Genomic DNA, 113,823 nt, shown 5'->3' with positions numbered 1-113,823 from the left:
TCCGCCGCGATCCGCATGCGCGTGCGGTCGAGGATGGCCTGCGGCGGCGTGCTCTCGTCGACCCAGCTGCCTGCGTGATCGCCGTACACCCCGATGGTGGAGAGATAGATGGCCTTGCGTTTCCGCCCTGTCAGCACGTCCGCGAAGGCTGCGAGCGCGGGATCGCCGCCGCTGCCGGGCGGAATCGACACCAGGAGGACGTCGGCGTCGCGAACCCGTTCAACCGTCTCGGGCGACGGAAGGCTGCCGGAAAACGGATGCACCTCGATCCCGGCGAGGTCATTCCGCTGCGCGGGATCGCGCACGGTGCCGGCGACATGCGAGAAGCTGCGGCCGTGCTTGCGGACGAAATGCCGGGCGCTGTAGCCGAGGCCGAGGATGAAGAGCCGCATGCGTCTCCCGTGCAGGTCGAAAGTTCCCGTTCGCGCCGTCGCGCACCGTTCGCTCATAAGAGATTTTTGGGTCCGGCAAAAGATATTGCGATTTTACTCGTCTGTCGCTTCGGGCGATGTTCGCTTGGGACAGGAGGCATCGATCATGCAGGCCGAAGCGTTGGTTCAGTCGCCAGCGGACGCCGCCGATCTGATCCGGCGCGCGGCCGCGCTGATCTTCGACGTCGACGGCACCCTGGCCGAAACCGAGGAGCTGCATCGGCAGGCCTTCAATCTGGCCTTCGCCCGCCTCGGTCTCGACTGGCAGTGGGACCGCGCCGTCTACAAGGACCTGTTGCGGGTGACGGGCGGCAAGGAGCGCATGCGCGCCTACCACGAGAGGCTAGTGACCGCTCCGCCCTTGTCGGACGGGGACATCGCAGAACTTCACCGCATCAAGACCGCGCATTATGCCGAATTGGTCGAGGCCGGCCGCTGTCCCTTGCGGCCAGGCGTGACGGACTTGCTCAGGGCCACGAAGGCGCGCGGCCAGCGGCTTGCGATTGCGACCACCACATCGCACGGCAATATCGATGCGCTGCTGTCGCAGGCGCTGGGCAAACGCTGGGCCGCGGATTTCGATGCGATCGTCGCCGGCGACGACGTCAGGCACAAGAAGCCGGCGCCCGACGTCTATCTCGAGATTCTGGCGCGGCTGAAGCTCGAGGCATCCGATTGCGTTGCGATTGAGGATTCCGCCAACGGTCTGATCGCGGCCTCGCGCGCCGGCGTCCCGGTTCTGATCACCCGCAGCACGTTCTTCGGGGACGACGACTTCACCGGCGCGCATGTCGTGCTCGACGATCTGTCGGAACTTTCGGCCCGCCAAACAAAAGCTGAAAAACAACCCCATGCACAGTAGATCACGGCGCCGTGATCGCCGTGCTCAGTGGACGCGGTGACTTGCTCTATCGTCCTCGGCCTGCTCGACAATCTGTGCGATCGGACTGGACTGATGATGCACCAGGCGCCAGTCGTCGCCGACGCGGCGAAAATGGTTCGCCGCAGCCAGCGCGGTGCCGTCGACGATCTCGATGCAGAGCACGCGGGCGCTGTCGCCGTCGACGATGGCCTGCGGCTCGGCGCAGACGATCTGCGGCCGCTGCGGGTTTTGCAGGATGTCGCGCCAGCTTCCGATCACGGTGGCGCGGCCGATGATGGCCGGCCAGCCGGGATGGATGCAGGAGATGCCGTCGTCATCCGCCCACATCCGTTCCATGCCGGCGAAGTCGCCGGTCGAGAATGCCGCGTAAAAGGCCGCGTTGGCGGCGATGACCTTGGTGTCGTTTCCCATCGCTCTCGGGTGGGGCAAGGACAGGCAAAAATCAAGCGCGACTTTCCGTCGACTTTGGCCGCAGTGCAGCATTCAGGATGCTGCCCGCGTCGTGGTCACGCTGAAACGTGCGTTGCCACGGCCCGCCGCGCGCCGTCGGCATAGAGGCGGCCGAGCGCCGCGGTGACAGCCTCGCGCAGGCGCGGCTCGGCGCCGAGCGGCCCGAACACCTTCGCCACCCCGAGCAGTGCCGGCGCGAGGCGCTCGGCAACGGGTCCTGCCTCGCGCGCCAGCGCGGCGAACTCGGCGGCGAATGGATCGCGCACGTCGATCGGCCGTCCCTGCTCGTCGACGCCGCTGACGTAGCGGATCCAGCCGGCCACCGCCAGCGCATGCGTTGCGATGGGCAGGCCTCTGGCAAGGCGATCCTGCATCGCGCCGAGCAGCCGCTGCGGCAGCTTTTGCGAGCCGTCCATGGCAATCTGCCAAGTGCGATGGTGCAGCGCCGGATTGGCGAAGCGCTTGAGCAGCGAGGCGCGATAGGCGGCGAGATCCGTGCCTGATGGCATGGTCAGCGTCACCGCGGCCTCTTCCATCACCTGCGCGGCGAGGCGCGCAAAATGCGGATCCTGCATCGTGTCGGCGATGGTCTCGTAGCCGGAGAGATAGCCGAGATAGGCCAGCGCGGAATGGCTGGCGTTGAGCAGCCGCAGCTTCATCAGCTCGAACGGCTTGACGTCGCCGACGAGCTCGACACCCGCTGCGGCAAGGTCCGGCCGGCCCGCGGTGAAGCGGTCCTCGACCACCCATTGCGTGAACGGCTCGGTCATGACAGGCCAGGCGTCGCGCATGCCCAGCGCCGATGCGACCGCATCGCGGTCGGCATCCGTCGTCTCCGGCACGATGCGGTCGACCATGGTCGAGGGGAAAGCAACCGTGTCGGCGATCCACTTGCCAAGTTCCCTGGACCGCAGCGCGGCGAACTGCGTGACGATCCGCTGCACGGTGTGGCCGTTGGCGGCGAGGTTGTCGCAGCACAGCACGGTGAAGGGCGAAAGACCCTGCGCCCGCCGGCGTGCCAGCGCGGCGACGATGAAGCCCGGCGCCGAGCGCGGCGCGTCGAAATTGTTGAGGTCGTGCACGACATCAGGATGCCGCTCGTCGAGATCGCCGGTCTGCGGCGTGTGGCAATAGCCCTTCTCGGTCACCGTGAGCGAGACGATGCGGATGGCGGGATCGGCCATCCGCTCCACCAGGGCTGCCGGCTTCTCGCGCGCGACGACGCTGTCGAGCAGGGCGCCGATCACGCGGTGCTCGGTACCTTCGGCGGCGCGCACAGCGACGGTGTAGAGATGGTCCTGCGGGGCGAGGGCGTCGCGCGTCTCCGGGCTGCGCAGGCTCGCGCCGATGATGCCCCAGGACATGCTGCCCCTAGCAAGGCTATCGTCGATGACGACGGCCTGATGGGCACGATGAAACGCCCCGAGCCCGAGATGCACGATGCCGGGCGTGACGCGCGATCGGTCATAGGCCGGACGGCGGATGGCAGGTGCCAGCCGGTCGAGATTGGCGCGACCAAGGCGCATCGAGCTCTGGCGCATGGACGTCTCCCCTTGCTTTGCCGCTGCTTGACATGGCGTCCGTATCAGGTCAATGCTCCGGTCAATTGGTAAGACCAATTTTCCAAAATTGGCGGGTCGCGGGCGCCGGAGGCGCCGCGCGAGACCTTTTCGGGAGGACCAGCGTGCCGCTGGAAGCTGTGGAGGCGAGACGGCTCTATCGCCAGGTCGCCGATCAATTGCGAAGCCTGATCGACAGCGGCGAGTACGCGGTCGGCAGCCGCTTGCCGACCGAGCGCGACCTCGCGGAACAGCTCAAGGTGTCGAGGCCCACGGTGCGCGAAGCCTTGATTGCGCTCGAGGTCGAAGGGCGCCTGCGCATCCGCGTCGGATCCGGCATCTATGTGATCGAGCCCGCCGCCGTGGCCGCGCCGACAGCTACTGCCGTCATCGAAGGCCCGTTCGAACTCTTGCGCGCCCGCGAATTCCTGGAGAGCGCCATCGCCGAACAGGCCGCGCGCGTGGCGACCAAAGATGACATCGACCGCATCGACGCCGCGCTCGTCGCGATGGAGAATGTCGACCATCCTGGCGAAGCCTCGATGGTTCATGACCGCGCCTTCCATATCGCCGTGGCAGGATGTCTCGGCAATGCCGTGCTGGTGCGGGTTGTCGGCGAGTTGTTCGACCAGCGCCTCAATCCCTATTTCGCGCAGCTAGCGCATTATTTCGAGAATCCCACCACGTGGCGAACCGCGCTCGATGAGCACCGGGCCGTGCGCGACGCCATCGCTGCGCGCCGGCCGCTGACGGCCCATGACGCCATGCGCGATCACCTCGCGCATTCGCAGGAGCGCTTTGCACAGAATTTTGGTGCCGAGACATCAGCAGGGGCGCCGGCTGCACGGAGGCGAGCGGCGCCGTCCGGGGTTCAGCCGGCGAAATCAAAACGACCATCGAAGAAACAGGCCAAGAGCGGCAGCTCGCGGCGGCGATGAGATTAGGCGGCCCGCATCCATGCCGGGGCGGGCGAACAAGCAGACTTGAACGATGGAGGAAAAGTCGATGTTAAAGAAGATGACGATTGCAGCAGCGATTTCCGCCGCCACGCTGTTGGCGGCGACCAGCGCCAGCATGGCGCAGACCAAGCTCAAATGGGCTCATGTCTACGAGCCCTCGGAGCCGTTCCACACGGCGTCGGTCTGGGCCGCGCAGGAGATCAATAAGCGCACCAACGGGCGCTACCAGATCGAGGTCTATCCGGCCTCGCAGCTCGGCAAGGAGACCGACATCAACCAGGGCCTGTCGCTCGGTTCGGTCGACATCATCATCTCCGGATCGAGCTTCGCGGCCAAGAGCTTCGCGCCGATCGGCGTGACCTATTATCCCTACACCTTCCGCGATGCCGATCATCTGCTCGCCACACCAAGAGCGACATCTTCAAGGAGCTCGCCAAGGGCTATGAGGACAAGAGCGGCCACCACATCGTCGCGGTGACCTATTACGGCGTGCGCCAGACCTCGTCCAACAAGCCGATCAAGACCTGCGCGGACATGAAGGGCCTGAAGATCCGCGTGCCCGACGTTCCGGCCTATCTGGCGATGCCGCGCGCCTGCGGCGCCAACACCGCGCCGATCGCGTTCGCCGAGGTCTATCTCGCGCTCCAGAACGGCACCGTGGAGGCGCAGGAAAATCCGCTGACCACGATCGAGGCCAAGAAGTTCTACGAGGTGCAGAAGCACATCGTGCTGACCGGCCACATCGTCGACCATCTCAACACGGTGATCGCCGGCGCGCTGTGGAAGAAGCTCAGCGACGAGGACAAGAAGATCTTCACCGACGTGGCGCAGGAGGCGGCTGCCAAGGCCACCGGAGAGATCAAGCAGAACGAGGCCAAGCTGGTCGCCTTCTTCAAGGACAAGGGCCTGACCGTGACCGAGGTCGACAAGAACGAGTTCCGCGACACCGTGTTGAAGAACGTCGCGTTCGAGACTTTCGGGTACCGCAAGGCGGATTGGGAGAAGATCCAGGCGGTGAAGTGACCGCCGCTTGCCCCGCCATAAGACCCTCATGGTGAGGAGCGCGAAGGGCAGCTCGAACCATGAGGGCCCCGGTGTGCCCCGGGGGCATCCTTCGAGACGCTTGCTTCGCAAGCTCCTCAGGATGAGGAGCGGAGCAAGCGTGAGACAGTAGAACAAAGACGTCATTCCGGGTTCTCGCTTCGCGAGCCCCGGAACGACGATTTGGAGAGAGGTAACATGTCCACCGCCGAAATCCACCGGCAGATCACCGCCGACGAGATCGCGCACACCTTCGAGGAGGAGGCGACGCCGAAGGTCGATCTCGGCGTCTACGCCTTCGAGGACTGGGTGGCGCTGGCGATTTTCTGGGTGATGGCGCTCGCCGTCTTCCTGCAGTTCTTCACCCGTTACGTGCTCAACGACAGCTACGCCTGGACCGAGGAGATCGCGACCTATTGCCTGATCGGGGTGGTCTTCATCGGCTCGTCGATGTGCGTACGGCTGTCGCGGCATATCCAGGTCGACCTCGTCTATCGCTACCTGCCGCATGCCGTAGGGCGCGTGCTGTCGACCGCGATCGACCTGATCCGGATCGCCTTCTTCGGCTACGCCATCAAGCTGGTCTGGGTCTACATCAGGATCATCGGCGACGAGCAGATGACCACCATCAATCTTCCCAAGGACTATGTCTATTACGCCGTGCTGCTCGGGTTCGTGCTGATGTTCGCACGCTCCGTGCAGGTGGCGATCCAGAACTGGCGGCAGGGTTACTCGGTCCTCGAACGTCCCGGTGCCTACGACGGATCGGAAGGATAAAACCATGCTGCTGTTGCTCGGAGGCTTTCTCGTTCTCATGCTGCTCGGCGTTCCCGTGGCAATCGCCATGGCCGTATCGTCGCTGCTCTACATCCTGGTCAGCGGCGTGACGCCCGACGTCACGCTGGCGCAGCGCATGATCGCCGGCGTCGAGAGCTTTCCGCTGCTCGCCGTGCCGTTCTTCATCCTGGCCGGCAATCTCATGAACATCGCCGGCGTCACCGGGCGCATCTACAAATTCGCGGTTGCGCTGGTGGGGTGGATGCGCGGCGGCCTCGGCCACGTCAACATCATCGGCTCGGTGATCTTCTCCGGTATGTCGGGCACCGCGATTGCGGATGCCGCCGGCCTCGGCACCATCGAGATCAAGGCGATGAAGGACCACGGTTACTCCACCGAGTTCTCGGTCGGCGTCACCGCGGCCTCGGCAACGCTCGGGCCGATCATTCCGCCGTCGCTGCCGTTCGTGATCTACGGCATGATGGCGAACGTCTCGATCGGCGCGCTGTTCCTGGGCGGCGTCATTCCCGGCGTCGTCCTGACGCTGTTCATGATGGTGACCGTCACCTATTTCGCGCACAAGAACAAATGGGGCAGCGACACGCCGTTCTCCTGGCCGCAGCTCGGCTCGGCCGGGCTCGAGATATTGATCGTGCTGTCATTCCCGATGGCGATCTGGCTGATGGTGCTGGCCGGCCTTTCGGTCAACACGGCCGTCGTCATCGGCCTCGGCACGCTGCTCCTGATCGACTGGTATTTCGACTTCTCGGCGGTGATGGCGCTGATGGCGCCGGTGATCCTGATCGGCGGCATGACGCTGGGCTGGTTCACGCCGACGGAAGCCGCCGTCGCCGCGGTGATCTGGTCGCTGTTCCTCGGCCTCGTCCGCTACCGCACCATGACGTTCCAGACCGTCGCCAAGGCGACCTTCGACACCATCGAGACCACGGCCTCGGTGCTGTTCATCGTCACGGCGGCCTCGATCTTCGCCTGGCTGCTGACGGTGTCGCAGGCGGCGCAGATGCTGTCGGACTGGATGCTCAGCATCACCCAGAACAAATGGGTGTTCCTGGCGCTCGCCAACGTGCTGATCCTGTTCGTGGGCTGCTTCATCGACACCACGGCGGCGATCACCATTCTGGTGCCGATCCTGCTGCCGATCGTGCTCAAGCTCGGCATCGACCCCATTCATTTCGGCCTGATCATGACGCTGAACCTGATGATCGGCCTGCTGCATCCGCCGCTCGGCATGGTGCTGTTCGTGCTCGCCCGCGTGGCAAAGCTCTCCGTCGAGCGCACGACGGTGGCGATCCTGCCCTGGCTGGTGCCGCTGATGCTGGCGCTGATCGCGATCACCTTCATTCCCGAACTGACCCTCTGGCTGCCAAAATACATGGGGCTCTCCAAATGACCTCGACTGCTCTCGCCGCGACCCTGTTCGGCCCCGAAGACCTGCGCATGATCGAGCATCCGCTCGACAAGCTCGCTGACGGCATGGTGCGCATCCGCTTCGGCGCCGGCGGCATCTGCGGCTCGGACATGCACTATTTCCGTCATGCCCGCACCGGAGACTTCGTGGTGAAGTCGCCGCTGGTGCTGGGACACGAGATCTCGGGCGAGGTCGTGGAGATCTCCGGTGCCGCTGCGAACCTGAAGGTCGGCGACCGCGTCGCCGTCAACCCGTCGCGCTGGTGCGGCCATTGCGTCGCCTGCCGCGAGGGCCGGCCGAACCTGTGCGAGAACATCTATTTCATGGGCTCGGCTTCGAAGACGCCGCACATGCAGGGCGGCTTCGCCAACTACTTCGATGCGATCCCTGCGCAGTGCGTGAAGATTCCCGATCACGTGTCCTACCAGGCGGCCGCGCTGGCCGAACCGCTCGCGGTGTGCCTGCACGCGGTGGCGCGCGCCGGCAAGATCGAGGGCAAGCGCGGCATCATCTTCGGCGCCGGCCCGATCGGGCTTCTGACCATGCTCGCAGCGCACCGCGCCGGCATGGCCGACATCACCGTGGCCGACATCGCCCCGGCGCCGCTGGCCTTTGCGACCAAGCTCGGCGCCTCCCACGTCGAGAACGTCTCGGCCGGCGAGGAAGGGTTGAAGGCGCAGGCTGCGTCGCGACCCTATGACGTCGCGTTCGAGGTCTCGGGCACGGCCGCGGGCCTTGCCAGCGCGATCGGCATCGTCAGGCGCGGCGGCGTCGTGGTGCAGATCGGCAACCTGCCGGGCGGCCAGATCCCGACGCCGTCGAATGCGGTGATGGCCAAGGAGATCGACCTGCGCGGCTCGTTCCGCTTCGGCTTCGAGTTCATGAATGCGGTGGAACTGATCGGCAACGGCAGCGTCGATGTGCTGTCGCTGGTCACCGCCGAGCGGCCGCTCTCGACCGCGCCCGACGCGCTGCGGCTGGCGCTCGACCGTTCGCAGAGCGTCAAGGTCGTGCTGACCGCGAACTGACTTTTGTTTTGACGCGTTTTCTTCACGCGAACCGGTACCCACTTCGCTCGAAAACGCTTTGGGAGGCAGCACATGATGCTGGAGGGATGGCGCTGGTACGGGCCGGATGATCCGGTCTCGCTCGATGATGTCAGGCAGGCCGGGGCGAGCCAGATCGTCTCGGCGCTGCATCAGGTGCCGATCGGAGAGGCCTGGACGCGCAAGGCGGTCGAGGAGCGCAAGAACTTCATCGAGAACGGCCAGCCCGGCCGCTCGCAGCTGACCTGGTCGGTGGTGGAATCGATTCCGATCCCTGACGACGTCAAGCGCCTCGGCGGAAAAGCGACCAAGTCGATCGAGGCGTGGATCGCGAGCCTGGAGGCGGTCGCCGCCTCTGGCATCAAGATCATCTGCTATAACTTCATGCCCGTGGTGGACTGGTGCCGCACCGATCTGGAATGGGAGCTGCCGAACGGCGCCCGTGCCATGCGCTTCGACCAGGACCGCTTTGCGGCATTCGAGCTGCACATCCTGAAGCGCCCGGCGGCCGCGCAGGAGTATACCCCCGAGCAGCAGGCGCGCGCTAAAAAGCTGTTCGAGCAGATGAGCCAGGCGGATATCGACTATCTCGTCATGGTCATTGCCAGCGCGCTGCCGGGCTCGACCACCGAGCCGATGACGATCCCGCAATTCCGCGATCGGCTGGACACCTATCGCGACATGACGCCAAAGATATTGCGGCAGCATCTCGCGGAATTCCTCGCGCGCGTAACGCCGGTGGCCGAGCAGCTCGATGTCTCCTTGACGCTGCATCCGGACGATCCGCCGCGGCCGCTGTTCGGCCTGCCGCGCATTGCTTCCAGCGCCGACGATTATCAGGCGCTGTTCGATGCCGTGCCGTCCAAGGCCAACGGCATCTGCTTCTGCACCGGCTCGCTCGGCGTGCGCGCGGAGAACAATCTCCCTGATATGGCCGAGCGCTTCGGCCCGCGCATCGCGTTCGCCCATCTGCGCGCGACCAAGCGCGAGGCGGACGTCCTGTCGTTCTACGAGTCCGACCATCTCGACGGTGACGTCGACATGATCGCGGTGCTCAAGGCGCTGTTGAAGGAGAACGCGCGGCGCGCACCGGACAAGAGAATCGTGTTCCGTCCCGATCACGGCCACCGCATGCTCGACGATCTCGCCGCCACCAAGCGCACCAATCCCGGCTACACCGCCATCGGCCGCCTGCGCGGCCTCGCAGAGTTGCGCGGTGCGATCAGGGCGATCGAGCATCGGTAGCGGGCAAACCTCTCTCCACACTGTCATTGCGAGGAGCTCTTGCGACGAAGCAATCCAGAATCCCTCCGCGGAAAGACTCTGGATTGCTTCGCTGCGCTCGCAATGACGTGGAGGGAGGGGGGCGACGCCTCCACAGCGTCATGGCCGGGCTTGTCCCGGCCATCCACGCCTTACCACGTGGCACGGCGAACGTGGATGCCCGGGACAAGCCCGGGCATGACGGCTTCTTGTGAAGCTCGCTCCAGGCTCAATAGCACGCCGCCATGGCGCCGAGCTTCGGATAGAGCCGGTCGATCGCGGCGATCTCGCTTTTCATCTGCGCGATGATCCAGTCGCGGATCTCGGCGGCGATCGGGCGCATCGCGCGGTTGCGCGGCGGCAGGAATTCGCAGATGCGGCGCGTGGTGGTGAGCCGGTCGGAGGCCGGCACCAGCGCGCCGGTGAGCAGCCAGTGCGAGGCGACCGTCAGCCAGCCGAGCGCAATGCCCTGGCCGAGCAGCGCGGCCTGCACCACGACGGCATAGTCGGTGAAGCTCAGCGCCTTGGCCGCGCCGCGGCGGCCGGTGAGGAGCGAAGCGTAATCCGCGGCCCAGTCGCCCGGCGTCTCGGCGAGGCGAATGATGGTGTTGCCCTCGGTGGGATCGGTCTCGCCGAGATAGGTAGGGCTGCACATCGGCAGCATCACTTCCTTCATCACCAGCGTGCCGCCGGAGGGCGGCTCGTCGCGATCGCGGAAGCGCATGCCGAGATCGACATTCTCCACCGGCCCGCGCAGCGCGCCGGAAATCAACTGGAAGCGCAGATCGACTTGCGGAAACTGCTTCTGCAGCTTGTCGATGCGCGGCATCAGCCAGTGCGTGGTGAAGGCGGAGGAGACCGACAGCGTCACCGTCTCGGTGCCCTTGCGCCGCCGCTCGATCTCGACGAGCCCGCTCTCGATGCTGCGAAAGCCTTCGAGCACTCGGCGATAGAGCAGCTCGCCTTCTTCGGTGAGCACCGCGCGGCCCGCCTTGCGATCGAACAGGCGAACGCCGAGATGCTCCTCGAACTGGCCGAGCATCCGGCTCACCGCCGGCTGCGTGACGTTCAGCTCGGCGGCCGCAGCCGTGAAGCTGCCATTGCGCGCCGCCGCGTCGAAGACGAACAGGGCGTTGCTGGACGGCAGCATGCGACGGAGCTCTGGCATAACGTCATGTTATGGGCGCGGTGAGAATTTGGCAATTGCCGGATTTTGCCAAGTCTGGTGTCATCAGCATGACAGCTTAAAGACAGGCCCTTCGAGAGAGGATTTGGTGCAGCGCACGCTTTGCCGTGAGTGCTCCAAATCCCTGTCTATAAAGCAGGCTTATGGCGCGCAGTGAGGCACGCCGGCTGAGGGACATCGCGAGGTCGATCGTTGGACAAGCGCGCGGAGAGCGTCGAGATCAGGTCCGCCAGCAAGGCCTATGGCGCCGTTCGCGCCCTCGACGACGTTTCGCTCAATGTCAGCGCCGGTGAATTCGTCTCACTGCTTGGCCCGTCCGGCTCCGGCAAGACCACGCTGCTCGGCATTTTGGGCGGCTTCATCCTGCCGACCTCAGGCACGATTCTATTCGGAGGCCGTGACGTCACCTACATGCCGCCGCACAAGCGCGACATCGGCGTGGTGTTCCAGAATTACGCGCTGTTTCCGCACATGAGCGTCGGCGAGAACGTCGCCTTTCCCTTGCGCGCGCGACGCCTGCCGAAATCCATCTGGCCGGACAAGGTGCGCGCAGCGCTCAGCATGGTCGGGCTTGCCGGCTATGAAGAGCGCGGCATCGCGCAGCTCTCCGGCGGTCAGCGCCAGCGCGTGGCGTTGGCGCGCGCCATGATCTTCGAGCCGCGCCTGATCCTGATGGACGAGCCGCTTTCCGCGCTCGACAAGCAGCTGCGCGAATCCATGCAGATCGAGCTGCGCGCGTTGCACAAGCGCATCGGCGCGACCATCATCTACGTCACCCATGACCAGCGCGAGGCGCTGACCATGAGCGACCGCGTCGCCGTCATGAAGGACGGCCGGCTGGTTCAGATCGACGAGCCGGCGCGGCTGCACGATCACCCCGCCGATTCCTTCGTCGCCAGCTTCATCGGCGAAGCCACGATGCTGCCGGTTCGCCGCGTCGATGCCGCCAGCGTCGCGCTCGGCAACGTCTTGCTGCGCAGCGCGCGCGCCATTCCCGATGGCGATGCCCTGATGCTGGCCGTGCACAGCGAGAAGCTGCTGATCGATGATGGCGCGCAGGATGCCGCTTGCAACCGGCTGACCGGGACCGTCACCGACATCGTCTATCAGGGCGAGAGCCTGCGCATTTTCCTCGCGCTCGCCGATGGCATCGCGCTCAGCCTGCGCCAACCGAGCTATCACCAGGCCTATCACCGCATCCCGCCGCTCGGCGGCAGCCTCACCGTTACGCTCCACCCCGAGGACACCATTGTCGTGCCCAGGGTGGACTGAATCCAGCCTTGTTCAACCGAGAGAAGAAGCGATATGTCGACCCAAGCCGCGTTCAGCAATTTCAAGGTCCTCACCTTCGACGTCGTCGGCACCCTGATCGATTTCGAGACCGGCGTACTTGAAGCGGTGCGCAAGATCGGAGGCAAGAAGGCGGCCGAGCTCAGCGACGAGCAGATCTTCGAATCCTACAAGCGAGGCCGCGACAAGCATTATGAGCGCTCCAGCGAGGTGATGTTCTACGTCTACCGCTATCTCGCCAAGGAGCTCGGGCTGCCGGCGGACGATGCCTCCTGTGACGTCTTCCAGCTTGCCGTGCTGCGCTGGGGGCCGTTCTCGGACTCGGTCGAGGCGCTGAAGCGCCTGCGTACAAAATTCCGCCTGGTCGCGATGACCAATGCCGACCGCGTGGCACTCTCATGCTACGCGCATGCGCTCGGTAATCCCTTCGATGACACCGTCTGCGCCGACGACACCGGCGTTGCAAAACCGAACCCGGAATTCTTCGCCTACAACAAGGGCCGCCAGTCCGCCTTCGGGTACAAGCAGTCCGACATTCTGCACGTCGCGCAGAGCCAATATCACGACATCGGGATCGCGCGGAAGCTCGGCTACAAGGTGTGCTGGATCGAGCGCCGCCAGGGCATCGCCGGATTCGGCGGCACGCCGGCGGTGGAGACGCTGACCAAGCCGGACTTCCATTATCCGACGTTGAAGGCGCTTGCCGACGCGGCCATCGGGCCGGCGACGTAACGGAGAGCTGTGGCATGACACGGGACTGGCGCGCGCTGCCATCGGTCAATTCACTGTGGGAAGCCACGGCGGAGCCGGCGCGCGCGTTTCCCGTGTTGTCGGGCGAGAGCCAAGCCGATGTGGTGATCATCGGCGCCGGCTACACTGGCCTCTCCGCCGCGCACCACATCGCCAGGAGCGGGCTCAGCCCCGTCGTGCTCGAGGCCAACCGTCCCGGCTGGGGCGCGAGCGGGCGCAATGGCGGCGTGATCACCGCAAAATTCCGCCTCTCGTTCCGCGAGATCGATGCCGCACACGGCCGCGACATGGCGCGGCGCATGTACGAGATCGCGCATGAATCGACCGACATGGTCGAGGAGCTCGTCTCCGAATTCGGCATCACCAGCGCGAACCTTGTGCGCACCGGCCAGGTCAAGGCCGCGCACAATGAGACGACGCTCAAGGCCGCGATCGACGAAGCCAACTGGATGACGCGCGAGATGGGCTCCGCCGCGGTCCGCATTCTCGACAAGGGACAGGTGCGTGAGGAGACCGGCTCCGACATCTTTGTCGGCGGTGTGCTCAATCCCGGTTCGGGCGGGATCCATCCGCTGAACTATCTGCGCGGCCTCGCAAACGGCGTTGCAAGCCGCGGCGTTCCGATTTTCCAGGAGTCGCCGGTCGTCAAGCTCCGGCGCGAGAAGGACGGCATCGTTGCCGAGACACCGCAAGGCGCGGTGCGCGCCAGGCAGGCGATCATTGCCACCAACAGCTATTCGGATCTGACCGGTGCCACCGCGCATCTGCAGCGCACGCTGATCCCGTTCCGCAGCGCCATGGTCGCAACCGAGCGGCTTCCCGGCAATCTCGCGGGAAAACTGATGCCGACGGGGCGCACTTACACCGAGACCAAGCGCATGATGCGCTGGTTCCGCATGGTCGACAACCGCGTCATCTTCGGCGGCCGCGGCGCCTTCGGCAAGCAGAATTCGCAGGCCGCATTCGATGCCTTGCGCAAGGCGATGGTCGGCATCTTCCCCGATCTCGCCGATGTCCCGCTCGCATACAAATGGTCGGGCCTGGTCGCGATGACGCTGGACTCGGTCCCGCATATCGGCCGGCTCGATGACCGCACGCTCTTCTCGGTCGGCTACAACGGCGCAGGCGTTGCGATGTCGAGCCTGATGGGCAGCTATCTCGCCGCCTTCGTGCGCGGCGAGACGCCCGACGTCGGCCTGCTCGACGCGCGGCGCATGAAGGCGATTCCGTTCTATCCGCTGCGGGAGCCCGCCGTGCGCATGGTCGCCGGCTGGTACCAGTTTCTCGATGCGATCGGTCGGTGAGATCATTTGGAGGAGGTGAGGATGACGATGAAGCAGAAATTTGGATTGGGCTGCGCGCTGCTGGGCGCAATCGGACTGACCAGCGCGGCTGATGCCGCCGAGCAGATCACCTTTGTCTCGCAGGGCGGCGCCTATCAGCAGGCGCAGACGGTGGCGATCCTCGATCCCTCCGCCAAGAAGCTCGGCATCACCATCAACCAGGACTCCATTCCCGATGCCTGGCCCGCGATCAAGACGCAGGTCGGCAGCGGCAAGCCGATCTGGGACGTCGTCGACACCCCGACCGGTAACTGCCTGCGCGGCGGCGAACAGGGGCTGATGGAGAAGCTCGACTTCTCGAAGATTCCAAACGGCGCGGCGATGCCGGAGGCCTATCGCAGCCCCTATTCAGTGTCCTACGAGTTCTATTCGAGCGTACTTGCCTACAGCCAGAAGAAATTCCCGAAGGACGCGCCGAACAGCTGGGCCGATTTCTGGGACGTGAAGAAATTCCCCGGCCGCCGCGCGCTGCGCAACCATCCGTTTGCAACGTTGGAGGCGGCGCTGATGGCCGACGGCGTCGCACCGGACAAGCTTTATCCGCTCGACGTCGACCGCGCCTTCAAGAAGCTGGAAGAGATCAAGCCGCACATCACGGTGTGGTGGACCTCGGGCGCGCAGTCGGCGCAGTTGCTCAATGACGGCGAGGTCGACATGGAGATGGCCTGGAACGGTCGCGTCAGTGCCGTCGCCAAGGAAGGCGCGAAGGTCGCCTTTACTTACAACCAGGGCATCCTGCAGAGTACCTCGCTCTGCATCCTCAAGGGCGCGCCGAATCTCGGCACAGCGGTGAAATTCCTCAACGAGGCCGTCGATCCCGTGCACCAGGCCAATCTGCCGCTGCACATCGACTATGGTCCGGGCAATCCCAAGGCGTTCGAGACCAGCGTGATCAAGCCCGAGCGCGCCGCGCAATTGCCGAGCGAGCCGGCCAATGCGGCGAAGCAAGCGCTGATGTCCTATGCCTGGTGGTCCTCGCCGGCCGGAGAAGCCGCCGAGAAGCGCTGGGCGTCCTTCATGCAGAAGTGAGCGAGGCAGCGTTGACGACTTCAGTGCCAGATCCCTCCCAAAAACATCAGCGCCGTGAGCACGGCCTGATGCTGGCACTGGTCTCGCCGGCGCTGCTGGTGATCCTGGCTCTGATCGTGCTGCCGGTGGGCTGGCTGGCCTGGCAGTCGATCTACCATGACGGCTTCACGCTGGAGAATTATCGCCGCGTCTTCACCGAAGACGTCTACTGGCGCAGCTTTGCGCTGACCTTCGAGATCAGCCTCGCGGTCACGGCAATCGCGCTGCTGCTCGGCTATCCCGTGGCCTACCTTGCCAATTCGGTGCCGAAAGGGTGGAGCATCGTCATCCTCTCGCTGGTCGTGCTGCCGTTCTGGACCAGCGTGCTGGTCCGCGCCTATGCCTGGCTGGCGCTGCTGCAGCGCACTGGCGTGATCAACCAGTTCATGCGCTATCTCGATGTGATCTCCGAGCCGCTCGCGCTGGTCCACAACACCTTTGGCACGGTGGTTGCGACCGTGCACATCCTGCTGCCCTTCATGGTGTTGCCGCTCTACGCCACCATGCAGAAGATTCCCAACGATCTCATGCAGGCCGGCGCCAGCCTGGGCGCGAGCCCCACGCTGACCTTCGTTCGCATATTCCTGCCGCTGTCGTTGCCGGGTGTGCTCGCCGGCTGCACCATGGTGTTCGTGCTCTGCCTCGGCTTCTACATCACGCCGGAGCTGCTCGGCGGCGGCCGCACCGTGATGGTGTCGATGCTGGTGAGCCGCAATGTCGAGCTCTACAACCAGTTCGGCGCGGCCAGCGCGGTCGCCGTCGTGCTGCTCATCAGTGTGCTCGTGATCTTCTTCATTGTAAGCCGCTTCATCTCGCTCGATCGCGTGTTGGGGCAGAAATGATGCGCGCTTCGCCCGCACGGATTGCCCTCTACGTGATCAGCGCGCTGGTGCTGGTCTATCTGATCCTCCCCGTTCTGATTATCGCGCCGATCTCGTTCTCCAGCGCGCGCTTTCTCACCTTTCCGCCGCCCTCCTTTTCGCTGCGCTGGTACCAGCAATATTTCTCAAATCCGGCCTGGATGCAGGCGACGCAGGTGACGCTGACGGTCGCCCTCCTCACCGTCGTGATCGCGACCCCGTTCGGGGTGGCCGCTGCCTATGCCATCAGCCAGTCGAAGCTGCGCATCATGAGGCTGATCCACTTGGCGCTTCTGTTGCCGCTGGTGGTGCCGATCATCATCACCGCCGTCGGCATCTTCTTCGTCTATGCCAAAGTCGGTCTGGTCGCGACCATGCCCGGCCTCGTGCTGGCGAACGTGATGCTGGGCCTGCCCTATGTCGTCATCTCGGTGCTCGCGGGCCTGCAGAGTTTCGATCCGGCGCAGGAGATGGTGGCGCGCAGCCTCGGCATGAACCGCCTGCGCAGCTTCTTCGCGGTGACGCTGCCGCAGATCAAGTCCAGCGTGGTTGCGGGCGGAATCTTCGCCTTCATCTCGGCGATGGACGAGACCATCGTCGCGCTGTTCATTTCCGGCGGCCAGTATCAGCCGTTGACCAAGCGCATGTTCACCGCGCTGCGCGACGAGATCGATCCGACCATCGCCGCGATTTCGACCTTGATGACGGCGGCCTCATTCATGCTGGTGCTGCTGGCGAGCGCGCGACAGAAGCGGAACGGGTGAGGATAGCGGGGCTGAAATTGACGAGATCAATTCACCCGATCGCGAAATCGGCGGCCGTCTCGGCGTGAATGGCCGTGGTGTCGAATGTCTCGACCGACGTGTCATTAGGGCCGACCAGCATGGTGATCTCGGTGCAGCCGAGGATGATGCACTCGGCGCCGCCGGCGACGAGCGCCGCCATCACCTCCTGGTAGCGGCGGCGCGAGGGCGCGGCGACGTTGCCGAGGCACAGCTCGTCGTAGATGATGCGGTTCACCTCGGCGCGCTCGTCCGCGGGAGGGACCATGACGTCGAGGTCGTGCGCGCGCAATCGGTCGATGTAGAAGTCTTCCTCCATCGTGAACTTGGTGCCGAGCAACCCGACCCGCCGATATCCCTTGCCCCGAATCCGCTCGGCCGTCGCATCGCCGATGTGGATGAACGGAACGCTCACGCTGGATATGATCTCGGGCGCCAGTTTGTGCATCGTGTTCGTGCACAGCACGATCGCCCGCGCGCCGGCACTTTCGAGCAGCCGCGCGACCTCCGCCAGGCTCGCCGCCGCCTCCTGCCAGCGGCCGGCATATTGCATCTGCTTGATCTCCTCGAAATCGTAGGAATACATCAGAAGCGGGGCCGAATGCAGCTTGCCAATGCGGTCGCGGACCCGCTCGTTGATGAGCTTGTAGTAAAGCGCGGTGCTCTCCCAGCTCATGCCGCCGATCAGGCCAATGGTTTGCATTCCGGTGCTCCCGAACAGTGATTCAGAGGGATCGTAGACGAAGATGCCGAACCTCGCCATCATGGCCGCGGCAGGGCCTGTAGTGCAAACGGCAGGGACGGGCATGACGCCTGCGCAGGCTGCGAGAAGCCTTTCGACCTTGCACACGCTCTCGGCCTGTCTTAGGCCAGTTCCCGAACACGTGCGTATCGCCGAAGTCTTGAGGGAGCCGACATGACCATTCGCAACACCCGCACCGGGGGCCAGATCCTGATTGATCAGCTCGTCGCCCAGGGCGTCGAGCGCGTCACCTGCGTGCCGGGCGAGAGCTATCTGGCGGCGCTCGATGCGTTGCATGACAGCCCGATCGACGTCGTGATCTGCCGCGCCGAAGGCGGTGCGGCGATGATGGCGGAGGCCTATGGCAAGCTCACGGGGCGGCCGGGCGTCTGCTTCGTCACCCGCGGCCCCGGTGCCACCAATGCCAGCCACGGCGTCCACATCGCGATGCAGGATTCGACCCCGATGATCCTGTTCGTCGGCCAGGTCGACACCGGCATGCGCGAGCGCGAGGCGTTCCAGGAGCTCGACTACAAGGCGGTGTTCGGCTCGATGGCGAAATGGGCGGTCGAGATCGATCGCCCCGACCGCATTCCGGAGCTGGTCGCGCGCGCCTTCCGCATCGCCATGCAGGGCCGCCCCGGTCCCGTGGTGATCGCGCTGCCGGAGAACATGCTGACCGAGACGGCGGCGGTAGCGGACGCCATGCGCATCGAGCCCGCCGTGAGCTGGCCGGCGCCGGCCGATATCGAAAAGCTCGGCGCCATGCTGGCCGGCGCCAGGGCGCCACTCGTCATTCTCGGCGGCTCGCGCTGGACCGACGAGGCGACCAAGAGCATCGCGCGGTTCGCCGAGCGGTTCGACCTGCCGGTCGCGACCTCGTTCCGCCGGGCTTCGCTGATCGACGCCGACCATTCGCATTATGCCGGCGACCTCGGCATCGGGCCGAGCCCTGGCCTGAAGGCGCGCATCGACAATGCCGACGTCCTCCTGCTCATCGGCGGCCGCATGTCGGAGATGCCGTCATCGTCCTATACGCTGCTCGACATTCCCAATCCGAAGCAGAAGCTGATCCATGTGCATCCGGGCTCCGAAGAGCTCGGCCGCATCTATCAGCCTGAACTGGCGATCCAGGCGACGCCGTCCGCCTTCGCCGCCGCGGTCGAGACGCTGAAGCCGTCAGTTGCGGTGGCGTGGAAGGGCGAGGCCGCCAAGGCGCATGCGGATTATCTGGCCTGGACCGGGAAGGCGCGCGAGCTGCCGGGCAGGTTCCAGTACGGCGAGGTGATGACCTGGCTGCGCGACCGCCTGCCGAACGACGCGATCGTCTGCAACGGCGCCGGCAATTACGCCGGCTGGATCCATCGCCATCACCGCTTCCACAGCTTCGCCGCCCAGCTCGCGCCGACCTCGGGCTCGATGGGCTATGGCGTGCCGGCGGGCGTGCTGGCCAAGCGGCAATACCCGGATCGCGTCGTGGTCGCGTTTGCGGGCGACGGCTGCTTCCTGATGAACGGCCAGGAGTTCGCCACCGCCGTGCAGTACGACGCGCCCCTGGTCGTCATCATCATCGACAATGCGCAATACGGCACCATCCGCATGCACCAGGAGCGCGACTATCCCGGCCGCGTCGTCGGCACCCAGCTCAAGAACCCAGATTTCGCGATGTATGCGAAGGCGTTCGGCGGCCATGGCGAGCGTGTCGAGCGCACCGAGGAGTTCGCACCGGCGTTCGAGCGCGCGCTCGCCTCGGGCAAGCCGTCGATCCTCCACTGCATCATCGATCCCAGGGCGATCTCGGTCGGCAAGGATTTTGTCCCGGCGGTGAAGGCCTAGAGCGATGCCGGACGGCCGCCACGTCGCCATCATCGGAGCCGGCGCGGTCGGCGTGATCAGCGCGATCGAGGCGCTGCGCGAGGGCCACTGCGTCACGCTGATCGATCCCGGCGAGCCCGGCGGCGAACAGGCGGCGAGCTACGGCAATGCCGGCTGGCTGTCATCGCATTCGGTGATCCCGCCGGCAGAGCCGGGCGTCTGGAAGAAGGTGCCGGGCTATTTGATGGACCCGCTCGGCCCGCTCGCGATCCGCTGGTCTTACTTGCCGAAGGCGCTGCCCTGGCTGATCAAGTATCTGCTCTCCGGCTGGACCGCGGCGCGGGTCGAGACGACGGCGTTCGCGCTGCGCGATTTGTTGAAGGACGCGCCGCTGCTGCACAAGAAGCTCGCGGAAGAAGCCGGCGTCCCCGAGCTGATCGAGCGCAACGGCGTGATGCACGTGTTCACCTCGCGCGGCAATTTCGACGATGATCTCGGCTGGCGCCTGCGCAGGAAGGTCGGCGTCGAATGGATGGAGCTCAATGCCGACGAGATGCGCCAGCGTGAGCCGGATCTGGATCCGCGCTACACCTTTGGCGTCGTGGTGGAGGAAGCCGGGCGCTGCCGCGATCCCGGCGCTTATGTTGCAGCCCTTGCCGATCATGCGATCGCGAGCGGCGCGAAGCACGTACGCGCCAAGGCGACCGGGCTGAAGCTTAAGGGCGGCAAGCTCGTCGCTGTCGTCACCGAGACCGGCGAGATCGCTTGTGATGCCGCGGTGGTCGCGGCCGGTGCCCGCTCGAAGCAGCTCACGGCGTCGGTCGGCGATCCCCTCCCGCTCGAGACCGAGCGCGGCTATCATGTCGTGATCGAGAATCCGGAAGTCGGCCCGCGCAGCTCGATCATGGCCTCCGACGCCAAGCTGGTGGTGAACTGGACCAACAAGGGCCTGCGCGCCGCCGGCACGGTCGAGATCGCCGGCCTCGAGGCCGCGCCGAACTGGAAGCGCGCCGAGATCCTGCGCAACCACCTCGTCAGCATGTTCCCGAAACTGCCGAAGGACATTCCGGCCTCGCGCGTCAAGACCTGGTTCGGCCATCGGCCGAGCATGCCGGACGGACGTCCCTGCATCGGCTATGCGCGCGCCTCGCGCGACATCGTCTATGCTTTCGGCCACGGCCATGTCGGCCTGGTCGGCTCGGCCCGCACCGGCCGTCTGGTCGCCCAGCTCGTGAGCGGCAAGGCGCCGGAGATTCCACTCGCGCCGTTCGCGCCCGATCGTTTCCTCTGAGAGCGCACCATGACCACCTCAGCCAGCTCGTCCTCCCGCATCGCCCGTGGCGGCAAGGCCATCTACGGCGCGCCGCTCGGCATCCTGATGCTGGAGGCGCGCTTTCCCCGCATTCCCGGCGACATGGGCAACGGCACGACCTGGCCATTCCCGGTGCTCTATCGCGTGGTGAGCGGCGCCTCGCCGGAAAAGGTGGTGCTGAAGGGCGCGGCCGGCCTGTTGCCCGACTTCATCGATGCGGCCAAGGATCTGGTGCGGCTAGGGGCGGAGGCCATCACCACCAATTGCGGCTTCCTCTCGCTGTTCCAGAAGGAGATCGCGGCGGCCGTCGGCGTTCCCGTCGCGACCTCCTCGCTGATGCAGGTGCCGTGGGTGCAGGCGACCTTGCCGCCGGGCAAGCGCGTCGGCCTGGTCACGGTGTCGGGCTCGACCTTGACGCCGGCCCATCTCGAGGGTGCCGGCGTTCCGCTCGACACGCCGCTGGTCGGGACCGAGAATGGCAAGGAGTTCTTCCGTGTCCTGATCAAGGCCGAGAAGGACGACATGGACATCGCACAAGCCGAGCGCGACGTGGTCGAGGCCGGCAAGGAGCTCGTTGCCAAGCATCCGGATGTCGGCGCCATCGTCCTCGAATGCACCAACATGCCGCCTTATGCCGCCGCGCTTCAGGCTGAGGTCGGATTGCCCGTCTACGACATCTATTCCATGATCACCTGGTTTCATGCCGGGCTGCGCCCGCGCGTCTTTGCGTGAATGCGTCCGTGAGATCGTCACTAAGCATGATCCGGAAAAGTGCGCAGCGGTTTTCCGATAAGATCATGCTCAAACAATAACCCAAAGCGCGATGACGATTCGTCCTCATCTCATCGCGCTTTAGTCCAGGAGTGAACCCATGAAACTATCCGGCAAGGTCGCGGCCATCACCGGCGCGGCGCGCGGCATCGGCAAGGCCTGCGCAAAGAGGTTTTTGGACGACGGCGTCAAGGTCGTCATCTCCGACGTCGATGCCGAGGGCTTGGCGGCCACGGCCGCCGAGCTCGGGCGGCCGGATTCCCTGCGCACTGCCGTCGGCAATGTCGCCAAGCGCGCGGACGTGGATCAACTGGTCGCGACCGCGGTGAAGGAGTTCGGCCGGCTCGACATCATGGTCAACAATGCCGGCGTCGCCCGCAATCGCGACATTCTCGACATCACCGAGGAGGAGTTCGACGAGATCCTCGGCATCAATCTGAAAGGCGCGTTCTTCGGCGTGCAGGCGGCGGCGAAGCAGATGATCGCGCAAGGCGGCGGCGGGGTCGTCATCAACATGTCTTCGGTGAACGCGCTGCTGGCGATCCCTTCGCTTGCGACCTACGCGATGTCGAAGGGCGGCATGAAGCAGCTGACCTCGGTTGCCGCCGTCGCGCTCGCTCCGCACAACATCCGCGTCGTCGCGGTCGGACCCGGCACGATCCTGACCGACATGGTGGCCTCCGCGATCTACACGTCCGAGGACGCGCGCAAGACCGTGCTGTCGCGCACGCCCGCTGGCCGTGGCGGCGAGCCGAGCGAGGTGGCCTCCGTCGTAGCCTTCCTTGCCAGCGACGATGCGTCCTATATCACGGGGCAGACAATCTATCCCGACGGCGGCCGGCTGGTCCTGAACTACACGGTGCCGGTGAAGGAGAAGTAGGGGCGTTGTCGCCCCACTCTCGCTGTCATCGCCCGGCTTGACCGGGCGATCCAGTACTCCGAGGCAGCAGTGATTGAATCGATGGGCCGCGGCGTACTGGATTCCCCGCTTTCGCGGGGAATGACAGTCGTCGTGAGGCAGGCAGTCTGCCTCTTACTCCGCCGCGACCGTCAACCCGTAACCCAGCCGCTTCGAGATGGCCCCGGCGCAGTCGCGCAGCGCATGCGCGATCGGGCTGTCCCAGCGGGCGTCAAAAGTGCCTTCCGGGCCCATCGCGGTGATGACCAGCGCGACGTGTCCGAAATGATCGAACACCGGCGAGGAGAACGCGTTGACGCCGGGCAGGGGATCGCCGAGCGCACGGGCGAGGCCGTGCTTGCGCACCTCGGTCAGCATGTCGGCGAACTTCGCCCCCTTCACGGCGCGCTTCGGGTTGTAGCCGACGCCATAACGGTCGAGGCCGCTGTCGAGCGCGGCGCTGATCGTCTTCTCCGGCAGGAACGCCGCAAACGCGCGGCCCGTGGCGGTCTCCAGCAGCGCCATCACCGAGCCGACGCGCATCACGATATGCACCGGCTGGGCCGGCTCTTCGAGCTGCACCACGGTCGGGCCGTGCGTGCCCCAGACCGCGAGCGAGACGGCGTGGCCGATCTGGCTCGCGAGGCCCGCGATCTTGGGACGCGCGATGCGCACGCCGGAGAGGCGGCGCAGGCTGATCAGGCCGAGCTCCAGCGCCAGCGCGCCGATCTCGTAACGGCCGGTGCTCTCGTCCTGCTCGATCAGGCCGATGCGGGAGAAGCTGGCGAGATAGGGATGCGCCTTGGCCGGTGTCATGCCGGCCTCGCGGGCGAGATCGCGCAGCATCATCGGCTCGCCGCTGCGGGCGAGCGCGCGGAGCAATTCGCCGCCGACCTCGATCGACTGGATGCCGCGGCTCTCTCTCTTCATGCGCCTCCGATGCGCTTGGGTCGTTGTTTGAGCATGATCTCTTCGGAAAACCGCTGCACACTTTTCCGGATCATGCTCTACGCCGCGTCGCGCTTGGCGGCGCTGTCGGCAAGATGTCTGCCGGCAATGTAGCCGAAGGTCAGCGCCGGCCCAAGCGTGATGCCGGCGCCCGGATAATTGCCGCCCATGATGCTCGCCATGTCGTTGCCGGCGGCATAGAGGCCGGGGATCACGCGGCCCTCGGCATCGAGCGCCCGTGCGTTCGCGTCGGTGACGATGCCGGCATAGGTGCCGAGATCGCCGATCACCATCTTGATGGCGTAGAACGGGCCGTTCTCGATCGGTGCGACGCAGGGGTTGGGGCCGTGCAACGCATCGCCCTGGTAGCGGTTATAGGCCTTTGAGCCCTTGCCGAAAGCGGCGTCGCGTCCCAGCGGCGCCGTCTCATTGAACTGCCTGACCGTCTCGGCGAACGCCTTGGAATCGATCCCGGCTTTCGCCGCCAGCGCTTCCAACGTGTCGCCGCGCATGAGATAGCCGGTCTTCAAATGATGACCCAGCGGCATCGGGAACGGCGGCACGCAGCCGAGGCCGTATTTCCGCAGCGTCTTGTGATCGCAGACGAGAAATGCGGCGATCTCCTCGCCGGGCTTGGCGGCCTTGATCATGGCCTGGACGAAGTCGTGATAGGAATTGCCCTCATTGGCGAAACGCCTGCCGTCGCGCATCACCGCGATCACGCCGGGCTTGGCGCGATCGATGAAGTGCGGCATCACTCCCTTGGAGCCGTCCTTGCGCGTGGTCAGCGATACCGGCACCCAGGCCGCCGCGTTCGGCAGGCGGTCCTCGATGCGGCCGCCGGCGCCTTCTGCAAGGCGCAAGCCGTCGCCGGTATTGCCCGTAGGCCCGGGCGAATAATGCTCAACGCCGGTCGGCGCATGCGGGAACATCTTCCTGCGCCGCCCGACGTCATGCGGAAAGCCGCCGCAGGCGAGCACAACGCCCTGTCGTGCACGAACGCGCACCTCGCGTCCCTCGCGCGAGACGATGGCGCCGGTCACGGCGCCGTTCTCGACCGTCAGCTCGCGCACCGGCGAGGACAGCCACATCGGAATCTTCAGGTCGAGCGCTGACTTTGCGAGGCGGCCTGCGAGCGCATTGCCGTTGGTGAGCGTCATGCCGCGGCCATAGCGCAGCACGTCCATGACATGCCGCGTCAGGCGCTTCGCGACATAGACCGCCGAGGTCAGCGACTTCGTCACCCGCATGAAGTGGATGATCTCCTTGCCGCTTCCCAACATCATGCCGAACACGGTGAGCTCGGGCAGCGGCATGCCGAGCGATTTGATGAGAATGCCGAGCTCGCGGCCGTCGAACGGGCGCGTCACCATGGAGCGGCCGCCCTGGGCACCGCCGGGCGCTTCCGCGTGATAATCGGGAAACACCAGCGGCATGTCGAAGCGCAGCGCCGTCTTGGTGGTGAAGAAATCGACCGCCTCGGGGCCGGCGCTCAGAAAGGCATCGACGCGTGCTGCGTCGTAATTGTTGCCCGCCTCATGCCGCAAATACGTGCGGGCCTGCTCCGGCGTCTCCTCGATGCCATATGCCTTTGCCAGCGACGTGCCGGGAATCCACAGCCAGCCGCCGGAGCGGGCGGTGGTGCCGCCGAAGCGCTGCTCCTTCTCGACGATCAGCACGTCGAGCCCGCGATAACGCGCGGTGATCGCGGCCGACATGCCGGAGCAACCCGATCCGGCCACGAGCACGTCGCACTCGTACGTCTCCATGGTGCCATGCTCGTTGCCAGCCATATCGGGCCTCACTTCTTCAGGAGCGGACATTTGGACTCGGAGACCGGACGGAAGGCGTCATCGCCCTTCACGGTCTTGACGATGTCCAGATAATCCCACGGCTCCTTGGACTGCGCTGGGGTCTTCACCTTGGCGAGATACATGTCGCGGATGACGCGGCCGTCCTCGCGCAACTTGCCGCCATGGACGAAGATATCCTCGATCGGCAGCTCGCGCATCTTGGCCATCACCTTGGCAGACTCGTCGGTGCCGGCCGCCTTGATCGCCTTGAGATAGTGCAGCACCGAGCCGTAGACGCCGGTCTGGATCATAGTCGGCATCACCTTGGTGCGCTCGTAGAACTTTTTCGACCAGGCGCGGGTGGCCTCGTCCATGGCCCAGTAGGACGCGGTGGTCATATAGGTGCCCTGCGCGGCCTTCAGGCCGATGGCGTGCACGTCGGTGTCGAACATCAAGAGGCCGACCAGCTTCTGACCGCCCTGGACCAGGCCGAACTCGCCGGACTGCTTGATGGCGTTATCGGTGTCCTGGCCGGCATTGGCGAAGGCGACCACATCGGATTTCGAGCTCTGCGCCTGCAGCGCGAAGGAGGAGAAGTCGGCGGTGTTGGTCGGATGCTTGACGCCGCCGAGCACCTTGCCGCCCATCTCGTTGATGAAGCGCGTGGCGTCCTTCTCGAGTTGATGGCCGAAGGCATAATCCGCGGTGATGAAGTACCAGGATTTGCCGCCTTCCCGGATCACGGCGGAGGCCGTCACCTTCGACAGCGCGTAGGTGTCGTAGGTGAAGTGCACGGTGTTCGGGCTGCACAGCTCGTCGGTCAGCGAGCTCGCGCCGGGGCCGGAGAGCAGGGCGACCTTGCCGCGCTCGCGCACCATGTTGTGCACGGCGATGGCGATGCCGGAATTGGGGATGTCGACGACGGCGTCGACCTTGCCGTTGTCGAACCAGCCGCGGACGATCTGAACGCCGACATCGGTCTTCATCTGGTGGTCGGCGCTGATGATCTCGATCGGCTTGCCGAGCACGGTCGGCCCGAATTCCTCCACGGCCATCTTGGCAGCCTCGACCGAGCCCGGCCCAGAGTTGTCGCGGCCCCAGCTCGACAAATCCGTCAGCACGCCGATCCGCACCGCGTCGTCGGACACTTGCGCGCTGGCACCTGTGGTCATGGCAGCCGAAGTCATGGCCGCGAGCACGGCGCAGGCCAGAAGCCCTCTCATTATCGTTTCCTCTCTTTTTGGCCGCTTGGTGCGGCAGGGTCGTTGTAAGGGAAATTAGATAATGGCGAATTAGTTTGTCAATGGTGAATAACGGCTGTCGGGCCGGTTTCCACGATGGCCGCGTGATGCCGCGTAAGGAGCGCTCCTGCCTCAACACCCGTCATTGCGAGCCACCGGGTCCGCGCGAAGCGCGGCCCGATGACAGGCTCCGCGAAGCAATCCAGAGTCTTGCCGCGGAGGCGGTCTGGATTGCTTCGTCGCAAGGGCTCCTCGCAATGACGGGTGTTGCGCCACCTGCGCACAAAATTGCGCGCCGCAAATCCAGTGAGGAGGCAACACCTCCACAGATTGCAACCGTCACAACGTTTGGCCATGATGCCCACTGGAATCCTTTGGGGCAGGGCATGACGACAGCAACGGGGGTCTCCGCTTCCGCGGAGCGATCGACGACGGCGCATGTGGTGTGGGCGAGCGCGCTCGGTACCGCGATCGAGTGGTACGATTTCCTGATCTACGGCACGGCGGCGGCGCTCGTCTTCAACAAGCTGTTCTTTCCGAGCTTCGATCCCTTCGTCGGCACGCTGGCGGCGTTCTCGACCTATGCGGTCGGCTTCGTCGCGCGGCCGATCGGCGGGGCCATCATCGGGCATTACGGCGACCGGCTCGGCCGCAAGACCATGCTGGTTGCGACCATGATCGCGATGGGGCTCGTCACCTTCCTGATCGGCTGCCTGCCGACCTACGATCAGATCGGCGTCTGGGCGCCGATCCTGCTCGTGATCCTTCGTTTCGTTCAGGGCATCGGGCTCGGGGGCGAGTGGAGCGGCGCGGTCGTGATGGTGATCGAGCACGCCGGCAATCGCCGCGGCTTCTACGGCAGTCTGGTGCAGGTCGGCTTCCCCGTCGGCGTCGCCGCCTCCACCGGCATCTTCGCCCTGATGACGAAGCTGCCCGAGGCGGACTTCCTCAGCTGGGGCTGGCGCGTGCCGTTCCTGATCAGCATTCTGCTGGTCGGCGTCGGCTTCATCGTGCGGCTCAAGCTCGCGGAGACGCCTCACTTCAAGGAGATCGTCGAGCGCAAGGAGGTGCTGGCGCAGCCGGCCCTCGAAGTGCTGCGCCGCGACTGGCGCAGCTTTCTGCTCGCGATCGGCATCACGGTGTCGGAGGTCGGGCTCGCTTATCTCCTCACCGTGTTCACGGTGGTTTACGCGACGACGAGGCTCGGCCTGCCCCGGCAGGTGATCCTGGATGCCGTGGTCTATGCCGCGATCGTCGAGTTCGCGACGCTGCCGCTTGCCGGCTGGCTGTCCGACATCTTCGGACGCAAGGCGCTGTATCTGGCCGGCGGCGTGTTCTCGGTGGCGTTGGCGTTTCCGCTGTTCTGGTTCCTCGACACCAGGGAGCCGGCGCTGATCACGCTTGCGCTCGTCGTCACGATGACGCTCACCCATGCGCTGCTGTTCGGGCCGAAGGCCGCGTTCATGCCGGAGCTGTTTCGCACCCAGGTGCGCTACAGCGGCGCTTCGCTCGGCGCCAACGTCGCGGCGGCCTTGAGCGGCGGCTTCTCGCCGCTGATCGCGGCTGCGCTGCTGGCCTGGGCCGGATCGTACTGGGCGGTGTCGGTCTACATCGTCGCGCTGTCGGTCATCACGATCGTCGCGACGCTGCTGGCGCCGGAGACGGCGCGGGGAGCGCTAAGATCCTGAGCGTCGGGACAAGCAAGCCGGATTTGCAGCGTTCGGAAACACCAGGAAGGTGATGGTCGTTGGCGCAAGTCTGACCGTTCCCGGCGGTGCTGCGCGTGCCTCGAGCCGGGGCAGCTGGCCCTCAGGGGTCAGCGTGAGCCTCTTGCCGTTCAACTGCACAATCGTACCCTGCAACTGCGCTGCGTGCAGCGTGTACCGCTCGGCGGAATCCGGCAGCGATAGCGTGCGCGATGTGCCGCGCGACGTGTTGATTGCGAGCAGCGACACCGCGCCTGTCGTGGCTGGGTGGCAATGCGCGTAAAGATGGAGATCGCGCGCAGCAGGTTTGCCTGCGTCGAGCACGATCGTTCCCATCAGCCGGCGCCAGAGCAGCGCGGCCCAATAGCTCGGCCGCGGCCGGAACGTTGTTTCGTCGAGCAGGCCGTAATCGCTGGCAGCCAGCGTGTTGTGCATCACCACTTGAACGCCGGCCTTCGCCAGGCGTCCGAGCTGGTCGAGATAGCGGAACGTGTCCAGAAAAGTCCTGTCCCATAAGCCGCCGCCGCAGGCGGCATCAGCCGTCTCGGTCAACCAGATCGGCTTGCCCGGCTCGAATGCGTCGCGTAGCGCCTGGTAGGTCCGGAGTGTCGCATCCGTGCGCGCCAGCCATTGCTCCGAGAGGGCCTGCGCCGGATCGTCGTGCCCGCCGCATCGCGGTGAGATCGTGTTGTAATGATGATAAGAGAACCGATCGACGCCGGGACCGGATGCGGCAAGCAGGTCCCGCGTGGTGAGCCCCGCTCCGGACGGCGATGGTGCATCGCCGACCGAGCCGGGACCGAGGATCAGCGTCTCCGGTGCGGCGCGCCGCATCCACTCGCGAAAGACCTTGAAGTCGCGGCCATACGCGGCCGCGTCATAGCCCGCCGGTGCACCGCCCGTCGCTGCGAGCGTCGGCTCGTTCATGAATTCGGCGGCGGCGATGCGCCCACCCAGAGCGCGCGTGGTGTCGACCAGCTGCTGCGCCTGATCCGGCTTCCATATGCCGTGGTCATCGCGGCTGCCGGGACTGATCGCAAAGGAGGTGACGATCTCCGCATCGACCGCATGCGCGAACTCCACGACGCCGCGCCACTGCGCTCGGCTGAGCACCGTGTTGAATCCCGGCGGTGGCTCTCCCGGCGCCTCGGCAAAGAACGTCGCATTGGCCCAGGTGCCGCTCACGCGCAAATAGGCCGGCGACAACGCCGCGGCGAGCAGGCGCAGTCGCGCATTGGCAAGATCGATCGGCGGCCGCGCGCTGTAACGATCCCGTTCGTCGAACGCACGTGCGGTTCGCGGATAAGGCTTCCAGAACCGTCCGCCGGTCACCTCCACCATCTCGATGTTGTAGGATTGAAAGCGCGCATCGATCGTTCCGAGCGTCTTTAGCCCGGCAGGCGAGATGGCAATGTCGTCGGCCTGCGCCGCAAAGGTGGTTGCGGCGGCCAGCAGGGCAATCGCGCCGGCCGTGCGACCGGCCGGACGCGGTCGGGTCCCTGGTCTGCGGTGTGCTGCCGCCTGGTTCGTCATGCGCGTTGCCCCGGGGCCAGACGCGCGGAGGCAACCTGGCCTTACCCTCGACCCGCCCATTTTACCCCTTTTTTACCTTGCCGTTGCCGCCGAGTGCGTCCGGGCTCGGCGGACCATCGATGGGGTCGAAAAAAAATCCGTTGGCCCCTCTTGAAACCGGTTTGCGGTTTTCTAAGTCGTTTTTCGCCGCGAGAGCGGTGTGTCGGATGCCAACCGGGTCCGGCACGGGCGCCGGGTTGGTCTTTCGGACCCGTCTGAAATCCCGCCTTGCGCTCCTTCGTATCCATCTTGCTCTTTGGAGGACTTGGTTATGAGGACCAGCTTTGACTTTGCGCCGCTGTGGCGCTCCACCATCGGCTTCGACCACCTGGCCGACCTCGTCGACAGCACGCTGCGCCAGGCGACCGAGGACAATTATCCCCCCTACAACATCGAGCGTTCCGGCGAAGACCACTACCGGATCAGCCTTGCGGTGGCAGGCTTCGGCGTCAGCGACATCACCGTGACGGCCGAACAGAACGCGCTCACCATCGAGGGCAGGAAGCCCGAGACCGCCGCGCGGGAATACCTCTACCAGGGCATTGCCGCGCGTCCGTTCCGGCGCGTGTTCAACCTCGCCGACTATGTCCAGGTGAAGCAGGCCTCGTTCCAGGACGGGCTCCTGATCATCGACCTCGTCCGCGAGGTTCCGGAAGCCATGAAGCCGCGCCGCATTCCGATCGCGGGCGGCGCTCCTGCGGCAACGCAGATCGAGCAGAAGAAAGCAGCCTGATCGCTCGATCGAACAGGTAGCGGAACGCGGCGCGCGCGTGCGCGGGCCGCGCTTTCCGATGCATGAAGGAGGGTACCATGGCTTTTCGTGATCTCATTCCCTGGTCGAAGAACCAGGAGCTTGCGCCGGCGCGCGACAATTTCGATCCGTTCCTGACGCTTCACCGCGAGATGAACCGTCTGTTCGACGATGTCTTCCGCGGCTTCGGGGCGACCAGCCTGTCGCCGCTGATGGAGGGCCGTTTCGGCTGGCCGAAGGTCGAGCTCAGCGAGACCGACAAGACGCTGACCGTCTCGGCCGAACTTCCCGGCCTGACGGAGAAGGACGTTCAGGTCGAGATCGCCAATGGCGTGCTGACCGTGCGAGGCGAGAAGAAGGCGGAGCGCAACGGCGAAGGCAGGTTCTTCACCGAGTGCTATTACGGCGCCTTCGAACGGCAGATTCCGCTGGAGGGTGTCGAGGAGGACAAGGCAGAGGCGTCGTTTAGGAATGGCGTCCTGACCGTGTCGCTGCCGAAATCGGAGAAGGCACGCGAAGGCGTCAAGCGCATCGCGATCAATACGCACTAACGTCAGGTGAGACGGCGGCGATGTGGCGCCGCCGTCTCATCGTCAACAAGCCGTCCCCCTGGAAAGGAGCATGTGGGAGACCCATCGATGACCAACGTGAATACCAGTTCCGGCACTCTCAATCCGCTGTTTCATCCCGCCGCCCACTACGACTCGCCTGCCGACGTCCTGAATGCCGAGGATCTCTCGTCGCCCGAGAAGCGCGTCATCCTGTCGTCCTGGGCATCGGACATGTATGCGGTCGAATCCTGTCCCGCCTTGCGCGAGATTCCCGGCATGAGCCACACGGTCCGGCTCGTCGACATTCTAGCCGCCTTGCGCAAGCTCGACGGCGACAACGACAATGACGACCCGCCGCGCGGCGGCGGCGTGCCGATGCGGCTGCGGCGGCCATGGGCCGCCGCCGAAGGGCAGGCGGCATGATAGTCACGCCCGCCGTCCTCGCTCTCGTGCTGCTCGGTCAGGCCGCGGCAGCCTGGACTGTCCCGCTTCTGGCCCTGCAAGGCTGGATCGTCGCGTCAGGCGACGAAGGCTGAAGCCACGAAGGTTTCGAAACTCCCCACAACACAAGCGGCAGGGTGACGATGATGAATGCTGTGCGTCTGCTGTTCCTGGCCTTGCTGATGCTGACGCTCACGGCGTCGCAGCCTGCCGCCGGCCAGATCCCGGATGTGAAGACCGGCGGCCCGGTGCCGACCCTGGCGCCGCTGGTGCGCCAGGTGACGCCCGCCGTGGTCAACATCTCCGTGCACGGCCGCGTGCGCGAGGACAACCCGCTCTATCGCGATCCGCTGTTTCGCGAGTTCTTCGACGTTCCCCGGCAGATCGAGAAGGAGGTCAATGCGACCGGCTCCGGGGTGATCGTCGACGCCCAGCGCGGCTATGTGCTGACCAACAATCACGTGGTCGAGGGCACATCCGCCGTTCAGATCACGACCAAGGACGGCCGGCAGTTTTCCGCCAAGGTCATCGGCCGTGATCCGCCCACGGATGTCGCGGTGCTCCAGGTTCAGAACCCGGTCGGGCTCAAGGCGCTTGCCTTCGGCGACAGCGACGGGCTCGATGTCGGCGATTTCGTCCTCGCGATCGGCAATCCCTTCGGCCTCGGCCAGACCGTGACCTCGGGGCTCGTCAGCGCGCTGGGCCGCACCGGCCTCGGCAAGCAGGGCTATGAGGATTTCATTCAGACCGACGCGGCGATCAATCCCGGCAATTCCGGCGGCGCGCTGGTCAGCCTGCGCGGCGAACTCGTCGGCATCAACTCGGCGATCATCTCGCCCGCGGGCGGCAATGTCGGCATCGGCTTTGCCATTCCGGTCAACATGGCACGCAAGGTGATGGAGCAGATCATCGTGAGCGGCCGCGTCGAGCGCGGCCGCATCGGCATTTCGCTGAAGGATCTGCATCCGTCGGTCAACAAGGGATTGAATCAGGGCGCCGTCATCGCCGAGATCGCGGCGGATTCGCCCGCAGAGAAGGCCGGCCTGCGCAAGGGCGATGTCGTGACCGGCGCCGACGACCGCCCGATTCGCACTGCCGCCCAGCTCCGCAACACGATCGGCCTGGCGCGGATCGGCGAGGACGTGAAGCTCACGCTGCTGCGCAACGGTGCGCCGTTCACCGCCACGGTGAGAGTGGCGCCCGCAGCCGGCACGAGCAGCGCACTCGCAGGCCCCAATCGCCTCGTCCGCTGAAACGAATGCGCAGGACGAACCGCGCTAGCGGTTCGTCCTGTGATGGCAGGGCTATGGCATTTGAATTTTGCGGAGGTCGTCACGCCCGGGCTTGTCCCGGGCATCCACGTTCTTTGTGCTGCGTGGAAAGGCGTGGATGGCCGGGACAAGCCCGGCCATGACGCTGTGGAGACAGTCGGTGCACATAGCCACATCTCATGTGCGATAGCCCGGGAGGCGTGATCTCCCAGCTCAGGCCGCGCGGTGATCCCATTCGCCTTGCAGGTCCCGGATCAGCCGCCGCTCGCGTTCGATGCGCTGGCGATAAAGCTGGCGCTCATGCTCGCTCTTGGCGCTGGCAAGAAGCAGCTCGTAATGGCCGATGACCTTCTCGCTGCCGCGGATCAGCAGATCGCGTTGGCTGTTCATTGGGCCATCCCCAACGCGTTCGCCGGCGCTTCGGCGGCGCGGAAGCCGACGGGAAAGGTGCTGGCGGTCAGGCCATCGAGCGCCGATCGCTCTTCGGCAAGTCGCCTCTCGATGAATTGGCGCTCGAGCTGCGACAGCCTGGTCTTCAGCAGGCGCCGGTAGCGGTGGATGTTGTTGCGGTGCGCACGAATGCGGGCCAAATTCTCATCGAGCATCGTCGTCTCTCCAGACGGTCGCGTTAGATCCTTTGGTTTGCGAGGATGAGAAGATCTCTTCTCGGCAAAAAAATATTCAGCGGGTGAGCGGTGTCAAGATGTTGGCGCGCCTGTCCTTGTCGCTGGCTCCTGGAGATCGATGGTCGGCCAATCGAGCTGTCCGGACGCCCGGGTTCCGGGCGCGATTGCCTTTTGTTGGCCGGCAAGCGAACCTCGTGTGGCCATATTTGAGCAGGAGTGATCTGTCGCGAGGGAGGCGCTCCGATGAACAAGGCACTGATCACTGCTGTCGCAATGCTGGCCTGCGTGCCCGCGGGCGCGCTCGCGCAGGAGCGCGCAGGCGACGCGGCGCTCGGCGCGGTCTCGGGTGCGGTCGTGCTTGGGCCGGTGGGTGCGGTCGCCGGCGCCTTGATCGGCTACACGGCCGGACCTTCGATCGCCCGGTCCTGGGGCCTGAGAGGCTCGCAGTCGGCCAGGCACCGGCAGCCGCCGCCGCGTCGCGCCGCCGCGACCGGTAGCCCGTCGCGCACGCGCGAGGCAATGGCCGCCAACGGCCAGATGAGAGCTGCCGGCAATCCGGCCCCGCCGCCGGTCCAGGCTCCCCCGGTTCAAGCCGCGCCTGCCGCGCCGGCGCATTCCCCGGCACCGCCCGTTCAGGGGTTCGACTGAGGCCGCCGACTTCAGGCTGCAGCCTATAGCGCGATGGTTTAGCTTGAATACTGCCGCGGGCCGGTCACCTCTCCCGCTTGCGGGAGGGGTCGGCGCGAAGCGCCGGGTGAGGGCTTTCTCCTCTAGGGGATTGTCCCATTGCGGAAGCACCCTCTCCCCAACCCTCTCCCGCAAGCGGGAGAGGGAGCGCACCTCCCTCCTTGCAACATCGAATCTCATTTCGCTTTAGCGGACGAGGCTTGCGTCCCGCTCTAGGACTGGCCGAGAATCTTCATCGCCGCGCGAAGGTGCGGCTTGTCGATCATCTGACCGTCGAGCCGCAGCGTGCCGGAATTGGGATTGCTCGCGAACGCGGCGATCACCTTCTCCGCCCAGACGCGCTCGGCCTCCGTCGGCGCGAAGGCCGCGTTGACGATGTCGACATGCTTGGGGTGGATCAGCGCCTTGGCCGAAAAACCGTCGCGCCGCGCGGCACGCGTCTCCTGCTCGAGGCCGGCGAGATTGTCGATGTCGGTGTAAACAGTGTCGATCGGCGCGACCTCGGCGGCTGCCGCCGCCATCAGGCAGAGATCCCGCGCCAGGCGATAGGGGCTGTGGAACACGCCGCCGCTCGCCTTCTCGGTAGCGCCGAGCGAGGCGGAGAGATCTTCCGCGCCCCACATCAGGCCGGCGAGGCGAGGGGAGCAGCCCTTGTAGCTGCCGAGCCCGAAGATCGAGCCGGCGGTCTCCGTCGCGACGCAGACGATGCGGGTCGCGCCGATCGCGATGCCGGACGCCGCTTCCAAAGCCTCGAGCCAGGTCGCGACCTGTCGCACGTCGTCGCCGCCTTGCGATTTCGGCAGCACGATGCCGTCAGGCCTGCCCGGCATCACCGCGGCAAGATCGGCCAGCGTCATGCCGGTGTCGAGCGCGTTGACGCGGACATAGAGCTGATGCGGGCCGGGGCGGCTCTTCAGCATCGAGAGCGTGAGCTCACGCGCCTCCGCCTTCTTCTCGGTGACGACGGAATCCTCGAGATCGATGATCAGCGCGTCGGCCTTGCCTTCGCTCGCCTTCTCGAATTTGCGCCGGGAATCGCCCGGCACGAACAGCATCGAACGCATCAGACCGGCCTCTTGTGCATCATCGCCATGCGGCGGCATTTGCCGACAATCTCGTCGTTCTGGTTCAGGGCATGATGCTCGAACTCGACGATGCCGGCCTTGGGCCGTGATCTGGATTCCCGCACCGAGAGCACCTTTGTCGTGGCCCGCAACGTGTCGCCATGGAAGACCGGCTTCGGAAAGGTGACGTCGGTCATGCCGAGATTGGCGACGGTAGTCCCTAAGGTCGTATCATAGACCGTCATGCCGATCATGATGCCGAGGGTGTATAGGCTGTTGAAAATGCGCTGGCCGAACTCGGTCTTCTCGGCGAAATGCGCGTCGATGTGCAGCGGCTGCGGATTGAGCGTCAGCAGGCTGAACATGGTGTTGTCCATCTCCGTGACGGTCCGGGTCAGCGGATGCCTGAACTCCTGGCCCACGGAAAAGTCCTCGAAATATAGTCCGGCCATCGCGGTTTCCTCCCTGCGAAATAACGGCGCACGCGCAGCGTCGCGCCGCATGACCCCATGCATGGTAGACACACTTCGCGGGCAAATTCACGTATCTGCATGCAGGTTTTCGAGCTAAAGAACGCTTGGCGAAGGGAGATCAAGACCATGGATTTCGCGCTCACCGATCAGCAGGAAGCCATTCGCGACGCCATCGCCAAGATCTGCGAAGGCTTTCCCGACGCCTATTGGCTGAAGAAGGACCACGACGGCGGTTTCCCGCACGACTTCCACAAGGCGCTGGCGGACGCGGGCTGGCTCGGCATCTGCGTGCCGGAAGAGTATGGCGGCTCCGGGCTCGGCATCACGGAAGCTGCGATCATGATGCGCACCATTGCCGAGTCGGGTGCCGGCATGTCCGGTGCCTCGGCGGTGCACATCAACGTGTTCGGGCTCAACCCCGTCGTCGTGTTCGGCACCGAGGAGCAGCGCAGGCGCATGCTGCCGCCGATGGTCGAGGGCCGCGAGAAGGCGTGCTTCGCCGTCACCGAGCCCAACACCGGCCTCAACACCACCCAGCTCAAGACCCGCGCGGTCGCCAAGAACGACCGCTACATCGTCAATGGTCAAAAGGTGTGGATCTCGACGGCGCAGGTCGCGCACAAGATTTTGCTGCTGGCGCGCACCACGCCCCTGGAAGAGGTGCGCTCGCCCACCCACGGGCTCAGCCTGTTCTACACCGATTTCGACCGCAACAGGATCAAGGTCCACGAGATCGAAAAGATGGGCCGCAAGATCGTCGATTCCAACGAGCTGTTCTTCGAGGACTTCGAGATCCCGATGGAGGATCGCATCGGCGAGGAGGGCAAAGGCTTCGAGTACATCCTCGAAGGCATGAATCCGGAGCGCATTCTCATCGCGGCCGAGGCGGTCGGTTTGGGAAAACTCGCGCTGTCGCGCGCGACCGAATACGCCAAGACGCGAATCGTGTTCAACCGGCCGATCGGCAAGAACCAGGGCATCCAGCATCCGCTCGCGGTGAACTGGGTCGAGCTCGAGGCGGCCTGGCTGATGGTGATGTCGGCGGCCTGGCAATACGACAAGGGCATGCCCTGCGGCGCCGCGGCCAATGCCGCAAAATATCTGGCGGGCGAAGCGGGCTTCTCGGCCTGCGAGCAGGCGGTGATGACCCATGGCGGCTTCGGCTACGCCAAGGAATTCCATGTCGAGCGCTATTTGCGGGAGGTGCTGATCCCGCGCATCGCGCCGGTCAGCCCGCAGCTCGCGCTCAGCTTCATCGCGGAAAAGGTGCTGGGGCTCGCCAAATCGTACTGAACAAGTCGTACTGAGCGGGTCTATTCGGCGGCGATCCACTCCATCGCCATGGCGCGAAGCCGGGCGCGCTGGATCTTCACGCCGTTGGCGCTGTCGGTGACGGGAAAGGCATCCACGACATAGATCCGCGCCGGCACCTTGTAGCCGGCGAGCCGCTCGCGCAGACGCGCGATCAGCGTCTCCTGGATGGGCGGCTCCGTTGTCGGGATCACGAAGGCGACGCAGCGCGCCTGGCCCTTGAGGTCAACCGCGACGACCTGGGCGTCGGCGACGCCGGCGCAGGATTTGAGCTCGTCCTCGATCTCCCCGGGCGCGACCAGGAAGCCGCCGAGCCGCATCGCATCGCCGGCGCGGGTCTCGTAGACGAACGACCCGTCGCCGCGCAGCCGGCCGATGTCGCCGGTCCGGAAGAAGCCGTCGGCGGTGATCGCCTCGCGCGTCGCCTCCGGGTTGTTGAAGTAGCCGAGGAAGCGCGAGGGCGCGCTGATCTCGATCTCGCCGGAGACGCGGCTTGCGGCGAGCTCGCCGGTCTCGACATCGCGCACGCGGACTTTCGCCTCCGGCGACATCGGCCAGCCGCCGCCCTCGATCCGATCGGCAAAGGCATCACTGGGGCCGCCGATCGAGAACAGCGCCTGCACCTCGCTCGATCCGTAGAGGCCATACAGCTTCATGCCGCGCGCTTCGGCTTCCACAGCCAGCTCGCGCCAGCCGGGCTGGAACGCGGCGAAGCCGCAGACTTCGAGATGCGGAAACGGGTGTGGCGCATCGGTGAGGGCGAGGATGCGCCGGAACATCTCGTCCGAACCGAAGGAATGCGTGATGCGCTCCGTGCTGAGGATCTCCAGCGCCGGCGCTGCTTCGAAGGCATCGAGCACATGAATGGTCGCGCCGGCCGCGAGGAAGCCGAGCAGGCTCGTCATGCCGAAGGTGCCGCAGAACGGCAGCATCGCCAGGAGCGAATGACGGTGGTGATCGAGCTGGAGCGCGTCGGCGACGGAGGCGGCGTGCGTCGCCAGCGTCCGCTGCGAATGCGCGACCAGCTTCGGCCCCTTGGTCGTGCCCGACGTGGTGTAGAGCAGCACGGGCAGGTCGACATCATCCTGGCGCGGCGGAGCCAGCGGGTAGGGCGTCTCGAACGCATCGAACCGCACGCAGGGCCAGTGTGCGGGGATCGCATCCGCGCCGACCACGGCCAGCCGTTGGAGCGCGGGCACCTCGGCCTCGGCGACGTCGGCGAGGATGGTGGCAAAGTCGATCGCGCGGAATGCCGCCTCGACCACCATGAGCTTCGCGCCTGATAGTTTGAGCAGGTGCGCGACTTCTGCGCTGCGATAGCGCGTATTGACGGCGGCGATGACCGCGCCGAGCCGCGCCGCGGCGAACAGCAGCGCGAGCCATTCGACCCGGTTGACCAGCCAGACTGCGACGACGTCGCCCTTGCCGATGCCTTGCGCGGCTAGCCAGGCGGCGCTCTGGTCGATCTTCGCCGAGAATTCCGCGCGAGAGACGGCTGTGCCGTCGAATACCAGGGCAGGGTCGGCGGCGGTCTTGATCCGGAGCAGCGATTGCAGCGAAAAATCGTTGGCACTCATGGCCATCGGACTAACCCGGTCGTGCAAACCTGTCTACTTGGTGCCGAACATCCGGTCGCCGGCGTCGCCCAGGCCTGGCACGATATAGCCGTGGTCGTTGAGCCGCTCGTCGATCGCGGCGGTCCAGATCGGCACGTCGGGATGCTCGCTCTGGAACTTGGCGATGCCCTCGGGCGCGGCCAGGAGGCAGACGAAGCGGATGTCGCGGGCGCCGCGAGCCTTGAGCAGGGACGCGCCGGCGCAGGCGGAATTGCCGGTCGCCAGCATCGGATCCATCAGGATCACGGTGCGGTCGGACAGGTCCTGCGGCGCCTTGAAGTAATATTCCACGGCCTGCAACGTCTCGGGGTCGCGGTAGAGCCCGATATGGGCGATGCGCGCCGACGGCATCAGGGCGAGCATGCCGTCGAGAAAGCCGACGCCGGCGCGCAGGATCGGCGCCAGCGTGAGCTTCTTGCCGGCGATCTTGGGTGCCTGCATCGGCGCGATCGGCGTCTCGATGTCCACCAGCTCCAGCGGCAGGTCGCGCGTCACCTCGTAGGCCAGCAGCATCCCGATCTCGTTCAGGATCTCGCGAAAGCTCTTGGTCGAGCGGTCCTTCTCCCGCATCAGGGAGAGCTTGTGCTGGACCAGGGGGTGGGCGACGACGTTGACATTGCCTGTGCTCATGAAACCGCTCTACACGGTTCCGTGAAACTGCGCCAGATCGGCCAGGTAGTTTTAGGCAACGCCTTTTCCGCGGGATAGCCGGCCTCAACCGGGCAGCGCGACTGCGCTGCGCGCGCGGTTGCTTGCCTCATAGGCAGCCATGGTCAGCTCGCGGTCGATCGCCGCGCGCATGGCGTCCATGGCTCCCTGGCGCAGGCGCCGCTTTGCGGTGGCATGCGACGGCATGTGGATGGCGCGCAGGCCGGTGATGATCGTCTCGATCGTGGCGTCGACCATCTCAGGTGCAACCACGCGATCGAGAAAGCCGGCCGTCTGCGCCTCCTCGGGCTCGTACATCTCGCCAAGCGTGACGGTACGGCTGAGCCAGGCCGGATGCAGCCGGCTGCGCGCGAGCTCGATGGCAAAGCTGGGAGGCGCGATGCCGATCGCCACCTCGTTCAGCCCCATGCGGTGCGGTCCGCGCGCGCCCAGCCTGACGTCGCAGGCGAGCAGCAGGAACGTTCCCATCGGGTAAGCATGGCCCTCCATCACGCCGATGGTCGGATGCGGAAACGACATCAGCCGCAGCGCAAGCTCGGCGCCGGCCCGGACCATCTCCAGGCTCTTGGCAGCATCGCCCGAGGCGAACACTTTCAGATCGAAGCCCGCGGAAAAGATGCCTGGCCGGCCCGAGCGCAGCACCACGATCTCCGCCTCCGTCTCGGCGCGGTCGAAGGCGGCGCCGATCTCGCCCAGCATCGCGGCCGACATCACGTTGACCTTGCCGTCGTCGAGCCCGATCCGCGCCACGCCGTCGTTCAGTTCATAGGTCACTCTCTCAGGCATCTGCCTCTCTCCGTCATTGTCATGCCTTGACTGTCGGAGGCTGATGTAGACCAATCAATATAATTTCCGAGCGGAGGAGAGTGCCATGCCGGCCGTGCCGAAGCACCGTCAGCCCATCATCAATGCCGCGGTGACGCTATTCCGCCGCCAGGGATTTGCCCGCACCGGCCTCAACGACATCGTCGACGTCAGCGGCGCGCCGAAGGGGTCGCTCTATCATTACTTTCCGGACGGAAAATCCTCGATCGCGGTGGCGGCGGTGGAGGAGGCGGGCCGCCGCGTCGCGGCGACGGTCGCCGAGCTCGCGGCAGAGTGCGGCTCGACCGGCGAGCTCTTGCGCGCGCACGCCAGACTGCTGGCAGGCTGGATGCAGGGCTCCGGCTTCCGCAACGGCTGCCCGATCACGACCGTGCTGCTCGAGCTGGCGCCGCGCGAGCGCGCCGTGTCGGAGGCCGGTCGCAAGGCCTATGCGGCACGGCTATCGATCCTGCGTGACAAGCTCGTCGCCGACGGGTTTGCCAGGCCGCGGGCGGAGGCGCTGGGGGTGCTCTGCACGTCGGCGCTCCAGGGCGCGCTGATCCAGGCCCGCGTCGAGCGCAGCGGCCGGCCGATCGAGGTCACCGCGTCGGAGCTGGCGCGACTGATCGAGGCGGAGGTGAGGAGCTAGACGCCGAGGCCGGGCACCACCAGGCTTCCGCCCCGTCCGGAGCGACCGCGGGGGACGCATTGCGGGTGCGCATAGCCGCTGGCTCCCGCCGGCCTTTATGAGATTCCTATAACGCTACCATAGCCCTCACCTCGAAAAGCTATGCGCGCAGTGGCACGTCAGCGGTGAAGTTTCCGGCTGGCGATGCGCTTGCATTGAACTCGGCCGGCGATCGTGTCGTACCAAGGAGTATCGCCATGATGGACCTTTTGATGCTGGCGCTGGGCTTCTTCTTCTTTGCCCTCGCGATCGGCTACACCTACGCCTGCGAACGGCTGTGAGGGAGCGGACCATGATCTTCGATTATGCGCTCGCCGGCGCCGTCTCGTTCGGCCTCCTGATCTATCTCACCTATGCACTGCTGCGGCCCGAGCGGTTCTGACGCCGTGCTGCTGCTCGCAAAATTGCTGCTGGCCGACGCTGCTCGTCGCGGGCCTGCTCGCGCTGCTCCTGCCGCTTTTGCGCCGGACCAAAAGCCTGAAGGGTTAATGCCATGACTATGATCGGTTGGTTCCAGATCATTCTCTATTGTGCGACTATCGTCGCGCTGACCAAGCCGCTGGGCTGGTACATGACGCGCGTGTTCAACGGCGAGCGCACCTTCCTGTCGCCTGTCCTGCGGCCGATCGAGGCCGGCATCTACTGGATCTCCGGCGTCGACGAGAAGCGCGAGCAGCACTGGCTGACCTACACGGTCGCGATGCTGCTGTTTCATGTCGGCGGCTTCCTCATCATCTACGGCCTGATGCGGCTGCAGGCCGTGCTGCCGTTCAATCCAGCCGGCCAATCCGCGGTCGCTGAGGATCTGTCCTTCAACACCGCGATCTCCTTCATCACCAATACCAACTGGCAGAACTACGGCGGCGAGAGCACGCTGTCCTATCTGACCCAGATGGTCGGCCTGACGCACCAGAATTTCCTGTCGGCGGCTACCGGCATCGTGCTCGCGGTTGCCCTGATCCGCGGCTTTGCCCGCGCGTCCATGCGCACAATCGGTAACTTCTGGGTCGATGTGACCCGCTGCACGCTCTATATCCTGCTGCCGATCTGTGTCGTGTTCACGCTGTTTCTGGTCTGGCAGGGCATCCCGCAAACGCTTGGCGACTACGTCGAAGCGACCACGCTCGAGGGCGCCAAGCAGACCATCGCGGTCGGCCCGGTCGCCTCGCAGGTCGCAATCAAGATGCTAGGGACCAATGGCGGCGGCTTCTTCAATGCCAATGCCGCTCACCCCTTCGAGAACCCGACCGCGCTGTCGAACTTCGTGCAGATGCTGTCGATCTTCGTGCTCGGCGCGGCGCTCACCAACGTGTTCGGCCGCATGGTCGGCAACCAGCGCCAGGGCTGGGCGATCCTCGCCGTGATGGGCGTGCTGTTCGTCGCCGGCGTCGCCGTTTGCTATTGGGCGGAAGCCAACGGCACCGCCACCATGCATGCGTTGGGCCTGACCGGCGGCAACATGGAGGGCAAGGAAGTCCGCTTTGGCATCGTCGCGTCCTCGCTGTTCGCGGTGATCACCACCGCCGCGTCGTGCGGCGCCGTGAACGCCATGCACGACAGCTTCACCGCGCTCGGCGGCATGATCCCGCTGATCAACATGGAGTTAGGGGAGATCATCGTCGGCGGCGTCGGCGCCGGCCTGTACGGCATGCTGCTGTTCGTCGTCCTGGCGATCTTCGTCGCAGGCCTGATGGTCGGCCGTACGCCGGAATATGTCGGCAAGAAGATCGAGGCGCGCGAGGTCAAGATGGCGATGCTCGCCATTCTCGTCCTGCCGCTGATGATTCTCGGCTGGGCCGCCGTCGCTGTGGTCTATCCTACGGCGGTCGCCTCGATGGCGAATGCCGGACCGCACGGCTTCACCGAAGTGTTGTACGCCTTCACGTCGGCGACGGCCAACAATGGCTCGGCCTTCGCGGGGCTCACCGGCAACACGTTGTTCTACAATCTCACGCTCGCCAGCGCGATGTTCGTCGGCCGCTTCTTCATGATCGTGCCGGCGATGGCGATCGCAGGCTCGCTCGCGGCCAAGAAATCGATCCCGCCGTCGATGGGCACTTTCCCGACCACCGGAGGCCTGTTCGTCGGCCTCGTCGTCGGCGTCATCCTGATCATGGGCGGCCTGACCTTCTTCCCGGCGCTCGCACTCGGCCCCATCGTCGAGCATCTCGCAATGAACGCCGGCAACGTCTTCTGATTTTCGCTTTTCGGAGTGACCTCCATGGAACCTGTCCACAAATCCCACAAGCGCATGCCGGTCTCGGCGATGCTGGATCCCAAGATCGTCGTGCCGGCGATCGGCGCTGCCTTCACCAAGCTCGATCCACGCGCCATGATCAAGAACCCCGTGATGTTCGTGGTCGAGATCGTCGCCGCGCTCACCACCGTGATCTTCCTGCGCGATCTCGTCACCGGCGGGGAAAATCTCGGTTTCACCTTCCAGATCATTCTCTGGCTGTGGTTCACCGTGCTGTTCGCCAATCTCGCCGAAGCCGTGGCCGAGGGCCGTGGCAAGGCGCAGGCCGAGACGCTGCGCAAGACCCGCACCGAGAGCCAGGCCAAGCTCCTGAGCGGCGCGGGCCGGGACTACAAGCTCGTGTCAGGCACGAGCCTGAAGGTCGGCGATCTCGTGCTGGTCGAGGCGGGCGACATCATCCCCTCGGACGGCGAGGTGGTCGAGGGCGTCGCCTCCGTCAACGAGGCCGCCATCACCGGCGAGTCCGCGCCCGTGATCCGCGAATCCGGCGGCGACCGCTCGGCGGTGACGGGCGGCACGCAGGTGCTGTCGGACTGGATCCGGGTGCGCATCACCGCCGCGCAGGGATCGACCTTCATCGACCGCATGATCAAGCTGGTCGAGGGCGCCGAGCGGCAGAAGACGCCGAACGAGATCGCGCTCAACATCCTGCTCGCCGGCCTCACCATCATCTTCGTGTTCGCCACCGTGACGATCCCGAGCTACGCCGCCTATGCCGGCGGCTCGATCTCGGTGGTCGTGCTGGTCGCTCTGTTCGTGACGCTGATCCCGACCACGATCGGCGCGCTGTTGTCGGCGATCGGCATCGCCGGCATGGACCGGCTGGTGCGCTTCAACGTGCTGGCGCTGTCGGGCCGCGCGGTCGAGGCCGCCGGCGACGTCGACACGCTGCTGCTCGACAAGACCGGCACCATCACCCTCGGCAACCGGCAGGCGACCGCCTTCCGTCCCGTGCGCGGCGTCGCCGAGCAGGAGCTGGCGGATGCCGCCCAGCTCGCCTCGCTCGCGGACGAGACGCCGGAAGGCCGCTCCATCGTCGTGCTGGCCAAGGAGAAGTACGGCATCCGCGGCCGCGACATGGCCGAGCTTGGCGCGACCTTCGTGCCGTTCACGGCGCAGACCCGCATGAGCGGCGTCGACGCCGGCGGCTCGTCGGTGCGCAAGGGCGCGGTCGATGCCATCCTCAATTATATCGCCGGCGGGGCGCCGACCGCGATCTCCTCCGGTAATGCGGCACGGGCGATGCAGCCGGCGGCCCTATCCGAGGCGGGCCGCGAGATCAGCGCCATTGCCGACGAGGTCGCCAAATCGGGCGGCACGCCGCTGGCGGTCGCCAAGGACGGAAAGCTGCTCGGCATCGTCCAGCTCAAGGACATCGTCAAGGGCGGTATCCGCGAGCGTTTTGCCGAGCTGCGCCGCATGGGCATCCGCACCATCATGATCACCGGCGACAACCCGATGACGGCGGCCGCCATCGCCGCGGAAGCCGGCGTCGACGATTTCCTGGCGCAGGCAACGCCCGAGGACAAGCTCAAGCTGATCCGTGACGAGCAGGCCAAGGGCAAGCTGGTGGCGATGTGCGGCGACGGCACCAACGACGCGCCGGCGCTCGCCCAGGCCGACGTCGGCGTCGCCATGAATACCGGCACTCAGGCCGCCCGGGAGGCCGGCAACATGGTCGATCTCGATTCCAACCCGACCAAGCTGATCGAGGTGGTCGAGATCGGCAAGCAGCTCTTGATGACGCGCGGTGCGCTGACGACGTTCTCGATCGCCAACGACGTCGCCAAATATTTTGCGATCATCCCGGCGATGTTCCTGGCGTTCTACCCTCAGCTCAACGTCCTCAACGTCATGAACCTGTCGAGCCCGCAGAGCGCCATCCTGTCGGCGATCATCTTCAACGCGCTCGTCATCATCGCGCTGATCCCGCTCGCGCTGAAGGGCGTCGCCTATCGCGCCGTCGGTGCCGGCGCACTGCTCCGCCGCAACCTCCTGATATACGGGCTCGGCGGCATCGTCATTCCCTTCATCGGCATCAAAGCGATCGATCTCGCGGTGACCGCCTTGCATTTGGCTTGAATTCGTCATTGCGAGCGAAGCGAAGCAATCCAGAAATATCTCAGCAGTTGATAGCCTGGATTGCTTCGTCGCTTCGCTCCTCGCAATGACGGGAGAAATTGGAGAACGCACATGCTCAGAGAAATCCGCCCCGCCATCGTCCTCTTGCTGGCGCTCACCGCCATCACGGGCCTTGCCTATCCGCTCGCCATGACCGGCATTGCCGGCGCGCTGTTTCCCGTGCAGGCGCAAGGCAGCCTGATCGAGAAAGACGGCAAGGTGATTGGCTCCGCCCTGATCGGGCAGGAGTTCAAGGACGACAAGTACTTCCACGGCCGCCGCTCGGCGACGCTGGCGCCGGACCCGAACGATTCGACCAAGACGGTGCCCGCGCCCTACAACGCCGCCAATTCGGGCGGCTCCAATCTCGGTCCGACCAGCAGGGCGCTGGCCGACCGGCTGAAGGAAGATGTGGACAAGCTCAGGCGCGAGAATCCGAACGCCTCGGTGCCGGTCGACCTGGTGACGACGTCGGCCAGCGGCCTCGACCCGAACATCTCGCCGGAAGCGGCGCAATTCCAGGTGCCGCGCGTGGCGAAGGCGCGCAATCTGCCCGAGGATCAGGTCAAGCAGCTCGTGTCCGCCAGCACCGAAGGCCGCCTGCTCGGCCTGCTCGGCGAACCCAGGGTTAACGTTCTGGCATTGAATCTCGCGCTCGATCGCATGGCCGCGAAGTAGCCGTCTAGGCTCGCAGTGGACGGGTGATTATACTGGCAAGATGGTCCGAGAGCGTCGCGATCCCGAACAACGTCCGTCACCGGAGGCCCTGCTGGAAGCGGCGCGCCGGGAGGAGGGTGCGAGCGGCAGGCTGAAGATCTTCGTCGGCGCCGCTCCCGGCGTCGGCAAGACCTACGAGATGCTGCAAAGCGCCCAGGCCAAGCGCAAGGCCGGCATCGATGTCGTGGTCGGCTTCGTCGAGACTCATGGCCGCGCCGAGACCGAGGCGCTGGTGCGCGGCCTCGAAGTGGTCCCGTGCAAGAGGCTGGACTACCGCGGCCAGATCGTCGAGGAGATGGACCTCGACGCGGTGATCGCGCGGCGGCCGCAGATTGCGCTGGTCGACGAGCTCGCCCACACCAATGCGTCCGGAAGCCGCCATCCCAAGCGCTATCTCGACGTCGAGGAGCTGCTCTCGCACGGCATCGACGTCTATACCGCCGTCAACATCCAGCACATCGAGAGCCTGAACGACGTCGTTGCCCAGATCACCCATGTCCGGGTGCGCGAGACCGTGCCGGATTCGGTGTTCGACCGCGCCGACGCGATCGAGCTGATCGACCTCACGCCCGACGACCTGATCCAGCGCCTGAAGGAGGGCAAGGTCTATGTGCCCAAGCAGGCCGAGCGGGCGCTGGAGCATTATTTCTCGCCAGGCAATCTCACGGCGCTGCGCGAGCTCGCACTGCGGCGCACCGCCGAGCGGGTCGACGAGCAGCTGCTCAACCACATGCAGGCGAATGCGATTCCGGGGCCCTGGGCCGCGGGTGAGCGCATCCTGGTCTGCGTCAGCGAGGACCCGCGCGCGGCCGGCCTCGTGCGCTACACCAAGCGATTGGCCGACCGGCTGCATGCGCCGTTCACCGCGATTTCGATCGAGACGCGGCGATCGCTGCAATTGTCCGACGAGGAGCGCGATCGGCTGGCCGATACGCTGCGGCTCGCGGAATCGCTCGGCGGCGAAGCCTTGACCATTCCCGCCGTCGGCCGCCGCATCGCTGACGATCTCATCGGTTTCGCGCACGGCAACAACGTCACGCAGATCGTGATCGGCAAGTCGACGCGCTCGCGCTGGTTCGAGATGACACGCGGCTCGGTCGTGCACGATCTGGTGCGCCGCGCGGGCAATATCAGCGTTCACGTCATTCCCGGCAACGAGCTTTCCGGAGAGGCCGCGCCCAAGATGGCGGTGCAGACCGCCGCACGATCCGAGCCGTTCGATCCCTTGCCTTTTCTCAAGGCGCTTGGGATCGTGCTTGTGGGTCTCGGCGCTGCCAAGCTGATCCAGCCCTATTTCGGCATCGAGAACGTCGATCTCGTGCTGCTGACCTCGGTCGTCGCAGTTGCCGTGCGCTACGGCCTGTGGCCCTCGCTGTTGGCCACGGTGGCGGCTTCGCTCTGCTACAATTTCTTCTTCATCCCGCCGATCTACACCTTCACGATCACCGACCCGACCAATGTCGCCGCTTTCGTGCTGTTCATGGTGGTGGCGATGATCGTCTCCAATGTCGCGGCGCGCGTGCGCATCCAGGCCGACACCGCGATCGGCCGGATCAGGATGACCGAGCAGCTCTATGCCTTCAGCCGCAAGCTCGCCGGCACCGCCACGCTGGACGACGTCTTGTGGGCCAGTGCCTACCAGACCGCATTGATGCTGAAGGTCCGCGTGGTGCTGCTGTTGCCGGATGAAGGCCTGCTCACGGTGAAATCAGGCTATCCGCCCGAGGACGAGCTCGACCAGGCCGACCTTGCCGCCGCCAACTGGGCCTGGAGCAACGATCGTCCCGCCGGCCGCGGCTCGGATACCTTGCCGGGCGCCAAGCGGCTGTTTCTGCCGATGCGCACCGGGCGGGGCCCGATCGGTGTGATCGGCATCGACAACGATCGTACCGGCCCGCTGCTGACGCCGGACCAGCGGCGGCTGCTCGATGCGCTGGTCGACCAGGGCGCGCTCGCGATCGAGCGTGTGCTGCTGGTCGAGGACATGGACCGCGTCAAGCGCACCGTCGAATCCGAGCGGCTGCGCTCGGCGCTGTTGACCTCGATCTCGCACGATCTGAAGACGCCGCTCGCCTCGGTGCTCGGCGCGGCCTCCACCATGCGCGATCTCGCCGGCGCGCTCTCGGACACCGAGAAGCGCGATTTGCTCGCCACCGTGATCGACGAATCCGAGCGGCTCAACCGCTTCATCGCCAATCTGCTCGACATGACCAAGCTCGAATCCGGCGCCATCGTGCCCAACACAGCGCTGCACGATCTCAGCGAGATCGTCGGCAGCGCGCTCCGGCGCGCCAGTAAGATCCTCAGCCGCCACAAGGTCGAGCTGGTGCTGGCCGCCGATCTGCCGATGCTCCAGCTCGACGCCGTGCTGTTCGAGCAGGTGCTGTTCAACCTGCTTGACAATGCCGCGAAATACGCGCCCCCCGAAACCACGATCTCGATCCGCGGCCGGTGCGACAGCGCTCATGTCGTGCTCGCGGTCGCCGACGAGGGCGCCGGCATTCCACCGGACGAGCTCGAGAGCGTATTCGACAAGTTCTATCGCGTGCAGAAGGGCGATCACGTCCGTCCCGGCACCGGGCTCGGGCTTGCCATCTCGCGCGGCTTCGTCGAGGCGATGCGCGGCACGATCTCCGCCGCCAATCGCAGCGAGCGGAGCGGCGCGGTCCTCACCATTCGCCTGCCGGTTCCGGCAGAGAGCCACGCATTGGATACCGCCGCATGAGCGCTGCTCCGATCAAGGTCCTGGTCATCGACGACGAGCCGCCGATCCGCAAATTGCTGCGAATGGGGCTGACGACCCAGGGCTACGAAATCCTGGAAGCGCCGAACGGCAAGACGGCGCTGGAGAAACTTGGCGAGGAGCCGGCGCTGATCATTCTCGATCTCGGCCTGCCCGACGTTCAAGGCCATGAGCTGCTCCGCACCATCCGCGCCCGCAACGACGGCGTGCCGATCGTGGTGCTGTCGAGCCGCGGCGACGAAGCCGGCAAGGTCCAGGCGCTCGATCTCGGCGCCGACGATTATCTCACCAAGCCGTTCGGCATGGAGGAGCTGCTGGCGCGCCTGCGCGCCGCGCTGCGCCACCAGCTTCAGGTCAAGGGCGAGCGTCCGGTGTTCCGCACCGGCGATCTCTCGGTCGATCTCGTTCGTCGCATCGTCAAGGTCGGGGATCGCGAGGTGAAGCTCTCGCCGAAGGAATACGACCTGTTGCGGGTGCTGGTGCAGCACGCCGGCAAGGTGCTCACCCACCGCTTCCTGCTGAAGGAGCTGTGGGACGAATTGACCGACGCGCAATATCTACGCGTCTATGTCCGCCAGCTTCGCCAGAAGATCGAAGCCGATCCGGAGCGGCCGCAATACGTGCTGACGGAGACGGGGATCGGGTATCGGCTGAAGGCGGGGGAATAGACCCCGGCTGTCATTCCGGGACGCGCCCGTTGGCGCGGGCCCGGAATCCATTTCTCTGCCCGTCGCGCTTGGCACGATGGATTCCGGGCTCGATGCTTCGCATCGCCCCGAACTAACCCGCCTTCCTGTGCCTTGCCGTCGACCGGTGCGCCTTCTTCGCGCTGCGGTGCCGTCCGGTCGCGCGCCGCGCGTGCGACTTCGCCGCCGACTTCTTCCCGCCGCGTCCCTTCAGGCTCTGCTTCAGTGCGTCCATCAGGCTGACGACGTTGCTCGGCCGTTCCTCGGGCTCGGGCAGCTCGATCTTCTTGCCGCTGGCCTTGCGCTTCACCAGGGCCTTCAATGCGTCCTCGTATTCGTCCTTGAACTTGCTGGGATCGAAATGCGCCGCCTTGGTCTGCAGGATGTGGCCGGCGAGCTCGACCATGTCCTTGGTGATCTTCGGGCTCTTGATGTCGTCGAAGAACTGGTCCTCCTCGCGCAGCTCGTAAGGGAAGCGCAGCGTGGTGCCGAGCAGGCCCTTGCCGCGCGGCTCGATCGCCATGACGTGCTCGCGATTGGTCAGAACGATCTTAGCGAGCGCCACGCGCTCCTGGTCCTTCATGGCGTCGCGGATCACCGCGAAGGCGTCGACCGCGGCCTTGCCGTCGGGGGCGATGTAGTAGGGGTGGTTGAGGAAGCGCTGGTCGATCTCCTCGCGCGGCACGAAGCTCTCGATGTCGATGGTGTGATTGCTCTCGATCTGGACTGCCTCGAGCTCCTCCGGTTCGATCTCGACGTATTTGCCCTTGCGCACTTCGTAGCCGCGGCCCTTCTGGTCGCTCTCCACGACGTCGCCGGTCTCGGAATCGATCATCTGCTGCTTGAGCCGGTTCCCGGTCTCGCGGTTGATCAGGTGAAACCGCGTCTTCTCGGCCGCGGTGGTCGCCGGATAGAGCACGACCGGGCAACTGACCAGCGACAGCTTCAACGTTCCCTTCCAGTAGGCGCGCGGGGCCATTCCATTCTCCAGCGTTTTCAAGGCGTTTTGGAACCCCAACCGTCCCATCGGGTTTTGGTTCCGGGCGGGACTTTCGCCGTGATAGGCTTCAAGTGCCGAACGAGAAGCGGGACCGGACGTGCTGCAGAAACTCTCCACCTACCGACAGAAGCGGGACTTCGAGAAGACGCCGGAGCCTTCGGGCAAGACCGCCGTGGCGCCATCGAAACAGCGGCGCTTCGTCATCCAGAAGCATGATGCGACCCGGCTGCACTACGACCTCCGGCTCGAATTCGACGGCGTGTTCAAGTCCTGGGCGGTGACGAAGGGGCCTTCGCTTGATCCCCACGACAAGCGGCTGGCCGTCGAAGTCGAGGACCATCCGCTCGATTACGGCGATTTCGAAGGCACGATTCCGGAAGGCCAGTACGGCGGCGGCACCGTGATGTTGTGGGACCGCGGCACCTGGGAATCGGACGATCCGGAAGCCGGCTTCAAGAAAGGCGACCTGAAGTTCACGCTCCATGGCGACAAGCTGCAGGGAAGCTGGGTCTTGGTGCGGATGCGCAACCGCGGCGGCGAGAAGCGGACCAACTGGCTCTTGATCAAGCATCGTGACGAGTATGTCCGCGAAGGCGCGGACAACGATATTCTCGAGCAGGACAAGTCCGTCGCCTCGGGCCGGGCGATGGAACAGATCGCGGAGGGAAAGGGCCGCGCGCCGAAGCCGTTCATGCTGGCGAAGGGGACCAAGGGCAAGGCCGACGCGGTCTGGCAGTCCAACCGCGCGGAAGAGACGAAAGGGCGGACGGTGAAGCCGTCGCCGCGCACCGCGTTGAAGGGCGGCAAAGCGGCGAAGAAAACTGCCGCGACCGCGACGAGGGCTAAGACGGTGTCTGAGATGCCGGATTTCGTTGCGCCGCAGCTCTGCACGCTGGTCGAGCGGCCGCCCGGAGACGAGGGCTGGTGCCACGAGATCAAATTCGACGGCTATCGCGTCCAGCTCCGGGTCGAGGACGGCGAGGCGACGCTGAAGACGCGCAAGGGACTCGACTGGACCAGCAAGTTCGCCTCCATCGCCGAGGAAGCCGCCGCGCTGCCGGAGGTGATGATCGACGGCGAGATCGTCGCGCTCGACCATAACGGTGCGCCGAACTTCTCCTCGCTGCAAGCTGCGCTGTCCGACGGCAAGACCGATGACCTGATCTTCTTCGCCTTCGATCTGCTTTTCGCGGAAGGGCAGGACTACCGTCGGCTGCCGCTTGGGGAGCGCAAGGCGCAGCTCAAGAAGCTGCTGGAAGCGCGCAAGCGCAAATCGACTCAGATCCGCTATGTCGAGCATTTCGAGAGCGGCGGCGATGCCGTGCTGCAATCGGCCTGCAAGCTCGAGCTCGAAGGCGTCGTGTCGAAGAAGCTGAATGCGCCGTATCGTTCGGGGCGCACCGAGAGCTGGGTCAAATCGAAATGTCGCGCCGGCCACGAAGTGGTGATCGGCGGTTACAAGACCACCAACGGCAAATTCCGCTCGCTGATGGCAGGCGTGCAGCGCGGCGATCATCTCGCGTTCGTCGGCATGGTCGGTACCGGCTTTGGCGCTGATAAAGTCAAGCGCATCATGCCGGCGCTGAAGGCGATTGAGAGCAAGGAAAGCCCGTTCGGCGGCAAGAACGCGCCGAAGAAGACGCGGGACGTGCATTGGCTGAAGCCCGAGCTCGTCGCCGAAATCGAGTTCGCGGGCTTCACGGCCGACGGCAATATTCGCCAGGCGGCCTTCAAGGGCTTGCGGCAGGACAAGGCGGCGGAGGAGGTCGAGGCCGAGACGCCCGTCCACACCGAGCTCGCCGAGCCCCGGGCCAGGAAGGCGGCGCGCACCAAGGCGGGCGGGCGCTCGAAGCAGGCCGCTCAAAATGCCGAGGTCATGGGTGTCGTCATCTCCAAGCCGGACAAGGAGCTCTGGCCGGATGACGGCGATGGTGGTGCCGTCACCAAGCTGGATCTTGCCCGCTACCTCGAAGCCGTCGGCGAATGGATGATCGTGCATCTCAAGGGCCGGCCCTGTTCGCTGATCCGCGCGCCCGACGGAATCAAGGGCGAATGCTTCTTCCAGCGCCATGCGATGCAGGGAACGTCGAACCTTCTTGAGCTCGCGCGGGTCTCCGGTGACCGCAAGCCGTATCTTCAGATCGACCGGATCGAAGGGCTCGCCGCGGTGGCGCAGATCGGCGGCGTCGAGCTGCATCCCTGGAACTGCGCGCCCTATGCCTATGATACCCCGGGCCGCCTGGTGTTCGATCTCGATCCCGCGCCTGACGTGGACTTTCCCGACGTGGTCGAGGCGGCCAAGGAGATGCGGCAGCGGCTCGCCGATATCGGCATGGACAGCTTCTGCAAGACCACCGGCGGCAAGGGCCTTCACGTCGTGGTGCCGCTGCTCCATGGCGCGCGCGACAAGGTGAGCTGGAAGGAAGCCAAGGCGTTTGCGCAAGGCGTCTGCCAGTGGATGGCGGACGACGATCCCGAACGCTATCTGCTCAACATGTCGAAGAAGCTGCGCAGGGGAAAGATCTTCCTGGATTATCTGCGCAACGACCGCATGTCGACGGCGGTGGCCCCGTTGTCGCCGCGCGCGCGCGCCGGCGCGACCGTGTCGATGCCGGTCACCTGGGCGCAGGTGAAGAGCGATCTCGATCCGAAGCGCTATACGCTGCGCACCGTGCCGGCCCTGCTGGCGCGATCGAAGGCGTGGGAGGGGTATGAGGATGCAGCCGTGTCAATCAAGGCCGCGATCAAGAAGCTGGCGGGGAAGGTGAAGTAGGTCTGTCGCTGTTGCGCCGAAGGCAGGTCTCGTAGGGTGGGCAAAGCGAAGCGTGCCCACCACCTTCTTTCGTTCGAACGAAGAGGTGGGCACGGCGCGTTGCGCCTTTGCCCATCCTACGAAGTCTGCATCTAGATCCTTCCCATCAGGATCAGGATCAGCAGAATGACGATGACAAGCCCGAGGCCGCCGCCGCCATAATAGCCGGTGCCATAGAACGGCCCGCCGCCGATGCCGCTGAAGCCGCCGAGCAGGGCGATGATCAGAATGATCAAAATGATCGTGCCGATTGACATGCGAATCTCCTCCAGCCCTTCGTAAGAAGGGTCATTGCAAACCTGTCCCGTTGTGCGGGAGCAACTTGCCGTAGGTTGTAAAGTTCCGGCCTTGAAACACGGCCGGGGGATCAACTTGCATGGAACCTTTGCTGGTCGACCCGGCATGATTATGTGACGTCAGTCAGAAGAGGCAGGACCATGTCAGCACCGCTCGTCGTCTCGATTCCGCATCGTCTCGGCCGTGAGGAGGCGGTGCGCCGGCTCAGGACGGGGCTCGGCCGCGCCGCGGCGAGCATTCCGGTGATGCAGGTCGAGGAGGAACGCTGGAGCGGCGACACTATGGCCTTCCGCATCCGCGCGCTCGGCCAGGTCGCGACGGGGCAGGTCGATGTCGGCGACGATCAGGTCCGGGTCGAGGTGGTGCTGCCCTGGCTGCTGCAGCGCTTCGCCGAGATGGCGCAGGCCACGATCAGGAAGCGCGGCCAATTGCTGCTGACCAAGGACGGGGAGAAGTAACTTCAGGCGCGCACGCGTTGCCGCGGCGCCCTGACAGCATTCGCCGTTCGGGCCGCGACGACCAAGGCAGGACAGTCACGGAAGGCCTGCGCGAGCGGCAAGTCGTTGCCGGCAAGGCCGGGCACGGCATAGCCCGTGATGTCGATGGTGGCGTCGATAGCTTCGGGTGCGGGCCATTCCCGGCCGGCTTGGGTGAACGGCGTGAAATGACGGCCGACGACGACGATCGCGGCGGCGCGGCCATGACGACGCGCGAAGGCGATGACATGGTCGGCATGGGCGCCCCGTACCTCAAGCGGCTGGTAGTCGCCCTGCGCGAAGACGTCGGCCAGCTCGTTGCGCAGCTTGAGTAGATGCCGCGTCCAGGCCAGCTTGAGCTTGCCGTCCGGCCAGCTCTTGATCAGGCCGCTCCAGTCCGGCGCTTCCAGTGATGTCAGCGCCGCGTGGCGTGCGGCGAAGTCGACCGGGCGGCGGTTGTCGGGATCGACCAGCGACAGGTCCCAGAATTCGGTGCCTTGATAGAAGTCCGGCACGCCCGGCAGCGTCGCCTTGAGCGTGAGCTGGCTCAGCGAGTTCAGCGTGCCGAGCAGCGCGACGCGGCGCGCCAGCGTCTGCAAGGCCTGAAGGAATTCCGCGGACTGGTCGGGGTCGAGGATCTTCGCGATGAAATCGCGGATCCCGTTCTCATACGCTTCATGCGGGTTGAGCCAGCTCGTCTCCTCCTTGCCCTCGCGCGCGGCCTTGAGGGCATAGGCCTGGATGCGCTCGATGAAGCCAGCATCGGCCGGCGCTTGAACCGGCCAGACACCGAGCAGGGTCTGATAGAGCATGTATTCGAACGTTGCCGACGGCGCGCGGAAATTGCCGTGCAGCGTGAGGTGCGGCGCGTTCAGCACCTTCCAGCGCGCCACTGCGCTGGTCCATTCACCGGGAATCTCGCTGAGCGATGCGATGCGCGTGCGCGCATCCTCACCACGCTTGGTGTCGTGGGTGGCGGTTGCGGTCATGCCTTGCGGCCATTCCCTGGCGCGGGCCAGCATGGCCTGGTGGAAGGCGGGAATGCTGAGGCCGGTGCTGGCGGGGTCGCCGCCGACCTCGTTCAGCGCCAGCAGCCGGTGGAATTGATAGAACGCGGTGTCCTCCAGCGACTTTGCCATCATCGGGCCGGTGAATTGCTGCACCTTCAGCGCGAAGCGGCGCACGCGCGGGGCGCTGTGCGGCGGACGGCCCGGCTTGAGCAGGTCCATGGTCAAGGCATCGCGCAGGAAGTCGAAAATGCCTTCGTCGGCGGCGAACCAGTCGCGGCGGGCGCGCGCAATGGTGTCGTCGATCAGCTTGCGGTCCGCTGCGGTCGGGCCACTATGCGTCAGGTAGGTGCGATAGACCGGGAAATGCAACACATAGAGTTCGAGCGCCTGCCGCAGGCTGTCGGCCGAGAAGTCGCGCGTCGAATAATGGCCGTTGGCGATGCGCGCAAGCAGGCGCGTCAGCACGGTGAATTCGCTGGTGAGCAGCGTCTCCAACACGCGCCGCTTGGCGTCCTTGACGTAAGGCACAAGCCGCGGCGACCGGTTGCTGATCTGCCGCCAGGTCTCGTCCAGCGCCTCCAGCCCCCTGGGATCGACCAGCACATGGGTGATGACATTCATCCACTCGTAGCCGGTGGTGCCCTGGACGCCGGCGAAATGCGGCAGGCGTTCGTGCTCGCACAGGATCTTCTCGATCACGGTGTAGAAGGGCTTTGCGTTGCCCTGCGCGTCGCGCACCAAGCGGCGCAATCGCTGGCAATATTGGGCCGGGTCACGCAGGCCGTCGATGTGATCGAGCCGGATTCCCTGCAATTTGCCGTCGGCGATGAGCTGCTTCACCAGCCGGTGCGTGGCGGCAAACGTGCTCGCGTCCTCGACGCGCAGGCCAGCGAGGCCGTTGACGTCGAAGAAGCGGCGATAGTTGATGTCGCTCGAAGCAAGCCGCCAGTGCCCGAGCTTGTAGTGTTGGCGCTCGAGGAGATGATGCAGCGTCAACGTCTGTGCCGGGCGGTCCTTACCGGCGCGATAGGCGGCAAGGCCGCGCTTGATGATGTCGGCGGCGCCTGCGATCTCCTTGAGCTCGGACTTGAAGCCGGGAGCTTCCTTGCGATTGGGGCGCCGCAGCCCTGTGGTGCGGGTCGCGAGCGACAGCAGGCGCTTGCCGGGCTCCGTTTCCGCCGCGTCCGCCTCCTTGACGACAATCCGCAGCATCTCGCCATAGCGCTCCGGCGCGATCGGTAAGCGGTGCTCGAAATACCAGGCGGAAAAAGTCCCTTCGTCCGGGGCGTAGCGCAGCTCGATATCGCCGCGCTCCAGCGCCTCGCCGTAGGACGCGCCGAGGATCGGCAGCAGCACGCCGCCGCGGGCGCGGTAGGCCAGCTGGTCCCAGTCGATGTCGAAGGACGCCGCGTGCGGCGAGGCCTGGCCCCATTCCAGCACGTCGAGCCACCACGGATTGTCGGCAAAATGCACGCCGACATGGTTGGGGACGAAATCGATGATGAGCCCGAGATCGTGCTGCTGAAGCGCCCGGCTCAGCCGCGTAAAGCCGGCTTCGCCGCCGAGCTCGGGATTGAACTGGCCGTGATCGACCGTGTCGTAGCCATGGGTCGAGCCTTTGCGGGCCTTCATCACCGGCGAGGCGTAGAGATGCGTGATGCCCAGCGCCTTAAGATAAGGAACGACCGCGGCGGCCTCGTCGAAATCGAAATCCGCGGTGAGCTGGAGCCGGTAGGTCGCGAGCGGAATGGCGGGAGGCATTCTAACCTCCGAGGCGCCAAACCACCGACCAGGGCGTGAGCCGCTCGCCGGCGCCGCCGCCCCAGATCGGCGTGCCCGCGCTGACGCTGGAGGTGATCTCATGATCCGACAGGTTGGCGACAAGACGCAACGTGGTGCCGTCGCCCATGCGCCAATGTGCGGTGACGAGGCCGTTGTCGGCCGCCTCGGCATCACCGAAGCTTGCGCCCTTCAGCCGCGGCACGATCTGCTTGCGACGGACGCCGAGCAACTCCCGCACCAGCGCGAGCCGCGCTTCCTGTTGCGGCGTGCGGCCGGTCCAGTCGAGCACGGCCGATTGCAGCGTTGCCGGATCGAGCGGGTCGGGCACCTCGTCGCCGTATTTCTCGTAAGCCCAGGCATATTCGCGCTTGCGTCCCTTGCGCACGGCATCGGCGAGGCCGCCCTGGAAATCGCAGAAGAACGGGAAGGGGACCGTCGAGCCCCATTCCTCGCCCTGAAACAGCATCGGCACCATCGGCGCGAGCAGGGTGACCGCGAGCGCGGCCTCGATCTGCTGTGGCGATGCCAGGCTTTCCAGCCGCTCGCCCAGCGGGCGATTGCCGATCTGGTCGTGGTTCTGCAGGAAATTGACGAAGGTCGCCGGCGGCAGCTGTCCGCTCGGCTCGCCGCGCGGCTTCTTGCCCCAGAATTCCGAGATCTCGCCCTGATAGACGAAGCCGGAGGCGAGCGCGCGTGCCAGATCCATGCGCGGCGTCTGGTAATCGCCATAGTAGCCGGCATGCTCGCCGGTCAGCATCACGTGCCAGACGTGATGATAGTCATCGTTCCACTGCCCGCGATATTTGCCGTTCGGCGGATCCTGCGCGGCATCGAGCAGGCTGGCGCGGTTGTCGCCGTTCTCCAGCACGAGATGGATGTGACGTCCCGTGGCCTTGGCGAGCTCGCCGGTGGCAACGCTGAGGTCCTGCAGCATGGACTGCTCGCCCGGGACAGCCATGATGTGGTTGGCGGCGTCGAGCCTGAGGCCGTCGAAGCGGTAGTCACCGAGCCAGGACAGCGCGTTCTCCACGGCGAAGGCTCGCACCTGCGGCACGCGATAATCGATCGCGCTGCCCCACGGCGTGTGCGCATCGGTGAAGAAGGTCGGCGCGTAACGGCCGAGATAGTTTCCTTCCGGGCCGAAATGATTGTAGACGACGTCGAGGAACACCATCAGCCCGCGCAGATGCGCCTCGTCGATCAGCGTCTTCAGGTCTTCGGGCCGGCCATAGGCGCTGTCCGGCGCGTACCACAGCACGCCGTCATAGCCCCAGCCGCGGCGGCCTGCGAAATCGGCGAGCGGCATCAATTCCAGCGCATTGATGCCGGTCGCGGCGAGGTGATCGAGCTTGTCGATCATGGCGCGATAGCTGCCTTCGGACGTGAAGGTGCCGACATGGGTTTCGATCAGCACCGTCTCTTCCCAGGGACGGCCGCGCCAATCGCGCGCGCGCCAGACGAAGGCATCGTGATCGATCACCTCGCTCGGGCCGAACACGTCGTCGGGCTGGAAGGCCGAAGCGGGATCCGGCACGTCGATGTCGTCGTCGATCCTGAACTTGTACTTGCTGCTAGATGACAAGCCGGCGATCTCGGCGACGAACCAGCCATCCTGCCGGCGCTGCATCGCGTGCCTGCGGTCGAGCAGGAGATCGACGCGGCGCGCGGCCGGCGCCCACAGCCGGAACGACACGCCGTCCTTGGTCGGCCTCGCCCCGAAGGATGGCCTCATAGCGCGCCTGCGAAGGCGAGCACGGAGCGTGGCGGCGCCTTGCTGTCGCTCCCGGGCAGGAAGTCGATCGTATTCAGCTTGGCATCGGTCGTGTTCAGCAGCTGCTGCCAGCTCTTGTATTCGGTCATTTTGGGCAATTTGAATGCGATCTCTTCGGGAGCGGCGTTCAGTACGATAAAGATCGCAGCGCCGCCCGGTTCCATCGGGCCCATCACATACGAGAGAAACCGCCCATCCGGGAATGTCCAGTCACTCTCCGTCATCTCGTTGCCGGCGGGCGTCAGCCACAATGCGCCGTAGGAGACGCCGTCCTTGGGGCGGCCGTCGAGCCAGCGATGGCTGCGCAACTGTGAGAAACGGCGGCGGATGTCGGCGAGCTGGGCGACGAAGTCGATCATGTCGTCGCCGTCCTTGCCGAGATTGTCCCAGCCGACCCAGCCGACCTCGTTGTCCTGGCAATAGGCGTTGTTGTTGCCGGATTGCGAGTTGCCGACCTCGTCGCCGGCGAGGATCAGCGGAACGCCCTGGGCCAGCATCAGGCAGGCCAGCACGTTCTTGCGCAGCTGGCGGCGCAGGCTGATGATGCCAGGATCGTCGGTCGGGCCCTCGACGCCGCAATTGTTGCTGTGATTGTCGTTGGAGCCGTCGCGATTGTCCTCGCCGTTGGCCTCGTTGTGCTTCTCGTTGTAGCTGAAGAGGTCGGCGAGCGTGAAGCCGTCGTGGACGGTGATGTGGTTGATGCTGGCGCGCGGCCGCCGTCCGTCGTGATTGAACAAGTCGGAGGACGCGGTCATGCGGCTGGAGATGTCGCCGATCAGGCTACCTTCACCGCTCCAGTAGCGGCGCATGGCGCTGCGATAGCGGTCGTTCCATTCTGACCATTGCGAGGGAAAGGCTCCGACCTGGTAGCCGCCGAGGCCGAGGTCCCACGGCTCGGCGACGAGCTTGACCGTCGCCAGCACCGGGTCCTGCCGTACCGCGGTCAGGAACGAGCTGCCGCGATCGAAACCGTTCGGCCCGCGCGCCAGCGTGGTGGCGAGGTCGAAGCGGAAGCCGTCGACATGGCAGACCTCGACCCAGTAGCGCAGGGAATCCATCACCATCTGCAGCACGCGGGGATGGGCGAGGTTCACCGACGAGCCGCATCCGGTGAAGTCGTCGTAATAGCGCGGGTTCTCGCGGTTCAGCCAATAATAGGAGGCGTTGTCGATGCCGCGATAGCACAGCGTCGGACCGAGATGATTTCCCTCGGCGGTGTGGTTGTAGACGACGTCGAGCATCACCTCGATGCCGGCATCGTGCAGCCGCGCCACCGTGGTGCGGAAGGAATCGAGTGCGTTGTCCTGGGCGTAGCGTGGCTCGGGCGCAAAGAACGACAGCGTGTTGTAGCCCCAGTAATTGGCGAGCTTCTTTTCCACCAGGATGCGGTCGTCGACGAAGCTGTGCACCGGCAACAGCTCGACCGTGGTGACGCCGAGCTTCTTGAGGTGCTCGATCATCGCGGGCGATGACAGGCCGCCATAGGTGCCGCGCAGATTCGGCGGAACGTCCTCGCGCTTCTGCGTCAGGCCCTTGACGTGGGCCTCGTAGATGATCGTGTCTTCCCAGGGAATATTCGGCCGGATCTCGCGGCGGCCCCAGTTGAAGGTCTCGTCGACCACGACGGCCTTGGGCATGCCGCGCGCATTGTCGCGCCGGTCGAAGGACAGGTCCTCGCGCGGGCTTCCGGTGCGGTAGGCGAAATGCGCATCGCTCCAGACCAGGCGCCCGGCAAGCCGCTTGGCGTATGGGTCGAGCAGCAGCTTGTTGGCGTTGAAGCGATGGCCGTGCTCGGGCTCGTAGGGGCCGTGCACGCGAAAGCCGTAGAGCTGGCCCGGCGCGACGTCGTTGAGATAGCCGTGCCAGACATCCTCCGTCTTCTCGGGCAGCTCGATGCGCTCGAGCTCGCGGCGGCCTTGGGTGTCGAACAGGCAGAGCTCGACCTTCTGCGCGTTGGCGGAGAACAGCGCGAAATTGGTACCGCGTCCGTCCCAGCTTGCGCCGAGCCGTGCGGGCGATCCGGCAGTCAGGCGCATCGATCAGCTTTCCGGAACGAGAAAGATCGCAGCCAGCGGCGGAATAGTGAGGCGCAGCTCGCCGCCCTCGGCATGGACCTCGCCGACATTGCCGACATTGCTGCCGCCGTAATGGGCGGAATCGGAGTTGAGAACTTCCTTCCACTTGCCGCCGAAGGGCACGCGAACGCGATAGTTCTGGTAGACGTTAGGCGAGAAGTTGACGATGACGAGACACCGCGCGTGCTCGTCGAATCCCTTGCGCAGCCAGGCGAAGACGTTGCGGTTGGCATCATCGGTGATCAGCCATTCGAAGCCGGCCTGCTCGCAATCCATCTGGTGCAGCGCCGGAACCGCGCGATAGAGCCGGTTGAGGTCGCGGATCAAGGCCTGGACGCCGGAATGGACCTTGTATTCGAGCAGATGCCAGTCGAGCGACTGGTCGTGATTCCATTCGCGGCTCTGCGCGATCTCGGCGCCCATGAACAAGAGCTTCTTGCCGGGGTGGCCGAACATGAAGCTGTAATAGGCGCGCAAATTGGCAAAGCGCTGCCACTCGTCGCCGGGCATGCGGCCGAGGATCGAGCGCTTGCCGTGCACGACCTCATCATGCGACAGCGGCAGGATGAAGTTCTCCGAGAACGCATAGTGCAGGCCGAACAGGATCTCGCCGTGGTGATGCTTGCGGTGGATCGGATCCTTGCTGATGTAGTTCAGCGTGTCGTGCATCCAGCCCATGTTCCACTTGTAGCCGAAGCCGAGCCCGCCGAACTCGACCGGGCGCGAGACTTGGGGCCAGGCGGTGGACTCCTCGGCGGCGGTGGTCGCCTGCGGGAAGCGGGCGAACACTTCCGTGTTGAAGCGGCGCAGGAAGTTGATCGCCTCGATGTTCTCCCGCCCGCCATATTGGTTCGGGATCCAGGCGTCGGGCGGCCGGCTGTAGTCGAGATAGAGCATGGACGCGACCGCATCGACGCGCAGGCCGTCGATGGCGTAACGCTCCATCCAGAACAGCGCATTCGACACCAGGAAGTTCGTCACTTCGGTGCGGCCGTAATTGTAGATCAGCGTGCCCCAGTCGAGGTGGCGGCCCTGCAGCGGGTTGGCGTGCTCATAGAGCGCGGTGCCGTCGAAATGGCCGAGCCCGTGCGGATCGTCGGGGAAGTGGCCCGGCACCCAGTCGAGCAGCACCCCGATGCCTTCGCGGTGGCAGGCATCGATCAGCGCCGCAAAATCCTCGGGGCCGCCGAAACGGCTGGTTGGCGCATAGAGGCCGGTCGGCTGATAGCCCCAGGAGCCATCGAACGGATGCTCGTTCACCGGCAGGAATTCGAGATGGGTGAAGCCCATGTCGCGGGCATAGGCCGGCAGCTGCTCGGCCAGCTCGCGATAGGTCAGCCATTCATTGTTGTCCTTGCGCCGCCACGAGCCGAGATGCACCTCGTAGATCGACATCGGCGCCGACAATGCGTTGATGCCTTCAGGCGCCGGGCGCGGCCGCGGCAGGCGCGCCTCGTCGAACACGATCGAGGCCGTTTTCGGCCGCAGCTCGCTGGCAAATGCCATCGGATCGGATTTCAGCGGCAGCAGATGACCATGCGGTCCGACGATTTCGAACTTGTAGTGATCGCCGGCCTTCGCATGCGGGATGAACAATTCCCAATAGCCGTTGCCGCGCACCCGCATCGGATGGCGTCGCCCGTCCCAGTAGTTGAAGTCGCCGACCACGGAGACGCGCCGCGCGTTCGGCGCGAGCACCACGAAGCCGATGCCGGCGACGCCCTCGAGCCGCATCGGATGCGCGCCGAGCTTGTCGTAGAGGCGCTGATGGGTGCCTTCGCCGAGCAAATAGAGGTCGAAATCGGTCAGGATCGGCGGAAAACGGTAGGCATCCTCGAACTCGACCACGTCGTTGCCGAACTTCGCGCGCAGCTGGTAGTGCTTCGAGCCGTTGGGCAGGGCGCCGATGAACAGGCCGGAATCGTGGACGCGATCGAGCGGCGCGACCTCGCCGTGGTCGCCGACCGCCTCGACGTTGGTGGCTTCGGGCAGAAACGCGCGGACAACGCTCTTTCCGCCCTCGGGATGCAGCCCGAGATAGTGGAAGGGGTCGGAGTGGCGGCCTTCGATGATCGCGTAGGCTTCTGCAGGCAGTTTAGGCATTGGCTTCGCTCTCGGCACTTGACAGAATGCGAAGCAGTCCGGTCAGCGGCGCATGGAGTCCCTCAGGCCGGCGGGACAGCTCGTACTCTACGTCGTGGAACGCTCGATCCAGGAGGAAAAATCTCAACAGGCCTTCCGCGCAGGACCGATCGTCCGGCCACAGCCTCCGATCGGTCATGGCTTCGCGGTAGGCGGACAGGAAGGTCGCGGTGGCGCGCTCGCGCCATTCGTCGAGGGCGGCCGCGAGCCGGTCCTGCTCGTCGGAAGCACCCGTGAGCGCGCGGCTCAGCGCCACGTTTACAGAAAGGTCGATGGAATGGATCAGGCCGGCGACGTCGCGCGCGGCCGGCGCCTTGCGGCGCTTGTTGGCCAGCGGCACACGCGGATCGCCGTCGAAGTCGATGATGAAGATATCGTCCTTCACGATCAGAGTTTGCCCGAGCCGGAAGTCGCCATGATGACGGATGTTCAACCCGCCGATCTCGGATGGCAAGAGCGCATTGAGGCGGTCGAACAGGTCCGCGCGTGCAGCGATGAGCCGGTCGATCAGGGGCCGGTCCATCTCCCGCAGCCCGTCGCGGCTGTCGGCAAGCAGCTCGAGAATCCGCTCGGCACGCGCCTTGAGGTCGGAGAGCGCAGCCTTGATCTGGGCGGAGTCGATCGGCTCCGGGGCGAGATCGGCGGGCTCTGCCGCGGTGAGAGCGACATGCAGCTCGGCGAGCCGCCGGCCGATCTGCGCGATGAAATGCAGATAGGGCGCCTGCTCCTGGGTTTCGCGCGGCATCTCATCGGCGGGCGCCACGCGCTGCTCGTCGATATAGCGGTCGAGATATCCGGTCGTCACGGTCCAGCCGTCGCCCTGGTTCTCGACATAGGCATGCAGCACGCCAAGCGCGCTGCGCTGGTTGCCGTCGACCAGCTCGACGCTGCCGAGCAGTGCCGGCGTGTTGGCAAAGCGGGCGACCTCGGTGAGATAGTAGCCGATCTCGATCTCGGGGCTGATGCCGCTCTCCAGCCGCCGATAGATCTTGGCAACGTACTTGTTGTCGACCAGCGCGGTGCTGTTCGACTGTTCGATGGCGCGGATGCGTTCGGGCTCCTTGATGGTGTAGTCGGCGAAACGGCTGGTCGCTTTGAACTCGAGCCGCAGATTGTTCTCGTCCACGACCAGGTTTTGCGACAGCCCTCGTAAGAACAGACCGATGAAGATCTGCTCGGTCGCGACGTCGAGGAGCGTGCCTTCGCGTGCGCCCTGGCGGACGGCGGCGAGCGCCTTCGGGTTGAAGCGCTCGCGGTCGAAACGCACCCATTCGATCTGCATGGGCATCACGTACCGCGTCGTCACCTCGTCCCGCGTCGTCTCGAAGAACGCGATCCAGGGTCTGTTGTCGCCGATGTCGCTGAACGGTACCGCGGAGGTCAGCGTGGTCCGGATGTGCTTGGGATTGTTCTCGGGATACCAGCGCGTCCGTGACAGGAAGCCCGGCAGCACGTCGCGCTCGAACACGCCGCGCTCGCGGGCGAGCGAGACCCAGTTCGAGTTCACCGGCACGACCAGCGTCTCGAATTCCGGCACCGCGCGCGGCACCACCGGCTCGGACTTGTCGCGCTCCTGCAGCTGGAACCAGTAGAAGCCGTAGGGCCCCAGCGTGATCATGTAGGGCAATTCGCCGATCGCGGGAAAGCGTGTGCGGCCGAGCATCTCCTGCGGGATGCGGTCCTTCCACGGCGACAGGTCGAGCTCGGTGGCCTGCGCGGCGCGCGACAGATTGGCGACGCAGAGGATCACCTCGTCGCGGTATTGGCGGACATAGGCGAGCACGGCGCGGTTGGCCGGGCGGATGAAGGTCATGGTGCCGCGGCCGAAGGCGAGCGTCGACTTCCGCACCGAGATCAGCCGCTTGGTGGCGCTGAGCAGCGAGGACAGGCTGCGCGACTGCGCCTCCACGTTGACGGATTCATAGCCGTAAACGGGATCCATGATCAGCGGCGCGTAGAGGCGGGCGGGGTCGCAGCGCGAGAAGCCGCCGTTGCGGTCCGGGCTCCACTGCATCGGCGTGCGGACGCCGTTGCGGTCGCCGAGATAGATGTTGTCGCCCATCCCGATCTCGTCGCCGTAATAGATGATCGGCGTGCCCGGGAACGACAGCAGCAGCGAGTTCATCAACTCGATCTTGCGGCGGTCGTTGTCCATCAGCGGCGCAAGGCGCCGGCGGATGCCGACATTGATGCGCGCGCGGGGATCGTTGGCGTAGGTGGTCCAGAGATAGTCGCGCTCGACGTCGGTGACCATCTCCAGCGTCAGCTCGTCGTGATTGCGCAGGAACAGCGCCCATTGGCAGCTCGCCGGGATATCCGGCGTCTGGCGCAGGATGTCGGTGATCGGGAAGCGGTCTTCCTGGGCGATCGCCATGTAGATGCGCGGCATCAGCGGGAAGTGATAGGCCATGTGGCACTCGTCGCCACGGCCGAAATATTCCTGCACGTCCTCCGGCCATTGATTGGCCTCGGCCAGCAGCAGCTTGCCCTTGGAATACGCGTCCAGCTCCTGGCGCAGGCGCTTGATGATCGCATGCGTCTCGGGCAGGTTTTCGTTCGAGGTGCCCTCGCGCTCGCACAGATAGGGAATCGCATCTAACCGGAAGCCATCGACGCCGGCATCGAGCCAGCGCTTCATCACCTGGATGATGGCGCTGACCACGCGCGGATTGTCGAAATTGAGATCGGGCTGGTGCGAGAAGAAGCGGTGCCAGTAGAACGCGCCGGCCTCCGGATCCCAGGTCCAGTTCGACTTCTCAGTGTCGGTGAAGATGATCCGCGTGCCCTGGTACTTCTGGTCCGTGTCGCTCCAGACATACCAGTTGCGCGCGCTCGAGCCCGGATGGCTGCGGCGCGCGCGCTTGAACCATTTGTGCTGGTCCGAGGTGTGGTTGACGACGAGCTCGGTGATGACGCGCAAGCCGCGCTTCTGCGCTTCCTGGATGAAGCGCTTGAAATCCTTCATCGTCCCGAAATCGGGATTGACAGCGCCGTAATCGGCGATGTCGTAGCCGTCGTCGCGGCCGGGCGACGGGTAGAACGGCAGCAGCCACAGCGCGGTGACGCCGAGCTCCTGCAGATAGGGCAGTCGCTCGGTTAGCCCGGCGAAGTCGCCGACGCCGTCATTGTTGCTGTCGGCGAAGGCTTTGACGTGGAGCTGGTAGATGATGGCGTCCTTGTACCAGAGCTCATCCACGACCTCGGCAGCCTCAGCCTTCTTGGTATCGACGGAAGACAGAACATTCATGGCGTGACCCCTTACGCCAGGCAGCGGAACAGAAGTGCCGGATCGCGGTCGGGATCGATACGCAACTTGATGCCGCCCCATTCGATGCGGGACTGTTCGCCGGTGAGGAGGTTTTCGAGTGTCGTCACATGGTGACGCCGTCCGCCGGCGTCAACTGTGAGATCGCCGAGCGGCAGCCAGCACTCACGCACGTGGCGCGACAGCGCGATCACGACGACGACAATGCTGGCCGGATCGGCCGCCTCCTTGGCGAAGGCGATCGTCTCGCCGTCCTCGATGGCGAGAAAGCGCAAATTCGCGGTCTGCTGGAGCGCCGCGTTCTCGTTGCGGATGCGGTTGAGCGCGGCGATGTAGGGTTTGATGTTGCCCGATCTGTCCCAGTCGCGCTGCCTGATCTGGTACTTCTCGGAATCCAGATATTCTTCGCGGCCGGGAATGGAGTCGTGCTCCAGCAGCTCGAATCCGCTGTAGATGCCGTAATTGCCCGAGAGCGTTGCAGCCAGTGCGATCCGCGACTTGAAGGCCCAGGCCTCTCCGCTCTGCAGGTGAAAGGGCAACAGGTCAGGTGTGTTGACGAACATGTTCGGACGATAGAAATCGCGTTCGGGATAGCGCGTCAGCTCGCCGAGATATTGCTCCAGCTCCCATTTTTCCGTGCGCCAGGGGAAATAGGTGAAGGACTGCGCGAAGCCGAGCTTGGCGAGGCCCTTCATCAGCTTTGGCCGTGCATAGGTCTTGGAGAACAGGATCACGTCGGGATGACGGCGGCTTATGTCGCGGATCAGCCACTCCCAGAACGCGAGCGGCGCGGTGTCGTGATTGTCGATGGCGAAGATGGTTACACCCTTGTCGATCCAGAACAGCATGGCGTCGCGAAACGCATTCCACAGCCCGACGCGATCGACCGAATTGAAGTCGGGGATAACGATGTCGGAATAGGGGCCGTCCGCCGTCTTCACCGAGCGGTCGGGCCGCCATTTGAACCATTCCGGATGCTGCATCAGCCAGGGATGATCCGGCGAGCACTGCACCGCGAAGTCCAGCGCAAGCTCGAGCCCATATTCAAGACATGTGGCGACCAACGCGCGGAAGTCCTCGATCGTGCCGAGCTCCGGATGCAGCGCATCGTGGCCGCCCTCGGCCGAGCCGATCGCATAGGGCGAGCCGGGATCACCTTCACGGGCCACCGGCGCATTGTTGCGGCCCTTGCGGCTGGTCTTGCCGATCGGGTGGATCGGCGTGAAGTAGAGCACGTCAAAGCCCATCGCGGCGATGTCAGGCACGCGCGCGATGCAGTCGCGCAGGGTGCCATGCCGGCCCGGCAATGCGCTCTGGCTGCGCGGCATCATCTGATACCAGGTGCTGAAGCGCGCCTTGTCGCGGTCGGCGGTCAGCGGGAAGAATGGCGAACGCGTCAGGTCCGGCCGCGACTGGCTCTCGGCCATGGCTTCGCCGAGCTCGGTCGCGAGCAGCGAGGTGATGTCGCCGTTCCTCAGGTAATCTTCGCACTGCCTGATGATGATAGCTGCGGCGTCCTGCCGCGCGCCATGCGCCTTGGTCAGAAGGCCGGCGCCCTCGATCGCATCGAGGCTGACATCGGCCCCGGTGCGCCGCTTTCGCGCGGCGGCGTGCGACCATGTAGCGAACTCGTCGGTCCAGGCTTCGATCGCGTAGACATATTGGCCGGGCTCGGGGGGCGTGAACGCGCCGGACCAGCGGTCATTGCCGTGATGGGTCATCGGCTCGCTCCGCCATTCGCGCTCCTGCTCTCCTCGCCAGATCAGCGCGGCTGAGATCACTGCCTCGCCATCGCGGTAGATGTCGGCCCAGACCTCGACCGGCTCGCCCGCGATCCGCTTCACGGCGAAACGGCCGCCGTCGATCGCGGGATAGACGTCCTCGATCAGGAAAGCGCTGCCGGCCGCGGCACTCTCGACAGTTTGAATTGTCTTGTTCACGGTGATGCCATTGACAAGAAAGCAGGAGCCCGTTTCCCTTGTCGGGAACCCACGCTTGGTACCATGATAGAAAGCCGCTTGTGTGTCATTGGTTCCCTTGGGAACGGCAAGCGCAGTTTGCGAGTTACCCCTGACTAACCTCTTCCGCGATCTCGTTATTCTCGATGCCCCTGGCCAAACAATGGCCTGCAAGCTGCGTGCCGAATGGATCTTTTAGCTCAAGCCCGGATCAAGGGCGTTCAATCCGAATTCATCGATGCCCTCGGCAAGCTGCGGGTCACCGCGCCCGAGGCCCTCAAATCCATCCTCGATGCCCTGCCGGAGAAGCGGGTCTATCGCTTCGTCAGCGGGCCGGTCGTGGTCCGTGCGCTCGGACGCCCGCGCACGGAATTGGCGTCGGTTGGCGCGCCGCCGCTGCGATGGAAAATCGCCGGCAACGGCAATGTGATCGCGGCAGGAGAGACGCGGGAGCCCGTGATCGCCTGGCCCGCGGGCCTGGCGCTCGGGTATCACCGCCTGACGCTGACCGATGCCGAAGGTGCGAGCGAAGACGTGCCGATGATCGTGGCGCCCGAGCGCTGTTTCGGCGGCGATTTCGACCGCGGCTGGCTGCTCGCCGTGCAGCTCTACAGCGTCCGCTCCGACCGCAATTGGGGCATCGGTGATTTCACCGATCTCGCGGGCCTGGTCCGGCTCGCCAAGCAGCTCGGTGCCGACGGCGTCGGGCTCAATCCGCTGCATGTCCTGTTCGACGATCACCCGGCCGATTGCAGCCCCTATTCGCCGAACAGCCGGCTTTTCCTCAACCCGCTCTATATCGACGTCGAGGCTATCCCTGAATTCTCGGCCGACCTCGTGCCCGACGCGGCCGCAACCGCCGCCCGTCTGCGCGAGGGCGACCGCGTCCCTTATACCGACTTGGCGGCGCTGAAATGGCTGGGCCTGCGCGCCGCCTTTAACAGCTTCGTGACAAGCGCGAGCGAGGCGCGTCGCAAGGCGTTTGACGCCTTCCGTGCGGAGCGCGCGCCGCTGTTGTCCCGCTTTGCCTGCTTCGAGGTGCTGCGGCATCGTTTCACCGGACCCTGGTGGGGATGGCCGGCGGAATGGCAGCAGCCGGACGAGGCGAAATGCGCCGAGCTGCGCAATGGCGCGGAGAGGCGCGAGGTCGAGTTCGTCGAATTCGTGCAATGGACGGCCGACAGCCAGCTGCATGCGGCCAAGGAGCTGGCCAGCCAGCTCGGTATGCGGGTCGGGCTCTATCTCGACGTCGCCGTCGGCGTGCAGTCCAACGGCTTCGATGCCTGGAACGAGCAGACGGCGATCTCGCGTCATCTCGCGGTCGGCGCGCCGCCCGACGTGCTCAACACGATCGGCCAGGATTGGGGCCTTGCCGGCTTCAATGCCGGTGGGCTGGAAGCGCAATCCTTCGTCCCGTTCGCCGACATGCTCGCGGCGTCGATGCGCCATGCCGGCGCCATCAGGCTCGATCACGTGCTCGGCCTGAAACGGCTCTATCTCGTGCCGCGCGGCTTCAAGCCCGACAACGGCGCCTATGTGCAGATGCCGTTCGAGGCGCTATTGGCCGCCGTAGCGCGCGAGAGCGCGACCCATGAATGCATCGTGATCGGCGAGGATCTCGGCACCGTGCCGGAAGGTTTCCGCGAGATGATGCAGGATTTCGGCATCTGGTCCTATCTCGTCATGATGTTCGAGCGCGACGATGCCGGCCATTTCCGCAATGTCGACCATTACCGGCCCAATGCGCTGGTGACGCTGAACACCCATGACCTGTCGACCTATGCCGGCTGGCGCTCCTTCAGCGATCTCAGGATGAAGCGATCGCTCGGGCTCGATCCCGGCGAGAACGACCAGGCGCGCTGGGATGCGCTCGGCAGGCTCGACGAGATCCTGCGCCAGAACGGCATCAGCGCCAACGATCTCTACTCTGTGCTGGCCTTCCTGTCGCGCACGCCGTCTCGGCTGCTCGCGGTGTCGATGGAGGATCTGCTCGGCGTGATCGACCAGCCCAACATTCCCGGCACGATCGACGAGCATCCGAACTGGCGCCAGCGCCTGCCGGTCGCGCTCGACAAGATCGCGTCCAAGATCGATCTCGCAGCTTTGAAGGCTGCGACACGGGAACGTTCATTGCCCGGCGGGAATTGAGCCGCCGGGACTTGCCAGGCTCGCACGACATTGGCTCAGAGGATCGAGGACTATGCGCTGATCGGCGATTGCGAGACCGCGGCGCTGGTCGGGCGCAACGGCTCGATCGACTGGCTGTGCTGGCCCGCCTTCGATTCCGACGCCTGCTTTGCCGCCATCCTCGGCACCCACAAGAATGGCCGCTGGCTGATCGCGCCGAACGAGGGCGCAACCTCCATCTCGCGGCGCTATCTCGGCAACACCCTCATCCTCGAAACGCGGTTCGAGACGAAAAGCGGCACCGTCGCGCTGATCGATTTCATGCCGCTGCGCGGCAAGGCGTCCGACATCGTGCGGCTGGTCCGCGGCATCCGTGGCACCGTGAAGATGCGGATGGAGCTCGTCATCCGCTTCGGCTTCGGCGCGGATATTCCCTGGGTGCGGCGGATCGACCATTCCTTGATGGCCATCGCCGGCCAGGACATGACGGTGCTGCGCACTCCGGTCGAGACCCGCGGCGAGGATCTGACCACCGTCTCGGATTTCGAGGTGAAGGAAGGCGAGACCGTGCCATTCGTGCTGACTTACGGTCCCTCGCATCTCGCCCCGCCTGCGCCGATCGATGCGGAGCTGGCGCTTCAGGAGACCGAAAAATTCTGGGAGGACTGGTGCGGCCATTGCACCCGTGACGGCGACTATCAGGAGCTGGTCCTGCGCTCGCTGATCACGCTGAAGGCGCTGACCTTCGCGCCGACCGGCGGCATCGTCGCGGCACCCACCACCTCCTTGCCGGAGAAGCTCGGAGGCAGCAGGAACTGGGACTATCGCTTCTGCTGGCTGCGCGATGCCACCTTCACGCTGCTGGCGCTGATGAACTCGGGCTACACCGAGGAAGCCCTGGCCTGGCACAATTGGCTGCTGCGCGCCGCGGCCGGCTCCCCTTCGAACATGCAGATCATGTACGGCATCTGGGGCCAGCGGCGCCTCCTGGAATGGGAGGCGGGCTGGCTCGGCGGCTACGAGGGGGCGCAGCCGGTGCGCGTCGGCAATGCCGCCCACGCGCAGCTCCAGCTCGATGTTTACGGCGAATTGATCGACGCCTTCCACCAGTCGCGCATCGCGAGGCTCAAGCTCGACGACGAGACGACCTGGGCGCTGGAATGCGCCGTGCTCAATCATCTGGCCGAAGTCTGGGACCGGCCCGACCACGGCATCTGGGAGCGGCGCGGCCAGCCCAAGCACTACGTCTTCTCCAAGGTGATGACCTGGGTCGCCTTCGACCGCGGCATCAAGAGCGCCGAGACCTTCGGCTTCAAGGCGCCGCTGCTGCACTGGCGTGCGCTACGCGAAGCCATCCATCGCGATGTCTGCAACAGGGGATTCGATGCGGAGGAAAATGCGTTCGTCGAGTCCTACGGCTCGAAGATGCTCGACGCCAGCGTGCTGCTGCTGCCCGCCGTCGGCTTCCTGCCGGCGGACGACCCGCGCATCCGCGGCACCATCGCGGCGGCCGAAAAATGCCTGATGCGCGACGGCTTCGTGCTGCGGCACGACCCGCGCGAGCTGCCCCCGGACCAGCCGCCGCTCGAAGGCGCCTTCCTGGCCTGTACCCTATGGCTCGCCGATGCCCATGTGCTGTCGGGCGATCTCGACAAGGCGCAAGTTCTGCTTGACCGCGTGGTCGGCATCGCCAACGACGTCGGGCTACTGGCCGAAGAATACGATTCCGTGGCCCGCCGCCAGACCGGCAATTTCCCGCAGGCGCTGACCCACATCGCGCTGATCAACACGGCGCACAATTTGTCGGCGGCAAGGCAGGGCAGCGAGAAGCCGGTGGTGCAGCGGTCGAAGTAGTACGAAGCGCCGTCAGGCGCTTTTGCCTCCACGAGCACGGTGCGCTCCCTCTCCCGCTTGCGGGAGAGGGTTGGGGTGAGGGTGTCTCCGCAATGGGAATAGCCCCCTAGAGGAGAAAGCCCTCACCCGCGCCTTCGGCGCGACCTCTCCCGCAAGCGGGAGAGGTTGCACCGAACCCGTGGCAATCGATTCAATCTAAGCCATTCCGCTTTAGCCCACCCCATTCCGCGTCAAGATCATCTCCATCGCCTCGGCAAAGCCGTCCTGCTCGTTGGTCGCAGTGACGTGCGTCGCCTCGTCCTTGACGTTGTCGGCGGCGTTGCCCATGGCGATCGAGGTGCCGCTGACGCGGAACATGGCGAGGTCGTTCTGCATGTCGCCGATGGTGGCGACCGCGTCGGTGGAGATGCCGAGGCGCTTGGCCATCGCTTGCACGAACGTGCCTTTGTTGAAGCCCGGCGGGGTGATGTCGAGATAATAGGTCTGCGAGCGCACCGCGGTCGCCGCGCTGCCGAGGGCTTCCTGCATCACCTTCTCGCACGCCTCGAGCCGGGCGGCGTCGGCGCTGGCGCCGACGATCTTGCAGGCGCTGGCAAGGTAGGGCGAGAAGTCAGTCACGATCGTCGGATCGGAACGGATCGTGTGCCGCTCGTGCGCGACGTAGCTGCCGCTGGGATTGTCGATCAGCCATTTGTCGGTGGTGAACAGCCAGACGTCGGCGCCGTAATCGCGGAGGATCTGCAAGGTGCGCTCGGCCGCGCGCGCTGGAATCAGGTGCTGCTCGACCGGCCGCATCTCGGGATCGACGATCGAGGAGCCGTTGAACGGGCCGACCGGCAGCCACAGCGCCAGCGGCTCGATCAAGAAGCGCATGCCGATCGCCGGACGGCTGGAGGTGATGGTGAAACCGATGCCAGCCTGGTGCAGCCGCTGCACAGCGTTCTTCGCGCGCTCCGTTAGCGTTTTGTCCTTGGTCAGCAGCGTGCCGTCGACGTCGGAGACCACGAGTGAGATTTGGGTCATGGCAGAACCTTGGGTGTTGCGCCGCCCAGATTGAGCTGCCGCACGATGCCGTCTACGATCGCCTCGACGGTCTCGTCGATCGAGACGGTGATGACGTGCTCGCCCGGCTCCGGAGGCTCCAGCGTCTCGAACTGGCTGGCGAGCAGTCCGGGCGGCATGAAGTGCCCTTTGCGCTGCGCGAGCCGTTCGGCGATCAGCTCCTTGGTGCCCTTCAGGAACACGAAGCGGACGTCATCGCGTCCGCGCAGCAGCACGTCTCGATAGGCGTGCTTCAGCGCCGAGCAGGCGATGATGACGTGCTCGCCGCGGCCGCAGACCCGCGCGATTTCGTCGGCGATGGCATTCAGCCAGGGCCAGCGGTCTTCGTCGGTGAGGGGATGTCCGGCCCGCATCTTCTCGACATTGCTGGCGGGATGGAAGCTGTCGCCGTCCTCGAACCGCCAGCCGAGGCGCTCGCCGAGCGCCTTCGCGACCGTGCTCTTGCCCGAGCCCGACACGCCCATCACGATCAATGCACAGGGTGCTTCAGCGCGGCCCACGAATGTTCTCCGGAAGCGCGGCCTTGTCGACCAGCCAGACGGTCTCGCCGTTCGAGCGCGCGCGCAAGGCCGGCAGATTCTCGCCATTGCAGAGGCGCGTCAAGATCGGCCGCTTGTCGTGCCCGGCAATCTCGAACAGCATCTCGCGGCAGGAGGCCAAAGCGGGCAGGGTGAGCGAGACCCGCGGCACGAACGGCGCAACGTTCGCCTTGGGAACGCCGACGACCCAGCGTCGGGTCTCCTCGATCTCGGGGTAACCGGGAAACAGCGAGGCGGTGTGGCCGTCCGGTCCTGCGCCCATCAGGACGAGATCGAACAGCGGACGTGCGGGATCGAGCTGGTCTCCGCCATAGAAGGCCTGCAGCTCACGCGCGTAGGCTTCCGCAGCGGCATCGGGATTGTCGGCTGTGGTCGGGATCGGGTGAATATGGCCGGCGGGCGCGTGGCGATCGAGAAAGGTCGCGCGGGCGACCGCCATGTTGTTGAGGGGATCGCTGTCGGGCACGAAACGCTCGTCGCCGATGAACCAGTGCACGCGCTCCCACGGAATCCTGCCGCGCCAGGCCTCGCTGCCGAGCAACTGATACAGCGTCCTCGGGCTGGAGCCGCCGGTGAGGCAGATTGCAATCCGGCCGGCATTGGCGGCGATCCGCGCCAGCACGCGTTCGGCCGCGGCGCGGGCGAGAGCTTCGGCATCGGCCTCGACGATCAGCTTCGGCTGCTCGGCCTGAGCCATCACGAGAACTTCCGCCAGCTTCGCCCGTCGCGCCGGAGCAGCTCGTCGGCGCAGGCAGGGCCGTCGCTGCCGGCTTCATAGGTTTCGATGCCGTTGCTGCCCGCGCTCTTCCAGGCGTCCAGGAACGGCTGCACGGCCTGCCAGCCGGCCTCGATGCCGTCGGCGCGCTGGAACAGGATGTTGTCGCCGATCATGCAGTCGTAGATCAGCGTCTCATAGCCGGTCGAGGGATCGGCGCGGAAATAGTCGCCATAGCGGAACTTCATCTCGACGCCGTCGATGGTGATGCTCGGCCCCGGGATCTTGGCGTTGAACTGCAGCTCGATGGTCTCAGTCGGCGCGATGCCGATGGTGAGGAAGTTCTGCGACAGCCGGTCGACGTCCGTCCCTGAGAACATCGACAGCGGCGCCTGCTTGAACTTGATCGCGACTTCGGTGCGCTTGTGGCCGAGCGCCTTGCCGGTGCGCAAGTAGAACGGCACGCCGGCCCAGCGCCAATTGTCGATCATCAGCTTGAGCGCGACAAAGGTCTCGGTGGTGCTGTCGGGCTTGACGTCCGCGGTCTTGCGATAGTCCGTGATCTCGTCGTCGCCGCTGCGGCCCGCGAGATATTGCGCGCGCACCGAATTCTTCAGTGCGTCCTCCCGGCTGGGCAGCTGGATCGATGTCAGCACGTCCGCCTTCTCGGAGCGTACGGAATGTGCGTCGAAGCGGGCGGGAGGCTCCATCGCGACCAGCGACATCAGCTGGAACAGGTGGTTCGGCACCATGTCGCGCAGCGCGCCGGTGGCATCATAGAAGCCGCCGCGGTGGCCGACCCCGAGCTTCTCTTGCACGGTGATCTGGATGTGGTCGATGTGGTTGCGATTCCAGATGGGCTCGAACATGCCGTTGGCAAAGCGCAGCACCAGGATGTTCTGCACCGTTTCCTTGCCGAGATAATGATCAATCCGGTAGATCTGGTGCTCGTCCATGATCTTCAAGAGTTCGGCATTCAGCGCGCGGGCCGAGGCCAGATCGGTGCCGAACGGCTTTTCGATCACGAGCCGCCGCCAGGCGCCGTTCTCCCTCATCATGCCGGTGCGGCCGAGCTCCCGCGCGGTCGGCGCGAACGCGGCCGGCGGCGTTGCCAGATAGAACAGCCGGTTGCCGCCGGTGTCCTGCGCGCATTCCAGCGAATCCAGATGCTGGCGCAGGCGGTCGAAGGAGGGCGGATCCTTTGCGTCGGCCTCGACGAACGTCACGCATTCCAAAAGCCTCGTCGCGATGTCGTCGTCCACCGGGCGCGTCGCGAATTGCCGCAAGCCCTTCAGCAGGCTGTCGCGCAGCTCCTCATCCGACTGGCCCCTGCGGGCGACGCCGACGACGCAGAATTTCTCCGGCAGAAGATGCTCGGCGGCCAGGTTGTAGAGCGAGGGCATCACCAGGCGATGGGTGAGATCGCCGGTGACGCCGAAGATGACGAAGGCGCAATTTTCCGGCTTGCGCTTTGGCTGCGGGTCTTTTGTCACGAATGGTCGGCCTTCGCTTGGTTTACTCGTTACTTCGGCTTCGCCGCGCCCGGCTGCTTCGGCTCCTTGTGTCCGCCGAACCCTGCGCGCATCGCCGAGAGAATTTTTTCAGCGAAGGTGTGTTCCCGGCGGGAACGGAAACGTGTGTAGAGCGCCGCGGTCAAAACCTCGGCCGGCACGGCCTCGTCGACCGCCGCATTCACGGTCCAGCGGCCTTCGCCGGAATCCTCCACGAAGCCGGAATATTCCGACAGTTGCGGACTGTCGGCGAGGGCGGTCGAGGTGAGGTCGAGCAGCCAGGACGGAATCACGCTGCCACGCCGCCACACTTCAGCGATGTCGGCGAGATCGAAATCGTAGCGATGATCCGCCGGCAAAGCCTCGATATTGGCATTCCTGAGGATGTCGAAACCTTCGGCATAGGCCTGCATCAGGCCGTACTCGATGCCGTTGTGGATCATCTTGACGAAATGGCCTGCGCCGACGGGCCCGGCGTGGATATAGCCTTGTTCGACGCGGGGATCGCGGCCCTCGCGCCCCGGCGTGCGCGGAATGTCGCCGGCGCCCGGCGCGAGCGCCGCGAAGATCGGATCGAGCCGGTCGACCACCTGCTTCTCGCCGCCGATCATCATGCAGTAACCGCGGTCGAGCCCCCAAACGCCGCCTGAGGTGCCGACATCGACATAATGGATGCCGCGCGCCTTCAGCGCCTTGCCGCGGCGGACGTCGTCCTGCCAGAAGGTGTTGCCGCCGTCGATGATGACGTCGCCTTCCTGCATCACGCCGGCGATCGTCTCGATCGTGGTCTCGGTGATGCGTCCTGCCGGCAGCATCACCCAGGCCGTGCGCGGCCGCTCCAGCTTGGCGACGAACTCTTCCAGCGTCGCCGAGCCGACCGCGCCGTCGGCGGCAAGGCCGGCGACGGCCTTGGCGTCCTTGTCGTAGACCACCGTCGAATGCCCGTGCCGCATCAGGCGGCGAACGATGTTGCCGCCCATTCGGCCGAGGCCGATCATGCCGAGTTGCATCTGCATTATTCCTTTAGTTCAGCGCGTCGTTGAGCGCTGCATTGAGCGCGGCAAGGCCTTTCTTGAGCCCACCCTTCAGGTGCACCCGCAGCGCACGCCGGCCGCGTTCCGTCAGCACGTCGAAATCGCCGCGCGCCTGCGCCGCCTTGATCACGCCGAAGCTCGCCTTCTGGCCCGGCACAGGCAGGTCCTTGGCGTCATCGGCGGTGATCTGGAGGAAGACGCCGCTGTCGGGCCCGCCCTTGTAGGCCTGTCCCGTCGAGTGCAGGAAGCGCGGGCCGAACTCGGCGCAGGTCGCGACATGCCGCTTCTCGCGCACCTCGAGGCGCATGGCCTGAAGCGCGTCGATCGTGGCCTTGTCGCGCGCGATGTAGCCGAGCAGGGCGACGTAGTCTCCGTCGTTGGATCGCGACAGATGCGCCTTCAGCCAGGAGCCGAGATCGCCATTGGCGCCGGCGGCGCGTAGCGCCGTGGCGTTGGCCTCGTCGGTGTAGAGATCGGCTTCCTTGGTGCTGACCACCGGCTCTTCCGCCGGCAGCTTGCCGGTCTTCTCGAACGCGGCGGTGAGCTCGCGGGTCTTGATCTTGGCTGCTTCGACGTCCGGCTGGTCGAACGGGTTGATGCCGAGAATGCTGCCGGCCACGGCGGTTGCCATCTCGAAGCGGAAGAATTCCTGGCCGAGATGCTCGATCGACTTCATGACGATGCGCACCACGGGGTGACCCGCCGCCTCGATCGCGGCAAGCTGGGAATCGTGTGCTGCGTCCGCTTCGCCTTCGACGCGGATGTCGATGAAGAAACGGTCGTTGCCGTAGACGGAGGGATCGCCCAGCGGCTCGCCCTCGATCGGGATCAGGCCCTTGCCCTCCTTGCCGGTCGATTCCGCGATCAGCTGCTCAGCCCAGGCGCCGAAATCGGCGATCTTCTTCGACGCCAGGATCGTCACCTTGTCGCGGCCTTCGAGTCCCGCGAGACCTATGGCAAGGCCGAGCTGCACGCCCGGGTTTTCGGACGGCGGCACATCGGGGCCACAGGAGCGGGCCATCGCCAGCGCATGCTTGACGAAGCTCTTGACGTCGATGCCCGCGGTTGCCGCCGGCACCAAGCCGAAGGGCGAGAGCACCGAATAGCGTCCGCCGATCGAGGGCTCGCCATGGAAGATGCGGGCGTAGTTCAGCTGCTTCGCCGCCTTCTCCAGCGACGAGCCGGGGTCGGTCACCGCGATGAAGCGATGCCCGGTCTTCACCTTTGCACCCACCGCCTTGGCAACCTGCTCGTGGAAATAGTCCTTCATCGCGTTCGGCTCGGTGGTGCCGCCGGACTTGCTGGAGACGATGAAGACGGTGTTGGCGATGTCGATCTTCGCCTCCATCGCCCGCACCTGTGCCGGATCGGTGGAGTCGAGCACATGCAGCTTGGGGAAGCCGGGCTTCTTGCCGAAGGTCTCCGCCAGCACCTCGGGGCCGAGGCTGGAGCCGCCCATGCCGAGCACGACGGCGTCGGAGAATTTCTGGCCCTTCACGCGGCCCGCATAGTCCTCGTAATCGGCAATGTCGGCCTTCGCCGGGCTGTCGAGCCAGCCCAGCCATTTGTCCTCGTCCGCGCCGGTCCAGACCGACTTGTCGCGCTGCCACACCCTGCGGATCTTGGCCGACGCCCGCCATTCCTCCGTGGTCTTGGCCAGCGCCTTGCCGAGCGCCTCGCCCAGCGAAAGCTGCTGGCGGTCGAGTGCGGGCCCGAGCACGACGGCGCGCTTGTGGGCGACGGCGCCGTAGAGCTTGTCGGCGGCATCCGCAAACAGCTTGACGCCGTCCTTGACCAGCTCCTCGGCAATCGCATCGAGCGAGATGCCGGAGCGCTCCAGCTCCTCCAGCACGCGCTTCGCGTCCTCGACGTTCTCCTCCAGGCTGTCGCGCGGCTTGCCGTGGTCGCGGAACGCATCCAGCGTTGCCGGCGGCACGGTGTTGATGGTGTCGGGGCCGATCAGCTCCTCGACATAGAGGACGTCGCTGTAGTCCTTGTTCTTGGTGCCGGTGGAGGCCCACAGCATGCGCTGCGGCTTGGCGCCCTTGGCGGCGAGCTTCTCCCAGCGGGGGCCTGCGAACAGGCGCTTGTAGTCCTGGTAGGCGAGCTTGGCGTTGGCGATCGCCACCTTGCCCTTGAGCGCGGCGAGACGTTCCTTCTCGGACGGATCGTTGGCGCGGGCGATCTTCTCGTCCAGCTGCTTGTCGACCACCGAATCGATCCGGCTGACGAAGAAGCTGGCGACGCTGGCCACATGCGACGGATCGCCGCCGCCGGCGACGTAGGTCTCCAGACCGGCGATGTAGGCCTCGGCCACCTCGAGATAGACGGCCTTGGAGAACAGTAGCGTGATGTTGATGCTGATGCCCTCGCTGATCAGCTGCTCGATCGCCGGCAGGCCCTCCGGCGTCGCCGGCACCTTCACCATCAGGTTCTTGCGACCGACGTCCTTCCAGAGCCGCCGCGCCTCCGCGATCGTGCCCGATGTGTCCATGGCGAGATAGGGCGAGACCTCCAGGCTGACATAGCCGTCGCCGCCCTTGAGGCGGTCATAGACCGGGCGCAGCACGTCGGCGGCGTTCTGGATGTCCTCGATCGCAACGGCCTCGAACAGGTCGGCCACGGTGCGGTCGCCGCGCTTCAGCGCCTTGCCAATCGGGGCGTCGTATTCGTCCGAGCTGCCGATCGCCTTCTCGAAGATCGACGGGTTGGAGGTGACGCCCTTGACGCCGTCGGTGTCGATCAGCCGCTTCAGGTCGCCCTTGGCGATGAAGCCGCGGGCCAGGAAGTCGAGCCAGACCGCCTGTCCGTGCTTTTCCAGTTCTTTGACGGGATTCATGATGCTTATTATCTCCAAGCCTGCGGACGAGGGGTTTTCGCGAAGGTCTGACGCGCTATCCTCTAGCCTACATGCACCCGGGAGGGAACCAATCAAGGGTGCGGGAGTCATACCCTCCAGTGCAACTCCGTCGCGATCATGGCGATCCAGACGGGCAGCTTACTGTTGCGTAAAGGTCGTCACCATCCGGCCGATCTTAGCGCCTCGCTGCCCAGCGGGCATGTCGTCGTCATCCACTCCTTCGCATCCGCGCTCTCCGTATCGACAATGAATTTCTGCCACGGGGTTCGATAGCGGAGATCTTGCTCGAAGATTGCCCCGGTCACGAAATGATCGTGCTGAGGCCGACGCCGGACATGCGAAGAGCTCCGCAGCATCCCAAGCTGGCCGTTACGCACAGAACGATCGCGTTGTCATCCGTCGGGGTGGGCCTGGCCTGGCAGCGACTGTGACACGGTGCTGCGCGTTGCCGCGACGTACAGGCCGCCAGCACACCGCATTGCAGCAGGAAGATGAACGGGGACCGCAAGGCTTCGCCGTACAAGCGTCATAAGATCGCCGCTCCCGGCCCGCTATGCTGCATTGCCGGATGGGGCCATCCCCGGGAACGCCCGGATGTGGCGACCGAGTGACATTTTCTGGAAATGAGCCAGAATAGACAGAGATTCGCACAAATTACAGGCAGGTGCCTGTTCGTAACTCATGGAGTGCCTACGTTGTGCGTTGCGTCGAGTCGGCACCCGGGTGTCCAATGACTGTCATGTGCTCACGCTGATTCGAAACGGCCTGAGGAACGGTCCGGTAACTGCTTTCGTTTCAGCTTGTAGCGGAACTCACGCGGAGAGGGATCATGTACAACGATTCTCTATTCAACGCTTTCGCTCGGTCGTTCGAGGCGAGAAGCCAGCACGACATGTCGATGGCGGAATATCTGGAATCGTGTCGAAGCGATCCCATGAAATACGCGAACGCGGCTGAACGACTGCTAGCGGCGATCGGTGAGCCTCAGACGATTGACACGGCCAAGGACCCACGCCTTGGCCGTATTTTTTTGAACCGCACCATCCGCACCTATCCAGCCTTCGCCGGCTTCTACGGCATGGAGGAAACCATCGAGCGCATCGTCGGTTTCTTCCGCCATGCGGCGCAAGGTCTCGAAGAGCGCAAGCAGATCCTCTATTTGCTCGGCCCGGTCGGCGGCGGCAAGTCCTCGCTCGCCGAGCGGCTCAAGTCGCTGATGGAAGTGCAGCCGATCTACGTGCTCAAGGCCGGCGACGAGCTCTCGCCCGTGTTCGAGAGCCCGCTCAGCCTGTTCGATCCCGATCAGCTCGGTCCGATGCTGGAGGAGAAGTACGGCATTCCGCGCCGTCGCCTCACCGGCCTGATGAGCCCGTGGTGCTACAAGCGGCTCGAAGCCTTCGGCGGCGACATCTCGCAATTCCGGGTCGCCAAGATCCAGCCGTCGCGGCTGCGCCAGATCGCGATCGCCAAGACCGAGCCCGGTGACGAGAACAACCAGGACATCTCCTCGCTGGTCGGCAAGGTCGACATCCGCAAGCTCGAGACCTACGCCCAGAACGATCCCGACGCCTACAGCTATTCCGGCGGCCTCAACCGCGCCAATCAGGGCGTGCTCGAGTTCGTCGAGATGTTCAAGGCGCCGATCAAGATGCTGCACCCGTTGCTGACCGCAACCCAGGAAGGCAATTATATCGGCACCGAGAATATCGGCGCGATCCCGTTCACCGGCATCATCCTGGCGCACTCGAACGAAGCCGAGTGGGCGAGCTTCAAGGCCAACAAGAACAACGAAGCCTTCATCGACCGCATCTGCGTCATCAAGGTGCCCTACTGCCTCAGGGTCACCGAGGAGCAGAAGATCTACGAGAAGCTGATCCAGGGCTCCGAGCTCGCCTCGGCTCCTTGCGCGCCGTCGACGCTGGAGACGTTGGCGCGGTTCTCGGTGATGTCGCGCCTGCGCAAGCACGAGAACTCCACCCTGTTCGCCAAGATGCGGGTCTACGACGGCGAGAGCCTGAAGGAATCCGATCCGAAGGCGCGCAGCGTCCAGGAATATCGCGACGCCGCCGGTGTCGACGAGGGCATGGATGGCGCCTCGACCCGATTCGCCTTCAAGATCCTGGCTGCGACGTTCAACCACGATCCGCAGGAGGTGGCTGCCGACGCCGTGCATCTGATGTACGCGCTGGAGCAGGCGATCCGCCGCGAGCAGCTGCCTGAGGAGACCGAGAAACGCTATCTCGAGTTCATCAAGGCCGAGCTCGCGCCGCGCTACGCCGAGTTCATCGGCAACGAGATCCAGAAGGCTTATCTCGAATCCTACTCGGATTATGGGCAGAACCTGTTCGATCGCTACGTCGACTATGCCGACGCCTGGATCGAGGACCAGGACTTCAAGGATCCCGATACCGGCCAGCTGCTCGATCGCGAGCTTTTGAACCAGGAGCTGACGAAAATCGAGAAGCCGGCGGGCATCGCCAACCCCAAGGATTTCCGCAACGAGGTCGTCAAATTCTCGTTACGCTCCCGGGCCCAGAACGGCGGCAAAAACCCGACCTGGACCTCCTACGAGAAGATTCGCGATGTGATCGAAAAGCGGATATTCTCCCAAGTCGAGGACCTGCTTCCGGTCATCTCCTTCGGGTCGAAGAAGGACGGCGAGACGGAGAAGAAGCACGGCGAGTTCGTCGCACGCATGGTGGAGCGCGGCTATACCGAACGTCAGGTTCGCCGGCTCGTCGAATGGTACATGCGCGTGAAGCAGGCCGGTTGAGGCGGATGGGAGGCGAATGGTAAAGTGCCCATTCACATTATTGACAGGCGCCTGAATCCAGGCGGCAAGAGTCTTGAGAACCGCCAGCGGTTCTTGCGTCGGGCCAAATCCCTGGTGCAGGGCGCCGTCAAGAAGACCTCGCAGGAACGAGACATCAAGGACGTCCTGGAGGGTGGTGAGGTCACGATTCCACTCGACGGCATGCACGAGCCGCGTTTCCGCCGTGAAGGCGGGACGCGCGACATGGTCCTGCCCGGCAACAAGAAGTTCATTGAAGGCGACTATCTCCAGCGCTCCGGCCAGGGCAGCGCCAAGGATTCCGGTCCCGGCGAAGGCGACAGCGAGGATGCCTTCCGCTTCGTGCTGAGCCGCGACGAGTTCGTCGATCTGTTCCTCGACGACCTCGAGCTTCCGGATCTCGCCAAGCGCAAGATCGCGCAGACCGAGAGCGAAGGCATCCAGCGCGCCGGCTACACCATGACCGGCTCGCCCGCCAACATTTCGGTGAGCCGGACGGTGAAGCTCGCGCTCGCCCGCCGCATCGCGCTCAAGCGTCCGCGCAAGGACGAGATCGAGGAGCTGGAAGCCGCGATCGAAGCCTGCACCGACGAGGACGATCGTGCGGCTCTCGTGGCCCGGCTCGAAACGCTGAAGGCGAAGTCCAAGCGCATCCCCTTCATCGATCCGCTCGACATCCGCTACCGGCGCTTCGAGACGGTGCCCAAGCCCGTCGCGCAGGCCGTGATGTTCTGCCTGATGGACGTCTCCGGCTCGATGTCCGAGCACATGAAGGACCTGGCGAAACGCTTCTACATGCTGCTCTACGTGTTCCTGAAGCGGCGCTACAAGCACGTCGAGATCGTCTTCATCCGCCACACCGACCGCGCCGAGGAGGTCGATGAGCAGACCTTCTTCTACGGTCCGGCCTCGGGCGGCACGCTGGTCTCCAGTGCGCTGCAGGCGATGCACGAGATCGTGCGCGAGCGCTTCAACCCGTCGGATTGGAACATCTACGCCGCGCAGGCTTCCGACGGCGACAATTCCTATTCCGACGGCGAGCTCACGGGGCTCCTCTTGACCGAGAAGATCCTGCCGGTCTGCCAGTTCTTCGCCTATCTCGAGGTCGGCGAGGCCGGCGGCAGCGCCTTCGATCTCTCCGACTCCTCGCTCTGGAGCCTCTACGAACGCCTGCGCAACAGCGGCGCCCCGCTCTCGATGCGCAAGGTCTCGGAGCGCAGCGAGATCTTCCCGGTGTTCCACGATCTATTCCAGCGCCGCGACACTGCCCAGGAGAAGGCCGCTCCATGAAGGAACGTTTGTTCGAAGGCGCCGATTGGGATTTCCACACCTTGCAGCGCATCACCGATGCCTGCGAGGAGGTGGCGCTGAAGGATCTCGGCCTCGACGTCTATCCGAACCAGATCGAGGTCATCACCGCCGAGCAGATGCTGGACGCCTATTCGTCGGTCGGCATGCCCCTGTTCTACAAGCACTGGTCGTTCGGCAAGCACTTCGCGTTCCATGAGGCGTCCTACCGCAAGGGCCTGATGGGGCTGGCCTACGAGATCGTCATCAACTCCTCGCCCTGCATCTCCTATCTGATGGAGGAGAACACGGCGACGATGCAGACGCTGGTGATCGCGCACGCCGCCTTCGGCCACAACCATTTCTTCAAGAACAATTATCTGTTCAAGCAGTGGACCGATGCCGACGGCATCCTGGACTATCTCGACTTCGCCAAGAACTACGTCATGCAGTGCGAGGATCGCTATGGCCGCATCGAGGTCGAGCGCACGCTCGACGCCGCGCACGCGCTGATGTCGCACGGCATCGACCGTTATCCCGGCAAGAAGAAGCTCGATCTGCGCGCCGAGGAGAAGCGGGCAGGGCGTCGCCGCCAGCACGAGGAGGAGGTCTTCAACGATCTCTGGCGCACCGTGCCGAAGGGCGCCGCCAAGAGCCGCTCCACGCTCAGCATCGAGCGCCGCCGCAAGCTGCTCGGCCTGCCGCAGGAGAATTTGCTGTATTTCCTGGAGAAGAGCGCGCCGCGTCTGGCGCCCTGGCAGCGCGAGCTGCTCCGCATCGTTCGCCACATCGCGCAATATTTCTATCCGCAGAGCCAGACCAAGGTCATGAACGAGGGGACGGCGACCTACGTCCATTATCGCATCATGACCAAGCTGCACGAGCAGGGTCGCATCAGCGACGGCAACTTCCTCGAATTTCTGGGGTCGCACACTAATGTGGTGTTCCAGCCCGAATTCGACGACCCGCGTTTCTCCGGCTTCAACCCCTACGCGCTCGGCTTCGCGGTGATGCAGGACATCGAGCGCATCGTCGCCAATCCGGAAGACGAGGACCGCGAGTGGTTCCCCGACATCGCCGGCAAGGGCGACGTCATGGGCGTGCTGCGCGACGTCTGGGCCAATTACCGCGACGAAAGCTTCATCGGGCAGTTCCTGAGCCCGAAGTTGATGCGGCACTTCCGCATGTTCCATCTGCACGACGATCCCGAGGAGCGCGCCGGCATCCGGGTCGACGCCATCCACGACGAGCGCGGTTTCCGCCGCGTCCGCCGCGAGCTGGCGCGGCAGCACGATGTCGGCTTCATCGATGCCAATATCGAGGTGGTTGACGTCGATCTCTCCGGCGACCGCCGCCTGATCCTGCATCACCACGTCATCAAGGGCTCGCAGCTCAACGAGACCGACGCCAAGCGCGTGCTCCAGCACTTGGCCGATCTCTGGACCTACGACGTCGCACTGATCGAGGTCGACGCCAACGACAAGGTCCTGCGCGAATACGTCGTCAGCCCGCGCCCGATTCCCGCCGCGGTGGCGTGACGGGGGCTGCCTAAATGGGGCACCACGCGAGATGCGCATTGATGTGCCCTCGCCCCTTGCGGGAGAGGGCAGCGACGCCGGCAGACATAAGCTCACTGGGGTGAGGGGTATCTCTCCGCACTCTCCCGTGCCGATGAAGACCCCTCATCCGGCGCTTCGCGCCACCTTCTCCCGCAAGGGGAGAAGGAAGGCGCTTGTGGCGGCCCATCGCGTCTACGAGGCTGATCGCTTCCCCGGCTTCTTCTTGCTCGCATTCAGCTCGACCGCCGCGCGGATCAGCGCCTTCAACGCCTTCTCGTTGATCGTTTCGCCCTCGCGAATATCGATCGCGCGGCGCACATTGCCGTCGAGGCTGGAATTGAAGAGACCTGCGGGATCCGCCAGCGCGGCGCCCTTGGCGAAGGTCAGCTTCACGACCTCCTTGTAGGTCTCGCCGGTGCAGATGATGCCGTCGTGCTCCCAGACGGGAACACCGCGCCATTTCCACTCTTCGACGACATCAGGGTCGGCCTCCTTGATCAGCGCGCGAACCCGCCCCAGCATCTCGCCGCGCCAGTCGCCGAGCTCCTTGATCCGGCCGTCGATCAGCTTGGATGGCGAGGCGGTACCTGCTTGCTTCGCGCTGCTCGTCTTCGCCGCCACGGGCTTCTTCATCATGGCCTCGTTCACGCGTTGCTGCGGCCGCGATAAGGTAGCGCGAACAGATAGAGCCCGGTCGCGAGCAGCGGAATCAGCGGCACCAGCGCCAGGAAGCCGATCCACACGGCCTGAACCTGCATCGTCATCGCCACGATGTTGGCGATGACGGCGAGCGTGAATGCCATCGACAGCCAGCGATGAATTTGCCGAATCCACATCTGCGTGCTCATTGGTTCCTCCCGTTGGATTGATCGAAAATGGACGCCCGCGGGGCTAGCTCGCCCGCGCTAGCAAATCGTCCAGCTTGGCCAAAAACTGCTTCCAGCCGGCATGCGCGCCGCCGAACGCCTGTTTCTGCGTCGGGCGGAAGCCCGCCTGCTCGACGCGCAGATGCGTGCCCGCGCTCGTCGGCGTCAGCGTGAAGGTGACGATGCTCTTGAGGTCGAAGGCGGCGTCCTCATGCGAGAAATTCCAGGTGTAGGCCAGCATCCTCTGCGGCTCGATGGTGAGCACCTCGCAATCCAGCACGCCGCCCCATTCGCCGCGCAGATTGAAGCGATGGCCGACGACCGGCTTGAAGTCGTTCTTCATCAGCCATTCCTCGATCAGATGCGGCTGCGTCAGCGCGCGCCAGAGCCGCTCGGCGGGATAGGCAAATTCGCGCTCGATCACGACGGAGCGCGTCTCGGCGGGGGCGTTCATTGGTCCATCCTCTTCAGGAGATCGTCGAGGGCATCTAACCTTTTCTGCCAGAACCCGGCCATCTGGCCGGTCCAGTCGATCAGCGGATTGAGCGCACCGGGCTGCGCGCTGTAATGGGTCTGCCGTCCTTCGTGCCGGTCGCGCACCAGGCCCGCCTGCTTCAGGGCGCCAAGATGTTTCGACACCGCCGGCTGCGACACGCCTGATCGCGCCGTCAGCGCCCCGACCGTCTGCTCCCCCTCACGGCACAGCCGCTCGAAGATCGCGCGCCGGGTGGGGTCGGCGAGCGTTCTGAACAGAAGGTCGGGGGTGGGGGACATGCGGAATCCATAACCAGGAAGTTATGGATAGACTCATAACTGTGGAGTTATGGGTAAGTCAAGTGCGACGGGAGGATACGGCGATGGCGGGCGCAGCCCTCTCCGCGTCATTGCGAGGAGCCCTTGCGACGAAGCAATCCAGTCTGCCGCCGCGGAAGAATTCTGGATTGCTTCCGCCTTCGCTAAGGCTTCGGCGGACAAGTCGCTGCGCTCGCAATGACGGAGAGTGTGGCGCGTCTTTCGCAAATCTTACGGCCGCAAATACAGATACCCCTGCGACTGCAGCTCGGCGAGCCGCACCACGCCGCCGTTCTCGGCGTTGACGAAGCCTGGCAGCAGCTCGCTCAGCGTCACGTTCTGCGCTTTCATCGTGTTGCCGCAGGCGGCGAGCTCGATGCCGCCCTGGGAGAAGTCACCGACGCGCTTGCTGACGTCGGGGTTGGCCTGCGCCGAGTGAAACGCCTTCAGCGCCGGGCCGTGGATCACCAGCGCGATCGTCACATGCTCTGGGCCGCCGACCCCGTCGATGTGGTTCTGGATATTGCCGAGCACGAAATGGACCTTCTCGGCGTCGCTGAGGTGATAGGCGACTTTCAGCTTGCTACTCGCGCTCACTTCCGTCGCGGCTCTGGCGCCGGAGGCGTCGAGTGCTGCGCCCAAAGCCGAGACGGCGCTCCACAAGATGCTGCGGCGGTTCATGGCATTCTCCCTGGATTGCCTGACATTGCCGCAGGCATATCACTTGTGGCGCAGCGCCGCGAGTTCCTTGCGGTCGGTCACCAGCGAGGCGCACTCGCGATTGTCGGCCCGGTCGAGCCGGAAAATCTTGTCGTCGGCGCCGGCGGTCAGCGAATGCTCGGCGTCATCGTCCGGCTTGTTGTTCTGCCAGACCCTGACACGTTCGAGCCGGACGATCGCGGACTTGTCGTCCTTGGAGAGCGCAACGCCGATGCCGCCGCCATCGCAGTCGACGCCGCAGCCGAGGCGCACCTCGTCGCTGCTCTTTGTGAATACGGCGTGGTTGCACGAGCCGCTGGAGTCGAAATCGCCGCTGCGATGACGGTACCTGAAGCCGAGGCGGAAGGAATGGTGAAGCTCCTTGTCCTCCTTGTCGAATTCCGCGGAGATCAGCAGCTTCATCGCGGCGACCTTCTGCTTCGGATGCCGCGCCAGATGGTCGGCATCGTAGCGGCGGACGAAGCAGGCATAGGCCTTGTCGCCGGGAGGCTTCGCATACATCCGCGTATTGAAGGTCTCGGCCTCGGCCTTACTGGCCTCGCGGATATCATCGACTTCCTCGGCGCGGCCGACGCTGGTCAGCGCAGCAAAAGTGAGGGCAGCAAGGATGACGAGCTTCATAAGGGCCTCGTGCACACGACAATTTCGTCGCAGCAGGACAGAGCTGCTGTCTGTTAGACGCAGAATTGGTGACCCGCGTTCAACCGTCGCAAGCCGCTCGAGCGGTGGTCGCGGTGCGGATTCGCGCAACTCGCTTCACGCTCCGCCTTAGTCACTGATGGGCTCGAGAAGGTTCAAGCGATGAAGCGGGCGGCTCTTCGGAACTTGAAGCCTGCAATCGCTGCGACATTGTCTCGGTTCGTCAATGTGATAGCCTTCACAGACGATCGCCTTTGGCGGTCGTAGGTTGGGGCTGCCTTGTAAGTTTGTGGAGTCCCCTGCATGGGCGAAATTCGCAACTTCAGACCCGGAAATCCCGACGAGCCGCCGCCGCACAGCGGAATGCCTCGCCGTCTCGCCGCGATCATCGTCGGCGATATCGTCTCCTACAGCCGGTTGATGCAGGCCGACGAGGAAGGCACGCATGCCCGCGTCAAGCGGATCGAGCGCGACATCATCCAGCCCAGCATCATCGAGCACCATGGAAGTCTGGTGAAGACGACCGGCGACGGCTTCATCGCCATATTCGACAGTCCCGTGGAAGCCGTTCGATGCAGCATCGTCATCCAGCAGAATCTCGTCGGCCGCAACGCCTCCATTCCCAAGCATTCCCGGCTCGAATATCGGATCGGAGTCAATCTCGGTGACGTCATCGTGGAGCCGGACGACATCTACGGTGACGGCGTCAACATCGCCACGCGTATCGAGGGCATCGCGGAGCCGGGGCAGGTCTTCATATCCGGCGCGATCTACGAGCAGATCAAACACAAGATCGTATGCGGCTATGAGTCGCTCGGCGACCGCAAGGTCAAGAACATCACCGATCCGGTGCGCGTGTATCGTGTGCTGCCGGACGCTGATGCGGTCGGCAAGACAAGAAGCCGGCGTGAGAACGTCCTGCTCTTTCTTCTGATCACGGCATTGCTGGTGATTGCCGGCTACGTGCTTTGGTACGTGCTGGTGCAGCACCGCAGCCAGGTGGGGCAACAGGCTGCCGCTCCCCCGATCGCGGCGCCGTTGGCTTCGCCGACGCCGCAATCCGTTCCGTCATTACCGAGCCCGGCAGCACCGGCGCCACAAGCCGCACCCGCGGCTTCTCCGTTGCCCACAACGGTGCCACCGCCCGCAGCATCGCCTTCACCGTCTCCGGCATCCAGTCCATCGGTGACGCCGGTCCGGGAACCCGAAATGATCGCCATTCGTGGCGGCAGCTTCGCGATGGGAAGCAATGACGATCCGACCGAACGACCCGTCCATCAGGTCACGATCAAGCCGTTCTCGATCGGAAAATACCCGGTGACGGTGCAGGAGTGGAACGAATGCGCTGCCGCCAAGGCGTGCGGATTCACGGCCACTGGCAAGGACGATGCCCCGGTCAGCAATGTGAGCTGGACCGATGCGCAGCAATATGTCGCCTGGCTCGCGCAGGCGACAAAGAAGCCCTACCGGCTTCCGAGCGAAGCCGAATGGGAATATGCGGCACGCGGCGGGACACAGACCAAATATTGGTGGGGCGACAAGCTGCAGCCGGGCATGGCCGGCTGCAAGGATTGCGGTGAACTTGCGGCCGAGCAGCCGGCCAAGGTCGGCAGTTTCAAGCCCAATCCATTCGGGCTTTACGACATGGGCGGCGGCATCGATCAGTGGGTCGCAGACTGCTGGCACCGGACGTATCAGGGCGCGCCCAGCGACGGCTCGGCGTGGACTAGCCCTGACTGCGGCTCTCATGTCCTGCGCTCAGGCTCCTGGAAGAACGATTCGAGATATGTGCGGCCGTCAAACCGCGGTGGATACGACACCGGCGTCCGTTACCCCACGCATGGATTCCGGATCGCGCTCAGTCCGTAGGTACTGGAGTCAATTTGATGAAGATCGTTTCCTGTATCGCGCTCGCGGCCGCCATCGCATTGCTCCCCGGCGCGGCCTATCCGCAAGGCAAAACTGCGCCAAAGGACGCCAAGCTTTATTTCATCTCGCCGTATGACGGCCAGAAGATCCGTGGTGGGTTTTGGGTCCGGTTCGGCCTGCGCAACATGGGCGTGACGCATGCCGGTGACGACTACCACAATGCCGGCCACCATCATCTGTTGATCGATGTGAAAGACCCCATTGATGCCAAGGAGCCGATTCCGCAGGACAAGTCCCATCTGCATTTCGGAGCCGGACAAACCGAAACGTTTCTCGAGCTTCCGCCGGGCACGCACACGCTGCAACTGGTGCTTGGCGACGCCAAGCACTATCCGTTCGAACCACCCGTCGTGTCGGAGAAGATCACGATACGCGTCAGGCCGGCGGCATCAGCGCGAAGATGATCACCGCAGGCTGGCGTTGATCTTGTCCAGCACCGCCGAGCCCGGGCAGAGCATGTCCGCCTCGAGCGCGTTGAGTGGCGTCTCGACCGTGTTGAGATGCTCGTGCAGGTCTTCGGCCTCAGGGTCGACGTACAGAAGACCGGTGACGATCTGGCCCTTGGCGGCGTGCCTTGCGAGGAAGGTCTGGGCGCCCAGGCGGTCGTGCGGATCGTAATCGGCATCGATCTTGCGCAGCGCGATCTTGCTGCCGTCGTGCTGCTCGACCACCTGCACCGTGCCGGGCGCGTAGTCCACCGCAATCGGGTCGCGGCCGACCAGCACGTCGAGCCGGTTCACGGCGTCATTGTGCTCGCGGACATAGTCGAAGCTCTTGGTCGAGCCGGCATGGTTGTTGAAGGCGATGCAGGGGCTGATCACGTCGATGAAGGACGCGCCCTTGTGGCCGATCGCGGCGGCGATCAGCGGCACCAGCTGGCTCTTGTCGCCGGAGAACGAGCGCGCCACGAAGGTGGCCCCTAATTGCAGCGCGATGGCGACGAGGTCGATGGCGTTGTCCGTGTTGGTGACGCCCTTCTTGCTCTTCGAGCCGCGGTCGGCGGTGGCCGAGAACTGACCCTTGGTCAGGCCGTAAACGCCGTTGTTCTCGACGATATAGGTCATGTTGACGCCGCGCCGGATCGAATGCGCGAACTGCCCGAAGCCGATCGAGGCGGAATCGCCGTCGCCGGAGACGCCGAGATAGATCAGATCGCGGTTGGCGAGATTGGCGCCTGTCAGCACGGATGGCATGCGGCCGTGCACGGAGTTGAAGCCGTGCGAATTGCCGAGGAAATAGTCCGGCGTCTTCGACGAACAGCCGATGCCGGAGATCTTCGCCACCCGGTGCGGCTCGATCGAGAGCTCGTAGCAGGCTTCGATAATCGAGGCGGTGATCGAATCGTGGCCGCAGCCGGCACACAGCGTCGAGATCTTGCCCTCGTAATCGCGATGCGTGTAGCCGAGCGCGTTCTTCTTCAGACCCGGATGATGGAATTTCGGTTTTGCGATGTAAGTCATGAAACGGCCTTGCGGAGCGGGGTCACCTTGAGGTGGTCCTGGTGGTCGCCAATGGCCTTGGCGATGAAGCGAGCAGTGATCGGCGTGCCGTCGTAATGCACGATCGGCACCAGCCGGACGGGATCGATGCCGTTCTCGTTGACGATGAGCTGGCGCAGCTGGCTGTCGCGGTTCTGCTCGACGACGTATACGAAATCGTGCTCGGCGAGGAAGCTGGCCACGCTGGAATGGAACGGGAAGGCGCGGATGCGCAGACGGTCGAGCTGATGCCCGCGCGCTTCCAGCAGGCCGATCGCCTCGTCCATCGCCGGCGAGGTCGAGCCGAAATATATCACGCCATATTTGGTCGGCCGTTCCGCATTGGCCTGCAGCGGACGCGGCACGAGGTCCTGCGCGGTCTCGAACTTGCGCATCAGGCGCTGCATGTTGTCGGCGTAGACCGTGCCTTCCTCGGAGTAGCGCGCATAGCGGTCCCGCGACGTGCCGCGGGTGAAGTAGGAGCCCTTGGTCGGATGCGTGCCGGGATAGGTTCGGTAGGGAATGCCGTCGCCGTCGACGTCGAGATAGCGGCCGAAGTCGCGGCCTTCCTCCAGCATCGCCGCCGTCATCACCTTGCCGCGGTCATATTGCCTGGCATCGTCCCACTTCAGCGGGCGGCAGAGCCGGTGGTTCATGCCGATGTCGAGATCGAGCATCAGGAAGATCGTCGTCTGCAGCCGCTCGGCGAGATCGAAGGCGGCGGCCGCGAACTCGAAGGCCTCGGCCGGGTCCTCGGGGAACAGCAGCACATGCTTGGTGTCGCCATGCGAGGCATAGGCGCAGGCGATGATGTCGCATTGCTGGGTGCGGGTCGGCATGCCCGTGGAGGGGCCGGCGCGCTGGATATTCATGATCACGGCCGGGATCTCTGCGAAGTACGAGAGGCCGATGAACTCCGTCATCAGCGAGATGCCGGGGCCGGAGGTCGCCGTGAAGGCGCGGGCGCCGTTCCAGGAGGCGCCGATCACGATGCCGATCGACGCGAGCTCGTCCTCGCCCTGCACGATCGCGTATTTCGCCTTGCCCGTTTCAGGATCGTGCCGGTACTTCTTGCAATGGGCGGTGAAAGCCTCGGCCACCGACGAGGACGGCGTGATCGGATACCAGGCACACACGGTGGCGCCACCATAGACCGCGCCGAGCGCGGCGGCGCTGTTGCCCTCGATGAAGATGCGGTCGCCGACCTTGTCGGACTTCTTCACGCGCAGCCCAATCGGACATTTCAGGTTCTGCAGCGCCCAGTCGCGGCCGAGATGCAGCGCATGGACGTTGGAGGAGAGCAGCTTCTCCTTGCCTTTGTACTGCTCGCCGATCAGCTGCTCGATCAGCTTGGGGTCCATGTCGAGCAACGCGCTGAGCGCGCCCAAATAGATGATGTTCTTGAACAGCTGTCGCTGACGCGGATCGGTATAGGTCGAGTTGGTGATCGCAGTCAGCGGCACGCCGATCACTGTGATGTCGTCGCGGAATTTGGTCGACGGCATCGGCTTGGTGGAATCGTAGAACAGGTAGCCGCCGGGCTCGATGCCGGCGACGTCCTTGTCCCAGGTCTGCGGATTCATCGCCACCATCATGTCGACGCCGCCGCGGGCGCCGAGATGGCCGTCTTCCGTCACCCGCACCTCGTACCAGGTCGGCAGGCCCTGGATGTTGGAGGGGAAGATGTTGCGTGGGCTGACAGGCACGCCGTGGCGCAGGATCGCGCGCGCGAACATCTCGTTGGCGCTGGCCGAGCCCGAGCCGTTGACGTTGGCGAAGCGGACGACGAAGTCGTTTACGCTGCTGATCGGCTTTTTGTCGGACATGTCGAACCTGCGTGGGTCATCTCGATGAAATATTTCTGCATGTCCCAGGCGCCGGTGGGACAGCGCTCGGCGCACAGCCCGCAATGCAGGCAGACATCCTCGTCCTTCACCATCACCCGCCCGGTCTTCAGGTCCGAGGAGACGTAGAGGTCCTGGTCCGGATGCGCGGAGGGCGCCTTCAGGCGCTGGCGCAGATCGCTTTCCTCGCCGTTGGCGGTGAAGGTGATGCAATCCATCGGGCAGATGTCGGCGCAGGCGTCGCACTCGATGCAGAGCGAGGTCGAGAACACGGTCTGCACGTCGCAGTTCAGGCAGCGATGGGCTTCGCCGAGCGCCAGCTTGACGTCATAGCCGAGCTCGACCTCGGCGCGGATGTCCTTCAGCGCAACGACCTTGTCGCGATGCGGTACCTTATAGCGCTTGTCGGGCGAGATGTCGTTGTCATAGCTCCATTCGTGGATGCCCATCTTCTGCGAGGAGATCTGCACCTCCGGCAGCGGCCGTTCGTCGACCGCTTCGCCCGAGAGCATCTTGTGGATCGACAGCGCGGCGTCATGGCCGTGCGCGACCGCCCAGATGATGTTCTTCGGGCCGAACGCGGCATCGCCGCCGAAGAACACTTTCGGATTGGTCGAGGCGAAGGTCTTCGGATCGACCTTCGGCATGTGCCATTTGTCGAACTCGATGCCGCAATCCTGCTCGATCCAGGGGAAGGCGTTCTCCTGACCGACCGCGACCAGCACGTCGTCGCAGGGAATGGTCTGATCGGGATCGCCCGAAGGCACCAGATTGCGGCGGCCTTTGGCGTCGTATTCGGCTTTGACGTGCTGGAAGGTGACGCCGATCAGCTTGCCGGCGACATGCTTGAAGGCCACCGGGACCATGTAGTTGAGGATCGGGATATCCTCGTGGATCGCGTCTTCCTTCTCCCAGGGCGAGGCCTTCATCTCGTCGAAGCCGGAACGCACGACCACCGTGACTTTCTCGCCGCCGAGCCGGCGCGCGGTGCGGCAGCAATCCATCGCGGTGTTGCCGCCGCCGAGCACGATGACGCGCTTGCCTATCTTGTCGACATGGCCGAACGACACGTTGGCCAGCCATTCGATGCCGATATGGATGTTGGCGGCGGCCTCTTTCCGGCCGGGAAGCTCGAGCTCGCGGCCGCGCGGCGCGCCGGAGCCGACGAAGATGGCGTCGTATTTCTCGGCAAGCAGCGCCTTCATGCTGTCGATGCGGTGGCCGCCTTTGAACTCGACGCCGAGACCCAGGATGTAGCCGGTCTCCTCGTCGATCACGGAATTGGGCAGGCGGAATTTCGGGATTTGCGTGCGCATCATGCCGCCGGCTTCCGGGTCGGCATCGAACACGGTGCAGTGATAGCCGAGCGGCGCGAGATCGCGCGCCACCGTCAGCGAAGCGGGACCGCCGCCGACCAGCGCGACGCGCTTGCCGTTCTTCGGCCCGGGCTTCGGCAGCCGCTGCCTGATGTCGTCCTTGAAATCCGCGGCGACGCGCTTGAGGCGGCAGATCGCGACAGGATTTTCCTCCACGCGTCCGCGCCGGCACGCCGGCTCGCAGGGACGATCGCAGGTGCGTCCCAGAATGCCGGGAAATACGTTCGATTTCCAATTGATCATGTAGGCATCGCTGTAGCGGCCTTGGGCGATCAATCGGATGTATTCGGGAACCGGGGTGTGCGCAGGACAGGCCCATTGGCAATCGACCACTTTGTGAAAGTAGTCGGGGGCCGCGATGTCGGTCGGTTTCATTCCTACCCTGTCCGCGCAGGCCCGAAGACCCCGCGGCCTTTTTTGTTTGAGCTTGGCGAGCGCTTAACGCGCTTCGATCTGGTTTCTGAATGACGTCATTGGGTTAGCTTATTAGAACCGTTCCGAAGTACAACGGCAAATTTGCGCGCGTCACCGCTTTCATGGGAGCTACGCGTGCACGGCATTAACGCGCGGCGCACGAGATGCGTGCGGTGCAATATGCTGCGATGCGGATGCCGTTCAGCCGCGCGCGACATCGCTCTTGGCGAGGTCCCACATCAGGCAGTAGGTGCCGACGGAGATGGGGAGCGGGAAGGGCGCCGCAGCCGGGCCGGTGAAGCGCTCGGCGATGACGGCGGAGACGGCATTGACGTGCGTGCCGTCGATCAGCACGAACCAGTCGCGCGCGCCCTCGTTGCGCACCGCCGGAATTCCCGCCGTTGCGCCCGACAATTCCGGCTCGCTTTCGAGCAGGTGCATCGAGATGATGCCGTCGCGGTCCTGCGGCGCCAGCTTTTCTTGCAGCGCATCACGCCACGCACCGGCGTTGTCGGGCGTCGGCCGCAGCCGCACCAGGCCGAGCGACGCGCCGCGGCCAGTACCCTTGCTGATTGTGATGCGCGCGACCACGCGCAGCATGTCCCTGAAGCGCGCCATGGATCGCCGCGACCATTCGGTCTGGTCGGCGAGGCGCGCCCGGTAGGCGGGGCTGTCGAGCACGCCGAGCGTTTCGGTCGAGTACAGCGAGAGATATTTGGGGTTGGCGGCATGCGCGACATAGCGCCGCGCTTCGAGAAATCCGTCGATTGCGACACGCTCTTCCAGATGCTCGCGATCGTACCAGCGGTTGAAATCGGCCTCGTCCGCAGCGTCGATGTTCATCGACGTCAGCAGCATGCCCTTTCCGGCGAGCGGCATTCTTCTTGTCCTCTCATCGCCCGATCTTCGACGCAAGGTCCGCGATCGACTTCATGACCGCGTCCCTCACGCCGCCATCATAGAGCGAATGCCCGGCTTCTTCCACGATGCGAAGCTCGGAACCGGGCCATACTTTCGCAAGGGCCTGCGCTGTCGCGGGAGCACACAACAGATCATAGCGACCCTGCACGATCATCCCGGGAATGCCGTCGAGCCGGCCCGCGTTCCGCAGCAGCTGGTCCTCGTTCATGAAGCTGTCGTTGATGAAATAATGCGCTTCCATGAACGGCGTCGCCGGCAATGTGCGCCAGACGTTCAGCCCGGCGAGGTCGAGCCGCGTCCGTGCCGGCTTGTGCTCGGACAAGACGCGCTCGGTGTCGTGCCAGGCCTTCGCCGCCGGGCCATGCACGGCAGGGTCGCTATCGAGGATGCGGCGCCAATAGGCATCCACCGGCCGGTCGCGCTCCTCTGGCGGCAGCACGCTGAGGAAATCCTCGTACAGCGCCGGATGGAATTGCGACAGGCGCGAGGTGAAGGCCGTCTCGACCTCGGCCCGCGTGCCGAGAAACGTCGCGCGCAGCGCTATGCCGGAGACGTGCTCGGGATGCGCCTCTGCATACGCCAGCGCCAGCGTCGCGCCCCAGGAACCGCCGACCACCATCCAGCGTTCGAAGCCGAACTTTTCGCGGATCGTCTCCATGTCCGCGATCAGATGCTGTGTGGTGTTGTGCTCGCGCGATCCCTTGGGCCGGCTGCGGCCGCAGCCGCGCTGGTCGAACAGCACGGCGCAGAAGCGGTCGGGATCGAACAGCCGGCGATGGTCGGGCTGGCAGCCGCTGCCGGGCCCGCCGTGCAGATAGACCGCGGGGATGCCGTCGCTGCGGCCGACGCTCTCGACATAGAGCTCATGGCCGTCGCCGACGTCGAGCATATCGGAGGTCAGCGGCGCAAAGGGATCAGTGCGTTTGGCCGCTGTGCCCGCGTCGGCGTCAGGCGTCATTCTCGGATTCCAGGGTGCCGCCGGCGAAGTTGCGATAGAGGAAGCGGCTGGTGTCGCCTGCGGCCTCGGCTTCCGCCTGCTTGAAGATGGTCTCGTGCAGCGGCGACAGCGCGCAGGCCGGGTCGGTGTTGGCGGCGTCCCCGGTCAGCGCGAAGGCCTGGCAGCGGCAGCCGCCGAAATCGATCTCGCGGAACTCGCAACTCTTGCACGGCTCCTTCATCCAGCCGGTGCCGCGATAGCGGTTGAAGGCCTCCGAGTTCTGCCAGATCCAGGCGATCGAATGGTTGGAGCGCACCGATTCGAAATCGAGCCCGGTGATGCTCTCGGCGGCGTGGCAGGGCAGCACCTTGCCGGCGGGCGAGATGTTGAAGAACTGCCGGCCCCAGCCGCCCATGCATTTCTTCGGCCGCAGCGCGTAATAATCCGGCACCACGTAGTCGATGGTCAGTCGGCCCTTCAGCCGCTCGCGTGCCTCCTCAACGAGGCGGGTACACTCATCGAGCTGCGCCACGGTTGGCATCAGCGCGGCGCGGTTCTTCAGCGCCCAGCCGTAATATTGCACATTGGCGACCTCGAGCCGGTCGGCGTCGAGATCGAGCGCCATCTGGATGATGTCGGGCAACTGGTGCAGGTTCTGCCGGTGCATCACCGCGTTCACGGTGAGCGGCAGGTCGAGCTCGCGCGTCCATTTCGCGACCTCGAGCTTCTTGCGGTGGCCGCCCTTGTAGCCGGCGACGCGATCGGCGAGGCCGTCTTCGATGCCCTGGAACGAGATCTGCACATGGCAGAGCCCGGCATCTGCGAGATCGCTGAGCCTCTCGCGCGTCAGCAGCACGGCCGAGGTGATGAGATTGGTGTAGAGCCCGGCGTCGCTGGCATGCTTGACCAGCTCGACGAGATCTTTCCGCGCCGTCGGCTCGCCACCGGAGAAATGCACCTGGAGCACGCCGATCTCGGCGAGCTCGCTCAGCACTTTTTTCCACTCGTCCGTCGTCAGCTCCTTGCCGGAGCGGTCGAGCTCGACCGGGTTGGAGCAATAGGGACATTGCAGCGGGCAGCGATGGGTGATCTCGAGCAGCACCGCGAGCGGAATGCCGAACGTCTCCGCCGTCGAGCGCTGCTTCTCCAGCACCGCGAGGCTGTCGCTGGGCGGGATGGTCACGTCGCTCATGACGTCTTCTCCCTGATCTCGGTGAGAAAGCCCTTGTCGGCGAGATCCTGCAGCATGGCGATGACGTCGGCCAGGATCGCCTCGCGCGGCGCTGCGTACTTTGCGGCGAGCTGATCGGCGACGTCGCCGACATTGCGCTCGCCGTTGCAGAGTTGCAAGACCTCGACCGCAATCTCGTCCGGCGCCAGCACGCGCTCCGGCGCCAGGATCACCCAGACCTTGCGGGTCTCGTCATATCTGAGCTTGGCATGCCGCGGCAGCACGGGGCGGCTCGCCTCGCTGACGCTGATGTTCCGCGGCCCGGCCATTGCTTTTAATCCTTAGCTCGCTTTGGGCACGAACGCGCCCGGCGGAATGTGGCCCTCGACATAGGCATGCTGGAGCGCATCCAGCTGCACCCACAGCACGTTGGTCTTGAAGATCAGCGCGTTGCAGACCTGCGCGCGCTGCTCCGGCGTCGTGGCGTGCCTCTTGACATAATCGAGCGCAAAATTGGCGTCGCGCGGCGCCTGGGTCAGGCGGCGCTTGAAGTAGCTCATGATATCGGGGTTGACGAAGTCGTAGTGCTCCAGCATGCCCGAGATGCGTTCTTCATGCAGGTTCGGCGCGAACAACTCGGTGAGCGAGGAGGCGATCGCCTCCAGCGGGCTTTTTTCGCGGCAGAAGTGCACATAGGCTTCCACCGCGAAGCGCGTCGCCGGCAAGATGCCTTCGGTGGATTCGACGTAAGCGGTGTCGAGCCCGAGCCCTTCGGTCAGCTTGATCCAGCGCTCGATGCCGCCCTCGCTGTCGACATCGCCGTCATGGTCTTCGATGCGATGGCGCCATTCCAGCCGCGTGGCGCGGTCGCGGAAGCGGGAGATCACCACCGCGTCCTTGATCGGAATGGTGCTCTGGTAATAGTAGCGGTTGAGCGCCCAGGCCTGCACCTGGCCCTTGTTCAGCTTGCCGCCATGCAGCAGCTTATGGAACGGATGCAGGCTGTGATAGCGCGTGGCGCCGATGTGGCGCAGCGCCGCCTCGAGCTCCTCGGCCGAGTTGAGCCTCAAGTCCTTGCCGATCGAGAGCGCGGTCATTCCAGTCAGTGATTCGGCGTTCACAGCACGATCTCCGTTCCATCCGCCGGTATCTGCCAGCCCGCCTCCTCAGTGAGCTTGCGCTCGGGCGAGCCGGGCAGCAGCGCCGGATTCGAGTTATTGATATGCAGAAACAGCTTCCTGTCGATATTGAGATCGGCCAGCCGGGCGATGGCGCCGTCCTCGCCGGACATGGCGACATGGCCCATGCTCTTGCCGGTCTTGTGGCCGAGGCCGGCCCTGATCATCTCGTCGTCGCGCCAGACGGTGCCGTCGAAGAACACTAGTGAAGCGCCGTCGATCTCGGCCTTGAGCGCGTCGGTCACCTCGGCGCAGGCCGCGATGAAGTAGAAGAACTTGCCCGTGGCCTTGTCGGTGATCTTCAGGCCCAGCGTGTCGCCGTCGCCGCTCTCGCCGCCCGGATGCACCTTGCCTTCGAGATACCAGGCCGACTTGCCCGGCACGGCAAAGGGCAGCACCTCGAGCCCCGAGCGCGTGCCGTCGGGCAGCCGCGGCTCGAACGGCTCGCGGATCGCGATCGGCTGGCGCCGCACGTTCTTCTCGTTCAGCACGTTGAAGATGCTGTTGGAGCTGAGGATCGCCAGCACCTTCTCGTGCGCATAGATCGTGAAGGGCGAGCCTTCGCGCATCGACAGCAGGCCGGCCACGGCATCGACTTCGCTGTTGGTCAAGATCACGCCCGCAATCGGCGTGTGGCGCAGCGCGCCCGCCTTTGGGTGCAGCTGCGGCGTGGCGTTCAATTGCTGGCGAAGATCGGGTGAGGCGTTGATCAGGAACCAGTGCTCGCCGTCGCCGCTGAAGGCGACAGAAGCCTGGGTTCGAAACAGCTCTTGTCCCTTCGCACGAGCCGCGCGGCAGCCTTCGCAGCCGCAATTCCACTGCGGAACTCCGCCGCCGGCCCCGGCGCCCAGGACGACGACGCGAAGCATGATCCGTCTCCTGGAGGCGAATTGGCGAGGTGGATCTCAGGCCGAGACAGTTTCGGACAAGGTTTCTCTCTGCCGGAAACGTATCGTGACCGAAAGAACCACCTGCGCAGAACGCGTTTCCACCAGCCGCTTACTTGCGGGTGGCGCTCACATACATATTGATTTCCATGCCGCAGGGCACTTCGACGATCTTAGGGGCTTTCCAGGCCATTTGGCTCTCCATTTTCGCGAATTCGGACGTATCCGCCCATTGGACAAATTAGTGCGGACGGCAAAGTTCGCCAGTGAAATTTTCCCGACCTAGGTAGTAGGCTGCGGGAATTGTTGCACTGCAAAGATGGCGTATTGCGGCCGCAAAGATGAGCGGATCAGATACGCAAAATTGCCGATAGGTCGTGATCCCTGTCGGGATAAACCAGTTGTGAGTAAGGACCGGCTTCTCATCGGCGACAGACGACCCCATTGGATCAGGCATGCCCAGATATTTCTTCAACACCCGCATCGGCGACGAACTGATCGTGGATCCTGACGGCGAGGACCTGCGCAACCCCGATCGCGCCTGGGAGGTCGCGCGCCAGATGATCCTTGAGGTTGTGAAGTCGGAAGGAACCCAGCCGGCGCTGCTGGAGGCCGTCATCGAGGTCACCGACGCCGACGGCGAGATCGTGCTGGAGTTTCCCTTCACCGAAGCGCTGCTCGACATGCCGGACCAGTCCGCGACGAGGCATTAGCCGGACGCGGTAGGTAACGGGCTCACCGTTCTCTCCACGTCATTGCGAGCGTAGCGAAGCAATCCAGGATCCCTCCCCCGGAGGCAGCCTGGATTGCTTCGTCGCAAGGGCTCCTCGCAATGACGGAGAATGAGGCAACGCCCGGCGCAAAACCCGCCTTTCACCCCCGCGAAATCCGCATGGCTTTGCCGCGTTCCCGGCGCTAAAAGACGCCTGTCATACGGAGCAAGCCATGCAAGATCTCTGGCGCCTGTCGGCCGCCGACCTCGCCACCCTCGTCAGGTCCAAAAAAGTCTCCGCCAGGGAGGCCGCCAAGGCCGGTCTCGCGCGGCTCGATGCCGTCAATCCCCAGCTCAACGCGGTGATCGACCACCGGCCGGATGACGTGCTCAAGCAGGCCGATGCCGTCGATGCCGCAATTAGCCGGGGCGAGGACCCCGGCGTCCTCGCGGGCGTGCCCGTCACCATCAAGGCCAATGTCGACCAGGAAGGCTTTGCCACCACCAACGGCCTCAAGCTGCAGCGCGACCTGATCGCGCGCGAGGACAATCCGGTGGTCGCCAATTTCCGGAAATCGGGCGCCATCCTGCTCGGCCGCACCAATTGCCCGGCCTTCTCCTACCGCTGGTTCACCACCAATCTCATCCACGGCGACACCAAGAACCCCCGCGACGCTTCGCTGACGCCGGGCGGCTCGTCCGGCGGCGCCGGCTCGGCGGTCGCGGCCGGCATCGGCCACATCGCGCACGGCACCGACATCGCCGGCTCGATCCGTTATCCCGCCTATGCCTGCGGCGTGCACGGTCTGCGCCCGACGCTCGGACGCATTCCCGCCTTCAACCCGGCGCTGCCGGAGCGCCCGATCGGTCCGCAGATCATGGCGGTCTCGGGCCCGCTGGCGCGCACGGTCAACGATTTGCGCATCTCGCTTGAAGCGATGTCGGCCCGCGACATCCGCGATCCCTGGTTCGCGCCGGTGCCGCTGCAAGGACCCGCACGCGACAAGCGCGCTGCGCTGTGCCTCAATCCGGGTGGCCTTGCCACCGCACCGGAGGTGAAGGCCGCGGTGAGCGATGCCGGCAAGCGGCTGGAGCGCGCGGGCTGGACCGTCGATGTGATCGAGGACACGCCGCCGATGCGCGAAGCGGTGGAATGGCAGATCAAGCTCTGGCTCGGTGACGGCTATGAGGCGCAGCTGGAGATGGCCGAGCGCGAGGGCGATCCCGGCGCACTGGCCTGCCTGCGCGGCAACCGCGCCAGGGTCACGCCGATGGATCAGGCCAATTACGCCAAGGCGCTGACCCGGCGAGCCACGCTGACCCGCGACTGGATGCTGTTCTTCGAAAAATACGCCGTGCTGCTGACGCCGGTCTCCGGCGAATTGCCGTTCCCCGACCATCTCGACCGCAAGGACGAGGATTCCTTCAAGCGGGTCTGGGAAGCGCAGCTGCCGCAGATCGCGATTCCCTTCATGGGATTGCCGGGCCTCGTGGTCTCCACAGGTCTCGTCGGCAGGGCGCCGGTCGGCGTGCACATCGTCTCTGGCCGCTATCGCGAGGATCTGTGCCTGCTCGCCGGCGAAGCGATCGAGGCCGGCGGCGTGCCGCCATCGCCGATCGATCCCGTGGGCTAGCGATGACCGCCATCTACGACTTCAAGGCCAACTCGCTGGCCGGCGAGGAGGTCGCCCTGCGGCGTTTCGAGGGGCAGGTGCTCTTGATCGTCAACACCGCGAGCAAATGCGGTTTCACGCCGCAATATCGCGGCCTCGAGGATCTCCATCGCGACCTCTCTCCCCGCGGCTTCTCGGTGCTCGGCTTTCCCTGCAACCAGTTCGGCGCGCAGGAGCCAGGGCAGGCGAGCGAGATCCAGGAATTCTGCTCGACCCATTACGACGTCACCTTCCCCCTGTTCGAGAAGATCGACGTCAACGGGCCGAAGGCGCATCCTCTGTACGAGTACCTGAAACGCCAGCAATCCGGGCTTCTCGGCGCCGCCATCAAATGGAATTTCACCAAATTCCTGGTGAACCGTGAGGGCCGCGTGGTCGCGCGCTACGCGCCGACCGCCCGGCCCGAAGGATTGCGCAATCAAATCGAAACACTGTTGTGAGCGAGACAATCATGAGCGACGAATTTCCGGACCGCCTGTCGGTCGACCCGAACAGCCCCTATTACAACGCGGAGATCCTGTCGCGCGACGTCGGCATCCGCTTCAAGGGCATCGAGAAGACCAATGTCGAGGAGTACTGCATCAGCGAAGGCTGGGTCCGCGTCACCGCAGGGAACGCCAAGGATCGCCACGGCAACCCGCTGACCATTAAGGTGCACGGTCCGGTCGAGCCGTATTTCCGGGATAAGAAATAGTTTGAGCCGAGCGCGCCTCGCTCTCTCCGCGTCATTGCGAGGGGCGCACACTCTCTCCCTCGTCATTGCGAGCGAAGCAATCCAGAATCTTTTCGCCGAGGCAGCTGGATTGCTTCGTCGCTTCGCTCCTCGCGATGACGAAATAAACACTGAAAGCCCCCAATGTCCATCCGCATCGTCGACGTCCGCGAGATCACCAAGCCGATCTCTTCGCCGATCCGCAACGCCTATATCGACTTCACCAAGATGACGACCAGCCTCGTCGCCGTCGTGACCGACGTGGTCCGCGACGGCAAGCGCGTCGTCGGCTACGGCTTCAACTCCAACGGCCGTTACGGGCAGGGCGGCCTGATCCGCGAGCGCTTCGCCGCGCGCATCACGGAAGCTGATCCGAAGTCGCTGCTCGACGCAGCCGGCGACAATCTCGACCCCGACAAGGTCTGGGCCGCGATGATGACCAACGAGAAGCCGGGCGGCCACGGCGAGCGCTCGGTCGCGGTCGGCACCATCGACATGGCGGTGTGGGACGCGGTGGCGAAGATCGCCGGCAAGCCGCTGTTCCGCTTGCTCGCCGAGCGTCACGGCGTCAAAGCCAATCCGCGCGTCTTCGTCTACGCCGCCGGCGGCTATTATTATCCCGGCAAGGATCTCTCGATGCTGCGGGCTGAGATGCGCGGCTATCTCGATCGCGGCTACAACGTCGTCAAGATGAAGATCGGCGGCGCTGATATCGCCGAGGACCGCAGGCGCATCGAGGCGGTGCTGAAGGAGATCGGCAAGGACGCCCAGCTCGCCGTCGACGCCAACGGCCGCTTCAACCTGGAGACCGCCATCGCCTACGCCAAGATGCTGCGCGACTATCCCTTGTTCTGGTACGAGGAAGCCGGCGATCCTCTCGACTACGCGCTGCAGGCCGCGCTCGCCGAATTTTATCCGGGCCCGATGGCGACGGGCGAGAACCTGTTCAGCCATCAGGACGCCCGCAACCTGATCCGCTACGGCGGCATGCGCCCCGATCGCGACTGGCTGCAATTCGATTGCGCCTTGTCCTATGGCCTGTGCGAATACCAGCGCACGCTGGAGGTGCTGAAGACCCACGGCTGGTCGCCGAGCCGCTGCATCCCGCACGGCGGCCACCAGATGTCGCTCAACATCGCCGCCGGCCTCGGCTTAGGCGGCAACGAAAGCTATCCCGACCTGTTCCAGCCCTATGGCGGCTTCCCCGACGGCGTCCGCGTCGAGAACGGCCACATCACCATGCCCGAGCTTGCAGGCATCGGCTTCGAAGGCAAGTCCGATCTCTACAAGGAGATGAAGGCGCTGGCGGAGTAGGAGTGTCGTTGGAGCGCGACGTCCGCGCCACACACTCCGTCATTGCGAGCGCAGCGAAGCAATCCAGAATCTTTCCGCGGAGGCAGTCTGGATTGCTTCGTCGCAAGAGCTCCTCGCAATGACGGTGGAGGGGCCACTGCCGCTCGCGGGCGTCTGGCCCGCATCCCAATGTGCCGAATTGCGCGAGCTGTCGCCACACACTCCGTCATTGCGAGCGCAGCGAAGCAATCCAGGGTCTTTCCGCTTCGGCAGTCTGGATTGCTTCGTCGCAACGGCTCCTCGCAATGACGCTGGCGAAAGCCTCGTAGTCATCTCCTGGTTGTGCTATTGTAGAAGCTGTCCTCAGCCGAGTACGATTATGAAGCAACCTGCGTGTACATGTTCGCCAATCGCCGCAACGGGACGATCTACACGGGCGTCACCTCCCATCCGCCGCGCCGCGCGTTCGAGCATCGCGAAGGACTGGTAAAGGGTTTTTCATCGAAGCACGGCTGCAAGCTCCTCGTCTGGTACGAGCTGCACGCGACCATGTCCGACGCGATTGTGCGCGAGAAGCAGATCAAAGGTGGCAGCCGGGCGAAGAAGCTTGCGCTCATTGAGAGCCTCAATCCGAATTGGGACGATTTGTACGCGACGCTGATCTGACCGGCAGGAGATCTGCGGCTACTCGGCGAGCCGCTGCCAGGACCTCCGTCATTGCGAGCGTAGCGAAGCAATCCAGGATCTTTCCGCGGCAGCAGCCTGGATTGCTTCGTTGCAAGGGCTCCTCGCAATGACGGTGAGAGCCGAAGTCATCCGTGGTTGTCCGAGCCTGCGGCGGGCGGTCGTTGGGTTTCGCCAGCTGTCGCCCCACACTCCGTCATTGCGAGCGCAGCGAAGCAATCCAGAATCTTTCCACGGCGGCATTGCTTCGCTGTGCTCGCAATGACGATGTGGTAAGCGTCCGCCCCCTACGACAGCCTCATATCCAGCAGCCTTCGCCCTTCGCCCTTCAGCAGCTTCTTCACCGCACTCGACGCCACGACCTCGCCGTCATTGGCATAGGCCTCGTGGTTCTTCTCGATGTCGTCGAGGCGGTAGAGGTAGTTGACCATGACGCCGGCGGACTCGCGCATTCCCTTGGGCGAGAGGTCGCCCAGCCAGTTGATGCGCTCCAGCCGCGCGCCGTTGCCGAGATGGAAGCGGGCGACGGAATCGATCAGCTTGCCCTTCGGCGTGCGCGCCTTGAGGAAATAGTGCGCCGCGAGCGGCTCCAGCACGGCGCGGAGCAGTGCCGCCGTCTCCGGGCTCTCGAACCATCTGGGATCATCGAGGCGCCTCAGCACCTCGCGGTCCTCGTCCGACAGCGGCAGATCCTTGTCCTGCTTCACCCAGGCCATGAAGCCAGGCACCGGCGACAGCGTCACGAACGTGTCGAGCTTCGGCAGCTCGCGGCGCAGCTCTTCCACCACCTGCTTGATCAGGAAGCTGCCGAAGGAGATGCCGCCCAGGCCGCGCTGGGTGTTGGAGATCGAATAGAACACGGCGGTGCGCGCGCGCTCGATCGGCAGGTGCTGGCGGTCGACCGCGAGCAGGGGCTGGATCGCACCGGGGATCGTCTCGGTCAGCGCCACCTCGACGAAGATCAAGGGTTCGTCCACCATCGCAGGATGGAAGAAGGCGTAGCAGCGCCGGTCGACCGGATCGATGCGGCGGCGCAGATCGTCCCAGTCCGAGATCTCGTGCACGGCCTCATAACGGATGATCTTTTCGAGGATGTTGGCCGGAGTCGACCAGTCGATCCTGCGCAGCACGAGAAACCCCCTGTTGAACCACGAAGAGAGAAGATGCGAGACGTCGCGATCGAGCGCGGCGAGATCGGTGTGCCCGTTCATCATGCCGAGCAGATCGGCCCGCATGTTGACGAGATCGCCGGTACCGCCGGGTGCGCGGTTGAGCCGCCGGATCAGCTCCTGCCGGCGCGGCTCTGAGGCGAAGTGCAGCGAGCTTGCGTCCTCGTCGCTGGGCGCGGCGCGCCATGTCTCGATCGCCTTGGACAGGCGCTCCCGATCGGGACCGAAATCGCGCACCAAGCCCTCGAAGAAGGCGCGGCGTGCCGCCGCGTCCAGCTCCCGGTAGATGTCGAGCACCTCGCGCGCCATCGCGGTGCCCGAGGCTTCGCCCCGGCCCGACAGCAGCGCATCGCAGAGCTCGAGCAGTCCGTCGGCATCATGCTTGGTTTCGGCGGCGTCCCCCCGGCGAAGCAACGTGCGGCCGCGCTCGGAGATGGTGGCAAGCAGGTCGGAGAAGAAGGCGTTGGCCATCGGGGCTTTCGTATCAGGTCTGTGCGATGCGGCAAGCTTACACGGGATTTGGGTGCAAGCCGATCACAATCAAGCAGGCGAATGCGGCATCTTTCGCTCCGCCGTGCGTTTGGAGAATGAGGGCATGCCGGAACGGGTCGATGATATGCCGGGCAGTGCTCATTCCAACGCGCTGTCATGCCCCGGCTTGACCGGGGCATCCAGTACGCCGCAGCTTCTCGATTCTAGCCGAGCCGTCTCGGCGTACTGGGTCGCCCGGTCAAGCCGGGCGACGACACCGCGTGTGTTGCAAACTCCGTCGGCGTCCGACCCGTCACCTGGCGGAATGCGGCCGAGAACGCCGGCACGCTGGCATAGCCGAGCTGGGTCGCGAGCTGCTTCACCGACACGCTCGCATCCGTCGATATCCGCTCGATCGCCGCCGCAATCCTCGCGCGCTGGCACCAGCTCTTGAAGCTCAGCTGCGTCTCGCTCGAAAACAGCCGCGACAGCGTACGCGCGGAGGTTCCGACCGCGCGCGCCAGCGTGTCGATGTCGTGCAGGCCGGTGGGATCGTCGAGCACGATCATCGCGGCGCGGCGGCAGCGCGCTTCGCGCGGCAGCGGCACGAAGGTCGCGGAATCCTCGGCCTGGTGCAATTCCAGCATCACCAGGCGCACCAGGAGCTCGGTGCGCTCTTCGGTGTTGCGCCCGTCGAACAGCGCGAGAATCGCCTGATTGAGCAGCGGCGACACCCGCACCACGAATTCCCTGGTCAGGCCGTCATAGCGCTGCTCGCGCTTCAGCCAGGACAGGTCGAAATACAGCGTGCGCATCTCGATGTCGGCCAGCAGGTCGATGGCATGCTCGAGCCCGGCCGGCACCCAGACCGCGCGGTCCGGCGGCACCAGCCAGCGTCCGGCGGGCGTCGTCACCTGCATCGTGCCCTTTGTCGCATAGATCAGCTGCGCCTCGCGGTGCATGTGCAGATCGATCCGCATCCCCTTGGGATAGTCGCGGGCGACCAGGTGCACGCCCGCGGGCGAGCGGTGGTTGCTCCGGACCTCCCGCAGGATTGGCGTTTCCAAGACAGTCATTGGCAGCATCCCGTCATGGGGAGGACATATAACTCATTTCGGAGCAGGAGAGGATTCGGGAATGAACAGCCCCAGTCGGGTCATCGGTTTCGTCAACGCAGGTCATTTCATCGACCATTATTCGATGCTGATCTTCGCCGCCGCTGTCATCATCATGGGCCCGGCGCTCGGCATGGCCTATTCGGAACTCTTGCCCTACGCGACGCCGGGCTTCGTTGCCTTCGGCGCCGGCTCGCTGCTCACCGGCTGGCTGGGCGATCGCTGGAGCCGCCGCCACATGATGCTGATCTTCTTCGTCGGCATCGGCCTTTCGATGATCGCGGTCGGCTTCGTGCAGACCCCCGTGCAGCTCGGCGCGGCGCTGCTTGCGATCGGCATCTTTGCGTCGATCTATCATCCCGTCGGCACCGCCATGATCGTGTCCTACGCCGACCGGCTCGGCCGCGAGATGGGCATCAATGGCGTCTGGGGCAATCTCGGCGTGGCGTCGTCGGCCCTGGTCACCGGCGTGATCGGCCAATATCTCGGCTGGCGTTTTGCGTTCATCGTTCCTGGCGCGGTTACGGTCCTGATCGGCATCGCCTTCGCGCTGAGCGTCGTGCATGAGGACCGCAAGGGCTCGAAGCAAGCGGCGGCGCAGGCGCGGGTGGCCAGGCAGGACATGTGGCGCGTGATCCTGGCGCTGCTGATCGTGGTGATCGCGATCTCCACGACCTTCAACGCCGTCACCGTGGCGCTGCCAAAGCTGTTCGCCGAGCGCCTTGCGGACCTGACCAAGAGCCCGGCTCTGTTAGGTGTCATCGCCGCCGGCGTCTACGTGTTCGGCGCGATGACGCAGTACACGATCGGCCGGCTGCTCGACCGCTACTCCCTGAAGACGGTGGCGCTGCCACTTTCCTTCATGCTGGCGCCATTCCTGTATCTGGCCGCGAGCCTGTCCAACCTGCCGCTGATCGTCGTTTCGATCGGCATCGTCATGGGTGCGTTCGGGCAGGTGACGGTCAACGACGCCATGGTCGGCAAATACACCACGGAAGAGTGGCGTTCGCGCGCCTATGCCGTGCGCTATTTCGTCGGTTTCACCGCGGCCGGCGCCTCCGTCGGTCTGGTCGCCTGGCTCTATGAGCGGGGCGGATTCGTCACCATGCTGCACGCCTTCGCCGCCCTCTGCCTGCTCGCCATCGCCGCCGCGCTGATCCTGCCGCGCGAGATCCGCACGCCGCAGGTGGTGTGAGGGAGACTCTCTCCACCGCATTGCGAGGAGCCCTTGCGACGAAGCAATCCAAATTGCCGCCGCGGAAAAATTCTGGATTGCTTCCGCCTTCGCCAAGGCTTCGGCGGACAAGTCGCTGCGCTCGGAATGACGGAGAATGAGGAGGCACCCTCGCCATGCCACCCACGATGCCATTCTGCCAGTGTTTTGCCCGACGGAGCAAGCCGTTTCGGCAAAGCCGAACTTTTTGAAAGTTTTCAACGGCATCCCTACTGTGCATGGGGTTGTTTTCGCGTTTGGCGTTTTTGCCCCCTCCGTCCCGTCGTGCGCGGCAGGAACTCCCGCCGCCTCCCGCGGGTTCTATCCCCGTGGCCCCGACAGCGGGGCCGGGTAAAGGGGAAATGACGCCTGCATGCTGTGGACCTTGCTCCGGCCGGTCGGCCTCGTCCCCGCGGCGCTCATCCTCACCACCATTGCGGCCGGCGCCGAAGCGGGCAAATCGGCCGGCCCGTCCGAATTCCTGCTGGTGGCGCAGATCGTCCTGCTGATCGCGGTGGGTCGCGGCCTCGGCGAGATCATGATGCGCGTCGGCCAACCCTCAGTGATCGGCGAGCTGCTCGCCGGCATCATCCTGGGGCCGTCATTGCTCGGCTGGATTTGGCCCGAGGCGCAAGCCGCGATCTTTCCCAACGCGCCCGAGCAGAAGGCGATGATCGCCGGCATCGCCCAGTTCGGCATCCTGCTGCTTTTGCTGCTGACCGGCATGGAAACCGACCTCAAGCTGGTCCGGAAGGTGGGCAGGGCCGCGATCGCGATCTCGATCGCTGGCATCGTCGTGCCGTTCGCCTGCGGCTTCGCACTCGGCGAGTTCCTGCCGGATGCGCTGCTGCCCAATCCGCAGGAGCGCCTGGTGGCGTCGCTGTTCATGGGCACGGCGCTGTCGATCTCCTCGGTGAAGATCGTCGCGGTCGTCGTGCGCGAGATGAACTTCATGCGCCGCAACGTTGGGCAGATCATCGTCGCGACCGCCGTGATCGACGACACAATCGGCTGGATCATCATCGCCGTCATTTTCAGCCTCGCTTCGCAAGGCTCGCTCGACATCGCTTCCGTGACCAAGTCGGTGCTGGGAACGCTCGCCTTCCTCGCGGTCAGCTTCACCATCGGCCGCCGCCTGGTGTTCCAGCTGATCCGCTGGGCTAACGACAATCTCGTCAGCGCGGCCGCGGTCATCTCCGTGATCCTGCTGCTGATGAGCGTCATGGCGATGATCACGCATCTGATCGGCGTCCACACCGTATTAGGTGCCTTCGTCGCCGGCATCCTGGTCGGGGAATCGCCGATCCTGACGCGGCAGATCGACGAGCGCCTGCGCGGGCTGATCTCGAGCTTCTTCATGCCGGTGTTCTTCGGTCTCGCCGGGCTCAGCGCCGATCTCACGGTGCTGCGCGATCCCAACCTCCTGATGCTCACCGGCCTGCTCGTCGTGATCGCCAGCGTCGGCAAGTTCGGTGGCGCGTTCGTCGGCGGCACCGTGGGCGGGTTGAACGGGAGGGAGTCGCTGGCCCTCGCCAGCGGCATGAACGCGCGCGGCTCGACCGAGGTCATCATCGCGACCATTGGCCTGTCGATCGGCGTGCTCAGCCAGAACCTGTTCACGATGATCGTGACGATGGCGATCGTGACCACGATGGCGATGCCGCCGATGCTGCGCGCGGCGCTGGCCAGGCTGCCGATGAGCGCGGAGGAGAAGGAGCGGTTGGAGCGCGAGGAGTTCGAGAGGCGCGGCTCCGTCGCCAATCTCGAACGTCCCTTGCTCGCGGTGGACGAGAGCGTCAACGCCACCTTCGCCGCGCATGTCGCCGGACTGATCGCCGGCATGCGCGGCCTGCCGATCACGGTGCTGCATATCGGCAAGCGCGCCGAGGAACAAGAGAAGGGGCGCGGCGAGGAAGTGAGCCACGAAGCCGTGGTGAAGAAGGCGGCCGAAACCGTCTCCGCCAACAGCGACAACGATGCCGGCAGCGTCGATGTCATCAGCCGCACCAGGCGCGCGGAGCTTGGCGAGACCATTGCCGACGAGGCGCGCAAGGGCTTCGATCTCCTGGTCGTCGGCATCGCCAAGGTCGCCGCCACCAAGGACCGTTTCGATCGCAAGGTCGAGGATATTGCCGCGAAGTTCGAAGGACCGCTTGCGATCGTGGCCGCCAAGGGCAAGCACCTGAAACAGCCGATGCCCGAGGCGCTCAACATCCTCGTTCCCGTGTCCGGCAGCGCCGTCTCCAAGCGCGGTGCCGAGGTCGCCGTGGCGCTGGCGCAGGCCGGCTCAGGTTCTCTTCGGGTGGTCTATGTAGCGACAACGCGCGACAAGGGTGCGCAGCGCGGTAGCTCGCGCGGGTTGAGCCAGGAGACAGGCATCCTCAAGGACACCAGCGATCTCGCCGCCCGCTACGACGTCGACATCACCACGACCCTGCGCGTGAACCGCGCGCCGGAGGCGGCGATTCTGCGCGAGATCGACACCACCGACGTCGACCTCGTCGTCATGGGCGTTGACCGGATCCAGGCCGACCATCTCTCCTTCGGCGGCGTCGCCGATGCAGTGCTGCGACAGTCGAAGGTCTCGGTGCTCCTGGTCTCGAGCGGCGAGGCGCGGCAGGCGCCGGCGGAGCAGGGTTAGGGCTTCACCTCCGCCACCGCCTGCGGCTTCTTCTTCGACGACCGCCAGTTCTCGAAACGCTGCACCACGACGAAGAAGGCCGGCACGAACAGCACCGCAAGGCAGGTCGAGGCCAGCATGCCCGAGAATACCGTGATGCCGATCGACTTGCGCGCGCTGGCGCCGGCGCCGGTGGCGAGCACCAGCGGGACGACGCCGAGGATGAAGGCGAACGAGGTCATCAGGATCGGCCGGAAGCGGGCGCGCGCGGCCTCGATCGCGGATTTGATGATCGGCTTGCCGTCGCGGCCGTGCAGCTCGAGCCCCACCTCGACGATCAGGATGGCGTTCTTGGCCGACAGCGCGATCAGGAGGATCAGGCCGATCTGGCAATAGAGGTTGTTGTCGATCTTGAGGGCGGAGAGGATCAGCATCGGCCCGAGCAGCGACAGCGGCACGGCGAGAATCACCGAGATCGGCGCGTACCAGCTCTCGTACTGGCCGGCGAGCACGAGATAGACCAGCAGCATGGCGAGGCCGAACACCCAGTAGATCTGGTTCGAGACCGCCTTCTCCTGATACGACATCGCGGTCCATTCATAGCCGGTGCCGGGCGGCAACGTCTTGTCCGCGATTTCCTCCATCAGCTTCAGCGATTGGCCCGACGAATAGCCCTGCGCCGGCAGGCCGATCACGGTCGAGGACGGATAGAGATTGTAGAGGCTGATCAGCGACGGGCCGGTGGCCGGCGTGATCTTTGCGACGGTGCCGATCGGGATCATGTCGCCGTTCGAGTTGCGCACCTGCATGTTGGCGATGTCGCGCTCGGTGACGCGGAACGCGGGATCGGCTTGGGTGTAGACCTGGAACACGCGGCCGAACTTGTTGAACTGGTTGACATAGGACGAGCCGAGATAGGTCGACAGCGCCGAGAACACCTGATCCGTCGTCACGTGCAGCGTCTGGGTCTTGATGCGGTCGATCTCGACGTTGAATTGCGGCACCGAGGAGCGGAACGAGGACTGCACGCGCTGCAGCGCGCTCTGGCTCTGTGCGTTGGACACCATCGCGCCGGTGATGGCCTGCAGCTTGGCGAAATCGCTGTTGCCGTCGCGCAGCTCGACCTGCATCGAGAAGCCGGCGGCGTTGCCGATGCCCTGGATCGGGGGCGGCGGCAACACGATGGTGCGCGCCTCCATGATATCAGCGAGCTTGTCGTTCAGGCCAAAGACCAGCGAGCGCAGATCCTCACCGGGCCCTTTACGCGCGTCCCAGTCCTTCAGGATGATGTAGGCGACGCCGGCATTGGCGAGGCTGGCGCTGTTGTCGAGCGCGGAGATGCCGGCGATGGTGATGACCTGCGCCACGCCGGGCGTGTCCTTGATCAGCCCGCTCGCTTTGTCGAGCACGGCCTGCGTCCGCTCCAGCGCGGCGCCGTCGGGCAGCTGCACCGCGGCGATCAGATAGCCCTGGTCCTCGATCGGCAGGAAGCCGGTCGGCACCCGCGACAGGCCGTAGCCGCTGGCGGCGATGATCAGCAGTGCGAACGCGACCGAGATGGTGGCGTGCTTCACGAGGAACGTGATCAGCCTTGTGTAGCCGCGCTCGACGCGGTTGTAGACCGCATTGAAGCCCCGATAGAAGAAATTGCGCTGCTCCGGCGGCACCGCCGGTCGCAGCCACAGCGCGCA

The 113,823-nt window shown here is 65.0% G+C and carries 97 protein-coding genes and 1 pseudogene (2 of these 98 only partly in view); 49 read left to right on the top strand and 49 right to left on the bottom strand.

The annotated features are described in order from the left end of the window. Nucleotides 1-392: the 5' end (the start) of an SDR family oxidoreductase gene (locus tag I6F31_RS03625; protein WP_225146824.1), read on the bottom strand. It extends 457 nt beyond the left edge of the window; the window shows 392 of its 849 coding nt (coding positions 1-392); its start codon is at nucleotides 390-392; its stop codon lies beyond the left edge, outside the window. A 145-nt stretch (nucleotides 393-537) separates the two neighbouring features. Between I6F31_RS03625 and I6F31_RS03620 the strand changes: the two genes are divergently transcribed. Then, on the top strand, nucleotides 538-1,293 hold the full coding sequence (locus tag I6F31_RS03620; RefSeq protein WP_225146825.1) for an HAD family hydrolase: 756 nt from the start codon (nucleotides 538-540) through the stop codon (nucleotides 1,291-1,293). A 24-nt stretch (nucleotides 1,294-1,317) separates the two neighbouring features. Here the strand turns inward: I6F31_RS03620 and I6F31_RS03615 are convergent, their stop codons facing one another. Further along, complete coding sequence (locus I6F31_RS03615; RefSeq protein WP_036007097.1) at nucleotides 1,318-1,725, bottom strand: nuclear transport factor 2 family protein; 408 nt, start codon at nucleotides 1,723-1,725, stop codon at nucleotides 1,318-1,320. A gap of 95 nt (nucleotides 1,726-1,820) precedes the next feature. Further along, nucleotides 1,821-3,305: a mannitol dehydrogenase family protein gene (locus I6F31_RS03610; protein WP_225184702.1), complete on the bottom strand. Its 1,485-nt coding sequence runs from the start codon at nucleotides 3,303-3,305 to the stop codon at nucleotides 1,821-1,823. Nucleotides 3,306-3,448: 143 nt separating this feature from the next. On the opposite strand from I6F31_RS03610, the gene I6F31_RS03605 reads away from it, so the two are divergent. From I6F31_RS03605 to uxuA, 6 genes and pseudogenes are all read left to right on the top strand, one after another. Continuing rightward, nucleotides 3,449-4,261 carry a FadR/GntR family transcriptional regulator gene (locus I6F31_RS03605; RefSeq protein ID WP_036007117.1) on the top strand — a complete coding sequence of 271 codons (813 nt, stop codon included), beginning with the start codon at nucleotides 3,449-3,451 and terminating at the stop codon, nucleotides 4,259-4,261. 67 nt (nucleotides 4,262-4,328) lie between these two features. Next, nucleotides 4,329-5,305 (top strand): annotated as a pseudogene (locus tag I6F31_RS03600) (sialic acid TRAP transporter substrate-binding protein SiaP). A gap of 216 nt (nucleotides 5,306-5,521) precedes the next feature. Then, nucleotides 5,522-6,100 (top strand): TRAP transporter small permease, encoded by a 579-nt coding sequence (locus tag I6F31_RS03595; protein WP_036007120.1) that lies wholly within the window; start codon nucleotides 5,522-5,524, stop codon nucleotides 6,098-6,100. A gap of 4 nt (nucleotides 6,101-6,104) precedes the next feature. After that, nucleotides 6,105-7,511, top strand: coding sequence for a TRAP transporter large permease (locus I6F31_RS03590; RefSeq protein WP_036042393.1), 1,407 nt, complete (start codon nucleotides 6,105-6,107; stop codon nucleotides 7,509-7,511). After that, nucleotides 7,508-8,557, top strand: a complete 1,050-nt coding sequence (locus I6F31_RS03585; RefSeq protein WP_225134461.1) for an L-idonate 5-dehydrogenase — start codon at nucleotides 7,508-7,510, stop codon at nucleotides 8,555-8,557. The genes I6F31_RS03590 and I6F31_RS03585 overlap by 4 nt, the downstream gene beginning before the upstream one ends. 72 nt (nucleotides 8,558-8,629) lie before the next feature. Beyond that, the gene (uxuA, locus tag I6F31_RS03580) at nucleotides 8,630-9,820 is read left to right on the top strand and encodes a mannonate dehydratase (protein ID WP_225146827.1); all 1,191 of its coding nucleotides are present in this window, start codon (nucleotides 8,630-8,632) and stop codon (nucleotides 9,818-9,820) included. Nucleotides 9,821-10,067: 247 nt separating this feature from the next. Here uxuA and I6F31_RS03575 read toward each other — a convergent pair whose 3' ends face one another. Beyond that, a complete protein-coding gene (locus I6F31_RS03575; protein ID WP_109144796.1) occupies nucleotides 10,068-11,006 on the bottom strand; it encodes a LysR family transcriptional regulator in 939 nt (312 codons plus the stop codon). Nucleotides 11,007-11,216: 210 nt separating this feature from the next. Between I6F31_RS03575 and I6F31_RS03570 the strand changes: the two genes are divergently transcribed. The 6 genes from I6F31_RS03570 to I6F31_RS03545 all read left to right on the top strand — a co-directional run bounded on the left by I6F31_RS03570 (nucleotide 11,217) and on the right by I6F31_RS03545 (nucleotide 17,099). Further along, the gene (locus I6F31_RS03570) at nucleotides 11,217-12,296 is read left to right on the top strand and encodes an ABC transporter ATP-binding protein (protein WP_225146828.1); all 1,080 of its coding nucleotides are present in this window, start codon (nucleotides 11,217-11,219) and stop codon (nucleotides 12,294-12,296) included. 33 nt (nucleotides 12,297-12,329) lie between these two features. After that, the gene (locus I6F31_RS03565; protein ID WP_036027384.1) at nucleotides 12,330-13,046 is read left to right on the top strand and encodes an HAD family hydrolase; all 717 of its coding nucleotides are present in this window, start codon (nucleotides 12,330-12,332) and stop codon (nucleotides 13,044-13,046) included. Between the two features lie 14 nt (nucleotides 13,047-13,060). Next, nucleotides 13,061-14,368 carry an FAD-binding oxidoreductase gene (locus I6F31_RS03560; RefSeq protein ID WP_225146829.1) on the top strand — a complete coding sequence of 436 codons (1,308 nt, stop codon included), beginning with the start codon at nucleotides 13,061-13,063 and terminating at the stop codon, nucleotides 14,366-14,368. 21 nt (nucleotides 14,369-14,389) lie between these two features. Then, entirely contained in the window at nucleotides 14,390-15,436 is a 1,047-nt protein-coding gene (locus I6F31_RS03555; RefSeq protein ID WP_225184701.1) for an ABC transporter substrate-binding protein, read from the top strand. Nucleotides 15,437-15,504: 68 nt separating this feature from the next. Then, nucleotides 15,505-16,317: an ABC transporter permease gene (locus tag I6F31_RS03550; RefSeq protein ID WP_225142160.1), complete on the top strand. Its 813-nt coding sequence runs from the start codon at nucleotides 15,505-15,507 to the stop codon at nucleotides 16,315-16,317. Then, entirely contained in the window at nucleotides 16,314-17,099 is a 786-nt protein-coding gene (locus tag I6F31_RS03545; RefSeq protein WP_225184700.1) for an ABC transporter permease, read from the top strand. The genes I6F31_RS03550 and I6F31_RS03545 overlap by 4 nt, the downstream gene beginning before the upstream one ends. Before the next feature lie 31 nt (nucleotides 17,100-17,130). On the opposite strand, the gene I6F31_RS03540 is transcribed toward I6F31_RS03545, so the two are convergent. Beyond that, nucleotides 17,131-17,820: an aspartate/glutamate racemase family protein gene (locus I6F31_RS03540; protein ID WP_036007184.1), complete on the bottom strand. Its 690-nt coding sequence runs from the start codon at nucleotides 17,818-17,820 to the stop codon at nucleotides 17,131-17,133. A 213-nt stretch (nucleotides 17,821-18,033) separates the two neighbouring features. Here I6F31_RS03540 and I6F31_RS03535 point away from each other — a divergent pair, with 213 nt between their 5' ends. The 4 genes from I6F31_RS03535 to I6F31_RS03520 all read left to right on the top strand — a co-directional run bounded on the left by I6F31_RS03535 (nucleotide 18,034) and on the right by I6F31_RS03520 (nucleotide 22,637). Continuing rightward, complete coding sequence (locus I6F31_RS03535) at nucleotides 18,034-19,695, top strand: thiamine pyrophosphate-binding protein (RefSeq protein ID WP_225182745.1); 1,662 nt, start codon at nucleotides 18,034-18,036, stop codon at nucleotides 19,693-19,695. A 4-nt stretch (nucleotides 19,696-19,699) separates the two neighbouring features. Further along, nucleotides 19,700-20,965 carry an FAD-binding oxidoreductase gene (locus I6F31_RS03530; RefSeq protein WP_225182744.1) on the top strand — a complete coding sequence of 422 codons (1,266 nt, stop codon included), beginning with the start codon at nucleotides 19,700-19,702 and terminating at the stop codon, nucleotides 20,963-20,965. Nucleotides 20,966-20,974: 9 nt separating this feature from the next. Then, the gene (locus I6F31_RS03525) at nucleotides 20,975-21,718 is read left to right on the top strand and encodes an aspartate/glutamate racemase family protein (protein ID WP_036007157.1); all 744 of its coding nucleotides are present in this window, start codon (nucleotides 20,975-20,977) and stop codon (nucleotides 21,716-21,718) included. Between the two features lie 139 nt (nucleotides 21,719-21,857). After that, a complete protein-coding gene (locus I6F31_RS03520) occupies nucleotides 21,858-22,637 on the top strand; it encodes an SDR family oxidoreductase (RefSeq protein ID WP_225182743.1) in 780 nt (259 codons plus the stop codon). Between the two features lie 153 nt (nucleotides 22,638-22,790). Here I6F31_RS03520 and I6F31_RS03515 read toward each other — a convergent pair whose 3' ends face one another. From I6F31_RS03515 to I6F31_RS03505, 3 genes are all read right to left on the bottom strand, one after another. Then, the gene (locus I6F31_RS03515; RefSeq protein ID WP_225184699.1) at nucleotides 22,791-23,585 is read right to left on the bottom strand and encodes an IclR family transcriptional regulator; all 795 of its coding nucleotides are present in this window, start codon (nucleotides 23,583-23,585) and stop codon (nucleotides 22,791-22,793) included. Between the two features lie 77 nt (nucleotides 23,586-23,662). Continuing rightward, nucleotides 23,663-25,396, bottom strand: coding sequence for an FAD-dependent oxidoreductase (locus tag I6F31_RS03510; RefSeq protein WP_225184698.1), 1,734 nt, complete (start codon nucleotides 25,394-25,396; stop codon nucleotides 23,663-23,665). Between the two features lie 8 nt (nucleotides 25,397-25,404). Further along, on the bottom strand, nucleotides 25,405-26,619 hold the full coding sequence (locus tag I6F31_RS03505) for an ABC transporter substrate-binding protein (RefSeq protein WP_225182740.1): 1,215 nt from the start codon (nucleotides 26,617-26,619) through the stop codon (nucleotides 25,405-25,407). A 404-nt stretch (nucleotides 26,620-27,023) separates the two neighbouring features. Between I6F31_RS03505 and I6F31_RS03500 the strand changes: the two genes are divergently transcribed. Further along, nucleotides 27,024-28,325: an MFS transporter gene (locus I6F31_RS03500; protein ID WP_225184697.1), complete on the top strand. Its 1,302-nt coding sequence runs from the start codon at nucleotides 27,024-27,026 to the stop codon at nucleotides 28,323-28,325. On the opposite strand, the gene I6F31_RS03495 is transcribed toward I6F31_RS03500, so the two are convergent. After that, entirely contained in the window at nucleotides 28,314-29,876 is a 1,563-nt protein-coding gene (locus I6F31_RS03495) for a hypothetical protein (protein ID WP_225184696.1), read from the bottom strand. The genes I6F31_RS03500 and I6F31_RS03495 overlap by 12 nt on opposite strands. A 310-nt stretch (nucleotides 29,877-30,186) precedes the next feature. Between I6F31_RS03495 and I6F31_RS03490 the strand changes: the two genes are divergently transcribed. From I6F31_RS03490 to I6F31_RS03475, 4 genes are all read left to right on the top strand, one after another. Beyond that, the gene (locus tag I6F31_RS03490) at nucleotides 30,187-30,648 is read left to right on the top strand and encodes an Hsp20 family protein (protein ID WP_225112090.1); all 462 of its coding nucleotides are present in this window, start codon (nucleotides 30,187-30,189) and stop codon (nucleotides 30,646-30,648) included. A 77-nt stretch (nucleotides 30,649-30,725) separates the two neighbouring features. Further along, complete coding sequence (locus I6F31_RS03485) at nucleotides 30,726-31,217, top strand: Hsp20/alpha crystallin family protein (RefSeq protein WP_036007189.1); 492 nt, start codon at nucleotides 30,726-30,728, stop codon at nucleotides 31,215-31,217. A gap of 87 nt (nucleotides 31,218-31,304) precedes the next feature. Continuing rightward, nucleotides 31,305-31,640: a hypothetical protein gene (locus I6F31_RS03480; RefSeq protein WP_225134479.1), complete on the top strand. Its 336-nt coding sequence runs from the start codon at nucleotides 31,305-31,307 to the stop codon at nucleotides 31,638-31,640. 164 nt (nucleotides 31,641-31,804) lie between these two features. Continuing rightward, complete coding sequence (locus I6F31_RS03475) at nucleotides 31,805-32,911, top strand: trypsin-like peptidase domain-containing protein (RefSeq protein ID WP_109145920.1); 1,107 nt, start codon at nucleotides 31,805-31,807, stop codon at nucleotides 32,909-32,911. 231 nt (nucleotides 32,912-33,142) lie between these two features. On the opposite strand, the gene I6F31_RS03470 is transcribed toward I6F31_RS03475, so the two are convergent. Together I6F31_RS03470 and I6F31_RS03465 are read right to left on the bottom strand one after the other, a co-directional pair. Then, complete coding sequence (locus I6F31_RS03470; protein WP_225112092.1) at nucleotides 33,143-33,319, bottom strand: hypothetical protein; 177 nt, start codon at nucleotides 33,317-33,319, stop codon at nucleotides 33,143-33,145. Next, nucleotides 33,316-33,534, bottom strand: a complete 219-nt coding sequence (locus I6F31_RS03465; RefSeq protein ID WP_036007194.1) for a hypothetical protein — start codon at nucleotides 33,532-33,534, stop codon at nucleotides 33,316-33,318. Before I6F31_RS03465 ends, I6F31_RS03470 begins: the two co-directional genes overlap by 4 nt. A 264-nt stretch (nucleotides 33,535-33,798) precedes the next feature. Between I6F31_RS03465 and I6F31_RS03460 the strand changes: the two genes are divergently transcribed. Continuing rightward, nucleotides 33,799-34,203: a hypothetical protein gene (locus tag I6F31_RS03460; protein ID WP_225112093.1), complete on the top strand. Its 405-nt coding sequence runs from the start codon at nucleotides 33,799-33,801 to the stop codon at nucleotides 34,201-34,203. Nucleotides 34,204-34,454: 251 nt separating this feature from the next. Here I6F31_RS03460 and I6F31_RS03455 read toward each other — a convergent pair whose 3' ends face one another. Together I6F31_RS03455 and I6F31_RS03450 are read right to left on the bottom strand one after the other, a co-directional pair. Next, nucleotides 34,455-35,306 (bottom strand): CoA ester lyase, encoded by an 852-nt coding sequence (locus I6F31_RS03455; RefSeq protein WP_225184695.1) that lies wholly within the window; start codon nucleotides 35,304-35,306, stop codon nucleotides 34,455-34,457. Then, nucleotides 35,306-35,809: a MaoC family dehydratase gene (locus I6F31_RS03450; RefSeq protein WP_333919378.1), complete on the bottom strand. Its 504-nt coding sequence runs from the start codon at nucleotides 35,807-35,809 to the stop codon at nucleotides 35,306-35,308. The genes I6F31_RS03455 and I6F31_RS03450 overlap by 1 nt, the downstream gene beginning before the upstream one ends. 96 nt (nucleotides 35,810-35,905) lie before the next feature. Here I6F31_RS03450 and I6F31_RS03445 point away from each other — a divergent pair, with 96 nt between their 5' ends. After that, the gene (locus tag I6F31_RS03445) at nucleotides 35,906-37,072 is read left to right on the top strand and encodes an acyl-CoA dehydrogenase family protein (protein WP_036007218.1); all 1,167 of its coding nucleotides are present in this window, start codon (nucleotides 35,906-35,908) and stop codon (nucleotides 37,070-37,072) included. 20 nt (nucleotides 37,073-37,092) lie between these two features. Here the strand turns inward: I6F31_RS03445 and I6F31_RS03440 are convergent, their stop codons facing one another. The 3 genes from I6F31_RS03440 to I6F31_RS03430 all read right to left on the bottom strand — a co-directional run bounded on the left by I6F31_RS03440 (nucleotide 37,093) and on the right by I6F31_RS03430 (nucleotide 40,161). Continuing rightward, nucleotides 37,093-38,667, bottom strand: a complete 1,575-nt coding sequence (locus tag I6F31_RS03440) for an AMP-binding protein (RefSeq protein WP_225185127.1) — start codon at nucleotides 38,665-38,667, stop codon at nucleotides 37,093-37,095. Between the two features lie 33 nt (nucleotides 38,668-38,700). Continuing rightward, nucleotides 38,701-39,336, bottom strand: a complete 636-nt coding sequence (gene upp / locus I6F31_RS03435) for a uracil phosphoribosyltransferase (RefSeq protein ID WP_036007202.1) — start codon at nucleotides 39,334-39,336, stop codon at nucleotides 38,701-38,703. Nucleotides 39,337-39,420: 84 nt separating this feature from the next. Then, entirely contained in the window at nucleotides 39,421-40,161 is a 741-nt protein-coding gene (locus tag I6F31_RS03430) for a crotonase/enoyl-CoA hydratase family protein (protein ID WP_225184694.1), read from the bottom strand. Nucleotides 40,162-40,246: 85 nt separating this feature from the next. Between I6F31_RS03430 and I6F31_RS03425 the strand changes: the two genes are divergently transcribed. The 8 genes from I6F31_RS03425 to I6F31_RS03390 all read left to right on the top strand — a co-directional run bounded on the left by I6F31_RS03425 (nucleotide 40,247) and on the right by I6F31_RS03390 (nucleotide 49,373). Beyond that, complete coding sequence (locus I6F31_RS03425; protein ID WP_225184693.1) at nucleotides 40,247-40,828, top strand: TetR/AcrR family transcriptional regulator; 582 nt, start codon at nucleotides 40,247-40,249, stop codon at nucleotides 40,826-40,828. Between the two features lie 164 nt (nucleotides 40,829-40,992). Beyond that, the gene (locus tag I6F31_RS03420) at nucleotides 40,993-41,148 is read left to right on the top strand and encodes a hypothetical protein (protein WP_156446730.1); all 156 of its coding nucleotides are present in this window, start codon (nucleotides 40,993-40,995) and stop codon (nucleotides 41,146-41,148) included. 11 nt (nucleotides 41,149-41,159) lie between these two features. After that, the gene (locus I6F31_RS03415) at nucleotides 41,160-41,249 is read left to right on the top strand and encodes a K(+)-transporting ATPase subunit F (protein WP_035698142.1); all 90 of its coding nucleotides are present in this window, start codon (nucleotides 41,160-41,162) and stop codon (nucleotides 41,247-41,249) included. A 111-nt stretch (nucleotides 41,250-41,360) separates the two neighbouring features. Continuing rightward, nucleotides 41,361-43,064, top strand: a complete 1,704-nt coding sequence (gene kdpA / locus I6F31_RS03410) for a potassium-transporting ATPase subunit KdpA (protein ID WP_225184692.1) — start codon at nucleotides 41,361-41,363, stop codon at nucleotides 43,062-43,064. A gap of 24 nt (nucleotides 43,065-43,088) precedes the next feature. Beyond that, nucleotides 43,089-45,206, top strand: coding sequence for a potassium-transporting ATPase subunit KdpB (kdpB, locus tag I6F31_RS03405; RefSeq protein WP_225184691.1), 2,118 nt, complete (start codon nucleotides 43,089-43,091; stop codon nucleotides 45,204-45,206). A 111-nt stretch (nucleotides 45,207-45,317) separates the two neighbouring features. Next, on the top strand, nucleotides 45,318-45,923 hold the full coding sequence (locus tag I6F31_RS03400; protein WP_109144773.1) for a K(+)-transporting ATPase subunit C: 606 nt from the start codon (nucleotides 45,318-45,320) through the stop codon (nucleotides 45,921-45,923). 40 nt (nucleotides 45,924-45,963) lie between these two features. Next, a complete protein-coding gene (locus tag I6F31_RS03395; protein WP_225184690.1) occupies nucleotides 45,964-48,687 on the top strand; it encodes a sensor histidine kinase KdpD in 2,724 nt (907 codons plus the stop codon). After that, nucleotides 48,684-49,373 carry a response regulator transcription factor gene (locus I6F31_RS03390; protein ID WP_157281792.1) on the top strand — a complete coding sequence of 230 codons (690 nt, stop codon included), beginning with the start codon at nucleotides 48,684-48,686 and terminating at the stop codon, nucleotides 49,371-49,373. The genes I6F31_RS03395 and I6F31_RS03390 overlap by 4 nt, the downstream gene beginning before the upstream one ends. 112 nt (nucleotides 49,374-49,485) lie before the next feature. Here the strand turns inward: I6F31_RS03390 and I6F31_RS03385 are convergent, their stop codons facing one another. Continuing rightward, the gene (locus tag I6F31_RS03385) at nucleotides 49,486-50,370 is read right to left on the bottom strand and encodes a Ku protein (protein WP_036027319.1); all 885 of its coding nucleotides are present in this window, start codon (nucleotides 50,368-50,370) and stop codon (nucleotides 49,486-49,488) included. Nucleotides 50,371-50,488: 118 nt separating this feature from the next. Between I6F31_RS03385 and ligD the strand changes: the two genes are divergently transcribed. Then, entirely contained in the window at nucleotides 50,489-53,164 is a 2,676-nt protein-coding gene (gene ligD, locus I6F31_RS03380; protein ID WP_225184689.1) for a DNA ligase D, read from the top strand. A 131-nt stretch (nucleotides 53,165-53,295) separates the two neighbouring features. On the opposite strand, the gene I6F31_RS03375 is transcribed toward ligD, so the two are convergent. Further along, nucleotides 53,296-53,460: a DUF3309 family protein gene (locus I6F31_RS03375; RefSeq protein ID WP_009798696.1), complete on the bottom strand. Its 165-nt coding sequence runs from the start codon at nucleotides 53,458-53,460 to the stop codon at nucleotides 53,296-53,298. 180 nt (nucleotides 53,461-53,640) lie between these two features. Between I6F31_RS03375 and I6F31_RS03370 the strand changes: the two genes are divergently transcribed. Continuing rightward, nucleotides 53,641-53,958 carry a polyhydroxyalkanoic acid system family protein gene (locus tag I6F31_RS03370; protein ID WP_225184688.1) on the top strand — a complete coding sequence of 106 codons (318 nt, stop codon included), beginning with the start codon at nucleotides 53,641-53,643 and terminating at the stop codon, nucleotides 53,956-53,958. A 2-nt stretch (nucleotides 53,959-53,960) separates the two neighbouring features. Here I6F31_RS03370 and treY read toward each other — a convergent pair whose 3' ends face one another. The 6 genes from treY to I6F31_RS03340 are packed head-to-tail and all read right to left on the bottom strand — an operon-like array spanning nucleotide 53,961 to nucleotide 67,961. Further along, on the bottom strand, nucleotides 53,961-56,747 hold the full coding sequence (treY, locus tag I6F31_RS03365; protein ID WP_225184687.1) for a malto-oligosyltrehalose synthase: 2,787 nt from the start codon (nucleotides 56,745-56,747) through the stop codon (nucleotides 53,961-53,963). Nucleotide 56,748: 1 nt separating this feature from the next. Further along, entirely contained in the window at nucleotides 56,749-58,500 is a 1,752-nt protein-coding gene (treZ, locus tag I6F31_RS03360) for a malto-oligosyltrehalose trehalohydrolase (RefSeq protein WP_225184686.1), read from the bottom strand. After that, nucleotides 58,497-60,575: a glycogen debranching protein GlgX gene (gene glgX, locus I6F31_RS03355; RefSeq protein ID WP_036027307.1), complete on the bottom strand. Its 2,079-nt coding sequence runs from the start codon at nucleotides 60,573-60,575 to the stop codon at nucleotides 58,497-58,499. The genes treZ and glgX overlap by 4 nt, the downstream gene beginning before the upstream one ends. A gap of 3 nt (nucleotides 60,576-60,578) precedes the next feature. Beyond that, on the bottom strand, nucleotides 60,579-62,717 hold the full coding sequence (gene glgB, locus I6F31_RS03350) for a 1,4-alpha-glucan branching protein GlgB (protein WP_225184685.1): 2,139 nt from the start codon (nucleotides 62,715-62,717) through the stop codon (nucleotides 60,579-60,581). Then, nucleotides 62,710-66,003, bottom strand: a complete 3,294-nt coding sequence (gene treS / locus I6F31_RS03345) for a maltose alpha-D-glucosyltransferase (RefSeq protein ID WP_225184684.1) — start codon at nucleotides 66,001-66,003, stop codon at nucleotides 62,710-62,712. The genes glgB and treS overlap by 8 nt, the downstream gene beginning before the upstream one ends. Before the next feature lie 11 nt (nucleotides 66,004-66,014). Continuing rightward, nucleotides 66,015-67,961, bottom strand: coding sequence for a maltotransferase domain-containing protein (locus tag I6F31_RS03340; protein ID WP_225184683.1), 1,947 nt, complete (start codon nucleotides 67,959-67,961; stop codon nucleotides 66,015-66,017). Nucleotides 67,962-68,165: 204 nt separating this feature from the next. On the opposite strand from I6F31_RS03340, the gene malQ reads away from it, so the two are divergent. Continuing rightward, a complete protein-coding gene (gene malQ, locus I6F31_RS03335) occupies nucleotides 68,166-70,127 on the top strand; it encodes a 4-alpha-glucanotransferase (RefSeq protein WP_225184682.1) in 1,962 nt (653 codons plus the stop codon). Nucleotides 70,128-70,157: 30 nt separating this feature from the next. Then, nucleotides 70,158-71,960 carry a glycoside hydrolase family 15 protein gene (locus I6F31_RS03330; protein ID WP_225184681.1) on the top strand — a complete coding sequence of 601 codons (1,803 nt, stop codon included), beginning with the start codon at nucleotides 70,158-70,160 and terminating at the stop codon, nucleotides 71,958-71,960. Between the two features lie 210 nt (nucleotides 71,961-72,170). On the opposite strand, the gene I6F31_RS03325 is transcribed toward I6F31_RS03330, so the two are convergent. Genes I6F31_RS03325 through I6F31_RS03300 form a run of 6 tightly spaced genes read right to left on the bottom strand, consistent with a single transcriptional unit; the run spans nucleotide 72,171 to nucleotide 79,660 of the window. Continuing rightward, on the bottom strand, nucleotides 72,171-72,983 hold the full coding sequence (locus I6F31_RS03325) for an HAD family hydrolase (RefSeq protein WP_109144762.1): 813 nt from the start codon (nucleotides 72,981-72,983) through the stop codon (nucleotides 72,171-72,173). After that, a complete protein-coding gene (locus tag I6F31_RS03320; RefSeq protein WP_225184680.1) occupies nucleotides 72,980-73,522 on the bottom strand; it encodes a gluconokinase in 543 nt (180 codons plus the stop codon). Before I6F31_RS03320 ends, I6F31_RS03325 begins: the two co-directional genes overlap by 4 nt. Continuing rightward, entirely contained in the window at nucleotides 73,509-74,258 is a 750-nt protein-coding gene (gene pgl, locus I6F31_RS03315; protein ID WP_225184679.1) for a 6-phosphogluconolactonase, read from the bottom strand. Before pgl ends, I6F31_RS03320 begins: the two co-directional genes overlap by 14 nt. Beyond that, nucleotides 74,258-75,769 carry a glucose-6-phosphate dehydrogenase gene (zwf, locus tag I6F31_RS03310; protein WP_225184678.1) on the bottom strand — a complete coding sequence of 504 codons (1,512 nt, stop codon included), beginning with the start codon at nucleotides 75,767-75,769 and terminating at the stop codon, nucleotides 74,258-74,260. Before zwf ends, pgl begins: the two co-directional genes overlap by 1 nt. A 29-nt stretch (nucleotides 75,770-75,798) precedes the next feature. Next, nucleotides 75,799-76,797 carry a phosphogluconate dehydrogenase (NAD(+)-dependent, decarboxylating) gene (gene gnd, locus I6F31_RS03305; RefSeq protein WP_225112112.1) on the bottom strand — a complete coding sequence of 333 codons (999 nt, stop codon included), beginning with the start codon at nucleotides 76,795-76,797 and terminating at the stop codon, nucleotides 75,799-75,801. Between the two features lie 13 nt (nucleotides 76,798-76,810). Then, nucleotides 76,811-79,660: a bifunctional transaldolase/phosoglucose isomerase gene (locus I6F31_RS03300; RefSeq protein WP_225184677.1), complete on the bottom strand. Its 2,850-nt coding sequence runs from the start codon at nucleotides 79,658-79,660 to the stop codon at nucleotides 76,811-76,813. A gap of 850 nt (nucleotides 79,661-80,510) precedes the next feature. Here I6F31_RS03300 and I6F31_RS03295 point away from each other — a divergent pair. From I6F31_RS03295 to I6F31_RS03285, 3 genes are read left to right on the top strand one after another with little or no spacing between them, the layout of a single operon-like run. Further along, nucleotides 80,511-82,454 (top strand): PrkA family serine protein kinase, encoded by a 1,944-nt coding sequence (locus I6F31_RS03295; protein WP_036007284.1) that lies wholly within the window; start codon nucleotides 80,511-80,513, stop codon nucleotides 82,452-82,454. A gap of 30 nt (nucleotides 82,455-82,484) precedes the next feature. Continuing rightward, nucleotides 82,485-83,762, top strand: a complete 1,278-nt coding sequence (locus I6F31_RS03290) for a YeaH/YhbH family protein (RefSeq protein ID WP_193375195.1) — start codon at nucleotides 82,485-82,487, stop codon at nucleotides 83,760-83,762. Then, nucleotides 83,759-85,297 carry a SpoVR family protein gene (locus tag I6F31_RS03285; protein ID WP_225146863.1) on the top strand — a complete coding sequence of 513 codons (1,539 nt, stop codon included), beginning with the start codon at nucleotides 83,759-83,761 and terminating at the stop codon, nucleotides 85,295-85,297. The genes I6F31_RS03290 and I6F31_RS03285 overlap by 4 nt, the downstream gene beginning before the upstream one ends. Before the next feature lie 213 nt (nucleotides 85,298-85,510). Here I6F31_RS03285 and I6F31_RS03280 read toward each other — a convergent pair whose 3' ends face one another. The 6 genes from I6F31_RS03280 to I6F31_RS03255 all read right to left on the bottom strand — a co-directional run bounded on the left by I6F31_RS03280 (nucleotide 85,511) and on the right by I6F31_RS03255 (nucleotide 88,317). Further along, entirely contained in the window at nucleotides 85,511-85,951 is a 441-nt protein-coding gene (locus tag I6F31_RS03280; RefSeq protein ID WP_036027326.1) for a DUF1801 domain-containing protein, read from the bottom strand. An 11-nt stretch (nucleotides 85,952-85,962) separates the two neighbouring features. Beyond that, nucleotides 85,963-86,166 (bottom strand): hypothetical protein, encoded by a 204-nt coding sequence (locus I6F31_RS03275; protein WP_025034403.1) that lies wholly within the window; start codon nucleotides 86,164-86,166, stop codon nucleotides 85,963-85,965. Between the two features lie 43 nt (nucleotides 86,167-86,209). Beyond that, complete coding sequence (locus I6F31_RS03270) at nucleotides 86,210-86,638, bottom strand: SRPBCC domain-containing protein (protein ID WP_225146864.1); 429 nt, start codon at nucleotides 86,636-86,638, stop codon at nucleotides 86,210-86,212. After that, entirely contained in the window at nucleotides 86,635-86,958 is a 324-nt protein-coding gene (locus tag I6F31_RS03265) for a metalloregulator ArsR/SmtB family transcription factor (RefSeq protein WP_036007297.1), read from the bottom strand. The genes I6F31_RS03270 and I6F31_RS03265 overlap by 4 nt, the downstream gene beginning before the upstream one ends. Nucleotides 86,959-87,207: 249 nt before the next feature. Next, entirely contained in the window at nucleotides 87,208-87,657 is a 450-nt protein-coding gene (locus I6F31_RS03260) for a DsrE family protein (RefSeq protein ID WP_225184676.1), read from the bottom strand. A 39-nt stretch (nucleotides 87,658-87,696) separates the two neighbouring features. Beyond that, a complete protein-coding gene (locus I6F31_RS03255; protein WP_225112117.1) occupies nucleotides 87,697-88,317 on the bottom strand; it encodes a hypothetical protein in 621 nt (206 codons plus the stop codon). Nucleotides 88,318-88,638: 321 nt separating this feature from the next. Between I6F31_RS03255 and I6F31_RS03250 the strand changes: the two genes are divergently transcribed. Both I6F31_RS03250 and I6F31_RS03245 read left to right on the top strand, forming a co-directional pair. Next, nucleotides 88,639-90,204, top strand: a complete 1,566-nt coding sequence (locus I6F31_RS03250; protein WP_225139142.1) for an SUMF1/EgtB/PvdO family nonheme iron enzyme — start codon at nucleotides 88,639-88,641, stop codon at nucleotides 90,202-90,204. A gap of 17 nt (nucleotides 90,205-90,221) precedes the next feature. Next, entirely contained in the window at nucleotides 90,222-90,668 is a 447-nt protein-coding gene (locus I6F31_RS03245; RefSeq protein WP_036007306.1) for a DUF4399 domain-containing protein, read from the top strand. On the opposite strand, the gene I6F31_RS03240 is transcribed toward I6F31_RS03245, so the two are convergent. The 10 genes from I6F31_RS03240 to pqqA form a co-directional block, all read right to left on the bottom strand. Continuing rightward, nucleotides 90,669-91,724, bottom strand: coding sequence for a 2-oxoacid:ferredoxin oxidoreductase subunit beta (locus tag I6F31_RS03240; protein WP_225184675.1), 1,056 nt, complete (start codon nucleotides 91,722-91,724; stop codon nucleotides 90,669-90,671). It abuts the gene before it with no gap. Further along, nucleotides 91,721-93,568 (bottom strand): 2-oxoacid:acceptor oxidoreductase subunit alpha, encoded by a 1,848-nt coding sequence (locus I6F31_RS03235; protein ID WP_225146868.1) that lies wholly within the window; start codon nucleotides 93,566-93,568, stop codon nucleotides 91,721-91,723. Before I6F31_RS03235 ends, I6F31_RS03240 begins: the two co-directional genes overlap by 4 nt. Then, a complete protein-coding gene (locus I6F31_RS03230) occupies nucleotides 93,538-95,337 on the bottom strand; it encodes an FAD-dependent oxidoreductase (RefSeq protein WP_036007315.1) in 1,800 nt (599 codons plus the stop codon). Before I6F31_RS03230 ends, I6F31_RS03235 begins: the two co-directional genes overlap by 31 nt. Before the next feature lie 240 nt (nucleotides 95,338-95,577). After that, a complete protein-coding gene (locus I6F31_RS03225; protein WP_036027271.1) occupies nucleotides 95,578-96,255 on the bottom strand; it encodes a DUF4286 family protein in 678 nt (225 codons plus the stop codon). 13 nt (nucleotides 96,256-96,268) lie between these two features. Further along, a complete protein-coding gene (gene pip / locus I6F31_RS03220) occupies nucleotides 96,269-97,255 on the bottom strand; it encodes a prolyl aminopeptidase (protein WP_109144748.1) in 987 nt (328 codons plus the stop codon). Continuing rightward, nucleotides 97,245-98,426, bottom strand: a complete 1,182-nt coding sequence (pqqE, locus tag I6F31_RS03215) for a pyrroloquinoline quinone biosynthesis protein PqqE (RefSeq protein WP_225112124.1) — start codon at nucleotides 98,424-98,426, stop codon at nucleotides 97,245-97,247. Before pqqE ends, pip begins: the two co-directional genes overlap by 11 nt. Next, nucleotides 98,423-98,734 (bottom strand): pyrroloquinoline quinone biosynthesis peptide chaperone PqqD, encoded by a 312-nt coding sequence (gene pqqD / locus I6F31_RS03210; RefSeq protein WP_025034414.1) that lies wholly within the window; start codon nucleotides 98,732-98,734, stop codon nucleotides 98,423-98,425. The genes pqqE and pqqD overlap by 4 nt, the downstream gene beginning before the upstream one ends. Nucleotides 98,735-98,746: 12 nt before the next feature. Next, nucleotides 98,747-99,526 carry a pyrroloquinoline-quinone synthase PqqC gene (pqqC, locus tag I6F31_RS03205; RefSeq protein ID WP_225146869.1) on the bottom strand — a complete coding sequence of 260 codons (780 nt, stop codon included), beginning with the start codon at nucleotides 99,524-99,526 and terminating at the stop codon, nucleotides 98,747-98,749. Beyond that, nucleotides 99,523-100,452 (bottom strand): pyrroloquinoline quinone biosynthesis protein PqqB, encoded by a 930-nt coding sequence (gene pqqB, locus I6F31_RS03200; RefSeq protein WP_109144745.1) that lies wholly within the window; start codon nucleotides 100,450-100,452, stop codon nucleotides 99,523-99,525. Before pqqB ends, pqqC begins: the two co-directional genes overlap by 4 nt. A 130-nt stretch (nucleotides 100,453-100,582) precedes the next feature. Next, on the bottom strand, nucleotides 100,583-100,663 hold the full coding sequence (gene pqqA, locus I6F31_RS03195) for a pyrroloquinoline quinone precursor peptide PqqA (RefSeq protein WP_007595659.1): 81 nt from the start codon (nucleotides 100,661-100,663) through the stop codon (nucleotides 100,583-100,585). 262 nt (nucleotides 100,664-100,925) lie between these two features. Here pqqA and I6F31_RS03190 point away from each other — a divergent pair, with 262 nt between their 5' ends. The 6 genes from I6F31_RS03190 to I6F31_RS03165 all read left to right on the top strand — a co-directional run bounded on the left by I6F31_RS03190 (nucleotide 100,926) and on the right by I6F31_RS03165 (nucleotide 105,526). Beyond that, nucleotides 100,926-101,183 (top strand): hypothetical protein, encoded by a 258-nt coding sequence (locus I6F31_RS03190; protein ID WP_036007354.1) that lies wholly within the window; start codon nucleotides 100,926-100,928, stop codon nucleotides 101,181-101,183. A 232-nt stretch (nucleotides 101,184-101,415) separates the two neighbouring features. Next, nucleotides 101,416-102,816 carry an amidase family protein gene (locus tag I6F31_RS03185; RefSeq protein ID WP_036027256.1) on the top strand — a complete coding sequence of 467 codons (1,401 nt, stop codon included), beginning with the start codon at nucleotides 101,416-101,418 and terminating at the stop codon, nucleotides 102,814-102,816. A 2-nt stretch (nucleotides 102,817-102,818) separates the two neighbouring features. After that, nucleotides 102,819-103,295 carry a glutathione peroxidase gene (locus tag I6F31_RS03180; protein WP_036007360.1) on the top strand — a complete coding sequence of 159 codons (477 nt, stop codon included), beginning with the start codon at nucleotides 102,819-102,821 and terminating at the stop codon, nucleotides 103,293-103,295. Nucleotides 103,296-103,306: 11 nt separating this feature from the next. Further along, on the top strand, nucleotides 103,307-103,549 hold the full coding sequence (locus tag I6F31_RS03175) for a DUF3297 family protein (RefSeq protein WP_036007363.1): 243 nt from the start codon (nucleotides 103,307-103,309) through the stop codon (nucleotides 103,547-103,549). A gap of 162 nt (nucleotides 103,550-103,711) precedes the next feature. Then, on the top strand, nucleotides 103,712-104,881 hold the full coding sequence (tarD, locus tag I6F31_RS03170) for a D(-)-tartrate dehydratase (protein WP_225146870.1): 1,170 nt from the start codon (nucleotides 103,712-103,714) through the stop codon (nucleotides 104,879-104,881). Between the two features lie 378 nt (nucleotides 104,882-105,259). Then, on the top strand, nucleotides 105,260-105,526 hold the full coding sequence (locus tag I6F31_RS03165; protein WP_225147060.1) for a GIY-YIG nuclease family protein: 267 nt from the start codon (nucleotides 105,260-105,262) through the stop codon (nucleotides 105,524-105,526). Between the two features lie 305 nt (nucleotides 105,527-105,831). Here I6F31_RS03165 and I6F31_RS03160 read toward each other — a convergent pair whose 3' ends face one another. Together I6F31_RS03160 and I6F31_RS03155 are read right to left on the bottom strand one after the other, a co-directional pair. After that, nucleotides 105,832-107,184 (bottom strand): malonyl-CoA decarboxylase, encoded by a 1,353-nt coding sequence (locus I6F31_RS03160; RefSeq protein WP_225146871.1) that lies wholly within the window; start codon nucleotides 107,182-107,184, stop codon nucleotides 105,832-105,834. Nucleotides 107,185-107,408: 224 nt separating this feature from the next. Beyond that, nucleotides 107,409-108,260 carry a helix-turn-helix transcriptional regulator gene (locus I6F31_RS03155; RefSeq protein ID WP_225184674.1) on the bottom strand — a complete coding sequence of 284 codons (852 nt, stop codon included), beginning with the start codon at nucleotides 108,258-108,260 and terminating at the stop codon, nucleotides 107,409-107,411. Between the two features lie 61 nt (nucleotides 108,261-108,321). Here I6F31_RS03155 and I6F31_RS03150 point away from each other — a divergent pair, with 61 nt between their 5' ends. After that, the gene (locus tag I6F31_RS03150; RefSeq protein ID WP_036027240.1) at nucleotides 108,322-109,494 is read left to right on the top strand and encodes an MFS transporter; all 1,173 of its coding nucleotides are present in this window, start codon (nucleotides 108,322-108,324) and stop codon (nucleotides 109,492-109,494) included. A gap of 391 nt (nucleotides 109,495-109,885) precedes the next feature. Beyond that, the gene (locus I6F31_RS03145; protein WP_225184673.1) at nucleotides 109,886-112,153 is read left to right on the top strand and encodes a cation:proton antiporter; all 2,268 of its coding nucleotides are present in this window, start codon (nucleotides 109,886-109,888) and stop codon (nucleotides 112,151-112,153) included. Here the strand turns inward: I6F31_RS03145 and I6F31_RS03140 are convergent. Beyond that, on the bottom strand, nucleotides 112,150-113,823 hold the 3' portion of the coding sequence (locus I6F31_RS03140) for a multidrug efflux RND transporter permease subunit (RefSeq protein WP_225184672.1). Its footprint extends 1,479 nt past the window's final position; the window shows 1,674 of its 3,153 coding nt (coding positions 1,480-3,153); the start codon falls outside the window, past its right edge — the gene reads right to left on this strand; its stop codon occupies nucleotides 112,150-112,152. The two genes, I6F31_RS03145 and I6F31_RS03140, sit on opposite strands and share 4 nt — an antisense overlap.

It is taken from the genome of Bradyrhizobium sp. NBAIM01, from assembly GCF_020194115.1.
Classification (GTDB): domain Bacteria; phylum Pseudomonadota; class Alphaproteobacteria; order Rhizobiales; family Xanthobacteraceae; genus Bradyrhizobium; species Bradyrhizobium yuanmingense.
Note: the sequence above shows the minus strand (reverse complement) of the source record. Positions and strands in the feature narration are given on the sequence as shown.

Bases quoted from the DNA above. Each gene is read 5' to 3' on its own strand.
- pip (WP_109144748.1), bottom strand. From the start codon at position 97,255: ATGACGCCTGACGCCGACGCGGGCACAGCGGCCAAACGCACTGATCCC.
- pqqB (WP_109144745.1), bottom strand. From the start codon at position 100,452: ATGCTTCGCGTCGTCGTCCTGGGCGCCGGGGCCGGCGGCGGAGTTCCG.
- I6F31_RS03285 (WP_225146863.1), top strand. From the start codon at position 83,759: ATGAAGGAACGTTTGTTCGAAGGCGCCGATTGGGATTTCCACACCTTG.
- I6F31_RS03270 (WP_225146864.1), bottom strand. From the start codon at position 86,638: ATGAACGCCCCCGCCGAGACGCGCTCCGTCGTGATCGAGCGCGAATTT.
- I6F31_RS03590 (WP_036042393.1), top strand. From the start codon at position 6,105: ATGCTGCTGTTGCTCGGAGGCTTTCTCGTTCTCATGCTGCTCGGCGTT.
- I6F31_RS03490 (WP_225112090.1), top strand. From the start codon at position 30,187: ATGAGGACCAGCTTTGACTTTGCGCCGCTGTGGCGCTCCACCATCGGC.
- I6F31_RS03550 (WP_225142160.1), top strand. From the start codon at position 15,505: ATGCTGGCACTGGTCTCGCCGGCGCTGCTGGTGATCCTGGCTCTGATC.
- I6F31_RS03485 (WP_036007189.1), top strand. From the start codon at position 30,726: ATGGCTTTTCGTGATCTCATTCCCTGGTCGAAGAACCAGGAGCTTGCG.
- I6F31_RS03145 (WP_225184673.1), top strand. From the start codon at position 109,886: ATGCTGTGGACCTTGCTCCGGCCGGTCGGCCTCGTCCCCGCGGCGCTC.
- I6F31_RS03165 (WP_225147060.1), top strand. From the start codon at position 105,260: ATGTTCGCCAATCGCCGCAACGGGACGATCTACACGGGCGTCACCTCC.
- I6F31_RS03495 (WP_225184696.1), bottom strand. From the start codon at position 29,876: ATGACGAACCAGGCGGCAGCACACCGCAGACCAGGGACCCGACCGCGT.
- I6F31_RS03155 (WP_225184674.1), bottom strand. From the start codon at position 108,260: ATGACTGTCTTGGAAACGCCAATCCTGCGGGAGGTCCGGAGCAACCAC.
- I6F31_RS03375 (WP_009798696.1), bottom strand. From the start codon at position 53,460: ATGTCAATCGGCACGATCATTTTGATCATTCTGATCATCGCCCTGCTC.
- I6F31_RS03300 (WP_225184677.1), bottom strand. From the start codon at position 79,660: ATGAATCCCGTCAAAGAACTGGAAAAGCACGGACAGGCGGTCTGGCTC.
- I6F31_RS03585 (WP_225134461.1), top strand. From the start codon at position 7,508: ATGACCTCGACTGCTCTCGCCGCGACCCTGTTCGGCCCCGAAGACCTG.
- I6F31_RS03160 (WP_225146871.1), bottom strand. From the start codon at position 107,184: ATGGCCAACGCCTTCTTCTCCGACCTGCTTGCCACCATCTCCGAGCGC.
- malQ (WP_225184682.1), top strand. From the start codon at position 68,166: ATGGATCTTTTAGCTCAAGCCCGGATCAAGGGCGTTCAATCCGAATTC.
- pgl (WP_225184679.1), bottom strand. From the start codon at position 74,258: ATGGCTCAGGCCGAGCAGCCGAAGCTGATCGTCGAGGCCGATGCCGAA.
- I6F31_RS03565 (WP_036027384.1), top strand. From the start codon at position 12,330: ATGTCGACCCAAGCCGCGTTCAGCAATTTCAAGGTCCTCACCTTCGAC.
- kdpB (WP_225184691.1), top strand. From the start codon at position 43,089: ATGGAACCTGTCCACAAATCCCACAAGCGCATGCCGGTCTCGGCGATG.
- I6F31_RS03450 (WP_333919378.1), bottom strand. From the start codon at position 35,809: ATGCGGCGCGACGCTGCGCGTGCGCCGTTATTTCGCAGGGAGGAAACC.
- I6F31_RS03400 (WP_109144773.1), top strand. From the start codon at position 45,318: ATGCTCAGAGAAATCCGCCCCGCCATCGTCCTCTTGCTGGCGCTCACC.
- I6F31_RS03525 (WP_036007157.1), top strand. From the start codon at position 20,975: ATGACCACCTCAGCCAGCTCGTCCTCCCGCATCGCCCGTGGCGGCAAG.
- I6F31_RS03230 (WP_036007315.1), bottom strand. From the start codon at position 95,337: ATGAAACCGACCGACATCGCGGCCCCCGACTACTTTCACAAAGTGGTC.
- I6F31_RS03240 (WP_225184675.1), bottom strand. From the start codon at position 91,724: ATGACTTACATCGCAAAACCGAAATTCCATCATCCGGGTCTGAAGAAG.
- pqqA (WP_007595659.1), bottom strand. From the start codon at position 100,663: ATGGCCTGGAAAGCCCCTAAGATCGTCGAAGTGCCCTGCGGCATGGAA.
- I6F31_RS03425 (WP_225184693.1), top strand. From the start codon at position 40,247: ATGCCGGCCGTGCCGAAGCACCGTCAGCCCATCATCAATGCCGCGGTG.
- I6F31_RS03235 (WP_225146868.1), bottom strand. From the start codon at position 93,568: ATGTCCGACAAAAAGCCGATCAGCAGCGTAAACGACTTCGTCGTCCGC.
- I6F31_RS03440 (WP_225185127.1), bottom strand. From the start codon at position 38,667: ATGAGTGCCAACGATTTTTCGCTGCAATCGCTGCTCCGGATCAAGACC.
- I6F31_RS03190 (WP_036007354.1), top strand. From the start codon at position 100,926: ATGCCCAGATATTTCTTCAACACCCGCATCGGCGACGAACTGATCGTG.
- tarD (WP_225146870.1), top strand. From the start codon at position 103,712: ATGTCCATCCGCATCGTCGACGTCCGCGAGATCACCAAGCCGATCTCT.
- I6F31_RS03175 (WP_036007363.1), top strand. From the start codon at position 103,307: ATGAGCGACGAATTTCCGGACCGCCTGTCGGTCGACCCGAACAGCCCC.
- I6F31_RS03470 (WP_225112092.1), bottom strand. From the start codon at position 33,319: ATGAACAGCCAACGCGATCTGCTGATCCGCGGCAGCGAGAAGGTCATC.
- I6F31_RS03505 (WP_225182740.1), bottom strand. From the start codon at position 26,619: ATGAGAGGGCTTCTGGCCTGCGCCGTGCTCGCGGCCATGACTTCGGCT.
- I6F31_RS03390 (WP_157281792.1), top strand. From the start codon at position 48,684: ATGAGCGCTGCTCCGATCAAGGTCCTGGTCATCGACGACGAGCCGCCG.
- I6F31_RS03180 (WP_036007360.1), top strand. From the start codon at position 102,819: ATGACCGCCATCTACGACTTCAAGGCCAACTCGCTGGCCGGCGAGGAG.
- I6F31_RS03510 (WP_225184698.1), bottom strand. From the start codon at position 25,396: ATGGCTGGCAACGAGCATGGCACCATGGAGACGTACGAGTGCGACGTG.
- gnd (WP_225112112.1), bottom strand. From the start codon at position 76,797: ATGCAACTCGGCATGATCGGCCTCGGCCGAATGGGCGGCAACATCGTT.
- pqqE (WP_225112124.1), bottom strand. From the start codon at position 98,426: ATGAGCGACGTGACCATCCCGCCCAGCGACAGCCTCGCGGTGCTGGAG.
- pqqD (WP_025034414.1), bottom strand. From the start codon at position 98,734: ATGGCCGGGCCGCGGAACATCAGCGTCAGCGAGGCGAGCCGCCCCGTG.
- I6F31_RS03520 (WP_225182743.1), top strand. From the start codon at position 21,858: ATGAAACTATCCGGCAAGGTCGCGGCCATCACCGGCGCGGCGCGCGGC.
- I6F31_RS03295 (WP_036007284.1), top strand. From the start codon at position 80,511: ATGTACAACGATTCTCTATTCAACGCTTTCGCTCGGTCGTTCGAGGCG.
- I6F31_RS03545 (WP_225184700.1), top strand. From the start codon at position 16,314: ATGATGCGCGCTTCGCCCGCACGGATTGCCCTCTACGTGATCAGCGCG.
- I6F31_RS03245 (WP_036007306.1), top strand. From the start codon at position 90,222: ATGAAGATCGTTTCCTGTATCGCGCTCGCGGCCGCCATCGCATTGCTC.
- I6F31_RS03555 (WP_225184701.1), top strand. From the start codon at position 14,390: ATGACGATGAAGCAGAAATTTGGATTGGGCTGCGCGCTGCTGGGCGCA.
- I6F31_RS03575 (WP_109144796.1), bottom strand. From the start codon at position 11,006: ATGCCAGAGCTCCGTCGCATGCTGCCGTCCAGCAACGCCCTGTTCGTC.
- kdpA (WP_225184692.1), top strand. From the start codon at position 41,361: ATGACTATGATCGGTTGGTTCCAGATCATTCTCTATTGTGCGACTATC.
- I6F31_RS03610 (WP_225184702.1), bottom strand. From the start codon at position 3,305: ATGCGCCAGAGCTCGATGCGCCTTGGTCGCGCCAATCTCGACCGGCTG.
- I6F31_RS03415 (WP_035698142.1), top strand. From the start codon at position 41,160: ATGATCTTCGATTATGCGCTCGCCGGCGCCGTCTCGTTCGGCCTCCTG.
- I6F31_RS03445 (WP_036007218.1), top strand. From the start codon at position 35,906: ATGGATTTCGCGCTCACCGATCAGCAGGAAGCCATTCGCGACGCCATC.
- I6F31_RS03250 (WP_225139142.1), top strand. From the start codon at position 88,639: ATGGGCGAAATTCGCAACTTCAGACCCGGAAATCCCGACGAGCCGCCG.
- glgB (WP_225184685.1), bottom strand. From the start codon at position 62,717: ATGCCTAAACTGCCTGCAGAAGCCTACGCGATCATCGAAGGCCGCCAC.
- I6F31_RS03455 (WP_225184695.1), bottom strand. From the start codon at position 35,306: ATGCGTTCGATGCTGTTCGTGCCGGGCGATTCCCGGCGCAAATTCGAG.
- I6F31_RS03515 (WP_225184699.1), bottom strand. From the start codon at position 23,585: ATGAAGAGAGAGAGCCGCGGCATCCAGTCGATCGAGGTCGGCGGCGAA.
- I6F31_RS03225 (WP_036027271.1), bottom strand. From the start codon at position 96,255: ATGCCGCTCGCCGGAAAGGGCATGCTGCTGACGTCGATGAACATCGAC.
- I6F31_RS03150 (WP_036027240.1), top strand. From the start codon at position 108,322: ATGAACAGCCCCAGTCGGGTCATCGGTTTCGTCAACGCAGGTCATTTC.
- I6F31_RS03430 (WP_225184694.1), bottom strand. From the start codon at position 40,161: ATGCCTGAGAGAGTGACCTATGAACTGAACGACGGCGTGGCGCGGATC.
- I6F31_RS03530 (WP_225182744.1), top strand. From the start codon at position 19,700: ATGCCGGACGGCCGCCACGTCGCCATCATCGGAGCCGGCGCGGTCGGC.
- I6F31_RS03465 (WP_036007194.1), bottom strand. From the start codon at position 33,534: ATGCTCGATGAGAATTTGGCCCGCATTCGTGCGCACCGCAACAACATC.
- glgX (WP_036027307.1), bottom strand. From the start codon at position 60,575: ATGCGCCTGACTGCCGGATCGCCCGCACGGCTCGGCGCAAGCTGGGAC.
- I6F31_RS03325 (WP_109144762.1), bottom strand. From the start codon at position 72,983: ATGACCCAAATCTCACTCGTGGTCTCCGACGTCGACGGCACGCTGCTG.
- I6F31_RS03500 (WP_225184697.1), top strand. From the start codon at position 27,024: ATGACGACAGCAACGGGGGTCTCCGCTTCCGCGGAGCGATCGACGACG.
- I6F31_RS03535 (WP_225182745.1), top strand. From the start codon at position 18,034: ATGACCATTCGCAACACCCGCACCGGGGGCCAGATCCTGATTGATCAG.
- I6F31_RS03185 (WP_036027256.1), top strand. From the start codon at position 101,416: ATGCAAGATCTCTGGCGCCTGTCGGCCGCCGACCTCGCCACCCTCGTC.
- I6F31_RS03265 (WP_036007297.1), bottom strand. From the start codon at position 86,958: ATGTCCCCCACCCCCGACCTTCTGTTCAGAACGCTCGCCGACCCCACC.
- I6F31_RS03620 (WP_225146825.1), top strand. From the start codon at position 538: ATGCAGGCCGAAGCGTTGGTTCAGTCGCCAGCGGACGCCGCCGATCTG.
- I6F31_RS03280 (WP_036027326.1), bottom strand. From the start codon at position 85,951: ATGAAGAAGCCCGTGGCGGCGAAGACGAGCAGCGCGAAGCAAGCAGGT.
- I6F31_RS03385 (WP_036027319.1), bottom strand. From the start codon at position 50,370: ATGGCCCCGCGCGCCTACTGGAAGGGAACGTTGAAGCTGTCGCTGGTC.
- I6F31_RS03475 (WP_109145920.1), top strand. From the start codon at position 31,805: ATGAATGCTGTGCGTCTGCTGTTCCTGGCCTTGCTGATGCTGACGCTC.
- I6F31_RS03540 (WP_036007184.1), bottom strand. From the start codon at position 17,820: ATGCAAACCATTGGCCTGATCGGCGGCATGAGCTGGGAGAGCACCGCG.
- I6F31_RS03255 (WP_225112117.1), bottom strand. From the start codon at position 88,317: ATGAAGCTCGTCATCCTTGCTGCCCTCACTTTTGCTGCGCTGACCAGC.
- treZ (WP_225184686.1), bottom strand. From the start codon at position 58,500: ATGAGGCCATCCTTCGGGGCGAGGCCGACCAAGGACGGCGTGTCGTTC.
- treY (WP_225184687.1), bottom strand. From the start codon at position 56,747: ATGCCTCCCGCCATTCCGCTCGCGACCTACCGGCTCCAGCTCACCGCG.
- uxuA (WP_225146827.1), top strand. From the start codon at position 8,630: ATGATGCTGGAGGGATGGCGCTGGTACGGGCCGGATGATCCGGTCTCG.
- I6F31_RS03560 (WP_225146829.1), top strand. From the start codon at position 13,061: ATGACACGGGACTGGCGCGCGCTGCCATCGGTCAATTCACTGTGGGAA.
- I6F31_RS03370 (WP_225184688.1), top strand. From the start codon at position 53,641: ATGTCAGCACCGCTCGTCGTCTCGATTCCGCATCGTCTCGGCCGTGAG.
- I6F31_RS03460 (WP_225112093.1), top strand. From the start codon at position 33,799: ATGAACAAGGCACTGATCACTGCTGTCGCAATGCTGGCCTGCGTGCCC.
- I6F31_RS03260 (WP_225184676.1), bottom strand. From the start codon at position 87,657: ATGAACCGCCGCAGCATCTTGTGGAGCGCCGTCTCGGCTTTGGGCGCA.
- I6F31_RS03275 (WP_025034403.1), bottom strand. From the start codon at position 86,166: ATGAGCACGCAGATGTGGATTCGGCAAATTCATCGCTGGCTGTCGATG.
- treS (WP_225184684.1), bottom strand. From the start codon at position 66,003: ATGAATGTTCTGTCTTCCGTCGATACCAAGAAGGCTGAGGCTGCCGAG.
- I6F31_RS03480 (WP_225134479.1), top strand. From the start codon at position 31,305: ATGACCAACGTGAATACCAGTTCCGGCACTCTCAATCCGCTGTTTCAT.
- upp (WP_036007202.1), bottom strand. From the start codon at position 39,336: ATGAGCACAGGCAATGTCAACGTCGTCGCCCACCCCCTGGTCCAGCAC.
- I6F31_RS03595 (WP_036007120.1), top strand. From the start codon at position 5,522: ATGTCCACCGCCGAAATCCACCGGCAGATCACCGCCGACGAGATCGCG.
- I6F31_RS03395 (WP_225184690.1), top strand. From the start codon at position 45,964: ATGGTCCGAGAGCGTCGCGATCCCGAACAACGTCCGTCACCGGAGGCC.
- I6F31_RS03615 (WP_036007097.1), bottom strand. From the start codon at position 1,725: ATGGGAAACGACACCAAGGTCATCGCCGCCAACGCGGCCTTTTACGCG.